The sequence below is a fragment of the Methanococcoides sp. NM1 genome (genome assembly GCF_900774285.1).
GTDB classification, from domain to species: domain Archaea; phylum Halobacteriota; class Methanosarcinia; order Methanosarcinales; family Methanosarcinaceae; genus Methanococcoides; species Methanococcoides vulcani.
This window is the reverse complement of the sequence record NZ_CAAGTW010000008.1, coordinates 1-115343: the sequence shown is the minus strand read 5'-3', so window position 1 is coordinate 115343 and position 115343 is coordinate 1. Positions and strand designations below refer to the sequence as shown.

109 protein-coding genes, 2 tRNA genes and 2 pseudogenes (1 of these 113 running past the window's edge) are annotated in these 115343 nt (G+C 44.2%); 61 read left to right on the top strand and 52 right to left on the bottom strand.

The features are described 5' to 3' along the window. A protein-coding gene (locus E7X56_RS09290; protein WP_091688027.1) for a hypothetical protein crosses the window boundary here: on the top strand, window positions 1-213 show its end. It extends 288 nt beyond the left edge of the window; only the last 213 of its 501 coding nucleotides appear in the window; the start codon falls outside the window, past its left edge; it ends in the stop codon at window positions 211-213. Window positions 214-235: 22 nt separating this feature from the next. Next, window positions 236-1624: a DHHA1 domain-containing protein gene (locus E7X56_RS09285; protein ID WP_135606484.1), complete on the top strand. Its 1389-nt coding sequence runs from the start codon at window positions 236-238 to the stop codon at window positions 1622-1624. On the opposite strand, the gene E7X56_RS09280 is transcribed toward E7X56_RS09285, so the two are convergent. Together E7X56_RS09280 and E7X56_RS09275 are read right to left on the bottom strand one after the other, a co-directional pair. After that, the gene (locus E7X56_RS09280; RefSeq protein ID WP_135606483.1) at window positions 1625-2383 is read right to left on the bottom strand and encodes a DUF128 domain-containing protein; all 759 of its coding nucleotides are present in this window, start codon (window positions 2381-2383) and stop codon (window positions 1625-1627) included. 112 nt (window positions 2384-2495) lie between these two features. Further along, window positions 2496-3227 (bottom strand): glucose-6-phosphate isomerase family protein, encoded by a 732-nt coding sequence (locus E7X56_RS09275; protein WP_135606482.1) that lies wholly within the window; start codon window positions 3225-3227, stop codon window positions 2496-2498. 201 nt (window positions 3228-3428) lie between these two features. On the opposite strand from E7X56_RS09275, the gene E7X56_RS09270 reads away from it, so the two are divergent. From E7X56_RS09270 to thiC, 9 genes are all read left to right on the top strand, one after another. Beyond that, window positions 3429-4880 carry an exonuclease SbcCD subunit D gene (locus E7X56_RS09270; protein ID WP_135606481.1) on the top strand — a complete coding sequence of 484 codons (1452 nt, stop codon included), beginning with the start codon at window positions 3429-3431 and terminating at the stop codon, window positions 4878-4880. Continuing rightward, a complete protein-coding gene (locus tag E7X56_RS09265) occupies window positions 4877-7543 on the top strand; it encodes an AAA family ATPase (protein WP_167879503.1) in 2667 nt (888 codons plus the stop codon). The genes E7X56_RS09270 and E7X56_RS09265 overlap by 4 nt, the downstream gene beginning before the upstream one ends. A 111-nt stretch (window positions 7544-7654) precedes the next feature. After that, complete coding sequence (locus E7X56_RS09260; protein WP_135606479.1) at window positions 7655-8431, top strand: hypothetical protein; 777 nt, start codon at window positions 7655-7657, stop codon at window positions 8429-8431. 20 nt (window positions 8432-8451) lie between these two features. Then, window positions 8452-11976, top strand: a complete 3525-nt coding sequence (gene smc / locus E7X56_RS09255; protein WP_135606478.1) for a chromosome segregation protein SMC — start codon at window positions 8452-8454, stop codon at window positions 11974-11976. Next, window positions 11973-12794 (top strand): segregation/condensation protein A, encoded by an 822-nt coding sequence (locus tag E7X56_RS09250; RefSeq protein WP_371413365.1) that lies wholly within the window; start codon window positions 11973-11975, stop codon window positions 12792-12794. The genes smc and E7X56_RS09250 overlap by 4 nt, the downstream gene beginning before the upstream one ends. Window positions 12795-12813: 19 nt before the next feature. Beyond that, window positions 12814-13917 carry an SMC-Scp complex subunit ScpB gene (gene scpB / locus E7X56_RS09245; RefSeq protein WP_135606528.1) on the top strand — a complete coding sequence of 368 codons (1104 nt, stop codon included), beginning with the start codon at window positions 12814-12816 and terminating at the stop codon, window positions 13915-13917. A gap of 103 nt (window positions 13918-14020) precedes the next feature. After that, window positions 14021-14572, top strand: a complete 552-nt coding sequence (locus tag E7X56_RS09240) for a TATA-box-binding protein (RefSeq protein ID WP_135606477.1) — start codon at window positions 14021-14023, stop codon at window positions 14570-14572. Continuing rightward, window positions 14573-15502, top strand: coding sequence for an S-layer glycoprotein N-glycosyltransferase AglJ (gene aglJ / locus E7X56_RS09235; RefSeq protein ID WP_135606476.1), 930 nt, complete (start codon window positions 14573-14575; stop codon window positions 15500-15502). Between the two features lie 360 nt (window positions 15503-15862). Next, entirely contained in the window at window positions 15863-17146 is a 1284-nt protein-coding gene (gene thiC / locus E7X56_RS09230) for a phosphomethylpyrimidine synthase ThiC (protein WP_135606475.1), read from the top strand. Between the two features lie 230 nt (window positions 17147-17376). Here the strand turns inward: thiC and E7X56_RS09225 are convergent, their stop codons facing one another. After that, window positions 17377-17637, bottom strand: a complete 261-nt coding sequence (locus E7X56_RS09225) for a hypothetical protein (RefSeq protein WP_135606474.1) — start codon at window positions 17635-17637, stop codon at window positions 17377-17379. Between the two features lie 337 nt (window positions 17638-17974). On the opposite strand from E7X56_RS09225, the gene E7X56_RS09220 reads away from it, so the two are divergent. From E7X56_RS09220 to E7X56_RS09210, 3 genes are all read left to right on the top strand, one after another. Then, window positions 17975-18400 carry a peptidylprolyl isomerase gene (locus tag E7X56_RS09220; protein WP_135606473.1) on the top strand — a complete coding sequence of 142 codons (426 nt, stop codon included), beginning with the start codon at window positions 17975-17977 and terminating at the stop codon, window positions 18398-18400. Between the two features lie 160 nt (window positions 18401-18560). Then, window positions 18561-19304, top strand: coding sequence for a hypothetical protein (locus tag E7X56_RS09215; protein ID WP_135606472.1), 744 nt, complete (start codon window positions 18561-18563; stop codon window positions 19302-19304). Between the two features lie 54 nt (window positions 19305-19358). Further along, on the top strand, window positions 19359-19571 hold the full coding sequence (locus tag E7X56_RS09210; protein ID WP_135606471.1) for a DUF1059 domain-containing protein: 213 nt from the start codon (window positions 19359-19361) through the stop codon (window positions 19569-19571). A gap of 31 nt (window positions 19572-19602) precedes the next feature. Here E7X56_RS09210 and E7X56_RS09205 read toward each other — a convergent pair whose 3' ends face one another. Then, window positions 19603-19959, bottom strand: coding sequence for a helix-turn-helix domain-containing protein (locus E7X56_RS09205; protein ID WP_135606470.1), 357 nt, complete (start codon window positions 19957-19959; stop codon window positions 19603-19605). Window positions 19960-20049: 90 nt separating this feature from the next. Between E7X56_RS09205 and E7X56_RS09200 the strand changes: the two genes are divergently transcribed. The 6 genes from E7X56_RS09200 to E7X56_RS09175 all read left to right on the top strand — a co-directional run bounded on the left by E7X56_RS09200 (window position 20050) and on the right by E7X56_RS09175 (window position 23909). Next, window positions 20050-20709 (top strand): NAD(P)/FAD-dependent oxidoreductase, encoded by a 660-nt coding sequence (locus E7X56_RS09200; protein WP_135606469.1) that lies wholly within the window; start codon window positions 20050-20052, stop codon window positions 20707-20709. Between the two features lie 133 nt (window positions 20710-20842). Beyond that, window positions 20843-21625 (top strand): DUF166 domain-containing protein, encoded by a 783-nt coding sequence (locus E7X56_RS09195; RefSeq protein ID WP_135606468.1) that lies wholly within the window; start codon window positions 20843-20845, stop codon window positions 21623-21625. Window positions 21626-21652: 27 nt separating this feature from the next. After that, window positions 21653-21973, top strand: a complete 321-nt coding sequence (locus tag E7X56_RS09190; protein WP_371413364.1) for a CGGC domain-containing protein — start codon at window positions 21653-21655, stop codon at window positions 21971-21973. Window positions 21974-22003: 30 nt separating this feature from the next. After that, window positions 22004-22372 carry an ATP-binding protein gene (locus E7X56_RS09185; RefSeq protein ID WP_135606466.1) on the top strand — a complete coding sequence of 123 codons (369 nt, stop codon included), beginning with the start codon at window positions 22004-22006 and terminating at the stop codon, window positions 22370-22372. Between the two features lie 6 nt (window positions 22373-22378). After that, window positions 22379-23353, top strand: a complete 975-nt coding sequence (locus E7X56_RS09180) for a formylmethanofuran dehydrogenase (protein WP_244603479.1) — start codon at window positions 22379-22381, stop codon at window positions 23351-23353. A gap of 103 nt (window positions 23354-23456) precedes the next feature. Beyond that, a complete protein-coding gene (locus tag E7X56_RS09175; RefSeq protein WP_091687985.1) occupies window positions 23457-23909 on the top strand; it encodes a metal-dependent transcriptional regulator in 453 nt (150 codons plus the stop codon). Window positions 23910-23976: 67 nt separating this feature from the next. Here the strand turns inward: E7X56_RS09175 and E7X56_RS09170 are convergent, their stop codons facing one another. After that, a complete protein-coding gene (locus tag E7X56_RS09170) occupies window positions 23977-24240 on the bottom strand; it encodes a FeoC-like transcriptional regulator (protein ID WP_091687983.1) in 264 nt (87 codons plus the stop codon). 483 nt (window positions 24241-24723) lie between these two features. On the opposite strand from E7X56_RS09170, the gene E7X56_RS09165 reads away from it, so the two are divergent. Beyond that, window positions 24724-25164: a flavodoxin gene (locus E7X56_RS09165; RefSeq protein ID WP_135606465.1), complete on the top strand. Its 441-nt coding sequence runs from the start codon at window positions 24724-24726 to the stop codon at window positions 25162-25164. A gap of 52 nt (window positions 25165-25216) precedes the next feature. Beyond that, window positions 25217-25609: a DUF2023 family protein gene (locus tag E7X56_RS09160; protein ID WP_210409266.1), complete on the top strand. Its 393-nt coding sequence runs from the start codon at window positions 25217-25219 to the stop codon at window positions 25607-25609. Between the two features lie 468 nt (window positions 25610-26077). Here E7X56_RS09160 and E7X56_RS09155 read toward each other — a convergent pair whose 3' ends face one another. Genes E7X56_RS09155 through E7X56_RS09125 form a run of 7 tightly spaced genes read right to left on the bottom strand, consistent with a single transcriptional unit; the run spans window position 26078 to window position 30173 of the window. Then, window positions 26078-26506, bottom strand: coding sequence for a metal-dependent transcriptional regulator (locus tag E7X56_RS09155; RefSeq protein ID WP_135606464.1), 429 nt, complete (start codon window positions 26504-26506; stop codon window positions 26078-26080). Beyond that, the gene (locus E7X56_RS09150) at window positions 26487-26831 is read right to left on the bottom strand and encodes a hypothetical protein (protein WP_135606463.1); all 345 of its coding nucleotides are present in this window, start codon (window positions 26829-26831) and stop codon (window positions 26487-26489) included. Before E7X56_RS09150 ends, E7X56_RS09155 begins: the two co-directional genes overlap by 20 nt. 40 nt (window positions 26832-26871) lie before the next feature. Beyond that, on the bottom strand, window positions 26872-27162 hold the full coding sequence (locus tag E7X56_RS09145; RefSeq protein WP_091687977.1) for a FeoC-like transcriptional regulator: 291 nt from the start codon (window positions 27160-27162) through the stop codon (window positions 26872-26874). Between the two features lie 9 nt (window positions 27163-27171). Then, window positions 27172-27612: a hypothetical protein gene (locus tag E7X56_RS09140; RefSeq protein WP_135606462.1), complete on the bottom strand. Its 441-nt coding sequence runs from the start codon at window positions 27610-27612 to the stop codon at window positions 27172-27174. 21 nt (window positions 27613-27633) lie between these two features. Beyond that, complete coding sequence (gene feoB, locus E7X56_RS09135; RefSeq protein ID WP_135606461.1) at window positions 27634-29661, bottom strand: ferrous iron transport protein B; 2028 nt, start codon at window positions 29659-29661, stop codon at window positions 27634-27636. Between the two features lie 35 nt (window positions 29662-29696). Continuing rightward, the gene (locus E7X56_RS09130; RefSeq protein WP_135606460.1) at window positions 29697-29927 is read right to left on the bottom strand and encodes a FeoA family protein; all 231 of its coding nucleotides are present in this window, start codon (window positions 29925-29927) and stop codon (window positions 29697-29699) included. Between the two features lie 6 nt (window positions 29928-29933). Then, on the bottom strand, window positions 29934-30173 hold the full coding sequence (locus E7X56_RS09125) for a ferrous iron transport protein A (protein ID WP_135606459.1): 240 nt from the start codon (window positions 30171-30173) through the stop codon (window positions 29934-29936). Window positions 30174-30397: 224 nt separating this feature from the next. Here E7X56_RS09125 and E7X56_RS09120 point away from each other — a divergent pair, with 224 nt between their 5' ends. Next, window positions 30398-30889 carry a metal-dependent transcriptional regulator gene (locus E7X56_RS09120; RefSeq protein ID WP_135606458.1) on the top strand — a complete coding sequence of 164 codons (492 nt, stop codon included), beginning with the start codon at window positions 30398-30400 and terminating at the stop codon, window positions 30887-30889. Between the two features lie 49 nt (window positions 30890-30938). On the opposite strand, the gene E7X56_RS09115 is transcribed toward E7X56_RS09120, so the two are convergent. After that, complete coding sequence (locus E7X56_RS09115) at window positions 30939-31145, bottom strand: hypothetical protein (protein ID WP_135606457.1); 207 nt, start codon at window positions 31143-31145, stop codon at window positions 30939-30941. 60 nt (window positions 31146-31205) lie between these two features. Here E7X56_RS09115 and E7X56_RS11810 point away from each other — a divergent pair, with 60 nt between their 5' ends. From E7X56_RS11810 to E7X56_RS09065, 12 genes are all read left to right on the top strand, one after another. Further along, window positions 31206-31373, top strand: a complete 168-nt coding sequence (locus E7X56_RS11810) for a hypothetical protein (RefSeq protein ID WP_167879502.1) — start codon at window positions 31206-31208, stop codon at window positions 31371-31373. 16 nt (window positions 31374-31389) lie between these two features. After that, window positions 31390-31704: a hypothetical protein gene (locus tag E7X56_RS09110; protein ID WP_167879501.1), complete on the top strand. Its 315-nt coding sequence runs from the start codon at window positions 31390-31392 to the stop codon at window positions 31702-31704. 138 nt (window positions 31705-31842) lie between these two features. Next, entirely contained in the window at window positions 31843-33027 is a 1185-nt protein-coding gene (locus tag E7X56_RS09105) for a hypothetical protein (protein ID WP_135606455.1), read from the top strand. Between the two features lie 147 nt (window positions 33028-33174). Then, complete coding sequence (locus E7X56_RS09100; RefSeq protein ID WP_244603478.1) at window positions 33175-37287, top strand: hypothetical protein; 4113 nt, start codon at window positions 33175-33177, stop codon at window positions 37285-37287. Next, complete coding sequence (locus E7X56_RS09095; RefSeq protein WP_135606454.1) at window positions 37284-37874, top strand: sarcinarray family MAST domain-containing protein; 591 nt, start codon at window positions 37284-37286, stop codon at window positions 37872-37874. Before E7X56_RS09100 ends, E7X56_RS09095 begins: the two co-directional genes overlap by 4 nt. A 98-nt stretch (window positions 37875-37972) precedes the next feature. Next, window positions 37973-38383 (top strand): HIT family protein, encoded by a 411-nt coding sequence (locus E7X56_RS09090; protein ID WP_135606453.1) that lies wholly within the window; start codon window positions 37973-37975, stop codon window positions 38381-38383. Between the two features lie 231 nt (window positions 38384-38614). Continuing rightward, window positions 38615-38749, top strand: a complete 135-nt coding sequence (locus E7X56_RS12220; RefSeq protein ID WP_256360058.1) for a hypothetical protein — start codon at window positions 38615-38617, stop codon at window positions 38747-38749. Window positions 38750-39081: 332 nt separating this feature from the next. Continuing rightward, window positions 39082-40191, top strand: coding sequence for a DNA cytosine methyltransferase (locus tag E7X56_RS09085; RefSeq protein ID WP_210409265.1), 1110 nt, complete (start codon window positions 39082-39084; stop codon window positions 40189-40191). After that, window positions 40157-43078, top strand: coding sequence for an ATP-binding protein (locus E7X56_RS09080; protein ID WP_167879506.1), 2922 nt, complete (start codon window positions 40157-40159; stop codon window positions 43076-43078). The genes E7X56_RS09085 and E7X56_RS09080 overlap by 35 nt, the downstream gene beginning before the upstream one ends. After that, window positions 43068-44771, top strand: a complete 1704-nt coding sequence (locus E7X56_RS09075) for a response regulator receiver domain (RefSeq protein WP_135606451.1) — start codon at window positions 43068-43070, stop codon at window positions 44769-44771. The genes E7X56_RS09080 and E7X56_RS09075 overlap by 11 nt, the downstream gene beginning before the upstream one ends. A 19-nt stretch (window positions 44772-44790) precedes the next feature. Next, window positions 44791-45255, top strand: coding sequence for a very short patch repair endonuclease (locus E7X56_RS09070; protein ID WP_210409264.1), 465 nt, complete (start codon window positions 44791-44793; stop codon window positions 45253-45255). Window positions 45256-45729: 474 nt separating this feature from the next. Continuing rightward, a complete protein-coding gene (locus tag E7X56_RS09065; protein WP_135606450.1) occupies window positions 45730-45936 on the top strand; it encodes a hypothetical protein in 207 nt (68 codons plus the stop codon). 349 nt (window positions 45937-46285) lie between these two features. On the opposite strand, the gene E7X56_RS09060 is transcribed toward E7X56_RS09065, so the two are convergent. The 4 genes and pseudogenes from E7X56_RS09060 to E7X56_RS09045 form a co-directional block, all read right to left on the bottom strand. Further along, window positions 46286-46810, bottom strand: coding sequence for a minichromosome maintenance protein MCM (locus E7X56_RS09060; RefSeq protein WP_167879500.1), 525 nt, complete (start codon window positions 46808-46810; stop codon window positions 46286-46288). Window positions 46811-47385: 575 nt separating this feature from the next. Then, the gene (locus E7X56_RS09055) at window positions 47386-51816 is read right to left on the bottom strand and encodes a cobaltochelatase subunit CobN (RefSeq protein ID WP_244603477.1); all 4431 of its coding nucleotides are present in this window, start codon (window positions 51814-51816) and stop codon (window positions 47386-47388) included. A 179-nt stretch (window positions 51817-51995) separates the two neighbouring features. Further along, window positions 51996-52229 (bottom strand): annotated as a pseudogene (locus E7X56_RS09050) (DUF2149 domain-containing protein); the annotation flags it as partial. A gap of 694 nt (window positions 52230-52923) precedes the next feature. Next, a complete protein-coding gene (locus E7X56_RS09045; RefSeq protein WP_167879499.1) occupies window positions 52924-57513 on the bottom strand; it encodes a cobaltochelatase subunit CobN in 4590 nt (1529 codons plus the stop codon). Window positions 57514-57846: 333 nt separating this feature from the next. On the opposite strand from E7X56_RS09045, the gene E7X56_RS09040 reads away from it, so the two are divergent. Beyond that, on the top strand, window positions 57847-58065 hold the full coding sequence (locus tag E7X56_RS09040) for a hypothetical protein (protein ID WP_135606446.1): 219 nt from the start codon (window positions 57847-57849) through the stop codon (window positions 58063-58065). A gap of 435 nt (window positions 58066-58500) precedes the next feature. Here the strand turns inward: E7X56_RS09040 and E7X56_RS09035 are convergent. From E7X56_RS09035 to E7X56_RS09015, 5 genes are all read right to left on the bottom strand, one after another. Continuing rightward, window positions 58501-58573: transfer RNA gene (locus E7X56_RS09035), tRNA-Gln, on the bottom strand. A 52-nt stretch (window positions 58574-58625) separates the two neighbouring features. Next, window positions 58626-59717, bottom strand: a complete 1092-nt coding sequence (locus E7X56_RS09030; protein WP_091690160.1) for a GTP-binding protein — start codon at window positions 59715-59717, stop codon at window positions 58626-58628. A 55-nt stretch (window positions 59718-59772) separates the two neighbouring features. After that, window positions 59773-60990 carry a gephyrin-like molybdotransferase Glp gene (glp, locus tag E7X56_RS09025; protein ID WP_135606445.1) on the bottom strand — a complete coding sequence of 406 codons (1218 nt, stop codon included), beginning with the start codon at window positions 60988-60990 and terminating at the stop codon, window positions 59773-59775. A 44-nt stretch (window positions 60991-61034) separates the two neighbouring features. After that, window positions 61035-61913 carry a branched-chain-amino-acid transaminase gene (ilvE, locus tag E7X56_RS09020; RefSeq protein WP_135606444.1) on the bottom strand — a complete coding sequence of 293 codons (879 nt, stop codon included), beginning with the start codon at window positions 61911-61913 and terminating at the stop codon, window positions 61035-61037. Window positions 61914-62080: 167 nt separating this feature from the next. Beyond that, a complete protein-coding gene (locus E7X56_RS09015) occupies window positions 62081-62638 on the bottom strand; it encodes a hypothetical protein (protein ID WP_135606443.1) in 558 nt (185 codons plus the stop codon). A gap of 216 nt (window positions 62639-62854) precedes the next feature. Here E7X56_RS09015 and E7X56_RS09010 point away from each other — a divergent pair. Together E7X56_RS09010 and E7X56_RS09005 are read left to right on the top strand one after the other, a co-directional pair. Then, window positions 62855-62929, top strand: a tRNA-Arg gene (locus tag E7X56_RS09010). A gap of 385 nt (window positions 62930-63314) precedes the next feature. After that, complete coding sequence (locus E7X56_RS09005) at window positions 63315-64949, top strand: glycosyltransferase family 4 protein (RefSeq protein WP_135606442.1); 1635 nt, start codon at window positions 63315-63317, stop codon at window positions 64947-64949. A gap of 145 nt (window positions 64950-65094) precedes the next feature. On the opposite strand, the gene E7X56_RS09000 is transcribed toward E7X56_RS09005, so the two are convergent. From E7X56_RS09000 to E7X56_RS08990, 4 genes are all read right to left on the bottom strand, one after another. Beyond that, window positions 65095-65214, bottom strand: a complete 120-nt coding sequence (locus tag E7X56_RS09000) for a UvrD-helicase domain-containing protein (RefSeq protein ID WP_244603476.1) — start codon at window positions 65212-65214, stop codon at window positions 65095-65097. A gap of 93 nt (window positions 65215-65307) precedes the next feature. Beyond that, the gene (locus tag E7X56_RS11805; protein WP_167879498.1) at window positions 65308-65481 is read right to left on the bottom strand and encodes a hypothetical protein; all 174 of its coding nucleotides are present in this window, start codon (window positions 65479-65481) and stop codon (window positions 65308-65310) included. Window positions 65482-65584: 103 nt separating this feature from the next. Further along, window positions 65585-66106 carry a hypothetical protein gene (locus E7X56_RS08995; RefSeq protein WP_135606441.1) on the bottom strand — a complete coding sequence of 174 codons (522 nt, stop codon included), beginning with the start codon at window positions 66104-66106 and terminating at the stop codon, window positions 65585-65587. 198 nt (window positions 66107-66304) lie between these two features. Continuing rightward, complete coding sequence (locus E7X56_RS08990) at window positions 66305-67327, bottom strand: outer membrane lipoprotein-sorting protein (RefSeq protein WP_167879497.1); 1023 nt, start codon at window positions 67325-67327, stop codon at window positions 66305-66307. 225 nt (window positions 67328-67552) lie between these two features. Between E7X56_RS08990 and E7X56_RS08985 the strand changes: the two genes are divergently transcribed. Then, window positions 67553-67921 (top strand): hypothetical protein, encoded by a 369-nt coding sequence (locus tag E7X56_RS08985; RefSeq protein ID WP_135606439.1) that lies wholly within the window; start codon window positions 67553-67555, stop codon window positions 67919-67921. Between the two features lie 17 nt (window positions 67922-67938). Here the strand turns inward: E7X56_RS08985 and E7X56_RS08980 are convergent, their stop codons facing one another. Then, a complete protein-coding gene (locus E7X56_RS08980) occupies window positions 67939-68361 on the bottom strand; it encodes a hypothetical protein (protein WP_244603475.1) in 423 nt (140 codons plus the stop codon). A 373-nt stretch (window positions 68362-68734) separates the two neighbouring features. Here E7X56_RS08980 and E7X56_RS08975 point away from each other — a divergent pair, with 373 nt between their 5' ends. After that, complete coding sequence (locus tag E7X56_RS08975) at window positions 68735-69148, top strand: PaaI family thioesterase (protein ID WP_135606438.1); 414 nt, start codon at window positions 68735-68737, stop codon at window positions 69146-69148. Here E7X56_RS08975 and E7X56_RS08970 read toward each other — a convergent pair. From E7X56_RS08970 to E7X56_RS08960, 3 genes are all read right to left on the bottom strand, one after another. After that, window positions 69128-69814 (bottom strand): HAD family phosphatase, encoded by a 687-nt coding sequence (locus E7X56_RS08970; RefSeq protein ID WP_135606437.1) that lies wholly within the window; start codon window positions 69812-69814, stop codon window positions 69128-69130. The two genes, E7X56_RS08975 and E7X56_RS08970, sit on opposite strands and share 21 nt — an antisense overlap. 191 nt (window positions 69815-70005) lie before the next feature. Further along, window positions 70006-70398, bottom strand: a complete 393-nt coding sequence (locus E7X56_RS08965) for a response regulator (RefSeq protein WP_135606436.1) — start codon at window positions 70396-70398, stop codon at window positions 70006-70008. Window positions 70399-70408: 10 nt separating this feature from the next. Beyond that, window positions 70409-72706, bottom strand: coding sequence for a PAS domain S-box protein (locus tag E7X56_RS08960; protein WP_135606435.1), 2298 nt, complete (start codon window positions 72704-72706; stop codon window positions 70409-70411). Between the two features lie 125 nt (window positions 72707-72831). On the opposite strand from E7X56_RS08960, the gene E7X56_RS08955 reads away from it, so the two are divergent. Further along, on the top strand, window positions 72832-73455 hold the full coding sequence (locus E7X56_RS08955; RefSeq protein WP_135606434.1) for a carbonic anhydrase: 624 nt from the start codon (window positions 72832-72834) through the stop codon (window positions 73453-73455). A gap of 17 nt (window positions 73456-73472) precedes the next feature. Here the strand turns inward: E7X56_RS08955 and E7X56_RS08950 are convergent, their stop codons facing one another. From E7X56_RS08950 to E7X56_RS08910, 9 genes are all read right to left on the bottom strand, one after another. Further along, window positions 73473-73904 carry a rhodanese-like domain-containing protein gene (locus E7X56_RS08950; protein ID WP_244603474.1) on the bottom strand — a complete coding sequence of 144 codons (432 nt, stop codon included), beginning with the start codon at window positions 73902-73904 and terminating at the stop codon, window positions 73473-73475. Window positions 73905-73906: 2 nt separating this feature from the next. Next, window positions 73907-74149, bottom strand: coding sequence for a DUF2769 domain-containing protein (locus E7X56_RS08945; protein WP_135606433.1), 243 nt, complete (start codon window positions 74147-74149; stop codon window positions 73907-73909). 42 nt (window positions 74150-74191) lie between these two features. Further along, window positions 74192-74878, bottom strand: coding sequence for a fibrillarin-like rRNA/tRNA 2'-O-methyltransferase (locus E7X56_RS08940; RefSeq protein WP_135606432.1), 687 nt, complete (start codon window positions 74876-74878; stop codon window positions 74192-74194). Next, window positions 74879-75901 carry an NOP5/NOP56 family protein gene (locus E7X56_RS08935; RefSeq protein WP_135606431.1) on the bottom strand — a complete coding sequence of 341 codons (1023 nt, stop codon included), beginning with the start codon at window positions 75899-75901 and terminating at the stop codon, window positions 74879-74881. Between the two features lies 1 nt (window position 75902). Further along, the gene (locus E7X56_RS08930) at window positions 75903-76862 is read right to left on the bottom strand and encodes a beta-ribofuranosylaminobenzene 5'-phosphate synthase (RefSeq protein WP_135606430.1); all 960 of its coding nucleotides are present in this window, start codon (window positions 76860-76862) and stop codon (window positions 75903-75905) included. Between the two features lie 24 nt (window positions 76863-76886). Continuing rightward, window positions 76887-77561, bottom strand: a complete 675-nt coding sequence (locus E7X56_RS08925; protein WP_135606429.1) for a DUF2953 domain-containing protein — start codon at window positions 77559-77561, stop codon at window positions 76887-76889. 42 nt (window positions 77562-77603) lie between these two features. Continuing rightward, window positions 77604-78017 (bottom strand): GerW family sporulation protein, encoded by a 414-nt coding sequence (locus tag E7X56_RS08920; RefSeq protein ID WP_135606428.1) that lies wholly within the window; start codon window positions 78015-78017, stop codon window positions 77604-77606. A 130-nt stretch (window positions 78018-78147) separates the two neighbouring features. After that, window positions 78148-80328, bottom strand: coding sequence for an ATP-dependent DNA helicase (locus E7X56_RS08915; RefSeq protein ID WP_135606427.1), 2181 nt, complete (start codon window positions 80326-80328; stop codon window positions 78148-78150). A 46-nt stretch (window positions 80329-80374) separates the two neighbouring features. After that, complete coding sequence (locus E7X56_RS08910) at window positions 80375-81019, bottom strand: type IV pilin N-terminal domain-containing protein (RefSeq protein ID WP_135606426.1); 645 nt, start codon at window positions 81017-81019, stop codon at window positions 80375-80377. Window positions 81020-81307: 288 nt separating this feature from the next. Here E7X56_RS08910 and E7X56_RS08905 point away from each other — a divergent pair, with 288 nt between their 5' ends. The 8 genes from E7X56_RS08905 (at window position 81308) to flaJ (ending at window position 89339) form a co-directional block, all read left to right on the top strand. Next, on the top strand, window positions 81308-81484 hold the full coding sequence (locus E7X56_RS08905; RefSeq protein ID WP_135606425.1) for a 4Fe-4S binding protein: 177 nt from the start codon (window positions 81308-81310) through the stop codon (window positions 81482-81484). Window positions 81485-81742: 258 nt separating this feature from the next. Further along, window positions 81743-82447 (top strand): UMP kinase, encoded by a 705-nt coding sequence (gene pyrH, locus E7X56_RS08900; protein WP_135606424.1) that lies wholly within the window; start codon window positions 81743-81745, stop codon window positions 82445-82447. A gap of 197 nt (window positions 82448-82644) precedes the next feature. After that, a complete protein-coding gene (locus E7X56_RS08895; protein ID WP_135606423.1) occupies window positions 82645-83958 on the top strand; it encodes a FlaD/FlaE family flagellar protein in 1314 nt (437 codons plus the stop codon). Further along, complete coding sequence (locus E7X56_RS08890; RefSeq protein WP_135606422.1) at window positions 83948-84718, top strand: hypothetical protein; 771 nt, start codon at window positions 83948-83950, stop codon at window positions 84716-84718. The genes E7X56_RS08895 and E7X56_RS08890 overlap by 11 nt, the downstream gene beginning before the upstream one ends. Before the next feature lie 69 nt (window positions 84719-84787). Next, the gene (locus tag E7X56_RS08885) at window positions 84788-85300 is read left to right on the top strand and encodes a flagellin (RefSeq protein WP_135606421.1); all 513 of its coding nucleotides are present in this window, start codon (window positions 84788-84790) and stop codon (window positions 85298-85300) included. A gap of 1 nt (window position 85301) precedes the next feature. Beyond that, window positions 85302-85997 (top strand): ATPase domain-containing protein, encoded by a 696-nt coding sequence (locus tag E7X56_RS08880; RefSeq protein WP_135606420.1) that lies wholly within the window; start codon window positions 85302-85304, stop codon window positions 85995-85997. A gap of 23 nt (window positions 85998-86020) precedes the next feature. Continuing rightward, entirely contained in the window at window positions 86021-87673 is a 1653-nt protein-coding gene (locus E7X56_RS08875; protein WP_135606419.1) for a type II/IV secretion system ATPase subunit, read from the top strand. 10 nt (window positions 87674-87683) lie between these two features. Beyond that, window positions 87684-89339 carry an archaellar assembly protein FlaJ gene (gene flaJ, locus E7X56_RS08870; protein WP_135606418.1) on the top strand — a complete coding sequence of 552 codons (1656 nt, stop codon included), beginning with the start codon at window positions 87684-87686 and terminating at the stop codon, window positions 89337-89339. 133 nt (window positions 89340-89472) lie between these two features. On the opposite strand, the gene E7X56_RS08865 is transcribed toward flaJ, so the two are convergent. From E7X56_RS08865 to E7X56_RS08845, 5 genes are all read right to left on the bottom strand, one after another. Next, the gene (locus E7X56_RS08865; protein WP_135606520.1) at window positions 89473-90474 is read right to left on the bottom strand and encodes an isocitrate/isopropylmalate family dehydrogenase; all 1002 of its coding nucleotides are present in this window, start codon (window positions 90472-90474) and stop codon (window positions 89473-89475) included. Between the two features lie 15 nt (window positions 90475-90489). Then, window positions 90490-91350, bottom strand: a complete 861-nt coding sequence (locus tag E7X56_RS08860; protein ID WP_135606519.1) for a hypothetical protein — start codon at window positions 91348-91350, stop codon at window positions 90490-90492. A gap of 7 nt (window positions 91351-91357) precedes the next feature. Next, window positions 91358-91849, bottom strand: coding sequence for a 3-isopropylmalate dehydratase (locus E7X56_RS08855; RefSeq protein ID WP_135606417.1), 492 nt, complete (start codon window positions 91847-91849; stop codon window positions 91358-91360). Between the two features lie 88 nt (window positions 91850-91937). Then, window positions 91938-92804, bottom strand: coding sequence for a UTP--glucose-1-phosphate uridylyltransferase GalU (gene galU / locus E7X56_RS08850; RefSeq protein WP_135606416.1), 867 nt, complete (start codon window positions 92802-92804; stop codon window positions 91938-91940). 5 nt (window positions 92805-92809) lie between these two features. Then, the gene (locus tag E7X56_RS08845) at window positions 92810-95266 is read right to left on the bottom strand and encodes an oligosaccharyl transferase, archaeosortase A system-associated (RefSeq protein WP_135606415.1); all 2457 of its coding nucleotides are present in this window, start codon (window positions 95264-95266) and stop codon (window positions 92810-92812) included. Window positions 95267-95534: 268 nt separating this feature from the next. On the opposite strand from E7X56_RS08845, the gene E7X56_RS08840 reads away from it, so the two are divergent. The 5 genes from E7X56_RS08840 (at window position 95535) to E7X56_RS08820 (ending at window position 101560) form a co-directional block, all read left to right on the top strand. Continuing rightward, window positions 95535-96647: a glycosyltransferase family 4 protein gene (locus E7X56_RS08840; RefSeq protein ID WP_135606414.1), complete on the top strand. Its 1113-nt coding sequence runs from the start codon at window positions 95535-95537 to the stop codon at window positions 96645-96647. Then, window positions 96644-97708 carry a non-hydrolyzing UDP-N-acetylglucosamine 2-epimerase gene (wecB, locus tag E7X56_RS08835; RefSeq protein ID WP_135606413.1) on the top strand — a complete coding sequence of 355 codons (1065 nt, stop codon included), beginning with the start codon at window positions 96644-96646 and terminating at the stop codon, window positions 97706-97708. The genes E7X56_RS08840 and wecB overlap by 4 nt, the downstream gene beginning before the upstream one ends. Before the next feature lie 5 nt (window positions 97709-97713). After that, a complete protein-coding gene (locus tag E7X56_RS08830) occupies window positions 97714-98670 on the top strand; it encodes a glycosyltransferase (protein WP_135606412.1) in 957 nt (318 codons plus the stop codon). A 232-nt stretch (window positions 98671-98902) separates the two neighbouring features. Further along, window positions 98903-100042, top strand: coding sequence for a glycosyltransferase (locus E7X56_RS08825; protein WP_135606411.1), 1140 nt, complete (start codon window positions 98903-98905; stop codon window positions 100040-100042). A gap of 39 nt (window positions 100043-100081) precedes the next feature. Then, window positions 100082-101560, top strand: a complete 1479-nt coding sequence (locus tag E7X56_RS08820) for a flippase (protein ID WP_135606410.1) — start codon at window positions 100082-100084, stop codon at window positions 101558-101560. 239 nt (window positions 101561-101799) lie between these two features. Here E7X56_RS08820 and E7X56_RS08815 read toward each other — a convergent pair whose 3' ends face one another. The 3 genes and pseudogenes from E7X56_RS08815 to E7X56_RS08805 form a co-directional block, all read right to left on the bottom strand. Next, window positions 101800-103233 (bottom strand): nucleotide sugar dehydrogenase, encoded by a 1434-nt coding sequence (locus E7X56_RS08815; RefSeq protein ID WP_135606409.1) that lies wholly within the window; start codon window positions 103231-103233, stop codon window positions 101800-101802. Window positions 103234-103315: 82 nt separating this feature from the next. Continuing rightward, window positions 103316-104248 carry a UDP-N-acetylglucosamine 3-dehydrogenase gene (locus E7X56_RS08810; RefSeq protein WP_210409263.1) on the bottom strand — a complete coding sequence of 311 codons (933 nt, stop codon included), beginning with the start codon at window positions 104246-104248 and terminating at the stop codon, window positions 103316-103318. Window positions 104249-104253: 5 nt separating this feature from the next. Next, window positions 104254-105327: pseudogene (locus E7X56_RS08805) on the bottom strand (DegT/DnrJ/EryC1/StrS family aminotransferase). Window positions 105328-105630: 303 nt separating this feature from the next. On the opposite strand from E7X56_RS08805, the gene E7X56_RS08800 reads away from it, so the two are divergent. Then, window positions 105631-106752: a glycosyltransferase gene (locus tag E7X56_RS08800; RefSeq protein WP_135606407.1), complete on the top strand. Its 1122-nt coding sequence runs from the start codon at window positions 105631-105633 to the stop codon at window positions 106750-106752. Window positions 106753-107051: 299 nt separating this feature from the next. Here E7X56_RS08800 and E7X56_RS08795 read toward each other — a convergent pair whose 3' ends face one another. Then, complete coding sequence (locus E7X56_RS08795) at window positions 107052-107447, bottom strand: hypothetical protein (RefSeq protein ID WP_135606406.1); 396 nt, start codon at window positions 107445-107447, stop codon at window positions 107052-107054. Window positions 107448-107609: 162 nt separating this feature from the next. Between E7X56_RS08795 and E7X56_RS08790 the strand changes: the two genes are divergently transcribed. From E7X56_RS08790 to E7X56_RS08770, 5 genes are read left to right on the top strand one after another with little or no spacing between them, the layout of a single operon-like run. Next, a complete protein-coding gene (locus E7X56_RS08790) occupies window positions 107610-108785 on the top strand; it encodes a Xaa-Pro peptidase family protein (RefSeq protein WP_135606405.1) in 1176 nt (391 codons plus the stop codon). A 42-nt stretch (window positions 108786-108827) separates the two neighbouring features. Then, window positions 108828-109721, top strand: a complete 894-nt coding sequence (gene map / locus E7X56_RS08785; protein WP_135606404.1) for a type II methionyl aminopeptidase — start codon at window positions 108828-108830, stop codon at window positions 109719-109721. Beyond that, a complete protein-coding gene (locus tag E7X56_RS08780) occupies window positions 109718-110380 on the top strand; it encodes a hypothetical protein (RefSeq protein WP_135606403.1) in 663 nt (220 codons plus the stop codon). The genes map and E7X56_RS08780 overlap by 4 nt, the downstream gene beginning before the upstream one ends. Window positions 110381-110426: 46 nt before the next feature. Further along, a complete protein-coding gene (locus E7X56_RS08775; protein WP_135606402.1) occupies window positions 110427-110714 on the top strand; it encodes a YunC family protein in 288 nt (95 codons plus the stop codon). An 18-nt stretch (window positions 110715-110732) separates the two neighbouring features. Beyond that, a complete protein-coding gene (locus E7X56_RS08770) occupies window positions 110733-111773 on the top strand; it encodes a TRM11 family methyltransferase (protein ID WP_135606401.1) in 1041 nt (346 codons plus the stop codon). 64 nt (window positions 111774-111837) lie between these two features. Here the strand turns inward: E7X56_RS08770 and E7X56_RS08765 are convergent, their stop codons facing one another. Next, window positions 111838-112353: a M48 family metallopeptidase gene (locus tag E7X56_RS08765; RefSeq protein WP_135606400.1), complete on the bottom strand. Its 516-nt coding sequence runs from the start codon at window positions 112351-112353 to the stop codon at window positions 111838-111840. Then, complete coding sequence (gene truA / locus E7X56_RS08760; protein ID WP_135606399.1) at window positions 112350-113177, bottom strand: tRNA pseudouridine(38-40) synthase TruA; 828 nt, start codon at window positions 113175-113177, stop codon at window positions 112350-112352. The genes E7X56_RS08765 and truA overlap by 4 nt, the downstream gene beginning before the upstream one ends. A 190-nt stretch (window positions 113178-113367) precedes the next feature. Between truA and E7X56_RS08755 the strand changes: the two genes are divergently transcribed. After that, the gene (locus E7X56_RS08755; RefSeq protein WP_135606398.1) at window positions 113368-114435 is read left to right on the top strand and encodes a formate--phosphoribosylaminoimidazolecarboxamide ligase; all 1068 of its coding nucleotides are present in this window, start codon (window positions 113368-113370) and stop codon (window positions 114433-114435) included. A gap of 151 nt (window positions 114436-114586) precedes the next feature. Here the strand turns inward: E7X56_RS08755 and E7X56_RS08750 are convergent, their stop codons facing one another. Both E7X56_RS08750 and E7X56_RS08745 read right to left on the bottom strand, forming a co-directional pair. Beyond that, the gene (locus E7X56_RS08750; RefSeq protein ID WP_135606397.1) at window positions 114587-115075 is read right to left on the bottom strand and encodes a hypothetical protein; all 489 of its coding nucleotides are present in this window, start codon (window positions 115073-115075) and stop codon (window positions 114587-114589) included. Between the two features lie 117 nt (window positions 115076-115192). Beyond that, window positions 115193-115343, bottom strand: a 151-nt coding sequence (locus E7X56_RS08745) for a zinc ribbon domain-containing protein (RefSeq protein WP_167879496.1), incomplete at its 5' end; no start/stop codon positions are given.

Here is a 115343-nt window from a genome sequence, read left to right as displayed (position 1 = left end):
GGATTTCTGGCGGTTGAACTGAGAATGGGTGCCGGGTGTGCAAGGAAAGCACATATTATCCCATGGGATGACCTTTACAGCAGGTTCCATGACGAATCGTCGCTCAAATACACGGTCAAAGAGATACAAACATACCCACCCATCGAACGCAAGAGCGGGCATTACCTTATAGAACCTGTAAAATGGAGAGCTGGAAAAAGGATCATTGAATGATAGATCTTACTGGAGTATATAAATGATTGAAAGAATCCAACAGATCAGATCAAAAGCTTTGAACTGTTCATCTGAAATACACAAGTATGATTCTGTATATGTTGTATCACACATAGATGCTGACGGTCTTACATCAGCCGGGATCATTGGCAAAGCTCTTGAAAGGGCAGGTATCGACCATTCCATCCATTTTGTCAAGCAACTGGATGAAGTTGAAATTGAGGCTATAGCCAACCAGAATCCGGAACTTGCGATCTTCACGGACCTTGGGAGCGGCATGATAGAGTCCCTCAACTCACACGGCATAAATTCGATAATATCAGACCATCACCAACCAAGGGGAGAACTGGAACATCACTTAAACCCCCATCTTTTCGGCTTCAATGGATCATACGAGCTCAGTGGCTCCGGAATGACCTACATGCTTGCGAATGCCCTTGGAGATAACAGGGACCTTGCCGACCTTGCCATAGTCGGAGCCATAGGGGACCTCCAGCATTTGAAAAAAGGACACCTCACAGGAATTAATCGCTACATTCTCGAAGAGGGCGTAAAGGAAGGCAGCCTGCATTACGAGAAGGACATAATGCTCTTTGGAAAACAAACGCGTCCTGTCTTTAAATTACTCCAGTTCGCATCCGACCCATACCTTCCCGGACTTACCGGAAATGAAGATGCATGCATTGGGTTCCTGCATGATCTCGGAATACGCTTCAGCGGAGATGAACGCTGGAGAAGATGGATCGATCTTGAGCAAAATGATAAGCAGAAAGTGGTCTCAGCACTTGTGCAATACTGCCTTCGTTCAGGTTTGCCACCATACAAGATAGAGAGGCTTATCGGAGAGGTCTACCTGCTCATGAAAGAGAAGGAAGGCACAGAAATGAGAGATGCTTCGGAATATTCCACTTTGCTCAATGCCACAGCACGCTACGGACATGCGGACATTGGCCTGGCAGTCTGCATGGGCGATCGTGGCAAAGCTTATGAATCCGCCCGCCAGCTGTTGAGCGAGCACCGGCAGAACCTTGTGAACGGACTCATGTTCGTCAAGGAGAACGGCATCACAGAACTCAACAACCTCCAGTATTTCGATGCAGGTTCCAATATCATGGAGACCATTGTTGGCATCATTGCAGGAATGAGCACATCCATCGTCGGAAACCGTTCCCTTCCGATAATAGCCTTTGCAGATTCGAAGGAAGGTGTCAAGGTCTCAGCCCGCGGAACACAGGACCTGATCAGGAAAGGACTCAACCTGTCTGAAGCTATGGCAGTGACAACAGCAGAGATCGGAGGCGCAGGAGGAGGTCACGATATCGCAGCAGGCGCCACCATACCATTCAATGTAAAAGAAGAGTTCCTGCAAAAGCTCGATTCTGTTATTGGTGAACAATTGCGCAAAAAGTGATCAGACAAAATCATCGACGTGTTTCATCTCATCTATGTCTATCAAAGTTGACATCGCGTTCGTGCGAACCTCAAAGCCCTGCTCCTTTGCCATTGCCATGGGGTTGGTCCCGCCAATGACAACAACACCGAGATGATCCCGCTCCACCGGCACATCAAGCACGCGGGAGTTTGGCTCCCCAACTTCCATAATTCCACTGATACCTGCATCCAGCATATCGGAGAGAATATGATCCAGATCATCCCTTGCGACCAATGGTGCTTCACGAAGGTTGGCAAGGATCTTTCCCGAGCCTGTTCTTAGCATCTGGGTTACAGAGGTGATATCCTGCGACATCAGGACCTCAAGAGGGTCGATGGTTGTGCTCACATAGGTCACAACATCAGTAAACCTCACCGGGTGCCCGTTCTTTATCTGTACGACCCCGCCAAGTTTAGGGTTGATCATCACACCACCTTTTAAGAGCACACCATCGATAGTGATACTGCAAACGGTAGCAATGCCCACATCGCCCCTGGAGATCCTGAAATTGCCAATACTCTCTCCCCCTTTGATGATCTTGAGGAAAGGACTGACCGACAATCCGCTCCGGATAGCCAGTGCGTATACATCGAGAATCGATTCAAGATCTTCTTCCTTAATGAGAGACAGATTGACTATAACATCACCTGCCATTGCAACCGGGTCGAATGTGGTCCTGAACATAAGGTCTTCAATACGCGACGAAGTGAACTGGACACGATGTGGTTTATTGATCATAGAGACACCTTGTCATTTCCATAAAGTAAGGAAATTACCCTATTATAGTTTTGTGTATCCCAAACACTTCTACGAGATTTGAAACTATTGTTCTCAAATAGTAACAATGCTCTCAAATAGTAACAATGCTCTCAAATACGCCAACAAAGTCCTGTGGCTGTTTCAGGAACCGCAGTTTTTCGGTGTCGTTTACGAGTTCATACATATCCCTGCCACATTCAAGACCAAATTCCGGAATGTCTACTGGAGTGATATATCTTAGCTCAGGAAGATCCTCATACCGAGGATTCCTGACAAAACCTTTATCCAGCAGATAATATGCACCACCTTCCATGTCCCTGAATGGTACATAACTGGAATCAAAGTCACAACATACCCAATTAGCCATCTTTAGAGGTTCATCGGATGCATTTATGGTCACATGACCATAATCCGGAGGAATGAGTGCAATATCCCCTGCTTTTGCCTTTATTACAACAACATCGAGAATATCATCGACTTTATGTTTCTGCAAAAGGTAGGTTGCCTCCCCTTCAAGCACCTGATATACCTCAGGATAGGATATTTCCTCACCCGGAACGTTCGGATGATAGTGACCTGCGGTCTTGACAAATTCGCGCCCCATCATTCCCGGAGGAATTACCGTAATGTCATAACGCAGGTGCTGCTTGTTGATAGTTTTAAGTTCGGCCTCGGACATGGAAAGATGCCTGAACATATAATAGAGTTCGAAGTCATCTACTGAATCGAACCATTCCCTGTCACAGACGACCTCTTTCATATCATGAAGCATCCTGATACCAGGTTCCCTTTCAACCCCACCAAATTCAATAGTATAAACCATATTTAGTACCCTCCTCTAAAACAGACCGGACCCCACCGGTCAACTGATAATGATAATAACCAAAATACGTGTTTAAGATGCCCCTAATACATATTAAATTTAACTCATCACAATAATAAAAATTGGACATTATTAGCATTGATCCTTTGAGATAGGCAAAACAACAAGCTTAAAAGTACATGAAGGACTATACAATGGGACATGGAGAGGGATATCAGAATACTGCATACTGCTGACACACATATTGGATACCGACAGTACCATAGTGAAGTGCGCAGGCAGGATTTCATTGATGCTTTTTCCAGGGTCATCGACGATGCCGTTGAGATGAAGATGGATGCTGTTATCCATGCTGGCGACCTCTTTGATTCAAGGAACCCGACACTTGAGGACATCCTTGACACGATCAATATACTCTCAAAGCTAAAGCCATACAATATCCCGTTCCTTTCAATAGTGGGAAACCACGAGAGCAAGCAGCATACCCAATGGCTAGACCTGTTCGAGAGCATGGAGATCGCCATACGACTTGGGACCGATCCATACAGGATAGGAGATGTTGCCATCTACGGAATAGACAATGTCCCAAGATCGAAGATACCACTTTTTGATTATTCGAAATTCACAGATGAGAACTGTGGAGAATGCAATATTGTAGTAATGCACCAGCTGATGTCCCCATTCCCCTTTGGCGAGTGGGATTGCGAGGAGGTCATCAAAGGACTTCCTTTTGACGTACATGCCATCCTGCTTGGAGATTACCACAAAAATGAAAAGACCAGGGTCGACCAGACCTGGGTGACCTATTGCGGCAGCACAGAACGTAACAGTGCAGCCGAAAGCGATGCCCGCACGTATAACATTATTACGATAAATGATAATGGCATCGACATCGGCAGACGTAACATCCTCACCCGCGAGTTCCTGTTCATTCCGGTTGAGCTCCGGGACAGGGATACTGCCTATGAGCTGATCATCAATACCATCAAAGAACATGATGTTTCTGAAAAGGTTGTCTTTGTGGACATTTCAGGAAACCCGGAAGTTGCCATATCCTACAATGAGATAGAGGAGTTCCTTGCGAGCCAGAATGCCCTTGTCACCCGGATCAGGGACATGAGACGCGGGGAAGATATCCTGGAAGAGAAAACTGTGGAGGTTTCCTTTTCGGACCCTGATGAGGCAGTTAAAAGAGAGATCCGGAAAATGACACTTACCAGCGGCGGCATCATGATCGATGAGATCGTAAGGGATCCGGACGTTCCAAAGACAAAGGTTGACCTTGAAGCTGAAACGCGAATCGGGAACCTGCTTTCAAGCATTGATTTCATGCAGCCGGGAACCTACGTGATCCCAAAGAATACAGAAACCGACGCTGATACGGAAACTGGAACCCCAGTCGATGAAATTTATGCCCTCGAATCTGTTAATGATCAGAAGGTCGCAGAAAATACTGACGAATATAATGCAAGCACTGGAACTGAAAAGAGTACTGCCCCAGAAGACATTATTAGCCAGGATGAAGCCGAGCCATCAAGAACATGTGAAGAAACAGAAGAAGAACTATCCGAACCACCGGGGAACAGTGCTCCAACGAAAAAGGAAGTTGAAGCCCCGAAGCCAAAGCAATACAATCTGGGGGACTACCTGTGAAACTGAAAAGGGTACGTATCGAGAACATCAGGAGCTACAAGGACCTTGACATAAGCTTCGAGGATGGTGTCACCGTGGTATCCGGTGTGAACGGGAGCGGAAAATCCAGCCTGCTGGAAGCATGTTTTACAGGACTTTTTGGTAGCCGTACCCTTTCAAAGGAATTCGTGCTCTCCGACCTTATCCGCAAGGGTGCCACAAAGGCATCCATAATAGTTGATTTTGATAACAAAGGGCATGAATACAACATTGAGCAGGGGTACAAGGTAAATCCCAAAACCGGAAGTGCATCTAACAACAAGTCGGTCTTCAAGATCGACGGGGATATCATGGTCGATCAGGCCAGCCAGACCTATGAAGCTGTAAAAGCACTCCTGAAGATGGACGAGGAATCTTACAAGAACTGCGTGTACATCCGGCAGGGAGAGATCGATGTACTGATCAACGCAAAGACAAAGGACCGACAGCGTATGATCGATGACCTGCTTCAGATAGGGAAACTGGAAGAGTACAGGGAGCGTGCAAGTAGTGCAAGGAAAGGAGTGGGAAGGCACCAGAGAGAAACAGATGCGCGCATCAAGGACAATGTTGCAGATATCGAACAAATTGAAACCTTGGACCCATATCAGGTGCTTAACACTGTCAAAACTGAGATGAATGAGACCGGAGCGAAAATTTCTGATCTTGATGCAAAGAAAGAGCGTGCCAGAGGAATTGTGGAATCCATTGAAGAGAGGATAAGCAAATACACAGAAACCCAGGAGCAAAAGAAAGCGATCGATGTTGAGATAAGGGGCTTCAAGTCAAAGGTAACGGTAACATACAGCGAAATGGAAAAGGGCAGGAACCTTGTGAGTTCCGGCAGGCAGGAAGTCCAGCAGCTTCAAAGTGCAAATGCCGACCTTTCTACGCGGATAAATATCCCTGCTGACGCTGATATTGAGAATTATGCCGTATCCATCGAAAAAGAAGAAGTCAGTGCCCGGGATGTGGTCAGCAGTATTGTCAAAAAGAGAGAGCTGGCACAAAGCAATGAGCGATCACAGAATGAATTCCTGCTTAACCTGAATGAACAGGTGAAGAAGACTTCCGTTGCCATACAGAATAAGGAAGCTAAGATCAAAAGCATTCAGGAAGATATTGAAAGACTTTCTGCAGACAGCAGGAAACTGGATGATGAGAACGAGAACAGATCAAAAGAAGCCTCAGAACTTGGATTCCCTGCTGATAAGCTCGAAAATATAGATGATATTGCTGAACTTCTGAGCATGAAGCAAAAACAGCTTCATGGAAAAGAAAGGGAAAGGTTTGCCACCCTTACAGAACTTGAAAAGAGGGTGAAGAAAGCTAAGGAGCTACTGGAGAAGGGATTATGCCCCACTTGCGGGCAGGACCTTAAAGGCTCAAAGATATGCGAAGAAACAGCAGAGGATGAAGAACAAAAAGCCGGTCTGTTGAACGAGCTCCAGAGCATACGTTCCGAACAGGCAGATGTGGAAACAAAAGTGGAACGTGTCAGGAATGCAAAAGAAATTGCAAAAAGGATCGCAGAGAACGATCACCTGACCCAGATAAAGAAGAAAGACATCGCTGCCAATGAGAAACTGATCGAAGAGAACCACATATCCATCAGGGAAGAGAAGGAGAAGGAAAGTGGTCTTAAAGAGCAGATCAGTGAGATCACGATATCGATCAGGAAGATCAAAGAGGATATTGTCACTCTGGGAAAAGATGAAACTGCTGCGATGAATTCTCACAAAGTTGTAAAAGATAAGCTCGATATTGCAAGAAAGATACGAGCTAACCAGCTTGAGATCAGGAAAGTCCAGAACGATATGCAGCGATCGCAGGATAGGATAAATAACGGGCTGGAAAAGGTCGGACTGTTCGAAGAGCAGATAAAGGACCGGAAGCAACGTCTTGACCAGCTCGAAAAGGTACTTGGTGATGTCGATATAGACAAGCTCCGAACCGAAAAGATGCAGTACGATAGTGCATACAAAGGTATCGTTTCCGAACTGGAGAAGTTTAACCTGAGGATAAAGGAACTTCATAAGGAAGTGGGGCGCGTCGAAGGTGAGATCAAGAGGCTTAATGAGCTTAAGCAAAAGCACAGGATGCTTACCAATAAAAAGGAGTTCCTCGCAGCCGTCTACAATGATGCGGAAGAGCTTGAGACCATGTACATTCGCCTGCGTGCTGAACTGCGTGCAAAGAACATTGATGCGCTTGACAGGTTACTCAATGAGATATTCTCTTTCATGTACACCAACAATGCATACTCGCACATCAAGCTTGATCAGGAGTACAATCTTACCATCTATGAAAAGGATGGCACTGCCCTTGAACCTAAATTGTTAAGTGGAGGAGAAAGAGCGATATTCAACCTTGTGCTAAGGTGTGCCATCTATCGTTTATTATCACATTCGCCCGGAACTACAGGCAGTTCTGAGCTCCCTCCCCTGATACTGGACGAGCCCACTGTTTTCCTTGATCGCGGACACGTCCATCAGCTGATAAAACTTATTGACATGATGCGGGACGTCGGGGTTGGTCAGATCCTGATAGTATCACATGATGAGTCACTGATCGATTCTGCAGACCATGTGTTCGTAGTTGAGAAAGATCCCATCACGAACAGTTCTTCCATTTCTGCAAAATGAACATCTACAGAGAAAATTGCGACCATAAGATATATTATAGCTTTTATCATTATTACTGGACAGGATAAGGGTTTGATATTAAGAGGGATCGAAAGGTTTGTGAGGTATTGAATGAGCTCCGAGAACAGGGACTTTGTCATAGAAAGGCTTGAACGAAAGCTGACTGAAAAGGAAGAAGAGATAGAGACGATCAGCACTAAACTTCGTGATTCGATCATGCGGGAACTTCGCGAGAACCTGAAGAATGACCTTGACATCAACAACCGTCTTATCAAGATCGAGCAGAAGGTCCAGGAGCTTTCAAGCAATTTAAGTGGTGTTATGGACGAGTTACTTGACCAGAAATCACAGCTCAGGTCCATGAGCACAGCCATTCCAAAAGAAAACCCGGAACCATTTAAAGTAACGGCAACACAAGATCCTTTCAACCCCCCTGCACCAAAGCCTGCAGAGGTTTCCGGGAATAAAGGTCAGCTTGCAGATACCCTGTTCGGTCAGAAAAAAGCTGCACCAACCACAATTCCGGAAAGGACCATACCTGAGCCACCAGTACCAAAGATGACACCCCCTGGGTCAAAACCATCTTCAGGATCACAGTGGAGCAAACTGGTAAACCCGAACGAGGTCAATATGGAGATCAGGGAGATAAGGACCGAAGAACCTGCACAGGAGAAAATAAGGGACATACCATCCGAATACATTGTAGCAGATGGGATCGATGCACCCCGGGACAGCAATTATTCAAGGCGTCCGGAAAATGAATGTGAATATATCGTTGCGGAGGAAGGCAAACCTTCACGTACTCGCTCAGAAACAGAGTATGAGACCGTAGAAGACCGTAATGATGAAGATACTGTGGTCACAACGACCCGCAAGAAACCTTTTTAACTCGATGACAGAGGAATCACGTGTACATCAAGGAAATTGAATTTACAAACTTCAAGTCTTTTGGGAAAAAAGTTAAAATACCATTCTTTGATGATTTTACCACCATATCGGGACCTAATGGAACCGGAAAATCCAATATCATCGACGGGATACTTTTTGTGCTCGGACTTTCCAGCTCACGTACCCTGAGGGCTGAAAAGCTGACAGACCTTATTTACAATGGAGATAAGGCAAAAAAACCTGATTTTGCACAGGTCACAATAAAGTTCGATAATGCTGACCGTGAGATGCCTGTGGACGAGGAAGAGATCACTATCAGCAGGAAGATCAGGGAAACCGAGAACGGATATTATAGTTATTTCTATTTCAACGGTAAGGCGGTCAGCCTTACAGACATCCATACCCATCTGGCAAAGGCACGTGTGACCCCTGAAGGGTATAATGTGGTCATGCAGGGTGATGTCACCCGTATCATCACTATGACAGCAGGCGAGCGCCGCAAGATCATCGATGAGATCGCCGGTGTTGCTGAATTCGACAACAAGAGAGATCGAGCTATGAACGAGCTGGAGATCGTCAGGGAGCGTGTCGAAAGGGCTGACATATTAATAGAAGAAGTTGAGAAGCAGCTGGAGAAGCTCAAGGTCGAGCGCGACCAGGCTGTGAAATACCAAGGCCTCAAACAGGAGAAAATGAAGTTTGAAGGCTTCGTACTGCTTGCAAAGCTCAAGGATGCAAAAGTGGAGCTTGAGAATATCAGCGGGGACATCGGTGCAAAAAAGGAAGTCCGGGAGAAATTGCAGCAGTCTCTTAAGCAGAAGCAGGAAAAGCTGGAAGAACTTGAGAATGAGCTTAAGGAACTCACATCCGAGATCCAGAGGATGGGAGAGGACGAGCAGATCCAGGTCAAGAAGGACATAGAGGAGATCAAGGGAGATGTCTCAAGATGTGTCAACAGCATAGAACTTGCAGATAATGAGATCGAAGACATTGATTCCAGACGTAAGAAGGCATTCCTTGATATCGAGCAAACGAAGAACAGGGTCAATGAGATCGATTCAAAGCTGTCTGAGGAAACACTCCGCAAGGACAGTATCTTTTCAGAGATATCCGAAAGAAAGACCGAGAGGATGATCCTGCAAAGCAGGATAGCGGACGTGGATGAGAAGTTTGCCCAGACCAGGGATGAACTTACATCGTTCAAGAATGAACTGGAAAATTTCAGGAACGACAAGAGCGAGCTGATGCGACAGGAAGATCGCCTGCTTGACTCCCTGAGAAGAAGGTCAGCAGAAGTAAGGGATATCGAGAACGAAATCGAGGATGCAAAGGTAAAAGCAGAATCATCAGACAGCGATACAAAGTCTGCGCAATATGAGATAGAGAAAAATACCGAGCAGATAAATTCCCTGACGAAGGACCTTGATGACCTTGAAAGCAATCGTTTCCAGATAAAGACCGTAGTAACAGACCTTGAAGCCACACTCCGAAAACAACAGCAGGATTACGCAATGCTGGAAGCGCGTGTCCGGGCGGCAGAGGATACAAGTAATTATTCCAGAGCTGTGGATATGATAATTGCCGAGAAGAAACACCACGGACTTCCCGGCATCTACGGTACTATAGCCGAACTTGGAAGCGTGGACCAGAAATATTCCACGGCCCTTGGCGTTGCAGCCGGCGGACGTATGCAGGCGATCGTGGTCGAAACAGACCAGGACGCATCGCGCGGGATACAGTTCCTGAAACAGCAGCGAGGAGGACGTGCAACCTTCCTGCCACTTAACAAGATGGAAGCAAGGCGGCCTTACAAGGACCTTTCTGACCGCAAGGGTGTCATCGGCTATGCCATTGACCTGATCGACTTTGATCCAAGGTTCGAGGCTGCATACTGGTACGTCTTCCGGGACACACTTATTGTTGATACGCTTGAAAATGCACGCCGGCTCATCGGCGGCCTTCGCATGGTAACACTTGAGGGAGAGGTCATTGAAAAGAGCGGTGCTATGACCGGCGGATCGATGCAAAGGAAGTCAGGACTCTCATTTGCAGCTTCCGAAAAGGACAAGCTCATTAAGATCGCTGAGAAGCTTACCGAATTTGAGTCAAGGCGCAATACTGCCATCAAGAAACTGGACAGCGTAGAGGGACATATTGCGGATATAAACCGTGAGATCCATGAGCTGGAGAAGGAGATCTCAAAGAAAGAAATGATCTTTGAGGAGATAGGCAGCAGGGCAGAGCGCCTCAGCCAGCTTATTGAGGCAAAGAACGTCGAGCTGACACAGATAGAAGAACAGCGTTTGAAACTCCGCGAAGAAATGGAACTTGTCGTTGCCCAAAAGAATGAGAAGGACGAGAAATCCGGGGAACTGGAAGAGAAGATCGCTGTTATTGAGGAGAAGCTTTCCGAATCAGAGATACCAGAACTTAACAGACAGGCTGAACGCATCGATGAAGAGATGCGAAGGCTGGACGGGCGTATCCGTGACATTGAAGCTGATATCAATGCCCTGAACCTTGACCGCGAGTATGCTTCATCCAGGATCGAAGACAGTCGCCAGCTTGTCAAGGAGATGGATGAAAAGAGATCGAGCCACCGTGAACGTGTGGACGGCTTTAAAGCGAAGATAACCGAGCTGGAAGCCACTCTTAAGAACAAGCAGCAGCGTGAACAGGAACTTACGGACGAACTTAAGGAGATGCAGCAAAAGCGTGCCATTAAGCAGACCGAGTATAACGCTGCGGAAAAGGATCATTTGGCCACCAGATCAAGACTGGACGATGCTGACAAGTCTATGATGGCACTGGAAGCCACACTTAGTGCCCTTGTTGACCAGACAAAGGACCTGAAGGAAGAACTGGAAAGGCGCGGTATCGAAGAGGTCGAAGATGTGCCCAACTACGAAACCGTCAGCACAAGGATAGCATCCATAGAAAAAGCCATGGAACGCCTGGAACCTGTGAACATGAGGGCCATTGATGAGTACGACGAGGTTGATGCAAGGGTTGTAGACCTTAAGACCAGAAGAGCCATTCTCTTCAATGAAAGGGAGCAGATCCTCGACCGTATCGACCAGTATGAGACCCTGAAGAAAGATGCTTTCATGGAAACATTCAACGGCATCAATGAGCCTTTCAAAGAGATATTCAACGAGCTTTCCGATGGTAGCGGAGAACTTGTACTTGATGATCATGAAGATCCTTTCAATGGAGGATTGACGCTTCGGGCACAGCCAAAAGAGAAAACGCTCCAGCGTCTGGAAGCGATGTCCGGTGGAGAGAAAAGTCTTACCGCCCTGGCTTTCGTGTTCGCCATCCAGCAATACCGCCCGGCTCCTTTCTATGCATTTGACGAGATCGATATGTTCCTTGACGGTGCAAATGCGGACAGGGTCGCCCAGCGTGTGAAGAAGGCCGGAACAAAAGCACAGTTCATTGTAGTATCCCTGCGTAAACCGATGATCGAAGCGGCTGAACGTACCATTGGCGTCACCATGCAGGAGAACAATATCACGAGCATTACGGGTGTGAAATTACGTTGAACGAACTTTCTGAAGGTATGGAGGAAAGCGAGAGCAACACCCAGGAAATCACTAACATCCCAGGCAGCTCTGTTGACCCGGAATTCCTGGAAACACTACGCACTCTCGGTGTTGATGAGTCGCTGATAGAGTTCTCAGATGATGTGCTCTGCGAACCTGTGGAGATCTTCGTCAAGCTTGCCAAGGACGGGGACATCAACCCATGGGATATAGATATCGTGCAGGCTACAGACAAGTTCCTTGCATATATTGAAGATATGAAGCTGATGGACCTGAGAATATCAGGCAGGACGCTTTTGTATGCAGCCATACTCCTCAGGATGAAATCAACCGGTATCGTTCAGGAAGAAGAGGAAGAAGATGAGGATTTCCTGGACGATGAGATGGATTTCTATGAAATTGAAGAATACCCGGTCCCAAAACTGCCCATTCGCCGTACTGCGACCCGACCCGTAACTCTCCAGGAGCTTATTACAGAACTTAAAAAGGCAGAAAGGGTCGAGACCAGAAGAAAGGACAGAAGAATACGCCATCGTATCGAGGTAATGGACAGGGCGACCACCGAAGATGTACTTGGTATCGCGCATGAGGAAGATATCCGGGGCAGGGTAGATACCCTTTATGAGTACCTTGAAGAGCTGTTCAGGGATCGCGAAGAAGTTATGTTCTCGGACCTGATCGAGAACTCCAACAGCCGCTCTGAAAAGATGATGACATACATTTCATTGCTGTTCCTTGCATCTGAAAAGAGAGTATGGCTATCACAGGAAGAGCTTTTTGGTGAGCTATATGTCCATCAGGGTTGCGAGATCGAATGACATTTTGAAGAGGAAAGATATGAACGACAAGGAGATCATAGAAGCCGTACTTTTTGCGGCAGGGGGAGCTGTTGACACCCAGACGCTCGCAAAGGTCGTTAACAGATCAGCAAAGACCATCACACCCGTTATCCAGACCCTTATGGAAGAGTATTCAACAAGGGATTCCGGGATGGAGATCATTGACCTTGGCGGACGCTATGTGATGCAGGTCAAACCAAAATATACTGACCTTGTAAGCCCGGTAGCTCCAAAAGAATTGAGAGCCCCGATCCTTCGTACGCTTTCCATGATAGCTTACCATCAGCCTGTGGTACAATCAGAGCTTGTGGACATGAGAGGCAATTCAACATACGACCATATACGTGAGCTTAAAGAGAGAGGATTTATCGAAGCAGTGCCTCACGGAAGAACAAAACTTCTCCAGACAACGCCACTTTTCGCAGATTACTTCGGACTTAGCTCCAACGATCCGGAATCCATAAAGAAAAGGATAGTTGAACTTTCCCGCCAGCAGAGCGGAAATGAGGGACTTGACAGGTGGCTTGGAAGGAAGTTCGTGGGCATCACACCCATGTACCGGTCACTTGCTGATCTTTGCGGGATCAAGGATTACAGGGTCATTAATGCCTATAACCCTACAGAGGAAGAACTTGAAAGCCTTGCTGACGTATTTAAGCTGGTAGTCTCCAGAGGCTATGAGGAAAAGGTCAGCAAATTTTACGATGGCGAGATCATCGAGGTCAGGTCCACCACCTTTGGCGACATAATCGATGCCATAAACGCACTTGAGAGCGTTGCTGATCCTGAAAAATCAAAGGAGAACATCGAGCTGATAACGGATCTGCGGGACAGGTATGTGTCAAAGGCGCTGGTCATCAGCAAGAAGGTGAAACCTGCAACAGATATGATCGCACGTATCGTCAGCGACCTGAGGCTTGGGGTTTCTGCTGAAGGTTGTGTCATAGCTCCCGATTATGGCACCTCCGGTGAGGGAGTGAACATCTCCGAGGGAGCCGACATCCTTGTCCCGACACACTCTAAAGTGGACGGGGACATTGTGGACAGGGTCTGCAGGAAATATGATGCTATCATAGATGGCCTGAAAAATCTTGAAAAATAACACTTTTTAAATGGCATTTAAATAGATATATAAGGAGAAGGGTATAAGTTTATATACGGTATTGGCAAATATACCCATCCTTAAATACTGAGGATCAAAGAATATGACGGAATATAATATCAAGATAGAGAACGTGGTTGCGTCAACCAAACTTGCTGAAGAATTCGACCTTGTAAAGATAGAAGCGGAATTCGAAGGCGCAGAATACAATAAGAAGAAGTTCCCGGGACTTGTATATCGCGTTACCGATCCAAAAGCCGCATTCCTTGTATTCACATCCGGAAAAGTGGTATGCACCGGTGCAAAGAACGTCGCGGATGTACACACAGTCATCGGAAACCTGGCAAAAAAGCTCAATGGAATCGGAATCGAGACCATTACTGACCCGGAGATAACCGTACAGAACATTGTTGCTTCAGCTGACCTTAAAGCAGTGCTTAACCTTAATGCAATTGCTATCGGACTCGGTCTTGAGAACATCGAATACGAGCCAGAACAATTCCCCGGACTTGTTTACAGGATCGCTGAGCCAAAGGTTGTCGTACTTATCTTCAGTTCCGGAAAACTTGTGGTCACAGGTGGAAAGTCACCTGAGAACTGCGAGGAAGGAGTAGAAGTCGTAAGACAGCAGCTTGACAATATGGGACTTTTGTAAATGGATATTCAGATCCCCCTGGACAAGAACGATGTTTGTATCCTCATTCCCGCACTGAATGAGGAAGCAACAATAAAGCAGCTCATCGAGGATTTCCAGGCAGAAGGATTTGAGAACATCCTTGTCATCGATGGACACAGCCATGATCGCACCCGCGAACTTGCTGAAGAGAGCGGTGCAAGGGTCGTAGTCCAGGAAGGAAAAGGCAAGGGCCAGGCAGTTCAGGAAGCTTTCCAGCTTATCGAGGACCCCTACACCGTCATGATCGACGGTGATGGAACCTACCTTGCAAGCGATATTTATACGGTTCTGGGACCGCTTCTTGAAGGACGTGCTGACCAGACGATCGGCAACAGATTTGCAAACTATGAGCCGGAAGCATTTACAAAATTGAACCTGACAGGCAATAAAGTGCTTAACAAGCTTTTTGGCCTGGCATATGGCATCTGGCTGGAAGATATCCTTACAGGATACCGCGGTTTCACACGTAAAGTGATCAAGGGCCTTAATCTCAACGAGATGGGATTTGAGATCGAGACAGAGATCACTGTTGAGAGTGTTAAGAACGAGATGAAGGTCGAGGTCGTACCCATCACATACGTCTCGAGGCATTCAGCAGCAGCCACCAAGCTCAACCCATTCAGAGATGGGATCAAGATCGGAAAAACGATCATCAGGATGGCAAGATTGCACAACCCGATGTTCTATTTTGGGATATTCGGCACGATACTGACGCTATCAGGTATCGGCGTGGGACTTTATGTGATTAATGAGTGGTTAAGCGGAGTTACCCGCATACCAATGACAATACTGACCGCCTTATTAATACTTACAGGCATACAGATGTTCATTTTCGGGATGTTGAGCGATCTTATAGTCTCACTCCACAGGGAAACTATGCGAATGTTGCGCAAGAACAACGAGCGTTAACCCTTCTACCAGACTAACTTTTTATAGTTATTTTTTGATAGCATACCAATGTTCTTTTGCTGAGAGCAACTTTTGAAGAGCTGCACTCAAGCAAACTTTATTTGCTTTGATTGCAAGCAAATCTTAATACTTTGAGATTGCCAAAACGTAGCCGGTATGCAAAAGCCCCAATTAAAAAAAGTAATGGCTAATAGATAGCGATTATGAGCTACTATTCCGCCCGATTGGTGGATGGTTATAATATGTGTTATTTGCAAGGAAATGCTTCAATTTTACTTTACATAAACTAAAGTTGATTTTTTGACAATGCTTATATAAAATACCTCCTTTTTTTAGTCAACTAATAACGAGGTTATAATAATGACAATAGTAGAAGATGCCAAAGCTGGTCAAATTACAGAACCAATGAAAGTTGTCGCAGAGGTCGAAGGTCTTGAGCCGGAATTCATCAGACGTGGAATCGCTGCAGGAAGGATTGTAATACCAACCTCCCCATACAGGGATGTTAAGTACTGTGGTATTGGTGAAGGATTGACCACAAAGGTCAATGCATCAATCGGTGCTTCCTCAGATATTGTCGACATCGACATGGAGATCAAAAAAGCAAAGGCTGCAGAAGCTGCTGGTGCAGACACACTTATGGAGCTTGGAACCGGTGGAGATTTCCTCGGAATCAGGAAAGCTGTCTGTGATGCGACATCACTTTCAGTTGGATCAGTTCCTTTATACCAGGCATTTATCACAGCTGCAAAGAGAGACGGTTCGATCATCCACATGACAGAAGATGACCTCTGGAACGCAACTGAAGAACAGGCAAAGCTTGGTACAAACTTCATGGCAATCCACACAGGTATCAACAACATCGTTCTCGACAGGCTCAAAGCACACGGTCGATATGGTGGTATCTGTTCACGTGGCGGTGCTTTCATGACAACATGGATGCTCCACAACGAGAAGGAAAACCCACTTTATTCTGACTTCGACTACCTCTGTGAGATCCTCAAGGAACACGAAGTTGTTCTCTCCACAGGTAATGGAATGCGCGCAGGTGCTATCCACGATGCTACTGACAGGGCACAGATACAGGAGCTCATCATCAACTCCGAGTGCGCACAGAAAGCACATGACAAGTACGGCCTTCAGGTCATTGTAGAAGGTCCAGGTCACGTACCACTCGATGAAGTAGAGATGAACGTCAAACTTATGAAGTCCATGAGCGGACACAAGCCATTCTACATGCTCGGTCCACTTGTAACAGATATCTCCCCGGGAAGAGATCACATCGTAACTGCTATCGGTGCAGCAACATCTGCATCACACGGCTGTGACTTCCTCTGCTACGTAACCCCTGCAGAGCACCTTGCACTTCCAAACATCGAGGATGTTATTGAGGGTGTCAAGACATCCAAGATCGCAGCACACGTCGGTGACATGGTCAGACTCGGAAAGCGCGACCAGGATCTTGCAATGGGCAGGGCACGCAGAGACCTTGACTGGGAGAAGATGTACAGTCTTGCACTCGACCCAGAACTTGCAAGAGAGATAAGAACTGGCAGATCCTCAGCAGATGAAGATGCATGCACAATGTGCGGTGACTTCTGTGCTGTGAAGATCGTCAACCAGAGCTTCGACCTTGCAAAGTAATGCCATTGGCATTACTTTAATCTTCTTTTTAAACGGTCACGATGTGACCTTTATACTTTCTTTACAACTCCAACTATTTTTACATCATTTTTTAGTTTAAATGCAGAAAGCTATAGCTATGCTTTGATGACTTTAATTAAAATATCAAAATAAAATAAGCGAATCACCATTCCATGTCAGAATGGTGCTAAACATCGAACTAGCAGAACGTACCCCCTGAAAAAATAAGATCAATAGGGGGTCTTAGTTACGTATGACAGGTCGATCTTTGAAACGTTGGCTTTCTGAACAAGGAGAATAGACTTCCCATAGTCAGGATTCTCATAATTGAAGATCAACCATGTGATCTCGTCTTCTTCTACTTCACGGCAATCCGTGATGTTATCATACCATATGATAGATGATGATGCACCGTCAAGTAAATAGAGATAACCTGACAGCTCGTGCCCCTCAGGCACATTTTTAATCATTTCAAGAATGGAATTAATCATCTTAGTAACACCCATTTTAACAAACCCTGAACGTATAAAATGATTTTGGTGAAAACAACCATGAATACGACATCGGCTTTAACTTTTTTAGAAGATTTGCCTGCCTGACGATCTCATATAAATAATGACTCATCGGACAAAAAAAATGGGAACTCCATTCCCGAGGCCCATGATATAACTTCATAGACAAAATTGTGAACCAGAACAAATGATCAGCAGATAGCAAACAAACTCATAAAATAGGACATTGGACCATTCTGTCCATCTTTTCCGATTTCTTACCTAACAGAAACCCTTAAATCCAGATTCACCATAAATCCCGATGGGAGACACATTAATGAAAAAAGCAATTATTGATACAAACAAAGGTCAGATCGTTCTGGAACTATTCGAAAAGGATGCACCAAAGACAGTTGCAAACTTTGAGAAGCTCATCAAACAGGGATTTTACAATGGCCTTACCTTCCACAGAGTAATACCAAACTTTGTCATCCAGGGAGGATGTCCAAAAGGAAACGGTTCAGGTGGACCCGGATACACCATTAAGTGCGAGATAAACCCTAAGAAGCATACAAAGGGTGCACTTTCCATGGCACATGCCGGAAAGAATACCGGAGGAAGCCAGTTCTTCATTACACATTCCCCACAGCCACACCTTGACGGAGCACACACTGTTTTCGGAAAGGTCATCGAGGGTATGGATGTGGTCAACAAGATCAAAGAAGACGATGTAATGACCAAATTAAGAGTGGAAGAGGAGTAAACTCCGACTCCATTCCCATCTTTTAACAACAGAAGGAAAATGGAAGCAATAAGAGGGCTGTTCACAGCATGCGGGTATGCATACCCGGTCATGAAGAAGCTAGCCCTGTTGTTGATCCTTGCCCTCGTACTACTATTAATAATAAAGTCTGTGATGTAACATGGATCAAAAGACATTCAACAAAGTCAGGGTCGCAGGACTTGTCGTCAACGAGATCGAGGACCTGGCACCAAAAATGTACCCATATGTAGAATTCGTAAAGAACGAAGATGAAAGCGAAGGCAAATACAGTGTAACCCCGCTCTCAGGAGAGGGACTGGAAATGCACGAAATGCTCCAGAACAAATACCAGAAATGGTATGCTTGCGTTCTGGAATTGCTAGAGCAGTATTATCCTGAAAAAGCCGAGGAATTCACACAAGCATATGAGAACGCTATCCCTTACGTCACTCTTGAATGCAAACCAAGAGTTCCAAACAGCTGCAAAATGCAGTTCGAATTCGTCAAGTACCTGACTGCCCAGAAAACAATACTTTCACATCTTTTCTCAAGGATCTCCACCATGGAGATCACAGAAAGCGAACCAGATACAATCGAGAGTGAAGATGTTGGAATTACAGGCGGGGAGATCCCACTGGAAATGAAGGCTTTGCTTTTCAAACAGGCCATCAAACCGGTCCTTGATGAAGAGATTCAAAAATTCAGGGACAAACTGGTTCAGGAGAAGTGCGAACTCCGCGAGGTCACAGATCTTTCCGAAGACATAATCGCCTCTGATGCTGCAGACATAGAGCAGATAAAAACCAAATGTACCAGTCTTCAGCAGACCTGCCGTAAAGATACCTTGTGCACAGAAAACATAAAGCAACTGGCAACACTATTCAATATAATAAGCAGACTATGAGTTCTGCTTTTTATAATATTTTAGTATAGCATCTCAAAGGATGGAGGAAAGCAGATGAAAATTATAAAGTGCAGGGACCTTGGATTCAATTGTGATTTCATGGCAACAGGTGCTGCATCTGAATCTGATGATGTGAAACAAAAAATGATGGATCACATAACTGAAAATCATCTCTTAGAGAAAGAGATGTCAAAAGAAGACCTTGAAGAGATAGCCTCACGTATCGACATTCTGCTGAGCAGAGGTTGCGGCTGCGGAGCCCTTTAAGTTAAGCCCCGCATAATATTGCAACACAATGTTATAATTTGCAGTTCTTGCAATTGGAAAGGCCGCAGATCTTATTCTCGAACTTCCATTCGAGACCCCACTTCTTAATGGATTGAATGATCTGTATGAACTCTTCCCCGCTTCTGGTCAGAGAATAAGTGTGTATAACAGGGTCCTTTGAATCATCAAGCGTCTTCTTCACAAGACCTTCCTGCTCCAGTTCCTTGAGCCTTATTGAAAGGGTCTTCGGAGTAATGGTCTGTAACTTCTTCTTAAGTTCGTTGAACCTTTTTTCCTCGTTGTTGCCCTTGTAAAGCTCCAGCAATATGCACAAAGTCCATCTCTTGCCAATTATATCGATCGTTTTGTAGATGGTACAATCTTTCATAGTATCAGGAAAGAAACTGGCATTATATATAGAAGTATCCCAAATATACTGGATAACGAAAAGATAACAATTTTTGGAGGAGAGTACTAAATGACAAAGGACATACCTGAAAAGGGAGCAATTATTCAGAGGGACAAGGAAACATTCGCGATCGCACCACATATCGCCGGAGGTATTGCATCACCGGACCTACTCAGGAAGATAGCTGATGTGTCTGAGAAATATGGCGCAGCTGCAATTAAGATCACGTCTGCCCAGAGAATGGCCATCGTGGGTCTCAAAGAAGAAGACCTTGACAATGTATGGGAAGAACTTGAAATGAAGCCAGCCGCTGCGATCGGCCTCTGTGTCAGGAGCGTTAAGATATGTCCGGGAACCACATTCTGTAAACGTGGACAGCAGGACTCTGTCGGACTTGGCCTCAAGCTTGATGAGATATACCATGGAATGGAACTGCCATCAAAGCTCAAGATCGGTGTATCGGGCTGTATGAACTCCTGTGCTGAGAACGCCATCAAGGACATCGGTATCATGGGCACACCTAAAGGATTCACCGTTATGGTCGGTGGCAGTGCCGGACTCAGACCACGTCTTGCAGAGGTCATTGCAGAGGAGCTCGATGAGGAAGAGGTTCTTGCTCTTGTTGACAAGATCATCACATACTACAAGACCCACACAAAGAAACACAGGCTTGGAAGGATCATTGACGACATCGGACTTGACACCTTCAAGAAAGAAGTCGGTCTTTGAGCAAACGATTATTACGACCGCCAGGGTTCTTTTCAAGAACCCTGACATCCCCGTGCATCGCTTACGAACACGATCTACAGGGTGATCCGGACAAAGGACCCTGCTTATTTTCCTGATGAATATAGAGGAGACCATGCAGATCAGCTTTTATTATACCGGAGAGTTCGGAAGGAAGGTTATCGGCAATGTGGTGAATTCCAGCACATTCTGCACATCCTGCGGAGAACTTTGTGACCATTGCAGAGAGAAAAAGAGATCGTATGCTGACCGGATCGTTGACATATACGAGTTCCCGGCCGACCTGCCACAATTCATCGAAGAGCCTGAAGAATACCTGCCTGAGAATATGGGCAAATGTGATCTGCTGATCGCCATAGACCTTCATCCGGACATTCTTTCCGTCCTACCGAAGATGGCGGAGATGTCAGGTGCAAAGGCTGTTATCGCACCCATAGAAGTTCCGAAACTTGCACCTGCCGGACTTGTCCAGCAAATAAAGGAAAGCCTTGAAGCAGAGGGAACAGACTGTGAGTTCCCAAAACCATTCTGCTCACTTGTAAAGACAGGAAAGACACTGATCGATGAATTTGTAGATATGGGATTTGGCAGGCCTCTGCTTGCCATAGAGGTAGACAAAGAAAGGAACATATTCACACATGCAAAGGTCCTGAGGGACGCTCCATGCGGATCCACATGGTATGTCGCTAAAAAACTTGGCTGGACGGATACCGAAGTCTACAAGGAGACCGTATCCGGAGCACACCACGCATACCCATGTACTGCAAGTATGGACAAGGACCCGCAACTGAAAGATACAATCCTGCATGAAGCCGGATACATAATCAGGAAAAGCGTTGAAGAAGCAGCCCATATTAAAAATAAAAAAGAAGAAGTTCCGTCTGAAGATGAAAAATGAGGTGAGAACATTACTGAAGATAACCCTTTGAAGATAGCTGTTCTCAGATGCGATATCGTATCCGAGGCCTGCCCGGGAACAGGATGCTTTAAAGCTTTCAACGAACGGAGAGTAAAGTTCGCCGACTATGATGATAATACACAAATGGTTGCTTTCTTCACATGCGGAGGCTGCTCAGGCAGACGCGTATTCCGGTTGGTGCGCTCACTCCGGAAAAACGGAGTGGATGTGATACACCTGAGCTCATGCCTGCAGATGAAGAACTACCCGGAGTGCCCGCATATCGATACCATCAAGAGAACCATCGAAAATGCAGGTATCAAAATTGTTGAGGGAACACATCACTGATAACTAATAATTGAGAATGGAGAGGATACAATGGTTAAACGCATGATAGTTAAGATCGATGAAGATAAGTGTACAGGTTGTGGTCAATGTGTTTCTCCCTGTGCCGAAGGAGCCATACAGATAATCGACGGCAAGGCAAAGGTCGTTTCCGAAGAACTCTGCGATGGCATGGGATTCTGCATTGGTGTTTGTCCTGAGGGAGCTATCACCATCGAAGAGAGACAGACCGTGGAGTTCAATGCTGAAAAAGCAGAGGCACAGCCAAAGAGCACTGATGTCTCCATCAGGTGTTTCAGCTGCGGTACCGGGGAAGATGAAAGGTACCTCATGCCTATGAGGCATAAGATGGAGAGTCTCTGGGTCTGTACACGCTGTCTGCCCCAGCTTATCCATGGGTGAAGCAAATTGATAGAGCTTGAACTCACATCAAGACCGGATCACCTCTGCGACTACACGTTCAATTTCTACTGGCATGAAAAAGAACTTGAACCCGGTGCAGTTATCCCGCACCAGAAAAGTACTGAATATACATACAGGCAGCTTGTGGACGAACTCAAAAAAGGAGAGGACGTTCACATAAAGGGAAGTGTCGGTTCAAGGTTCGCATATAGCCTGGGGGTTGACCTTGCACATTTTGGCGGGACGGGTAAGACCGAGCCTGCCGGACGTATCTTCGTAGAAGGCGATATAGGGCCGGAAGCAGGGATGGCAATGTCAGCAGGCACGCTTTACCTGAAGGGAGATATTGAGGAGCCACTGGGAAACATCATCGAGGTCAGTTCCGATGAGGAAGGATACAGGAAGTTCATTTCCATCACAGAGCTGCTCTGTGGCAACAGCTCCGAAGTCCCCATTGGGAACAGTTTCGATGCAGGGAACAAAGAACTGGTACTGACAGACAACATCCTCCGCGGAACCCTTGCTTCAAGATGTGACTGCAATGCAGAGATCATTGTCGAAGGACATGTTTACAACGGCACCGGACTCCTTATGGAGAACGGTACCATCACGGTCAGGGGCGATGCAGGGCTCAACACCGGTGCACACCTGAACGGCGGCAATGTTGTGATCGAAGGCACTGTAGGTGAATTTGCAGGTGCTTACATGAAAGCCGGCGTCCTGCTGTTCAATGATGCGAAAGGATATGCCGGTGCAGGCATGCTTGGTGGCACCATCTATTCCAGAAAGAAGATACCACCCGCACCCCCGGCTGAGAAAATGAGGATGGGAGGCAAGGACAGCTCGACCGTACGGAAACTCACCGGCTCGGGGCGCGTGGAGTCCATGCTTTACAACAAGTACGAGGTCGGCGAGGAGAAAGCTCAGTATATCAAGGTGAAGATGAGGGACGGTTCCATCGTTATGCGGAAAGTGGACTGAGAAGACGAATCTGGTATGCCTTGAAACCCTTCCTACATAAAATATATATAAACCAAAATTGTATCCTGATAGTATTAGATATACCGAAAAAGGTTGGATATGCTTGACTACTGAGAGAACTGAAGATTACCTGAAGGCTATTGACACCATAATTGAGAAAAAAGGATACTCGCAGGTTAAGGATATTGCGCGGTTCCTGAATGTCAGCCCTTCCAGTGTTACCGGAATGTTCAAGAAGCTAACCAAAGAGGGATACATCAATTACGAGAAATACGGAGGAGTTACCCTCACTCCGGAAGGAAGGAAAGTTGCCAGGAGCACTAAGGAAAAGTACAGTGTCCTGCATGAGTTCCTGATCCTGCTTGGAGTTGATGAGCTCACCGCTGATGACGATGCATGCAAGATGGAGCATGCTGTTACACCCCAGACACTTGAAAAACTCACGAAATTCAGTGAATTCGTCCACCGCAATGATGATATGCCAAACTTTTTGAGCAACTTTAAAATTTACTGTGAAACTGGCAAGATCCCAAAATGTGACAAGTCTAAAAATTAAAAAATACGAAGAAGAACAGTATGAACAGATCATCACGATATGTTACACACTTTTTCCCCTTTTCGAGTTAAACTGTAGGTCCGAGTTGTATCTGAGGGACGCTGGAATAACCAGTCCCGCAGCTTCTGCCACAACAGCCTGAACAGGATCCAGAGATCGATGAACATGATCTGCTGTCGGTTATTTCAATATATCCCATTTTTTCCATCATATCGATCATACCATTTAGCTGGTTCTTACTAATATCCAACTTCTTTGCAAGCTCGTTAAAAGTTAGATGTCCACCAACATCACGAATCTGTTTTAGAACGTATCTGAACCCAACTACCATTCCATAACCTCCTGATCAAATGCCCGACAATACCGGGAAGTCTTTTTTCCATGCAAGATAACCGATCAATGAAATGATACCCAGAAATATGCCAGGCTTCATGTCATCCATCGGGACCCAGTTCTTAAGATCTACAGAGAATTGCGATTAACTGCTGATTTTTTCAAAGCAAATTTTTTGGCTAATTTTTTGAGCATTTCTCAATATTTAAAACACCAGAATGGGTGTTGAACTATCTAGCCGTAAGGAAAGGATATTGGGAGGATAACACCTCCTAAAAAGTTTAACACCAACGTTTTTGACCGCCACGCAGAATCAACACACATTATTACCACCTGCTTAACAGGAAAACACTCGTTTGTTTGTATACCAAACTAAATTAGTAACTACAAAAAGCATATATAATATTCGCACTCTGTTTGCATGACAATAAAATTGTGGGTTAACCAAAAGTAAACCAATCGGAAAAATCGAGGACAAAATATGACGAAAAACATTATTGTGTATGGAAGTACTACAGGGAACACCCAAACCTTGGCTGAGGAGATCGAAGATACGCTGAAAAGATCCAATGGGGACGTCGAGCTGGTGGAAGTAACGGACCTGCAGCCGTCTGACCTGACTGCCTATGACCTGATCCTTCTGGGATGTTCAACTTGGGGAGAAGGTGAATTGCAGGATGACTTCATCTCTTTTGAAGATGGCATGAAGGATATCGACCTAAGTGGGAAGAAAGCTGCCTGTTTCGGACCAGGGGATAGTGATTACTCACTGTTCTGTGAGGCTGTGAACATGCTCGAAGAGAGGTTAAAGGACTGCGGTGCACAGGTCATTGTCGAAGGTCTGAAGATCGATGGTGATGTGGATGCCCAGCTTGACAAGGCAGAAGAGTGGGCGGAAAAGGTTGTCCAGGCAGCAAGTTGATCGAGGTCACAAGTGATTCTATATCATAAACCGATAACAGGGTGAAATTCAATTGAAGAACGTAACTGAAGAACTATTGAGGACGTATTTTGACGGTAATATGCAGGTGTTCCGGCATCATATGTATGAATACCAGAAAGGACTCAGAGACCTGATCCTGCACACGACCACCAGTGACTTCCAGGATGAGATGGTCAGGATACTCGAAAAGAACAATATAGCCTATCTTATTCATTCGCCTGCAGATACAAAAGTAAATGTATTCTTCGGGGACGAGAGATGTATCAATGTCCTTAAAAGCATAGGCAAAAAGAATCGATCGGAGTGCACAGATGAGGAAGATTTTATTCTCGGCATCATGCTTGGTTACGATCGATTGAAGCAGTGTGAACGTTTCCTAGAAAGGAACGATAAGAATGGAATGGTCGAAGTACTTATAGGGTAACTCAAATCAGGGGGATACTTCGATCTGTATTATTTTTTGCCTCTTCAATGTTTTTATATGATATGTGTAAATCTGTGCAGATCTGTATCTGATAAAGATATGGTCCCAATCCGTGTCGCACGAGGAAAGTTTCGAACTTAGGGGATCTTTAATTTTTCCAGAAACGGATTGACACGGATTTTTTGTTATGAGTGTAGCTAAAAACCATTCCTCTTCGAGTTTTTTGTGGATAAATGATTCTACTGCCAGTAACCTCATGATCTGTCACTCACAACCCCTCCAGGTCAATCCTCATATTTATCTGGCAGTGAAGTAAAAGACAAACTTGCAGTGTCCGGGGGCGGAACGTTTCAGCTTAAACACGTAGCGAACCGATGAATAACAAATGCTATAGGTTCATGAAGCTTGTGAAAAACAGAAGGGCGATAAAATGATAGGAACACAAAGATACCCACACAGATCGGGGATTTATTTGTTTCCTGTTGAGCAGAACCTCTCAAAACGGTCAAGCCACTGAGAAGAGTCAGGGGCGGTCTCCACAAATTTAACAAAGTTCTTGATCTGTTTTGTCGTAATATCATTTAGTTCATGTTCCATTGTGCATGCATCCTTATCGGCGATCTCTCTGGGTACACTTATGATCTCCAGAAAAGCTTTCAAAGCATCGTAGCGGTCCTTTATAATCAGTGCGACCTCCCTGCCCCTTTCAGTCAGTGTCACACCTTCATATCTCCTGTAAATTACATAACCCAACCTGTCAAGTTTCTGTACCATTTCAGTAACACTTGGAGACCTGATATCCAATGAATCGGCTACATCCTTTACTCTTGCGTATCCTTTATCATCTGTGATATTAAGAATAGCTTCCAGATAATCTTCAGCTTTCCGTGACAGCATGGCCGATACCCTGGATCCCTCTTTGCACGTGGTATTTCGTTATGTTATGACAAGCCCCAAATCCCTTCTCTGCAAGGATGTATGTAACCCCGCGCGAATAGATCGAATAACTGTCCAATGGTGAGCAAATCATTGGGCAGCAAGAGCTGTTTTGGGAATCACAACCCGATTTGTTGATATAACCTCTGTGTTCCATTAACTCCAGTATAAATTCCAGTTCATTACGTGTTATTCCCAGTTTGCCGATTATCTCGTCAAAGGTCGTGTTCCCCTGTGATACAAGGTCCAGTATCCTCCTTGAGATGGTTTTGTATCCGATTATCATGAACTACTCCCCCCTTTTGTTCATTATTTTCTAAATGGCATTATTCACAACATACCTTTCTTCCTTTCTCGGTAAGACGATATGTTTTTCCGATGCCAAGATTCGATCCGGAACAGGCGTGCCCCATGCCACAACCTGCGCAACTTGTTGTGGCAGGAGGCGAGCTCATGCATGTGCTCTCGATGTCGCCTTCATGTTCCATGGACTCAAGAAGGTCCTTCAACTCTTTTGTGCCCAGGTTAAGCCTTCGGGAAAGTTCCCCGAAGGTTATGTTGTCCTGAGACAGAGTCGTTGCGACCTCCTTTAGCATGTATCGATAGCCGATTCTCATTTCATCATCTCAAGCCTTTGTCATCTCTGTGGTGAACCTGTCCTTCCAGAAGAAGTACCCGATAAGGGACAGAAGCCCGAGGTAGATGCCAGGCCTCATGCTGTCAATAATGCGCCATCCTTCGTAGTCCTCGCTCTTTACCACGTAGAACATAAGGATATCTGACCCCATGACCAGGAGATAGACTGCCATGAACACCAGTGACATCAGGATGCCGACATAGACGTAGGATACGCCCATGTGCACCCCTGCACTCAGCTCTTTGCCCGCGTACAGGAACACAGCCCCGATCACGACAAAGCAGAAGCCTCCGAAGAAATCCCCTGGGATCAGCAACGATCCGGCCAGACCTGTCTCGATCCCGAATCCTTCCAGCATCTTCAGAATACCGAATACTACATAGAGTATTCCTGCCACCATTGCAAAGATCATTTTATTTGTATTTGCCATTAATATCACCTCTATTCAAGTTTATACTCCCCATCCTATGGCTGTACCTATGCGGTAGATGAGGAATGCAGCTATCCATGCCAGTGTTGTTCCATAGGCCATCATAAAGAGCGTCCATTTCCAGCTACCGGTTTCCTTCTTTACCACACCAACACATGCAATGCATGGCACGTACAGGAGTGTGAATACCATCAGCCCAAGGGCTGTCAGCGGGCTCATAGCTCCTGCTGTTAAGATTTCAGCAAGGGCGTCTTCGTCCTCCCCTGTTCCGTACAGCACTCCCATGGAACCTATCACGATCTCCTTGGCAATGAATCCAAAGACCAGGGCTACTGCTACTTTCCAGTCAAACCCGAGAGGTGAGACAAGGGGCTCCATTACGTGCCCTAGCACACCTATCATGGAATCTTCTGTACCGAGGATCTCCTCGGACGCGAACGCTGCATCCACTCCCGGAGCCGGGATGGCTGACAGCAACCACACAAAGACAACACCAACCAGGATGATAGTACCTGCCTTTTTCAGGTATATGGAACCTTTTTCCCACATGTGTATCGCACTTGCCTTGGCTGTGGGAAGCCGGTATGGGGGCAGTTCCATGATAAAGGGAGACGGTTTGCCTTTTACCACTGTGCCACGTATCAATTTTGCAGAGAGTATGGCAACGATGATACCTAATATGTATATACCAAAGATCACTGAGCCTGCCTGTCTTCCAAAGAACGCTCCTGCCAGCATGAGATATACCGGCAATCGTGCACCGCAGGAAATGAATGGGTTCACAAGAATTGTCACCAGTCTGTCCTTTTCATCCTCGATGGTCCGGGTGGCCATGATCGCAGGCACATTACAGCCGAACCCCATCAACAGTGGAATGAACGATCGTCCATTCAGACCGATCTTGTACATGAGCTTATCCATGACGAACGCGGCTCGTGCCATATATCCAGAATCTTCCAGCAACGAGATCATGAGGAACAGTAACAGGATATTGGGGAGGAATATCATAACAGCGCCCACACCGCCGACGATACCATCGCCCAGCAGGGACCCAAGCACGGGATTTGTGATGCTATCTGCAACCACCCCGGCCAGCCAGCCAAAGAACATATCAACGAATTCCATGAGCGGGGTTGCGACCGTGAACGTCACCTCGAACGCCGCCCACATCATGGCTAAGAATATAGGGATTCCAAGATACTTGTTGGTGACCGCCCTGTCGATCATATCCGAGAATGTCACCTCTTTGACACATCTGGCGCAGACCTGAGGAAGCACCGTATTGATGGCCTCGTATCGTTTCTCTGCCATGGCTGCTTCATAATCTTCCTTTTTGATCGCGCTGAGCACACTGTTGACCTGGGTAGCCACTGAACTTCCCTCGATCTTTTCCAGGATGTTCTCATCGCCGTCCAGCAGCTTCACGCTCAACCATCGCACCGGATACTTGCCTGACAGTGCGCTGTCTTTACCAACAATTCCATCCAGCTCGATGATCTTTTTCTCGATATCATCACCGTAGCTTACCTCGTGTTCGTGGTGTTCACCCTTGTCGGCTTCCCTGACGACCTCTTCCAAGAGAGCGTCGATCCCTTCTGACCTGTTACCAACTGTCTTTACAACAGGGATCTCCAGGAAATCTTCCATCTTTCTTGTGTCTATTTTATCTCCCCTGGACTCTGCAAGGTCCCACATATTGAGGGCTATGACCACCCTGGAACCAAGTTCCATCAACTGTGTGGTGAGATACAGGTTCCTCTCAAGATTCGTGGCATCCACGATCTGTACCACCACATCCGGTTTCTCTTCCACCACATAGTCCCGTGCCACTACCTCGTCAATGGAGTATGCCGTGAGACTGTACGTCCCCGGAAGGTCCACGACCTCTATCTCCGTATCCTTGTACGTTCTCTTTCCGGTCTTTTTCTCCACCGTCACCCCCGGCCAGTTCCCCACATGCTGTCTTGCACCTGTGATCGCATTGAACAAGGTGGTCTTTCCAACATTGGGATTACCTGCCAGGGCGATGGTTATTTTTTTCTTTTCCATACGGATCCTATCCTTTATTTCTATAATTTGTAAGTTTACGTTTCTGACACCATTATCTTTGTAGCCATACCTTTGCCCAGGGCGTATTTGATACCGTTCACAACGACAACCAGGGCACCCCGCTCAGACCTGTGGACCATGACAAGACTGCCCTCGCAAAACCCCATCTCGACCAGACGTCGTTTCAGGCCCTGACCCGCGTTGATAGAAACAACTTTTCCCTCTTTTCCTTCAGGCATCATGGTCAGAGGTAGAACATGGGGCATGGCAGTTCACGCTCCCAGGGGCTGGACCACGATAAGTTCAGCTTCTGCTTTTCTCAGGGACAGGTTGTAGCCTTTGACAAGGAACTCCAGAGGGTCTCCCATAGGGGCTTTCCTTATCATCTCGATCTCGGCTCCCGGCACCATTCCCATGTCAAGGATCCTTCTTCTGGCAGAGCCCCTGCCAGTTATCTGTATTACTTTTGCTTTGCTGCCCGGTTCGAGCAGGTTAAGCGTAGTTTCGGACATTTAGATCAAACTCCATTTTTTGTTAATACAATATAATGTTTGTATACCAAAAAGGAATGGATATATATAAAAGTTTTGTCGAACCTAAACATCTGGCAGAGATATGTGCAGATCTGTCACAGATCTGTATTTTTGTATTCCAGCAGCAGACTAACGCCATATTTATATACGACCGCCACCAAGTCCCAAATATATTTTGGCAAACCAAAACAGGTTGATCAAGTATGGCAACAGAAAGAACTGAAGATTATTTGAAAATGCTGGATTCAATTATAAAGAAGAAAGGGTACGCGAGGGTGAAGGACATTTCTGAGATCATGGGACTGAACCCCTCCAGTGTCACAGGGATGTTCAAGAAACTGAACAGGGAAGGTTACATCAATTACGAAAAATACGGTGCCGTCACCCTGACCCCAAAAGGAGAGGAGATCGCCAGGGCAACCGAGGAAAAATACGAGGTCCTGCAGGAATTCCTCCAGATACTGGGAGTTGATGCTAAAACAGCCGATGAGGATGCATGCAGGATAGAGCACGGTCTCACCCACGAGACCCTGGACGTGTTCACGAAGTTCGTTGAGTTCATCAATAAGAAAGAGGAATTGCCGCTGTGGTTAGAGCATTTCAGGTATTTCTATAATACCGGGGAATACGTTGAATGCACCCCTGCAACACAGGATAGCTGTCCCGTGCATGGGATAAAGAAGAACAGCGAATGAACGGGATGGCGTTGCCATCTCGCCCATCAATGTTCAAACGTTTTTTAGTTCATACCTTGTTTGCGTTCTGTAATATCAAATGATGCTCTGGTAATGGGTGATCACGCCATCCTCGGCTGGATAAAGGTATTTTTTTCAACCCGCCGTACATCCCTGATCCTGTCAGTATCCTGTACTCTTTGACAAATTCCCTGCCCCCTTCCATACCGGTCTCTTCGAGCTCGGTCTCAACATCCGGCAGGTCATCGGGATGCACAAGGTCCCGTACAGGACGCGCCCAGAGGTAAAGTCCTCGACTGTATAGCCAAGCTGTGTGATGTTCTCTGACACGAACTCAGTGGGCCATTTTTCTTCCGCCTTCCAGCAGAACGCGGTGGCAGGACTGTTGTTGATAATGGTCTCCAGTGCGGTCTGCCTCGCAAGTAGTGCTTTCTGTGTTTCCAGTGCCTTGCTCCGTGCGATCTACTGTCCTTTTGTTCGGTAATGTCAAGGAGAATGCCATGGAAATGTTCAGCTATCCCATCCTTTATCCCAAAGGACTCAGGAGAAACACCCGCGAGACTCATGATGGTACGGGCAACTCGTATATCCCATTCAGAACCATGCACAGCGTCGGAATCTATCAGGTATTTATGTTGCTGGCAGATGGCGCAGGCTTGCTGGCGGGTGGCCCCGATTACATCCCAAGTTTGACACTCAAAATTGGGTTCAATGTTTTTTCAGCCATATTGAAGTTCCTCACAAATTTTGCCCATCCTAATAGTATGTGTGATGTACAACATGGTGAGAACAAATTAATGTTTTTGAGATCCTAATAATGTACGAGACTTCAAAGAAATATAAGCATTCGAAATATGATTATAGAACCTAAAAGAGAATGAGAAAAAGGAAATTAGACGTCATTGGAAACAAGAAACATTATATTTATATAAAAATATATGAAATGGCAATTTATGACAAGTGAGATCATATTGAAAATAAACCAACATCCATGCAAGATCGTTCTTGCAATAACAGGCGGAGGCAGCGAAGCTATCGGAGAACTTTTAAGGCACGGAAGCGGGTCGTCAACACTTCTTGAAGCAATAGTCCCATACAGTTCAGTCTCACTTGACCGGTTCATAGGAAAGACCCCGGAAAAGTACGCCTCGCAGGGAACTGCAAGGTCAATGGCAATGGCAGCCTATCGACGTGCCCTGGAGCTATTGCAGGAAAACGACAGTATCGACAGGACCGATGTGATGGGAGTTTCCATGACCTGCAAACTTGCAAAGGGAGTGGACGAAAGGGAAGGGCGCGAACATGAGATCTATGTTGCCATACAATCGTACTACAAAACATCAGTGAGCAGCCTCCGGCTTCTGCAGGGACGCTCCCGGGAGGAAGAGGAACGTATCGCCTCATGCATGCTCATTGAGACACTTGCGAGGGAGTGCGGTCTGGAAGAGGGTCATTCACTCATTGATGACGTTTTAGGTCAAAGAGAGACTGTCGAATCTGAAGAAGCGACCGTAGGGGAAGATGTTGCCAGGATACTTGCCCAGCCTGACAGGATAATGAAAGACCTGGAACATACCTCCGATCTTGTGGAAATTGATATAGGGAACAGGAAGATCAAAGACAGGCCGGAGATCATTTTTTCAGGTTCGTTCAACCCATGCCACAGGAACCATATCGCAATGGCAGAGCAGGCTTTCAGGAGATACGGGAAACCTGTCCATTTTGAGATCTCACTGACAAACGTGGATAAACCGCCCATCGATTTTATCTCTCTAAGGCAGCGGCTTGAGTCCCTTAAGATGTATAGCGACCGTGAGTTCATGGGTAATGTGTATCTCACCGCTGCACCGCTGTTCCTGCAGAAGGCAAACCTTTTCGAAAGCGCTACGTTCATTGTGGGAGCAGATACCGCCAACCGTCTTTTCGAGGTCAGATACTACCGCAGCGAGGAAGATATGAAGGCCCTTTTTGAGCATTTCAGGGAAAAGAACATCCGTTTCCTGGTGTTCAGGAGAAAGGGTGTGGAGCCAGAGATCGAAACGGAGGTCTGTAACCTTTGTGAGGTCGTACCCCTGGAAGATTATCGGGACAACGGCATTTCATCCACTGCGATCAGGAAAGAGAAGAACATTGAATGAACTCCGATCCTGCTTCTGTTTGTAATTTTTAACTTCTAAAATAATAGGGTTGCTGCTATTAAATATTTATATAAACCATTAACCGGAAGACTTGCCAGATTGACCTGTCCCCTTAAGATAAAATGAGGACAGATGGCAGGTGGAGCCATGAAAAACGAAGCTGTGCATCACTCACGAACTGCACAGGACAGAAAAACGAAGCGAACCGCATACAAGTGTTGGAAACCACTGAAAAAAGTGAACTTACTTGCCCGTAATGCCGATGCGTACATTCCTTTCTCGGTCATCGGTATCTTTGTCATACTCGGAGCTGTGCTCACGTCAGCATACTTCCTGCAGACGGATTACGACATCGCACAGACCATCTATACCACCGAGAAGACGGATCCTGAAAAGGTAGCCATCGGGTTTGCTTCTGCGGACCTTTCAAGATGTCTCAATTATGCAGGGATGGAAGCCCTGAAATGGAAAGGTGAGCACCCGATCATCCAGCCTGTGAGCTCGTCCGGAGGTACGACCTCGGAGGATGATTTTATGGTCAATGCCCGCACCCATGACCTTGAGGCCGGGGATACATTATATGTCAGGGTTGACCTGCCATCGGATGTGTGGTACAGCATATCCTCGCTCTGGAAAGACCAGAACATCATACTGAGGATAAAGGACAGAGTAGCTTCCGTGGACTACGGTGAAGCTGTCAGCATCTGGAAGACCGTGTCCTTTGAGGAGAATTTCCTGTTGCCACTGGAGATCGATCCCGGATACGGGACCATTGAGCTTGACTGCGGAGGTAATGTGAAGGCCACCGACTGGTTCACTGTTGCCATGAACCCTGTGAAGGACATCTCTGCAAAGCATTTCAACGAACTGATCACAGGGAACTACCAGTACGATCAATATGTCTATGACAAGTATGCCATCAACGTGGAGCCGGACATCCAGCCGCACCAGATAGTGATCGAGGAGATCAACGGGACACTTGAGAGGCAGATAAACGATGATAACAGGACCTATTCCATCTATCACACATTATCCATCAGGGACCTGAACTATACACTTGTTGACCTTGAGACCGGCGACTCCTTCGACCGCAGCATGGACATCTCCACGCTTGTGACCTCAAGGGAACCACTGCTTGAAGAGCTTACTACGGAATATGAGCGCTCACTGAACAGTGCCGAGACATCGAACATCGTCCTTGGTGCCATGAACATACGCTCGTTCACCTACGGACCGTGGCAGCACTATGCCAACGGGCCACTGAACATCATCACCAATCCCGCACTGGCATCTGCTGTCAATGCCGGGACAGCCTATTCCCAGAAGCGCATATTTGATTCGGTAGACCCCTGGGCACTGATGTACACTACATATTACAATGGCAAGGTGTTCTACGAGGATGTGCATGGGACAGCCGACCAGTACGACATTAACGGCTCTGCCAACCTGACATCCACCTACGACAAGCTGGCAAAGAACGGTTCGTTCAGCGTGGACATCGAGGAAGGTATCAGTGAGTCGATGACAGAGACCGGCACAAGCTTCGAGCAGGTGGAGGAACAGTCGACGATCCGGGTGGCAGCATCGGATTACATCCCGAGCCTGGTGGACGGCTGGGTGTTCAATGACCACGTCTGGACCGAGGAAAATGATCTTGTGCACGATGTTGCCCGGGAGGTATATTCTGCCGGTGTGCAGGCACAGGTCAGGAGGGACGGTTTCAATGACACATTCCCGATGTTCACTGAGACCAACGGGAAGGTGGATTCATCCTCCTATGACTCGCACACGGTGTCCTGGAAAGCCTCGTATGATATCGAGGGAGAGCATACCGGAGCTATTGAGCCATCATATCCCTGGAATGGAACATGGACCCGATCATATGACCGGACACTATCTCCGAAGATCGATCCGCCCCGGGGAAGGCTCACAAGCTGGAAACTGACAGGTGCCACCGTGTCTCTTGATTCTGTGGAAACTGAGGTTACAATAACACCGGTTTTCCGCCACAAAGAGAACGATAATGTCACCGGCATGGTGCGCACTGACGGATACCTGGAACGTGAAGACCATGTTTTCGACTGGAATGTGACATACAATATCGACTACCGCGTCAGTTCGAGATGGAAGATATACTACACCTACTCCTACAATTACAAGTGGAAAGTGATCACAGGCTACCATACCAATGCATTCGGTGCCAAGATACCGGAATACAGCCATTATTCATCAACCGGCACAGGGTCAAAGACAGAATTCATCACAACCACGGACACACGCTCGACCTCGCACCTTGAGACAGAAACTGAGAAACTGAGCATCATATACCACAAACGCCCGCCCACAGGAACCTACGAAGGTATTGACACCTACACCGACCCGGTAACCCGGGAGTACCGCATGACCACCATAGAGGTTGACGGGATCGAACGCCAGGACCCTGCCTGCAGTGATGCTGCTGATAAGTATGCTGAGCAGTACATCGATATCCATGGGATAGAGACACGATACCGGCTGTTCCCCAACGACTACTACATCCCGGAACAGAAGGTGGAGTGCGATATCCCCGACTGGCTCCACAAAATGATGGCAGATGAACTGCTGGAAATGGTCGGCTCCATCGAAGCAGCGGACCCGGCCGTGAACGTGTCCCTGATGGGCGATCCCGGTGCAGATCCGACACTTCTCAGGTACGAGGCTGCAAAGGAGCTGACAGCCGACCTCAGGGATGATACTGAGAACTATGTGAACAGGCAACAGTACCTGACAGGTGGCGAGATGTACACCAGCAGCGATGCAGCGCGCTATATTGCAAAAAATGAGGCTTACCTGAAGCTGATGGATGAGATAATCTCACAGAACCGGAAGCTGAACAGCGATCTTAATGATTACCTGCTGGAGAAGCTCACTGAAGCGAATGTTGACATCCCCGGCCTTGACACCGGAGCACTGGACAGCGTGACATCCGGCTCACTCTCACTTTTCAACAATCCCGCCGTGAGCATGGCCGGCACCGCACTCGGGACCGAGATGGGGATCATCGATACCATGACCATCACAGGCATGCCGGAGAGCAAGTACAACTGGACCGAAGGAATGACGCTGGTGGTGGACCAGTACCCGGATTACCTGTACCATGATCCTGAGTTCGACCTGAACGGAGAATACGAGCTCAAGGACCCGAAGGGAATGACCATCTACCCCCTGGGCGTGAAGAACACCTGCGTATTCTCCACCGGCATTGCAGATGACATTGCCGGCCTCCTGGACGAGACCAGCAGCCCTGTAAAGGAAGCAACTGCACAGATGGTCAGCAGCAGCATCGAGGACCTCAGTACAGAGGTAAAGTTACTCGAGCAGAACCTGAGCGAGCAGTCCATACCCCTTGACACCACAGCGCTGGACCAACGGGTCAACGGCCTGACAAGCACCTACAGCAGCCGGATGAGAGATGACATCCCGGAAATGATTGCAGAGGAAGTGAAAGCTGACCCTGTGGTATCTCTCTGGATCACAGAGACCGAAGTGACCACCATCACCCGGAACCATCTCAACAGCCTGTCAAACAGGGAGATCATCAACCAGTCTGCCGACGGAAGCCTTCCCAACGGGATCTCTGAAAAACTGAGAGCAACGGTCATAAAGGACAATCCCACCCTCACCGGTGATGAGATGGATGCGGTCCTGAACCGCCTGGACACCGATGTCCGCGTGGGGATCGCTGAAGGCATCAGCGTTGTGATAATAGATAACAGCGCAATGATCGACGCATCCTTTGAAGCCGTCAGCAACGAGCTCCAGAAACTTACAGACGATGCCACTGCACAGTTGAGCGAGGACGTCGCGGACAAGGTCAACAAACGTCTGGAAAAGACCATGAAGCACGTCCCCATGGGATTGCCTGTACTTCCCCCGCACTGGATGTTCACTGTCAATGTCTGGACCTACGATGTGATCGGCAAGTATGAGTATTTCAGGGTGACCGATAACGACAATGAGGTTATTTTGAACACTTATATCGGGCATGAGGGGCAAGTGTATGTGAGAAAGGAAGAAAGTGTGTATCACCCTTTCAAAAGAAACTCATATGACCAATTTATTCAATTGGGTCGAAATACTCCTATTATATTCAACTTTAAAGGATATGCTGCTACCATCGTTGGCCCTAGCCCAAAAGGGGTTGGTGACAAAATTAATGGCAGAACTGAGACTTCAACGGGATACTCTGAATTAATAAATGAATGGGAGAGTGAATTATGATAAAAACCATCTTATTAGCCGCACTAATAATGTTTTCTTTTTCAACCAGTGCATTGGCATACAATCCTTATGGAGAACTTTACACTTATGAAGTGTATTACAATGGAGAAGAATTAGAGTTAGATGCTGCAAAACCAGTTTTAAAAATTGGGGAAACTTTCACACTCAGATTTGAACTCACAGTTTATCAAAAAAGTTTTGTTAACGTTGTGTTGACTGAACTTGGTGAAGACAACTTTGTAATAATTGAAGGATCCACAAAAAGAATGGGAGAGTATACAGGTCTAACAACACTTGAAGCAAATTCAACTCAAATTTATGAGTGGAAAATTGCACCTACTGAAAAGTGGGCAGATGGGACAATTCCTATAGACCTACATTATGAAATATTAGATCCAAGTAGCCCAGAACCTCTAGTTAGCTCTGGCTTCACAGCAGTCCTCCCCTACATCTCCACTGAATACTACGACGCCCCAGAAACCACACCAGCAGAACCCCCGGAAACCGACACCAACCAGACCCCCGCATTCACTCTCCCGGCTGCCCTGCTGGCAATAGCACTTGTTGCCCTGCGCAAAAAGTGCTAACCATTCTTTTTTGGGACGGGACCAGACATTCCAATAATTTTGATGCCGTAGAATGCTATATATAATTGTAGAGTGAAATAAGGATGCGGAGTCGAACTATGGATTGTCTGTTCTGTAACATAATAAAGGGAGAGATCCCTTCCTACAAGGTCTACGAAGATGAAGTAGCCTATGCTTTCCTTGACATAAACCCCTGTGCCAGAGGACACACAGTGGTTGTCCCGAAAACACACTACGAAAACTTCACCGACATGCCTTCCGAGGAAGCCGGCGCACTTTTCGCCACCGTCAGGATGCTGGCAAAAATGGTAGAAGATGCCGTATCCGCAGACGGCTTGAACATCGGCCTGAACAACAAGCCCGCCGCCGGCCAGGTTGTTTCGCATGTCCATGTCCATATCATCCCCAGATTCGAAGGAGATGGCGGCGGATCCATGCATTCCATCGTGTCTGTAAACGGCGCAGCGGATGATCTGGAGGAGATGGCGGAGCTTTTGGTGATGGAGTGAGGAGTTATCCTCATTTTTGACTTTTCTTTGGGATCATTCGATCAAATCTTTTTTTGTTATCTTAATTAATAATATGTGCCATCTAAATCGATAGTATTAAATGCTTCCACTTTTTAACTTATGTTCAGGGTACCCTGCAGATCTTACTCCAGCATCCTTCCATACACGTAAGAAGATTCCAGGAAAACTGCTTGGGACCATATTAACAGACAACTGAACGGAGATGAAGAAATGAGAGATGAGTCTGAACAACCGATGGAAACATGTAAGCAAAACAGTGACAGGAATCTGTGCTTGTTCATACGTACCACAAAGAACTATCATAAGATCGCAAAGGAGCAGGACTACTACACAGGACCGAAATAAGCGAACTGAACCAGTAGTAGTGGGAATCAAGGGCATCATTGAGTTTTCAACGGGCAGCTTGTCCCACATGTCCACATCATCCAGTATCTTAAGAGAATAGCAGCGGAGCATTCGGTAATACAGTAAAGAGTTATCTTCTTTTTTGCTTTCTTAATTTTATGTAAAGGATGGGTGATTGATGAAGTTAATGCATTCGTCCATCCTCCGTAAAATTTTCAGGAATTAATGGGTTTGGTAACCTGCCTCAAAAAATAGAAAGGGAAGATAGCATCACATATCTACAATTAATAGAAATATCCTTATAAATTGTAAAAGATATGTAATAGAAAACGATGAAGCTGAAACCTATGATTCCCCATAAAAAAAAGACATTAAAAGCAATCGACTTCTTCTGTGGTGCTGGAGGAATGACTCAGGGGATGATTCAATCAGGAATAGATGTGCTGGCCGGAATTGATATAGCTTCGGATTGCAAACAAACTTATGAAATTAACAATTCTAGCACATACATAGAAACTGACATTACCTCTTATACTGCAGATGATCTTAAAGAAGCCACAGGCATTCTAAAAAACGATGATTCTTTGGTATTTATTGGATGTAGTCCTTGCCAGTATTGGACTAAGATTCGAACAAATAAATCAAAAAGTAAAATGACCAAAGATCTTTTAGACAGATTTAAGTATTTTGTTCATGAGTTTCTACCCGGTTATATTGTAATTGAAAACGTCCCAGGTTTGTGCAATAGTAGTGAAAATAGAGTTCTAAGAGACTTTAAACAATATTTATCAGATTCATCTTATGTCTTCGACGACGGCATAATTAACGGAAATGATTATGGCGTTCCTCAAAACAGGCGAAGATATCTGTTTGTTGCAACTCGTTTATCGGAAGATATTCGTCTCCCGGAAGCTGAAAAAAGCGATGATCTTACGGTTAGAAACTTCATCGGCAGGAATAATGGATTTAAGAAAATTCCCGCAGGCCACAAGGATGAAACTGATTACATTCATTCTTCTGCTAACCTTTCCAAGCAAAATATTCAGAGGATGAAACTTACTAAAAGGGATGGGGGCACACGCCACTGCTGGAAAGATAATCCAGCGTTACAAATTAACGCATATAAGGGCAGAGATGACATATTTGGGGATGTATATGCTCGGATGTGGTGGGACAAACCAGCACCAACGATCACAACCAGATTCAATAGTTTTTCCAATGGAAGATTTGGTCATCCAGAAGAAAATAGAGCTATTTCTTTAAGAGAAGGAGCAACATTACAAACATTCCCAAAAGATTATATTTTTAAAGGAAGTAATAATGCAACAATTGCAAGACAAATTGGAAATGCTGTTCCTCCTGAACTTGCTAGAAGAATTGGGATTGATTTGATAAGGAGTTGGAAAAATACCATCGTTCAGAGCAAAAGCAAGAGCAGTTGATCTTTTAGGAAAAGGTCAAATTGCAGATTTACCTACTGCAATATCCGAACTTTGGAAAAATGGATATGATGCATATGCAGACAATCTTTCATGTGATCTATACCTTAAAGGTTATAGAGACTTAAAAGCCCCTTTATTTACACTTTCTGACGATGGGACAGGAATGTCTGCAGAAGATATTGAAAAAAAGTGGATTGTTTTGGGAACTGATTCCAAAACGCGTGGAATGGCACTTTTGACTGAAGATGATCGATTGGGGAAACCTCCTCGTATTCCAATGGGTGAAAAAGGAATTGGAAGGTTATCTGTATCTTATCTTGGTTTAAAAATGCTGATGCTTACTAAAAAGAAAGGAATGAAATGTTCAGCTCTTTTTATGGATTGGGAAATATTAGACAATTTTAATCTTTATTTGGATGATATTAATATTCCTATAAAAGAAATCTCATCATCGAGCTTATTAAAAGAGAAGTTTTCGGAATTGGTTGAAGAATTCAAAAATAATTTATCTAATGGCGATTGGCATGAGCATCGCCATTTAAAAGACAAAATACTAGATAATTTAGATAAGCTTATAATCCCTAATTTTTTACTTGAAGATTTAGAGTCTCATTTTTTTAATAATGAAGACCATGGCACTATTTTTATTATTTTTGACCCCCATGAACAATTAATAGATTTATCTCGTGGCGATACAATTGAAATAAAAGACGATGCCACCACAAACTATCTGCGTTTTTCACTAAGTGGCATATATAATGCATTTAAAGATAAGCAAATTTTTGAAACTTCTTTTTGGATCCATGACATAGCAGGCAAATACAACTTAATCGATAAACAAGATTTTTTTGAAAGAGACGATATATTTGCTGCTGACCATTGGGTAACAGGTTCATTTAATGAAGAAGGCTTTTTTACCGGTGATGTTCAAATTTATAACGAACATTTTAAACATACCTTTAGACCTCGTAGACAGCCCGGAAAGACACCTTATGGCCAATTTAATATCGAATTTGGTTTTATTGAAGGCGATTCAAAAAATTCAAATGTTTCTAGGGAAAAATGGGATGTCTTAAAAAGGAAGGCTGGGAAATTTGGCGGTATTTATGTATATAGGGATGAATTTCGAGTACTCCCATATGGAAGATCAGACCATGATTTCTTGAAATTCGAAGAAAGAAGATCACTTAGTGCCACATACTATCAATTTAGTCGACGTCGAGTATTTGGATATATAGAAATTAAACGAGATAGCAATCCAAAACTAACAGATAAAGCCGGGAGAGAAGGCTTTATTGTTAACAAAGCATTTCGTGAATTTCAGGCTGATTTAATTGACTTCTTTATCGATTTTTCAGTAAGATTCTTGAGAACCATAAATGTAGATGAAAGACATAAAGGAACGAATCCGACGTTACGGCAAGAGCAAGTGGAACTGATAAGGAAACGGAATGAAAGACTTCTCAAAGCCGAAAAGAAGAGGAGTAAAATTACGACGACAAGTTTCAAAAGAGATCTCAACGAAAATACACAAACAATAGATGATCTTGCTTCTGAAATGGATATATTATATGATAAATTGAATGAAGAAAACAGTAAAGATGTATTAACTTACAACAATGTTTCTTCTCTTATCGTAGATCTCAAAAATAAAAAATCCGAACTTAACAAATTAAAAATATCTAAACCCCAAAGAATTGAATTGACCGATTCCCAAACTAATAAATATGCAGATTATCGTGAAAAATATGATCAAGTATTGAGTATTTCTCTAAAATGCAATGATCTTATTTCAGAAACACAGAAAAAATTATCACACGAAAATTTGAAAATAGAGTTTGAAAATCAATATCAATTTTTTAAAGATGATGTTGAATCTATGGTAAAGGGATACAATTCTCGATTTGCTAATAAAGTAGAAGAATTAGGAAGTCTGCTTAAGAATGAGATCAAACAATCCGGGGAATTATATGCTGAAAAAACAGGACACTTGATAATATCAGGAACTGAAAATAAAGCTGAAGTAAAAAATCGAATTGAGATGCTTGAAACAATTCATGATTCCCTCATGGATGAAATTGAGGATAAATACAGTTCCTTTATTAAACATGTTGAAGGGCTCAATTTTGATATCGATGATGATTTGCTTGTCGGTTGGTATAAAGAACAATATGAAAAAATAAATGAGAAAGTTGAAGCTCTTCATGAATTGGCTCAAGTTGGTATTGCAATAGAAATTATTGACCATCAATTCAATGTTCTTTATTCCGAAATGTCAGCAGCAATCGATTTCTTTAAAAGATTTAGTGATGAGAAACCTGAAATTAAGTATAATTACAACCAACTTCGTCGTTCTTTTGAACATTTGGAATCTAATCATAAGCTTCTTATGCCACTGTATAGAACGAGAAGGCGGTCAAAAACGGAAATTAAAGGTTCTGACATTGAAAAATACATAAATAACTTTTTCATGAACAATTTTGAAAGAGATAATATTACCTTTACAGTTGATCCTTCTTTTAAGGAATATTCATTCTACAGTTATGAATCAATAATTATGCCTGTTTTTATTAACGTTATAAATAATGCAATGTATTGGTTAATTCCTTCAAAGGATAGAAAAATACACATAACTAATAAATTTGATAAAATATTAATCCAAAATTCAGGAGATAAAATAGCTCCTGCATATCTTGAAAAAATATTTTCTCTTTTTTTCACAAAAAAACCTGGTGGAAGGGGAATAGGGTTGTATTTAGCGAAAACAAACCTGCGTTCAATTGGATATGATATTTATGCAACCAATGATAAAAATTTAAATACTTTGAATGGTGCATGCTTTGTAATCCAAAAATTTGAAAAAGAGTTGGTTGATAATGGATTTTGAGACTATAGCCAATGAAATAGTTGAACAATCGATCCGTTCAGCGATATGTATTGATGATAAATTTGTAGAACCATACGCTACTAAATCTGGGGATGGGGATGACGATGATACTCCGAAAAAATTATTGATTTCATTTAGAGATAAAGGATGTAGTTTGGATGTATATAGGTATACAACTCCCGAACATTGGAATTCAAACAAAAATTTTATTTTAAATAATCGCGATTTATTGATACTTGATTGGGAGTTGGACAATTCCAGTAATTATAAAGAACCTTTAGAAATCCTATGGAATGCTGTTGAATTAGAAAGCCTTCCTTTCGTTATAATTTATACTCAGATGCCAGATTTCACTGAAATTGAAATAAATATTAACTCTTTTTTTGCAAATTTTACATTTAATACGCATGAAATGGAGGTAGCATATGAGACATTTTGTAGTAAGTTAGAGGATGACACAGATATCAGCGACCCAAACAAAACTTTTGAGTCCATGTCCAGTATTTTGAAAGATTATGCCACATCGTCTGATGATGATAAAATAATCATAATGAAAGAGATCCAAAAGCAGCTAAAGGAAGAGGTTGATTCTAGAGAAATCGGGAACTTCATGAAAACTTTTGTGAGGGCAGGAGGGGATATTCTATCCCTATCTAAATTCGAAGATATTATTATGCTTATTGCATATCAAGTAAATAATGCTGAAGTCAGTAATAAAGACAACAATTATAAGGTTATCACAGTAGAAGGTGTTGAGAATTCATTTATAATTAACAATACTACAATTGTTATTTACCATAAACCGAAGAGTATTGATGATAAAACCAGTGCAACTTTGCCTGAAGATGTATACAGCCAATTTGCACAAAGTATCCACAAATATCCTCGCAATTTCCTTGCATTGCTCTCATTGGAAATGAAAAATATATTTAGAAATAATTCTGGAATTATTGGCAATGAACTTTATGGTATTAACGAAGTAGCATTCTTTTTCCACCGACAAAGTCTAGGTTCCGAAGATGAATTTCATGACTTTTTGAGAAATTGTTGGGGAGATGAGCTATCGACATTTAGCTCAACCCAAACACCAAAATTATTTACTGTATTTGATAAATATATAGATCTAAATGATATTGGACCTAAAATTGAAGCATACCGTTCTGACGATAGAACTAAGTTTTTGAATGAATTAGCTAAGCTTAACTACCATTATTCATTTTCAAAAGTAGAAATAAAGGAAGATGACAAAATACATTTTGGGGATATTTTTACATTATCAGAAGGACAGAACGGTGAAAAATTTAAAAGGTTCATGTTATGCATAACGCCACACTGCGATTGTCACCGTCCTGATAAAATAAATAATCATTTGTACTTTGTATCAGGTCATCAATGTAACATCGAAATAGGATTGCACGATGCTGAAAGCGAATATTTTTCGTTTATGATTAATGATGACGATGAACCTATTTGTATACAGTGGACTGGAAAGCCATTCACATTTCATATTGATAATGCGGATAATAACTCTTCTAACGCCATTAAAGTTACTTATGGTAAAGATGAAAACTATCTATCATACAAAGCAACCCAAAAAGAAAATTATACTCAAAGAATTGCAAACCATTCCTTTAGTTATGCTTCAAGAGTGGGTATAAACTTAGTGAATACTAGAGAAAAACAACCTAAATAAGAAATCAAAGATCAATAATTTGAATGTATGGGGTATTTTTATTACTGATATCTATTCAGAACAAAAACGTCATGAAATAATGTCGAAAATACGTGGAAAAGATTCAAAACCAGAACTCATAATTCGAAAGTTTCTTTTTTCAAAAGGATTCCGATTTCGAATTAATGATGTAAGATACCTTGGCAAACCAGATATTGTGTTGCCGAAGTACCGCACCATAATTTTTGTAAATGGATGTTTTTGGCATAATCATGAGAATTGTCGAAGAGCTCAGCTTCCAAAAACGAACACTGAATTTTGGTTAGAAAAAATAAAGGAGAATGTCGAAAGAGATTCTAAGAATATTTCCCTTTTGAAACGTGAAGGTTGGAATGTTATTGTGATTTGGGAATGTGAGATACTTACCAAACAAAAAAGAAAAAATAGACTCGATTTATTGGTTCATGAAATAACTTCTAATCTTGATGTTCATGATTTGACCTAATATTAATCCCTGAAGATTAAAAAAATAGTCGCCCCATCCGGATTCAAACCTAAGTCCCAGGCTACAAAGACCTGAAGTATCAAATGCTACCCTACGAGACTTCACATCCTAGCATATTGCACAATAAAACCTATTTATTGTGTAGAAATTGACTAATTTCCGGATAATCAGAGCCATCCAATCACCATCTTCCATCTTGTGCTCAAGAACGGCTCGCTAGCCGGGCTGTTTGGCTGACGAAGAGCCAGCTCATCGAAGTGTCTGACAGTGTTTTAGCAATTCCCTGAAGTCGGTCACGATGACCATATGGATGCATTGATGCCACAATTTCTGTATTGATGTAGAATAAGTCTCGCCTTATGTTGTTTTACAATGACTTCGTGCATAAACATGGAGGATAAAGCTTAAATAATATATAGTATTTTTATACAAAAAAACTATAAAAATTTATATCTAATGTTGTGAAGTGGTAGTATGAAAAACGAAAACAAAGTGAAAACAATTATCATTTCGTTAGTTGCAATTTCTTTGTTGCTAATATTCAATTTAAGCTCTCTTTTAGGAAGGAGTACAAGTTCATCGAAGACTATTCCATTGCTTTTGATCACAGTCGGATTTGCAATGATCGGGGTAATTTACCTGCTGGAAGCCAGGAGGACTAAACCGGAAAACCGAGAATGAAAGCGGCCATGTTGCAGGGAGTAGGTCTTCATGCAACGTTGCAGATGCGGAAGAAGAAGTTTTCGTCTTATGCTGCGTTGCAGTGACAAATGTATGGCAAACATCATGAACAGGCGGTAGAAGAGAGGAAATACCTGATATTTTTATGAAAAATGAAAAAGGTGTGGTCAACGTTTGAACCAGATCACCAAAGAGCTCTTAAATGTTTCTCATCCGGTAAATATGCACAACCCTGGCGTCTAAGTTTTGCAATATACTTTTCAGCACGTTCTCGTCCAATATGTAAATTTGAAGCTTCCCGGTAAATATCTTCAAGTAAAACTTTATCGGAAGGGGAAGATAATCTGAGCTAGTCGATTATTTCACGTATGATCTGTATTTCTCCACTTGACTCTGTTCCCTCTTTATTATCGGCAACCAGTTTCTTTTCTTTGATTTTTTCAACTGAGTTAGCTTCTAAAACAAAATCACCAGTAGTAGATGTTGATTGGAAGTGTGCTTTTAGTACTCCGGTTACAATGATCTTATCTTTAACATTTGCAGTGTCCACCAGGTCCCCTTCCAAATGAACGATTAATGACCTTGGATCACAGATATTATCCAATTCCTTGATCTCTATTTGCTGAGAATCAGTCTTTGAAGATTTATCATCCAAAAGAGTAAAACCAGATATTTTACCGCAACTTTCATTTTCACAATGTACCGGTTTCCCAATTTTAGATCCTTCTACTGGTAAACACACAATTCCTTCACAAATGTTACACATATAAGCAGCAGTTTTCAATTTAGGACGAATTTCATTTATGGTTGAAACTTCACCTTCAACAGATATTGTATTTGAAATGTCCTTGCTTCTAATATCCCTTATTTTCAAAATTCCACTGCCCCCATATTAATCGCATGCTCAATTATTTTTTATGTTATATCAATATCTCGAGTCACGCAGAATCACAATTTTTATTTATATGAGCAACACTGTTAACATTGTAAGCATTGGAGCTCTATACAATGCAATTCCCACCCGGAGGAGTAAGGATAGGAAGATGTTGTATTATTGAGAAGGTATTTTCCTCCCAGCAGCTAACCAATCTTCAGTTGCTACCACCAAAAAACCAAACTCCCATCATTTAAGCAGTTGCTGTGAGACAGTGAGGAAGGAACATTTGGGGAGTTTCATGGGGTACATACAAGTGGTTCTTTCCGGGGAAGTAAAAAGACATAACTCTGATAATACGTTCACCAGAATAACTGAAGCAGCCGCCACATGCATATTATAGATTGTTAATTCAAACATCGGCTATAAGTAAGAGCGCCAAAAGCCCAAGATTCCCTTTATACCTTTTATGGAATGCATATAGCCAGGTATTGAGAATCAATCACTTCGATAACCAAATTAAAAAAAATAAAAAGACACTTCGACAGCATTATCGAAGTGCTACTTAGTTGATTTTAGATCCTTCGTCTCCTGAAACCGATAGTTATGACAGCAACGGCCAACACGACCAACACACTGCCTAAAATATCAGCACCTGAGAAGGATGGAGACGATGATGCCGAATTACTCGTTGTGGGTTCTTTTGTCATTTCATACCCTTCAACGTAGTCTTCTGGTGTGCTTTGTTGAGAAGCCTCTGGTGCCTGCTCGGCAGAGGTTCCATAACCTGCATCATTTACCGTAGTCTGATTGCTTGAGGAGTCGACGATCGAAGCAGATGCAGTGGTTCCACTACTACTACGACTACGGGATTCAGATGGTATTTCTCTCTGCGTGGCTTCCTGCATCAGCTTGCTGTATTCATCTGCAGTTTCCTTGCTGACAACACCCGGAACGGACATCATTCCCTGAATATACCCATCCAGAGTTGGGTTACCACAGGTGTGATGGCAGCATGTTACACCATTTTCTACAACAGATTCCACATATTCTCTTACAAGGTTTTGTACAACCTCTTCCGAAACATCCCAATCAGACCGGAGTACGGAATTTAGCATGTTCGCAGTCATTGACTGATATGCATAGGGGTTACTTTCCTTCAGATAATCAGATACACCTATGTCATGCTTGTCAAGGACATACGTTTCATAGACCTCATCCCACATAGAATCCGTTACTAGATCAGGCATCGTGGTATCCCAGATTCCCATATTGCCGATAAAAGCATCCATGTAGCGGGTACCATCGAATCCATGCTCCATCATTCCATCGATCCATTTGGGATTCAGGTAACGTGAACGCAGATCCATGCTCAGGAAATGGTTCAAAGTTTCAACCTTTGCACCATCAATGTCACGCTGGTTGTTGATGTACATGTCAGGCCCATCTCCACCTGTCACGCTTTCCACGGCAAGGCTCAAACCACCGAAGTATGCTGCAACCATAGGATGTTCCAGGGTACCGTAAAGGTTGGAGGTGCGACTAAAAACACCAAGTTCAACACCTTCAAGGTTCTGCCTGAATACATCAGTATACTGCTCACCCCACATATCCTGACCATAGATGTAACCCATGCGATCTATGTAGAGATCTGCTATCTTTTGTCTTTCCTCCCAAGTATCACTGCTTATGGCATGCTCGATTCCCGGGGTGTATGAACCCGGCGGTGGACAGAATACACGGGAAACTGAGAGACTATATGCAGTTTCATTGTCGTACCCTTCATCGATCAAAGACTGGTAGATCGAATCCGAATTCTGCTTAACATAGTTAGGGTATATGTCACCATCAGCTTCTGCTGCAAGTCTTATCGCTTCATCGATCAGTTCAAGCCTGCTTCCATACATATCCCTGTAAGAACCAGAGGTTGTGATCAACACATCGATCCTTGGTCTTCCCAGTTCACTTGAATTGATGAGCTCTACACTCTTTACCCTGCCTTTACTATCCCATACAGGCCTTACCCCGAGCATGTAGAATATCTCGGATTCCATGGTACCCTGATGCCTGGTGGTCTCAATGGACCATAGAAGGAAAGCCGTTTTCTTCGGATATGTACCATTTTCTTCAAGGCGCAGGGCTATTAGCTCATTTGCAAGGTCTGTACCTACATCCCAAGCGGCATGTGTAGGAATGAGCCTATCATCAAACGTGCACAGGTTCCTGCCCGTGGGTAGTGCATCCGGGTTTCGTATGGGGTCACCGGCCGGACCAGGGGGTATGTATTTGCCCTCAAGAGCATCGAGGATGCGTGGAATCTCGATAGTGCAGGCTTGAATCCTTGAATTATATTCTATTGAAAGGTTAAGGTCAGCTGTTATATCATCAGACACTGTTCCAAGTATCATATTCTGCGCATCTACAGATGATGTCCCGTTGAGCACAGTCTCATTAAGAAGGGCAGCGGATATACCGGGTGTTAGATTCACAGCTTGTACATGCTGCCTGAACTCATCACCCAGCATGGATTCGACCATTGCAACCAGACTATCTCCGGTTGGTGGTTCACTGAGTGTATGAGAACCATAGGGCATGAATGTGGTTTTTAATTCCTGGAGATAATCTTCCAGATCATCAATTAAGAGATCAGTAGCTGTAACATTACCTTCAATTGCATCCATATCCACTTCCAGATCCTTATCCAGATTCATTTCCCTTGTTTGATTAATGATATCAGCCCTGTACTGAACCTTTACATTCTCATCAACCACCTGCCTGTACATCTGGATGTCCTGCTGTAGTAGTGAAAGGTTACCATAAAGACCAGATGGTACAATAGTTGGGGTCATGAAGTCCACAATGAGCATGTTTGCTCTCCTGCGATCAAAGATACCCTCAGCATCCATAGGCAGGACGTGCACCATGGGCATATCCTGAAGCAGGATTGCTCCCCAATCTTGAGCAGAAAGGCCCGCTTCCTTACCTGGCATCATCTCAATGCTGGTGAATATGGTGAACAAGGCATCTGCATCGTATGTCTTTCCAAAATATAGATAGAAGGCAAGACACTGGTGTGTTGGGGGAATGGAACCGTCATGGTACATTACAGTCTCGTTTTGATCCCATCCCCACATTGGATCCGGGGCAAGTAATACATTTCCAAACTCTATCTTTGGTATAACGAGGTACCTTCCGGTTTCGTTCTGGTAGACCATGATCTCACCTGGAGGTTCTCCCCATATCCCTATCATCTCTTCCTGCTTGCTCTGAGGTAGTTCATAGAACCATTCCAGGTACTGCGATTCAGGGATCAGGATGACACTTCCCTCTTCCACGCGCGTCTCCAGCTCCCCGGGTGCCCATGTGCCCATATTGTACCCCTTTGTTACCATAATCTGGGTGAGCTCATCTCTGTTGGGCAACGGGTCAGTCCCGAGATCATAACCTCGTAACTTCATAGCCTCTAGCAGATTTGCAAGGCTGGCCTGTGCATCCAGATAATAATCAATATCCGCACCAATTGCCGCCTTTCCGGCCTCTGCAGCATAGTAGGGTATGACAACTTTCTTCTGGGAATTGGACATCCTGTGCAGCTGCATCCAGGATATTGACCTCTGTGTGAGCCATTCTACCTGATAGTCTATTGGCTTGTAATAATCACTTCCAGTTACAGGGTCAATTTCCTTACAACCGATGACTATAGGTTCGATTATTCCATCCATCTCGGCAGCTGCCAGCTGGAATGTCTGCATGGGATCTATACCATGGGGAGAGCTTTCCCACTGAGTCTGGTTGACACTATAGAAAAGTCGAATACCGTTGAGCACGGTTACGTTCAGGGTCTGAAGATCACTCACGCCTTTATCAGAATCTTTATAATTGAGGCGAGATCCACGGGAGATCACGATGAGCGTGTCAGCAACTGATTGATTATTCATCATGAGATAGCTCAAAGAGTCACTGTCTTTGTAGGAATATGTGGTGACAATAGCATTGCAATTCTGGGCTTCGAAGGATTCCACCAGCGCATCCATAAGCGGTGAATCACGACTCATCCTCTTGAAACTACTGGTGACAATACCTATCATTGGTTTTGAAGGGTCATATTTTCCTGTGGAATTATACCAATCCAGATATTGTTCTGTATCGTTGTATATCTCAGGAGCCTCGGGGTGATATATCCCATAGACAGGTCTTACAACAGGAGGCAGGATTGTCACACCTACATCACAGAACTTCACTCCGATAAACATTGAAAGCCGTTTGAAATTTTCCATTGAGTCGTATTCAAGATAGACTCTTATATCTGAGTACTGGGAATCAGAAAGGTTGACATTATGCAGATTGTATGACTCGACAAGATCACCTACACAGATGACATCAGCACCATTGTTCCTAGCTTCATTGATCGTGGGGATGAGAGCTTCGACAACCGGAGCATCCAGGTTTCTCAACAACACAACATCCTGACCACTCAGATCAAAACTGAGGTCTTCATTTGAACGACCAAAATTGACACTGATATTGAGTTCTGTGTTTACAGAGGGATCATTTGTCACATCCGTCATCATAATGACCGAATTCTGCCTTGAGAACACATAGGCGATCTTTGGCCTATAAGCAGACTCATTTGACCCATAGGTACTGTTCATGTATTCAATGAGATTCTTTATCTGTTCATCTCCGCCAGCCTCCCAATAATTTGTGAGATTGGAATTATCTATATTCCCTATATCAATTTCACTGGAAAGGTTATATGTAAAAACATCAGCATTCGTATTTAGCGTGCTGTTTATGCTTGTTACTGTTTGATTATCCAGCGATGCCAGAAACAGCAAGGATTCATTGCTAAAATCTATCGATTTTGCTTGAGAGGAATTGTATACACTAATATTCACTGTTACCTCATCAGATACGTTGATCAGAGATTGCCTATTTTCCTCCGTCCCGAGCACAAAAGTAATTCCATTTTCATCCGCCGATACTACAGGTGCAATTACCAACATCAGCAATGCACTTACAATCAATAAACTACTCTTTAATCTATGCATATTATCAACCCGATAATGTGTACCCTATCCTGGCACTTTGCTTGGAGGCGGTTCCAGGATGGGGGAAGCTTTCATTATCCACACATTTTCATCTATTTTCTTATTGTTCGTTTCTACACACACTCTTGAAAGAATCAGGACCCGGCCTCGTTTCCGGTATCAGGAACGTAAACAACACGACCATCAGAGTTGGTAAGCCGTACCCAGTGCTTCACCGGTACCACCACCTATCTGATCGGTCATATTCAATACTTCTATATCTGCCCTTCTTTGACTATGATCTTCATATTCTCCTGACCAGGATTCTTTACTATGGTTATATCTTCAGTAGGACTGAGCAGTTCAGGTAACTGGTAAGAAGTCACAAGCATCTCTTACAAAATTAAATATTTGTTTAAAATGTATGTTACTAACACCATATAGGTCACCCAAATTGATAATGTATACACCATATTAAATCAAATATGATTCTTTACTAAATTAGACAAGTTTAGTTGAGTGCAACACATAAAACAGATATAGTATATAAACATGAGTTTTTAATCGTATATGTATTACTTTTTGACATTAAGGTGACGCATATAGATATAAATGCAATTGCTTTGGGATATAAAAAGAAAGATAATGCTAAGACTTTACACATCAGAACAAATCAAAAAATGAAGTTACAGCAAAGATAATGATTTTCCATCAAATAATAAAAGATGTATTTGAAAATAAAATGTGAGGTATAGCTTTGATACAAGCAACATACCAACTTTATTGAATGACGATTGTGTGAATAATATAGGATTGGTAAAAAAATTAGAATATTCCCGCCCGATTATGGCAGGTAACTCCGATAATACGTTCATCAGAATAACTGAAGCAGCTGCTCCATGCATAGTATCGAGTATTAATTCAAACATCGGCTATAAGTCAGAGCGTCAAAAGCCCAAGATCCCTCTTTATACCTTTTATGGCATGCACATAACCAGGCATTGAGAATCATCACTTCGATAACCAAATTAAAAAAAATAAAAAGACACTTCGACAGCATTATCGAAGTGCTGCTAATTGATGTTAGATCCTTCGTCTCCTGAAACCGATAGTTATGACAGCAACGGCCAACACGACCAACACACTGCCTAAAATATCAGCACCTGAGAAGGATGGAGATGACGAACGTGACTCACTTGTTGTGGATTCTTTTGTCATTTCATACCCTTCAACGTAGTTGGTTTCTGAATCAGAACTGGAAGACAACTGTGGTGACTGTTCGACATCCGTTCCATACCCTCCATCCACGACCTGAGTCTGATTGCCGGACCCGGATTCAATGATTTCAGCAGTTCCGGTCCCTCCACCTGAACTGTGCTTCTTTGCAGTAGAAGAAGAGCTGGTTTGTATTTCCCTCTGTGTCGCTTCACTCATTAGATCGTTATAATCCTGAGCAACTTCCTCACTGACTACACCAGGTATCGACATCAGGCCCCTGACATATTCATCAAGAAGCGGGTTTCCACAGGTGTGATGACAGCATGTAACACCATTCTCAGCCACGGATTCTGCATATTCCTTGGTAAGGGTCTGGATGGTCTCATCGGATGCGTCCCAGTAGCCCTTGCGAATGGCTTCCAGCATACGGGCTGCAGTTGACTGATATGCATATGGGTTCTGGTCATTGAAAGCTTCTTTGATGCCAAGCCCGTGCTTATCGAGCACAAGTGTCTCGTAAATGTCATTCCACATGTAGTCCTCCACAAGACCAGGGGTTGTGACCTGCCAGCCATACAAATTGTCCACGATCTCGGCAATCTCCTTCATTCCGGAGTATCCGGAATCCATCATTCCAGTAAGGTAGAGGGGATTCAGCGCTCTTGTACGGAGCTCCCTTGCAAGGAACATATCAAGCCCTTCCACTTTAGGATCTCCACGCAGGTTCACGACCTTTATCTCGGGAGCTGTTCCGGAGATATGCTCGATGGCAACAGACAGTCCACCAACATACTGGAAGAAGTCATCATTATCGAGCACTCCATACAAACTGGTAGAGCGGCTATTGAAGACGATCTCAGTGCCATCCAGATTTTCCCTGAAGACAGACTCGTAGTTTCCAAGGTGATGTACAACCCCTTCACTATCAGTGGTGTACATATTAGCCATCCTGAAGATGTACAGATCTGCAATATCCTGTGTTGAGTTGCTTGAATTCCAATCAGTGCCTCCAGCTTCGATCTCCTTCTCTATTCCAACACCATATCCTCCAGGAGGTGGAGCAAAGATCCTGAGCTCGGAGAAATAGGCTGCAAGATCGGTGAAGTTGCCATCAAAGCCGGGGTCAGCTTGCATATATGTATCCAGGATCCTCTGCTGCTCAGTTTCATTCATTGCAAGAAGAGCCTCCTCGATCTCAAGGCTGTGCTTTCGCACATAATTGTCCGAGATGCTCTCATTCTGCTCTGAGATCGTATGAGCTGCAACATCCAGTAGTCTCATCTGGTACTGGAGGGTATCCCTATAGAGGCCGGAAGTTGTGATTACCACATCCACACGAGGACGCTGTAAAACGGTCCCGTTTGCGTCCACGATGGTAAGCTCATAAAGAGGTGACACAACAACTCTGTCATTGTACACTTTGCTAAATGCCCCTGACTTAGAGATATAAAAACTGGGCTCTGCACCCATCAGTCGCAGGACCATTGATTCCATGACACCGTTGTGGCGAAGAGTTTCCACAGACCATAGGCTTACCCCTATCTTCTCAGGGAATTGCCCATGCTCATTGTAGTAGGCTATGAGCATCTCGTCAGCCAGTTCTTTGCCGATTTCCCATGTCGTTGGATCAGGGACCTTTTTAGAATTGAATCCATAATAATTCCTGCCCGTAGGGAGCACTTCAGGATTGTTTACCGGATCTCCCTGTTCACTGGGTGAAACATATCCCCCATCCAGCGCGTGCACAAATGATGTGATCTCACCGGAACAGTTGAGCAGGAGATATGTCCGGGTCGCTGCATCGAACGTCTGGTTCAGTGTGCTGACCTCACCATCATCAAGCGAACGGTTCAGGTGCAATGCGACAGAATCCACAAACTCGATTTCTGAACTGCAATTGATGACGCTGCCTGCAAGCCATGTGCTGAGGTTGTCCGCCTCCCATCGCTCCTGCATTACATCGATACCTCCGGCTGAAACCCTGGTTGTGTTGTATCCAAAAAGTTCACAGGAAGTGTTCAGGAGAAGGTCTGCATGCATAGATTCAATGAACATAGCAGCCTTCTGCCCCTCAGGACCGTTACCGAAAATGTGGGTACCATAGGGTATTGTCTCGGATGTCAGATCCTCTATGTACTCGACCATCTCTTCAAGCGTAATCTCAAAGTTGTTGTCGTTTATTTCAAGACCAAGATCCTCATCAACGGTGCTGTTGTTGAGGATATCTAAAACATTTTCTCTTGTATGGGTCATTCCAATTGTGTAATTGGTCTGCTTATACTGCTGATAGCGCATCAGGTTGAACTTAAGGTTGGTGAGTTCCCCATAGAGTCCGCTGTGGGCTATTGGTGGAGTAAGGTGACTTATCAGGGTAGCGTATCCCCTGCGCTTTGCCTGTATACCCTCACCGGCACCGTCCACAATGTATGGATAGATATTTGGCATATCCGCAAGCAGGAGATCGGAATAGCTGGTGCTGTTAAGACACACCATCTTTCCAGGAAGCCATTCATGAGTTCCGTGTCGTCCGACATGAACCAGTGCATCGGCACCAAATCCGCCCTCTTCCTCCTGATGCTGAAGCCAGAGATAGAATGCCATATATTGATGAGGTACTGGAATGTTCAGGTCATGATAAAGACTGCTAACGTCCTCCTCCCAGCCCCTGGCAGGCTGCGGGGTAAGGATCACATTCCCGTTCTTGATCATCGGGAGGACGATGTAATCCTTACCTTCACGATTCACCACCATCATCTCACCAGGCGGAGCACCCCATGTTTCAGTGACCTCATGCCTGATGTCCTCGGGAAGCTCACCAAACCAGCCCTCGTAGAGATCAGAATCCAGAAGCACAATTGAGTCATCCCTTAGTCCTTCTTCCACCAGGGCATCAAGCTCTCCCGGAGCCCATGAACCTACGTTACGGCCTTCCAGAAGGATCCTTCTCTGGAGTTCCTCTGAGCTCATATTCTGAACGGTGTAGTCAGCCATCTCCAGGGAATCAAGCATGAGTTCCAGAGACTCGAAGAGGTTGAGATAGCTTGCCCCGACATCATGTTTTCCCGGAGGGTGGTTGAAGTAGATGATAGCTATTTTCTTATCCTCATTTGCTGTGTGGCGAAGATCGGCATAGGACTTAGCCTGCCCCAGTATACGCTCCACCCTGTCCATAATTGGATAGCGCACATCGTCTTCTTCAGTAAACTGTGCTTCGACAGGTATGGGGCATATAACGCCGTCCATCTCTGGCTGGTCTAGCTTCCAGGTGATTGCCATGCCATTGAGGCCATAGGGATCTTGCTCCCATTGAGGATAGGTCTGATAGGACAGACTTACAGCCTTGAGCACCGGAACATCACTAATCTCAAGCACTGTAGACGGACCGGTGGCACCGAAGAACATGAAACTTATAATTGCATCCACTCTGTAGGTCTCGTCGGAGTTATCGTAAAAATGATTTATAGGACTGCTCCATGGAACATAACTTGCTATGACGTTGTAACCATCTTCCTCGAGCTTTCGTATCATGGCATCTTCTGTATGCATCTTCCCTTCCTGATAGTCCCTGTAATACATAGCTATGCCAATCCATTCATCGGAAGCGTTGTAGTGCCCGCTTGAGATATACCAGTTATTGTAATCCTCGCGGGTCAGGAAAAGGTGTTCGAACTGATCACCGTTATACGTACAAGAAGGTGCATCCGGATGATATATAGCAGCAGGTGGCACCGTCATTGTGGGTTTTACGAAACTTGCGAGGTCCGGGCGGTTGTCTGCTTCATTTGTAACATAGATAAACATCCTGACAAGGTTTTCGGGAAGGACGGTTCTCCAGTAACCCGGACTCTTGGAACTCTTGCTAAACAGTTTGCTCAGCACAGCATCCCCATTCTCCACATTCTGGGAATGCCAGGCCTCAGTGGAAAATCCTCCAACACCAAGAACCTTCACACCGCGATCACCTGCTACCGATATATGATCTTTGTAAAGATCATACTGGGAATCTGCTACGAACTCGAATATTATGTCCCCTTCCCACGCATCTATTTCTGCATTCACAAAATCGGCCTGGGACTGGTCCCTCGCAACCATCGATATTGCCGTAAGATTTGCGAACTGGCAGTCTATTCCGTATTCAGAAAGCTCGTCCATCACACCCATTATTGTTGCATGATTTGGAAGTACCACCAAAAGAACAGATGTCCGTATGGGTTGCTGTACATATGTAACCAGATCATCCCTGCCATCAAGCTCAGTCGCTGCATAGACTAAAAAGTTTTGAAGATTTTTATCGCTCCAGGTCCAGTAGAGCGATGCGTTATCCTGAACACTCTGAGACACATCCGACAGGTTGTGAGCTTCCTGAGTTAAAGCAATGCGCCTACCAGTGATGCTTCCATTATTGATCGCATTTGAAAGCTCTATAATATTGTCACTGTCGCTTATATCGATCAATATTATATCTGCGTTTGTTGATGTATCATTCAAAGGAAAATAATGTGTGCTAACATTCAATGAATATGTTGAGTTGTTTACAAAATTATGTGGGGTTTTTGCATCAGTAAAGTATGCAAATTGAGTGTTGTTTTCTTCTGCCGATACAACCGGTACAAACAGCAGAAAAAGCAATAAACTTATTATCAATATACTTCGTTCTATTTTAGGCATGTTGTCTCCTCGATAATATGCAGAACATCCCGGATTCTTGCTTGGCGGCGGTTCCGGGATGTCACACATCATTCTATGTCCATATTATTCATACTAAATTAAATAATTGTAACACTAATTATGATATATAAATATATTCATAATAACACAACGACGGAATTTACAAATCCTGAAGCCTTCGAAGAACCAAGTAAGAAGTTCCCAAGAGAAAAAGAAGAAAACACAGGCCAAAAAAATCTAAAGAGCAGGGACGCATCAACAAAAAGAGAGCTATTCTTCATAGACAGATCAGGTTTTACAACCAAAACGGGAAGAATTATTTTGACCCTTTACTGTTGATATTCTTCCATGAATGGGAATACAAGCCAGTATGGCTGAAAAATGGGAAGATTCTCACAAAGGGAAGTTTTGACATCTTCTCGAAGAAGTTATTAAAGATAGATGAACTTCTGACATTTTGTGCGTGAGCTTATTGCCAAAGACAGGATCACAGGATTGTTCCTGCATCAGTGGAGTTTGTATAGAGATGAACTCAATCATGGAACATTAGCCCATGACAATTGGAAGTACTGAAAGTCTCGAAGTTCCAATAGCTTTAATTCAAACGCACAAAGTCCTGCAAGAATGATTCATAAGCTCATTGCTCTTAGCTTGATCACGCAAGTAATGTATTTGAAAATAAAATGTGAGGTATAGCTTTGATACAAGTAAGTTATACCAACTTTATTGGATGACTATTGAGTGAAAAAGAGAGGATTCATAAAAAATGTACAATAGTCCCGCCCGGATTTGAACCGGGGTCCCAGGCTCCAAAGGCCTGAAGGATTGACCGCTACCCTACGGGACTTCACATCCTGCATATTGCACAATAATACTTATTTGTTGTGGAAAATTTCAGATCATTTCTGGATAATGAGGGTCAGCACATCGCCATCTTCCAGCATGTGGTCAAGGCCGGCTCGCTGGCCGGGGTGTTTGGCTGATGGACCCCATATCTGGGAATACCTGAACTTATCACGGAAATCGCGGTGCAGGCGGTCACAGATATCGCCTACTGTCACGCCGTTGGTCACGATCATTGGCTCGTCCATGTCTGCGGGGCCGCCCTGTGGTTTCATGTATATCCTGATGAAGTCCAGGGTATCGTAGATCAGGTCCTTGACGGCTTCAAGGTTCTTCTCCTCGTTGGCGGAAATTAATGTAGCATCCGGGAACTTTGCCTTGCAGAATTCCAGGATCTCCTCGTCGGCCATGTCCACCTTGTTGATGACGATCACAGCAGGGATGTACACCCTGTTGGCCATCACACCGTCGATAAGCTGGTCCATGTTGATGTTCTCCCTGAGAAGGACATGGGCATTGTGTATCTTGTACTCGCCCAGGATCGCTTTGATCAGGTCGTCGGACATCTCAAGCTCCATGGTCGTACTGATGATCACGCCACCCCTGTCCATCCTCTTGATGGTAACATCAGGAGACGACATATTGATCCTGATACCTGCATCGTAGAGTTCCTGCATCAGCACCTTATGGTGCTCGGTCTGGAACACGTCCAGCAGGAAAAGCACAAGATTAGAGTTCCTCACCACGGAGATGACCTCCCTTCCACGGCCACGGCCGCTGGCGGCGCCTCTTACCAGACCCGGCACATCCAATATCTGAATGGTCGCACCCTTATAATCCAGCACACCCGGAATCACATCAAGGGTTGTGAACTCATACGCACCCACCTCTGAATTAGCACCGGTCAGCTTGTTCAGGAGCGTGGACTTACCCACGGAAGGGAATCCCACAAGTGCAACAGTAGCATCGCCTGACTTCCTTACAGAATAACCCTCGCCGCCGGACTTAGCAGAAGCTCTCTTCTGCACATCTTCCCTCAGGCGTGCAAGTTTCGCCTTCAACTTACCGATGTGATGGGATGTTGCCTTGTTATAGGGAGTCTTACGGATCTCGTCCTCGACTGCCTGGATATCTTCGTGTAAACTCATCTGCACCCTACCATAACTTCAATATAAAAAAGATTTTCCTTAGGAGACCCGGAAATTACCTGCATACCCCGTCAAAAAGTATGACCTCTACCTCAGTTCCTTCCCTTACCATCAGCTCACCCGCAGGGATCTCAATGAACCCATCCGCAGCTGCAAGAGTGGTGATCGAAGCCGAAGTCTTATTGACAGAGAAGACCCTGTCCCCCTCCAGCCGTACAGCATGAAGCTCATGCCTGGTCTCGGAAATGACATCCTCCCCGAGGACTGCCCGGACCCTCTGCTTCACCGGTTCCGAAGCGCCCAGGCATCTCCTGACAAGCGGCAACAGGAACTCATAGAACACCGTGAGCGAAGCCGTCGGGTGACCTGGCAAGGCCACGATCGGAATCTCATCTATGATCCCAATGATCACAGGCTTTCCCGGCTTGAAGTTAAGGCCGTGTGCCAGTAGCTCGCCCTTTTCCTCAATGATACTGTACATGAAATCATCAAGTCCGGCTGACGTACTGCCGGATGTCAGCACCAGGTCACACTCGGCAATTGCTCTGTCCACTGCCTCCCTGACCGCTTCCCTGTCATCCCTCACAATGCCATAGGGAACAGCATCTGCACCGGAGTCCGTAACACTTGCATAGAGCGAATAGGAATTGCAGTCGTAGATCATACCGGGACAAAGAGATCCTCCCGGAACTGTCAGCTCATTCCCGGTGGAGACTATCCCCACCTTCATGGACCTGACATCCACATTCCTCTTCCCGATGGATGCAAACACACCGACCTCACGCGCTCCGATCCGGGTGCCTTTGCGAAGCACACGCTCGCCCTTTGCAACGTCCACGCCTGCATGTATCAAGTTCTGGCCTGCACTCGCGGTCACTTTTACGAGAACATTGTCGCCCTTAAGCTCAGTGTCCTCCACCATTACAACGGCATCGGCACCTTCAGGAATAGGACCGCCTGTTGCGACCTCCGCGGCCTCCAACTCATTCACACGGTACTGCGGAAGCTGTCCCACCGGGGAGAATCCCACCAGCTTTAGGGATACTGGTCCTTCCTTTGCTGAAAGCAAGTCCCCTGAACGCACAGCATACCCGTCCTTCAGGGATTTATCAAAATCCGGGACAGCTATGGCTGAAATAATGTCCTCTGCAAGCACACGACCTGTTGCAGTCTCAATGGGCATTGACCTTACATGGGATAGGACATCGAGTCCTCCAAAAAGGCGCCTGGCATCCTCGATAGAGAGCAGGTCCCGCAATATTTTCCGTGGCATTGTTAGTTCAACTTAAGAAAGAAAAAAGAATGATCGTAAAATGATCATTCGTAGATCGGAGTGCCTGTGCTGCCGGTAACCTCTTCAAAAGCAGCGACCGCTGCCTTGGTGATAGGACCAACAGAACCATCGCCGATAGGACGTCCGTCAAGCTTTGTGATAGGTGCAGCCTCTGCTGCGGTACCTGTGACGAAGATCTCATCTGCGGTGTACATGTCGAACAGGCCGAGGTTCCCGACAATGACCTCATAACCGCGCTCCTCGAGAAGCTCAATGGCAGTAGCCCTTGTGATACCCTTGAGGTTGTTGATGGTTGGCGGAGTGTAGATCTTACCGTTCTTGATGACGAAGATATTGTCTCCGGAACCTTCAGAGACGAAACCGTTCTGGTCAAGGAAGATAGCCTCATCGCCGCCCTTCTCGTTTGCCTCGATCTTGGCAAGGATGTTGTTCAGGTAGTTCAGTGATTTGATGTTAGGGGACAGTGCATCCGGTGCATTACGCCTGATACCGACCGTAATTGCTTTGAGACCGACCTCATAGAGATCGCCGTACATTGCAGCCCATTCCTGTGAAACGATGTAGATGCTTGGCTTTGGACACTTGCGTGGGTCAAGACCGAGGTCACCAACACCACGTGAAACGATAGGACGGATGTATGCATCTCTGAGATCGTTCTTCCTCAGTGTCTCAAGGATAGCCTCACTCATATCTTCCTTTGAGATAGGGACCTCAAGAGCAATTGCCTTTGCAGAATCATACAGCCTGTCAACATGCTCCTGCAACTTGAAGACACGACCGTTGTATGCCCTGATCCCCTCAAAGACACCATCACCATACAGGAAACCGTGGTCATAGATAGAAATCGTTGCATTTTCCTTTGTGACAAACTCACCGTTGTAATAAATCAGTAATTCGCTCATATGAATCCTCTTTAGTAATACCGGTTAAAGGTACGTTTTGTAAATATTGTATCCTTGATGTTATCTATGTTATATATGGATATTTGTATCAACTGAGATCCGGCAACAATGAAAGATGACACTAAAGCAACAGATAACGGAAAATGAGAATTATCGTAAAAGCTGATTCATGCGTTTTCCTGCTCAGTTGAACTTTCCATATCCTGCTGTTCAGAATATTTCCTGAATATCACTTCATACTCACGCCATCCCACTACAAATATGACAATTATGAAAGGCACCAGAAAAGTCATATTCAGGGATAAATCAGAGAACAACGCCATCACTCCAAAAAAGAAGACCATAAAACCGGTCTGGAATAAGGAATAGCCGATAGCCGCCTTTCTTGGGCCCTCTTTCAGTGCATAGGCCCCCCAGAACCTTAAGCTAAAGATATCCTTTAAAGCAGGAGAGGAAATGTCCTCTATGCCCTCCATTCCTTTCAGGAATTGCCCCATCCTTATGTCAGAGATCGTTTTAGAGTAAAACAGAGACAGAAGGAAAACAATAACCAGTGCAAACCCACCGATCAGGGCCTGGTCAAACATGATAAGCAGAGTTGAGATGAACATGAGGAAACCAAAGATTGCCGGTAGGTAAGTGGTCTTCTCTTTGAGTGCTTTTGCCAGATTGTAAAGTGTCATTACTGCAAAGAAAAGAAGACCTAGAATAAGGATTGTTGACATGATTGGTGGCACCTTTGGTATATTAAGTACTGACCATGTGGACAGATACATTAAACAAAACTAACTCTATTGTATAAATTTATTTTTACAACTGCGAATGTACTAAAAATAACACCTCTAATTTTTAAGCACACAATTTGCCTGAAAAACTCTCCTGTACAAAAGACTTTTATGCATAAACACCCATGTCGTATCTCATCCGCCCAAATTCATTTTGGGCCCGTGGCTTAGCCAGGATATAGCACCGGGCTTCTAACCCGGGGGTCGTGGGTTCAACTCCCACCGGGTCCGTTAGAACACTTTGGAAAGTCCTGATCTGACAGGACTTTTTTAACTTTTATGAGATAGAACTTTTGCTATGAATAGATCCCATCATTCAATATTTGGATTTTGACCATTGTATGCAGGTGCACGACCGTATTTAGTCTCAAAATGCACTATTATATTACTTTTCCATCTTCAAAACTTGAACTTGGAGATTACTTTTGCTTAATGCTCCAGCCGGTACAACTAAGACAGCGGGTTTTGCGAAAATACCGAATTGTTCATTAATACAATGTTCCCTGACCCGGCTGTAAAATATCCTCGGGGTAATTATTCAGATAGCTCTGAATGATAAATTTAAATACGTGTAGAAATACTTATTTAAGCACATAAAAAATTGGGTTTGAAAGAAATGGGGAAAAATTTAAAGATCGGGATGTTCTCCTGGGAGAGTTTACACTCGATAAAAGTAGGGGGCATAGCTCCGCATGTTTCCGAACTTGCAGAAGCTCTTGCTGAGAAGGGACATTCAGTCCACATATTTACAAGAAATCATGAACTTGAACCATATGAAAAGGTCAATGGAGTTCACTACCATCGAGTGGACCATTCTCTTGACGGAGGCATTGTCCAGCAAATGGATAGCATGTGTGATTCAATGTACTCGAGATTCCTTGATGTTACGAAAGAATATGGCAAGTTCGACATATTGCATGTCCATGACTGGCATCCTTTCAATGTGGTCTCAAGGATCAAATATGAATTTGGGATACCCTTTATGGTCACATATCACAGTACCGAATGGGGAAGGAACGGTAACGTACATGGGGACTGGTGGGAAGCCAGGGAAATATCCCACAGGGAATGGAAAGCTGGCTATGAATCTATAAAGGTCATATCCACTTCACAACAACTTACAGATGAGATCAAGTTCCTGTACCAAATACCCGATGAGAAGATATCCATCGTTCCAAACGGTATCTTTCATGGGAAAATTAAAAAGGACGTTGATCCCGGAGAAGTGAAAAAAAGATTAGGGATACATCCTCTTGCACCGGTTGTTCTGTTCATAGGACGTATGAGCTACCAGAAGGGACCTGATCTGCTTGTTGAAGCGATCCCTAAAGTGTTGGATCATCGCTGGGATACTCAGTTTGTCTTCATCGGTGAAGGTGAAATGCGCCCTCACTGTGAATATCTTGCAAATGCACAAAATGTTTCAGATCGTTGTCATTTCCTGGGGTATGCAGATGATGAAACAGCCAGGGACTGGTTAAATGCATGCGATATTCTCTGTATTCCAAGCAGGAACGAACCTTTTGGCATAGTTGTCCTTGAAGGTTGGGATGCTGAAAGGACCATCGTTGCAACAGATGCGGTCCAGATCATCAATAATTTTGTTGATGGTATCCTTGTCTACAAAGATCCGGAGTCTATTTCATGGGGCTTAAATTACGTGCTTGATGACCTCTCCAATGGCAGCCTGAGAAAAGCCGGTAAAGAACTTATCGAGACCAAATTCAACTGGCACAAGATCGCAGAAAAGACAATTGAAGCGTACAATTTGGATAAACAAAATGATTGGATACATGGGACGACACTTGGAAAAGCAAAAACATTTTGGTGGAAAATTGATAGTGATCTCAACCTTTCCATAAGTAGAGAATTTAATTCGTTAAATGGAAATCTCAAGGTTGATAAACTCATAATGAAAGATGAATTGAGTAAATTGGATAATTATATGGCAGATGACCAGTGGAAAGGTCTGTCAAATAACGTAGCAAAATTAAGAAATGGGACCGAAAAAGAAGGAATTGGGAAATTCCTTTATAATAATCTTAGTTGGACAAATACGGAAGCCCAGTTATCAAGTCACATCGGATCAATATTCCATCAGGCCGGTGTGTGGGAATACAATGGAAAAAAGAGAGGAATTCAATTTAGAAAAGTAACAGACGATTGGCACATGTTGATGAAAAGCTACTATGGAGAATGCATTAAACAACTTGATGATCCAGAGCAATATAATAGCGTTGATCTTAAGTGATCAACGCTTAAAGCTTCTACCTCATGATTTTACTTATTAATTAAACGCATTACCCTTTTCATCCCTTCAACCATTGCTTTTTCATCAATTTACTTCCCTATCCATTCCTGCATCCCTCTTGCTGCTTTTTCCGAGAAGGTCAATGTCAATGTTTATCAGGAAACAGACCTTTTTCGATGAGGTCGCCCACTTTCCCTGTGATGGTGAATGTCTTTCCTGAGCCAGGGCCTGTCAGGATTAGAAGAGGAAAATTGGTTATGTCCAAGTTAGTGTTGAGCTTTGCTTTTGCTTTTGCTTTGTGTTAGCGTCATCTTTTGATGAAAATAAAAAAAACATCAGGTTGACCTGATGCTTGTAATCACTTTCTCAAGGGTATCGACCTCAGGCGAATAATGCTTATTGCCCCCAGCCTGACCCTTCTTGAGATCTTAAGTTCCATCTGCCTCATGAAATCATCTACAGTGTTGCCCATGAGAATAACAGACAGACCTGCCTGACATGGGTTTTCTACTACTTCAAGATCATACAGCATTTGCAATGGATGTAAATGCAAGGAACAATAAGAGAATGAACATTATGTGTATGGCTTTCATTCGACCTTCCCGGGACCCAATTGCTAAGCAATTTCTGAAAACTCATTCAGACATCTTCTCTTTTGTTAATTGGTCTTTCAGCACGAATACAAGTCCTGAACTTTCATCCAATACCCTGCTGGCCCTGACAAAGTTCCCTTTAATGCCAACATTTTCTCCCTCATACCAGGTTCCAAATACCCGGACTTTGTCATCCTTTGAGACCGGACAGATACCGGGATAAACTACGACCACGGTCCTGTTTTCACCCCTGACGGTGAAAATACTCTCATATCTGCTGAATATCTTCCCGAATACAAGACCTAGCGGAATGCCGATAAAGAATTTTGCTTTCTCAGATACCCTTGAATCACCTAGGACCTCACCCTCAAATTCCTCCTGAACATGAGCCTTTTTTGATGCTTTGGGACCTCCAAATTCCCTGACCGGGACCAAAAGGATAACGCAAACCAATAAAGCGATCAAAACTCCTGAGAGCAACTGCCCTATGTAGTAGCAATAAGCCAGTATTACCAGTACCGCTACCACCCCAACGACCAGTTTATTCTCAGAAATACGATCCATTTTACCACCTGACCTCGTTATTTGTACACACCTTCGCCGGTCACTACCCGCCCTTTCACAGTTACCCAGCCATCCTGCGCCCCGGTAAGTTCTGCAAAAACACGATTATTGTAACCATTGAAGCTCCAGCCACACATTAACAATCCATGCGATGCTTGGGCAGCCGACCCAAAAAGACCGGATGCCCGAATATTAATATCAGTTCATCGATCCTGCGATCTCCACCAACTCATCCTTATCCAAGGAAGCACTTATCATTAGCTCAATATCATCCACATCCCATCGAAGCATGTTAGTTCCATAAACTTCGACAAAATCTCCGGGAGAACCATTGACATCAACGTTCTCTGAAACAGAGAACTCCGTTGGTCCGGGGAAACCGGATTCATAGAATACCTCAGTTATGTGCAACCTTGAATCACTATTCGTGTACAGTAGGGTAACTCTTTGCATAACCTGTTTCCCGGATGCGAACTCACTATTATCGAACAGTAATGCATGATCGAACTCATAGCCCTCCGGGATATAGGATGGGAGCAGGATCTCAAAATCTGCTTTTTCCTGTGCTTCCTCTAATGTCATCTCCTCAGGAAGTGCGAACTCATTCATGTTAATGGTACTTACTTCTGCACCCTCAGGGATCTCGAACTCGAACACTTCATCTGAAATACCGGCATTCACCTGCAAATTGCGGACCTCTACTGAAACAATTACGTTTCCATCGGTATCATACATATCATACTTCAGTGGCATCCAGGTCTCTTCGTCGACCCAGACCTTGATATTGCCGGTAAATGGACCTGCAGATGGAACTTCCTCTTTTGGCTCCAGGATCATTATGAAAGTATCCCTGCCGTCGATCTTTTCCATTCCAGAAAAAGAGACATCGCTTTCATTAAGGAAATTCGCAATAAGATCAACATAATTTATTTCCTGATCCAGATCAATATCCGGCATTTCCATGACTAGGACCGAGTTCTGCTGTGGATCATATGTCCACATGGTCTCACCATTGGAAACAACAATTGTACCTGCCTGTTCTGCAGGCTGTTTAGTGACTGACCTCATCTTCTCTTTTTTCTGGATCATCTCCTGCTCCATTACGGATTCCTGACCCATGAGTGACATTGTCATATACAACGTGAATGAGGAATCCTCAATAAGGTCATTTTTCTGTTGCATTTGTTCTGCGATCTCTTCTGCTGAGATCTGATCATCCACACATCCTGCAGATAAAAATGCAGAAAATATCAAAAGGAAAACAAACAAACTTTTGGTTTTTGCCATATTACGTATCATTTTAATTCACGACCAGTTTTCTTCCGGAAGATCTGTGTTATTATTTGAACAATGTAATCAAACATAATAAAAGTTTTGCACGTGGTACAAAATTGTTTTATAGAAGTGTCTCATTTCAGAATTCAGGAGTAACAGAGAGGTCGGATCATGCAGAGAAAAGAAGGAAGAGCATTAGGAATCGCAGGTGGTATTCTGGCGATCATCGCAGGCGCATATATGATTGCAGTTACGGTAGGCGGCCTCAGAATAGGAGGAGGAGTAATTATGTACGGGGTGCCTTCTGTATTTGGGATTTCTGACCCCGAAATAATCATGTCAGGATTCTGCCTCTTGATAATGATCTTCGGAGCGATGGGAATTGCAGGAGGCATATATGCCGAAAAGAATCAGCAGCTTGCAGGCATATTGATGATCATACCGGCCATCGCCGGATTTGCATTACTGAGCGTGATGTGGGCACCTATCGGTGCCATGCTTATTCTGGGAGGAGTCCTGACCCTAAGTTCAGGCAAATAAACCTTGCCGGATATACCTCAGTAATTCCCCATCAGTTTGGCAATAGCCCTGTGTACACCATGAATGCTCAGATCATTACCCAGGTACATCATTGGACACCTACCCGTAAAACATCGATGGTCAGCACATAACTCCCGTACAGCAGGCGTGTCGGTCCTCCAGTGGATCCAGGTATTGACAACACCTTTGTCAAAGAGCTGTTTCATGACATCAGCAGGTTCCATGGTCGTCAGGCCTATCACTGCATTCTCAACACCATCAGGGACTTCTCCTACGGACTTGATGGAATCCAGTTCCGGCCTGTTGGAAAGATCAACATAATAGACGGTTTTACCACGCTTTTTCAGCTCATTGGATGCCCACTTGATCGCAGGTTTTATTTTGTCATCTACCACAACATACTCATCTGCATCCCAGAACTCCGAATAATCGATTCCCATTTTAATAACTCCCTGCACAACGAAAAATAATATTACTATAGTAAAATGTAATTAATTACTTAAAACAATCTTATCCTTTGTCCTTTATAATACATTCTATTTGCCGTTTTGTCAGCTTCATACCCATGAACTTGCCTAATATTACACAGATATATCCGAAAAGTGCAAAATATCTTATTCCAAATTACAATCTCCAGTGGAAATTGGGGGGTTTATGCGGACGTACCTTCGTGTTCTCATTAATGGATAGTACTTTCCTAAATGTGTATTCGTTTTTACTAAGATATGAAACTCTTATAAGTAAACATAGAAACCAAAATATAGCACATACAAGCAACTTACATACCTGTTAAAGAAAAAAGAGGAGAGAAAATTGAACCGGATAAAAGAGTTCTTCAAAAGGGACAGATTTGCAGAATATATCAACGTTGAACTTCTGGAAGTCTCAGAAGGTTACGCGAAAGCAAAGATGGACATCCATGAGCACCACCTCAACGGCGTAGGCATCGTACAGGGAGGAGCAACATTTACCCTTGCAGACTTCACTTTTGCAGCTGCTGCCAACTCCCATGGTACAGTTGCAGTTGCCATAAATGCAACGATCTCCTTTGTGACCGCAGCAACATCAGGAACCCTGATAGCCGAAGCACGGGAAACCTCAAGGAATCCAAAAATCGCAACCTATACCATCGAAGTTACCGACGACAACAGCAATACCATTGCCATCTTCCAGGGAATGGTATACAGAAAAAAACAGACCTTAGAATCATTTATAGATCAAGCGTAAGGATTCGACCTCTTCCTTTTCCGGGTGCTCAAGTCCAAGCAGGAAATCCTTTAGCATCCGGTGATCGTCCACCAGTTTGTCGGCTTTCATAATACTCTCTTTACTGACATAAGTAGGCACACCCACACAGAACATACCGGCCCTGTTCGCAGCCTCCACGCCCATTGGTGCATTCTCCACCACAAGGCACTCACTTATGCCAACGTCGAGCATCTCAGCAACCTTCAGGAAAGGATCGGGTGCAGGTTTCCCTTTTTCTACATCCTCGCCACTAAGAACAATATCGAAAATATCGTCGAACAATCTGCCAATAACATCATGCACGATATTCCTGTCAGCACCCGAGACCACTGAAAGCATGAAACGCTCCCTCAATATCGGAAGGCATTCATCAATTTCCCTGAACGATTTAAGTACAAGTATCCTTGCAAACTCTGCCCTGTATCTTCTTATCAGCCCATCGACATCAAAATCAAGGGGGTCGATCCCTTCCTTCTCAAGCAGGAAACTGACGATCTCTACGGTCTTCGAACCTTCCTTGTCGTAGATGTCCTGTTTATCCATATTGATGCCCAGTTCATCAAAGATATGCTGCATAGCCTCGGTATGGTAGGACATCGAATCCACCAGCACACCGTCCATGTCGAATATCAAAACTTTTAGCACAAATTACACCCTTTAAAATGAATAGATCCCAAAGCTCAACATACAGGATCTGAACCCGGATCTGAACGGAGCATATACAACAGGTTATTGATATAGCTTCTTAAAAGAAGCCATTCCCATAACATACCAACAAAAAATGTACATTCGGAATGGAAAAATCTGCAACACATGCAGATATATGATCCATACGATTATTTTAACCTGATCTCGTTCTCATGCTTGTGGAGAGCCATCTCTATATTGGATTTGAGGTCCTGTTCTTTGAATGGCTTTGAGATATAACCATATGGCTCGGCGATCTTTGCCCTCTCAAGGGTATTATCATCGGTATATGCTGTAAGGAAGATCACCGGGACATCGAACTTTTCCCTGATCTTTTCAGCCGCCTCAATACCATCCATCTCGCCTCTGAGCATGACATCCATGAGCACAAGATCAGGATAGAACAGATCCGCTTTTACAACAGCGTCCTCTCCTGAAGAAGCCGTACCGACTACTGAATATCCCATCATTTCAAGCTTGTTCTTTATGCTTAAAGCAACGATATTCTCATCCTCTACGACTAAAATATTTGCCCCTTTCATCTTGTGACCTTCATATCCTGCTATTTTCATTGAATATTATTGTAAAAGCTGTTCCGGAAGTACGGTCCATAACAATGGTACCACCGATCTGGTCGACCAGAGTTTTCAACAGCTGTAAGCCCAATGAAGTGCTATTCTTATAGTCAATTTCTTCCGGGAAACCTATACCATTATCAGTCACGATTAGTATAAATCTATTTTCATCCCCATGCTTTAGATCAATAGATATCTTACCTGGCATTCCCTGAAAAGCATGTTTCAAAGAATTGGTGACCAGCTCGTTTATGATGATCCCAAGAGGGATCGCTGTATCCATGCTCAAAAAAATATCCTCGACGTTAAGCTCCAGTTCAATGTCCTTATCAAGAGAATATGAACTGATAAGTTCAGCTGCGAGCTTCTGGATATAATCAGCAAAATTGATGCTTTCCATATCCGTTGACTGGTAAAGTTCCTCATGGATCAATGACATCGACATAACACGGGCCCTGCTCTCCATAAAAGCCTGGACCACGGACGTATCCTCAAACTCCATGGAACAAAGGTCGAGCAAACTGCAGATTATCTGGAGGTTGTTCTTTATACGATGATGGATCTCCTTTTTGCGCATCGCTTCGATCTCCATCAACGCCTTTTCTGCGTTCTTGCGCTCAGTGAGATCCTGTATTGTGATAATTATGCATTCCTTACCTCCGATCATAGCCGATCTTGCCATGACCTCAGTCCAGAATAGTTCACCATTCTTTTTCCGGGCCTTCCATTCAGCACTCACGAAACCATTTTCAGACGCTGAATCGATCAGCCACATGATCTTTTCCAATGAGTAGAGAGCCTTGCCCCCCTTAATATCCTCAGCAGTCCTGCCCAGCACTTCTTCCCTGGAATAACCGGACATCTCACAGCCCCTGTCATTGATATCAAGCAATCTGTAATTGTCCCTTTCATGAATAGTGATCCCATCAAGCGAACCATTGAAAACAACACGATATTTTTCCTCAGAGCTTTTAAGGGCTGCCTCTGCGTTCCGAAACTCGGTCACATCCTCCCCGGAACATAGCAAACCTGTGATGACGCCTTCAACAGACCTCAGAACTACAGTATGCCATGCAATGATCCGTGCATCACCCGCATCTGTTACTATGCTACTCTCTGAATATTCCATGATGTTCATATCGCCACCCATTAGTTTCGGGAAAGCTTTGCGACCCTGGAAACTGAACTCTTCTGAAAAACCAAGATCATACCATTTTTTCCCAATAATATCGGATTCGGAGAGACCGAACATCCTGCAACCTTTCCTGTTGATGCTGATCACATTCTGATCACGATCAACTACAAAGATGATCACGCCAATGATATCCAGATAGTTCTGGAGCTTGTCCTTTTCCTTTTTGAGCATGTATTCAGCATGTTCCCTATCAGAAATATCCCTGCATATTCCAAAATAGACATCTTTTCCACCCCATTTTCCCGGGGTCACTTTCACTTCAGCAGGAATAGAAAGCCCATCTTTTGTGATAAAGGAAAGAGAAAATGAAGCATGCTTCTTCTCACCTACCTCCCTGATGGCTTTCATGACCACATCACGATCATTTTCAGAATGCAAACCTAACAAACCTATAGCGCGCAACTCATCCAGAGTGTATCCAAGACGTTCACTTGTCTTTTTGGTGGCATCGATAATATGACCAGTTAGATCTATCACAAAAAAAAGATCTTCAATACTATCGAACAGGTTCTGCAGGTCTTTTTGCCTTTTTTCCAGATTCAGTTCGGATCTGATCCTTGCAATGAATCCACCTATCTGTACAGCAATAGCTTCCAGAGAATCCTGAATTTCAGAGGGAAGGATATCATGGCTATGCGAAGCAACGTTCAAACTGCCTACAACTTTACCACCATATGTTATCGGAATAATGCCACATCCAAGCAAACCATTTGTAAAAGGATCAACAGGAATGTTATCCGTAAAATCAAAACACGCCCCATAAAATGGCAAGCCTTTTTCGAGGATCTCATGTTGAAGAGAATCTGAACTATAATGGGAATTTCTGCGAATGAACTCATCTGAAAGGTTCTTCTGCATTACAAGATAGATCTCATCGGTATTCTCATCTACAAGATATATGCCACTGCAATCAATAACCCCAATGTTAAGGGTCGTTTCCAGCAACCGTTCAAGGCTTGTGAGCAGATTGCTACTGGAACACAAGGCAATGCCTATGTCTCGCTGGATACGCAGCAACCTATCAGATACAGGAGCATTGATACCACCAACTCCCTTCGGCTCATATTCAGATCTGCCCATACTATTTCTCAAAGAAAAGAACACAGATATTGGATATTAAGTTACCTAAATGCATAAATAAACTTGGTTTTAACCGGAGGGAAATGAATTATTAATAGAAAACCATTATAATTCTCTGTGATACTATGCCAGAAAACGTTGAAGCAAATCCTATAACTTCATGGAATCCGGAAAGCAAGCATCCGAATATTTCTAAGACCGCATACATACACCCTCAGGCAACGGTCATCGGTGCAGTTTCCATCGGCGAAAGAGTTATGGTCGCACCCTATGCCTCCGTAAGGGGAGATGAGGGACAGGATATCAGGATCGATGACCACAGCAATGTACAGGACGCAGTTGTCCTTCACGGTCGCCAGACCATTGATCAGAATGGCAATCCGATAAAAGAGAACCAGGTCGAAGTTGACGGGAAGAACTATTCGATCTACATAGGGAAGCGTGTATCTCTTGCCCACCAGGCACAGGTACACGGCCCGGCTGTTGTTTTTGACGACGTGTTCATAGGGATGCAGACATTTGTGTACAAGGCAACGATCGGAAAGAACTCAGTACTTGAGCCAAAAGCCTGCGTGATCGGTGCGAATGTCCCCGAGAACAGATACGTCCCTGCAGGAGTGGTCATCACATCCCAGGAAGATGCAGACAAACTGCCTGAGATATACGAAGGATACACATTTAAGCACACCAACGCAGAGGTTGTTGAAGTAAACGTAGAGCTGGCAGATGGATACAACCAGAGGAAATAAAATTAATCGGGGTAAGGTCAGGGTCTGCTCACGTACGGGTAACCCTCTGCTTTCCATTGGTTGATGCCACCCAGCATGTTATACACATCATTGTAACCAGCATCAACAAGAATATTGCTTGCTGTGACACTTCTTGCACCTAAACGGCAGTAAACTAATATCATTTCATCCCGGGGCACCTCATCCAGCCTTGAGCTAAGTTCGTTCACATTGATGTTCACAGCACCTTCGATGTGCTCAGTTTCGAACTCATTGACCGTACGAACATCCAGCAGGAAAACTTCCCCGGAATCGATCATCTCTTTTGCTTCCTGTACAGACACATCCGTATATCCTGTGGAAGCATCATCCTCATCTACAGGATCCGATATACCAGGATTAGCACAGCCTAAAATGAGACAGGACATTACCAACATTGCAAAAACCAGTACAATTTTCTCAGAGACCATATTCATTTCCCCTCCCCTCTGCAAAAATAATCACCTTCAAGAGCGAACTGGCTATAAACATAGCATTCCTTACAGAAACAGCCCGCTTTTTCAGGGACAGGTAACTTGTTCCCCCTTGCACAGAACATATACCCTTCTCCCGGGGATGATGGACAATGTTTGCAATTACAGGCTTTGGAATGATGGAAGGAAGGGCATATCCCGAAATATTTCCCGCCGATCTTTTCCTCTCCACTATCAGACATAATTGATCCCCCATAAAATATAGGGAATACTTCCCATTAGCTTTATCTGAGGACCTTTTGCGCGATCAAACCGAGGTGATCATCATGGAAAGGTGCAAGGTCCTGTTTCTTAAGAACCTGAAACTTTGTATTGAACTCTTTTTCCAGTTTCTTTACCTCTTCCTTGAACACCTTTCCCGGATTTGCCACAGTATCAATACTCCTTGCCTTGATAGACAAAAGGAGGTGACCATCACTTTTAAGGAATTGTCCACAGTTCACTGCTGCGATCTGTGCCTGGTTAGGCTGTGCCACGTCCTGGAAGACTACATCGACCTGTTCAACGATGTGTGCATAGGAAGCAGGATGGTTAGCATCTGCAAGAATAGGAATTATGTTCGGTCTTGTGTCACATAACTGTATCAGTTCCCTCATGGTTCGCGGGGAAAACTCCACAGCATATACCAGGCCATCTGTGACAATATCGGAAACGTGGCTTACAGTGGTTCCGGATGCTGCACCCAGATACAGGACATGGGAATCCCTCTTGATCGGGATATTCATCTTCTTCAGAACCATGGCAGCAAGCTTGCTTCTGCGGGCATCCCAGATGCGATACTCGTCCCCTTCCGCTTCTACGAGCCTTTCCCCATAGACAGCTGAACCGGGTACTGCGTTCTTTGTGCCGATGAACCTCTTACCACTTTTCTGTACTTCGAAAATGCCATCTGAAAGTTCTTTTACAGCCATTTAACGCCTGCCCCCTGAATTCTTATTCCCCTTGCCCCGACCTTTCCCGGAAGGTTTCTCCCTTGCAGGAGGCTTTGGGTTGGAACTTTTTATTGAATTTACCTTCTTCTCAAGACCGGTCTTTATAGCAGGACTCAGTTCTCCTGAATAGACATCTGTGCGGCAGGCAAGACTGATCTTTGCAGCCAGTGCACGTGCGATCTTACCCCTCTGCCACCAGGGAGAGTTCTTGATGAGTGGATGATTGAAAATCAAACCGTGCTTCGGGGAGGGAGCACGGGACCTTAGATGCTTGAAGAGTGCCCGACTGGCACCCATTACCTGGACAGTGCTGGAAGGCAGTTGTGCAAGCCTCTCAAGACCGCCTGTCATACTGATCAGGCGTGCACCAATGAGGGGACCTGCAATATTGGAGAGGTTGGGAGCGATCGCTCCCATGTTCCGGACGATGCTTTCCTCGATACTGTGCCGGTTATCATACAGGTCGCATATGTTCGAAGCAAACTGCTTCACAAGTTCCTCATCAGCAGGAGGAAGTTCGGCACCCATGGATGATGAAGCCTTTTCGAAAATCGGATCATCAACAGGTATGTTGGAACGTGCACCATGCTCTTTCACGAATCTTGCAAGCTGCTCTGAATTGAATCCCAGTTCCGGGAAATGCAGGCCATACCACTCTGACAGGCGCTCGGACAGTGCATTTGCTGCATCATCGATATCATCCAGTGCTTCAACAGCCTGAATGATACGCATGTCCGGTGTGTTGGTGCGGGAAATACGCAACTTTCCTGCACGTATGCTCACATCGCGAAGCAGGGAATCGTATTCCCGGTCATTTTCCACAAAACCGAAGGAAATCGCCGGAGCGCGGATATCAAACCCTGCTTCAGGTGCCCGTGCACCTGCTGCATTCTGGTGGAGTAAGCTTTCTGCAAGCTCATCGACATCCTTATTGAAAAGTTCACAATCAGCAACACCATTTTCCTCAAGGGTCAGGATCCCATACCATGTAATGATCTTCAAATCAATCCTTCCATATTTTTGCACCGGAGTTGTTCGCACGTGTCAGGACAACGTTACCGCCAACGGTCTCGTCCAGGAAAAGCTGTGCTTCCTTTTTTATCTGCTCACCTATACGCCTGTGATCCACAACACCAAACACCACAGGTCCAAAAGAGCTCATACCTGCACCTGCTGCTCCAAGGTCCTGCATGAACTCGATAAGGTCTCGCACAGCGGGTGACTGCAAAGCAACCTCTCGCCTCTTGAAACCAACAGTCTGCAAATGGTTCAGGGCCATCCCGAAGTTCTCAATATCGCCCTCTATAATTGCAGGCATCATTTGCATCAGCACAACATGACAGACTTCCTGCACTTCCTGAAGAGGAATAGGACACTCTTTTTTGAATATATCCACTTCCTGGGCATCGTGTGCTCCTTTGGAATCCGGAAGTGCCAGTATAATATCCCAGTCAGGAAGATTGTGCCTGAAAATTACCGGTGCAGGATCTGCCCTGCTGGCAGATGACGGGGAAAAGGACCCTTTCTCACTGAACTTATGCCCGCAATCAACAAGGAAGCCACCCTTCTCAAAGGAAGCAACACCTATACCGGAAGTACCACCCCTGCCGACCCTGATCGCAAGCTCGTTAACGCTCATTCCAAGCCCGTAAAGTTCATTCACTGCCGCTGCAGCGCTCAGGGCTATTTGGGTACCAGATCCCAGACCGACATGAGGAGGCATGTCTTCTTCTACATGGACCTTTATTCCTTCACCTTCGGGAAGTAAAGCTTCTACAGCTGCATACACCCGGTCTGAAAGACTTGATCCACCCGTTATTTCGATCCCATCATGCTTTTCAGCACTCAGTGTGATGTTAGGCGAATCAAGGGTGATCCCTACACCGCCATCCACCCGTCCGATCTCTGCATTCATGTCTATCAAAGACAGATGCAATCTGGATGGAGATCTTATTTTTATCATGATCGTTTATCAGCGTTCATAATATTAAACACTAACACCCGAACGGGAAGAGCGTTTGTTTTTCACAAACCACCAGCCTGTTCTCAGCACTTTCCTGCTGAATATGAATCTCAGCAGAGGGGGAATAAAAGAAGCTATCCTGAACCGGATATCACCTGCCATTCTCACATCCAGCTGCTCGTCAAAGAATTGCGGAGTAACAGAATAATGGAACTTCCTGCAGCCACTGTGAACGATAGAGGCCAGAGTATGAAGATATCCGCAAAGCATCCCTGTATATGCAGGATCAGGCAACCCATAAGCCAGATCACAGGACAACTCACGGATATGGATACTGGAAAAAATGCTTTTCAGCAGACGAAAGATGTGATAGCTGATACCGTAGACCATTCGGCCCTTTGAGCGAATATCATCGAAAGACTCGAGTAGGCTGGGTCCAGCCTCGTTCCCGTCCTCATCACCTTCCCTGCTACCATCTTCACTCACCTCATCCGATGGCTTATCTTTTGGGACAGGTCCTTTTTCCAGACCTTTCTTTCGTGGGAAACGCATCGACAAAAAGCTCCACTTCACATCTACGATACTATGAACACCATTCAGGTTTCCCTTTACATTGAAAACAACGTCTATCGGGGCGAACAGGATAAGCCCCAGTAAAAAAATAATGCAAAGGCTAAGCGAGTAGATGAGAAGTGACATATTCAACTGCTTACGGCATTTGTCAAAAGAGAGATGACAGGATCACTCTTTATCAACATCTTCCGGAACATCGACTTTGCTGCCATGTTCCTTGCCTTCGCTCTTTTTCATCTTGCCTTTTGCGGATCTGATCTTTTCGAACACTTCCGGAACCGCTTCGATCAGCTTCCCGATGTCGCTCTTTCCGGAAAGGGTCAGCAGACGCACACCCTCTTCTTCGATCACTATGAAGGCAACTGGCTCGATCTTAGCACCGCCACCGCCCCCACCACCGAATCCGGTTTCAGCTCCTTCTTTAGTACCTTCTCCGCCACCACTCCCAAAACCAAAGGAAACCTTGGTAACAGGGATAATGGTCTTGTCCCCGGCAACTACTGCATCTCCGACTACTGTCTTTGTACTGACCAGACGCTCAAGCTCACTGCTCACTTCTTTTATGACATCTTCCACACCCATATCGATAACCTCCCCATTATCCTGAAGCCGAACCACAGCATCCGGATATTTTGATATATAATAGAAATTATGGGGGACAACAGTATAAATGTATTCCCATAGGAACTCCTGTCAAAAGTTAAAAGTAGCTTTACTGCCCCTCGTTGTCCATAAAGAAGTTCATCAGCGAATACTTCACCTTCTCAGGGTCCACGTCTACGAACTCGTTCCTTTCTGCAGGCGGGAACACATCGAAGACCGCGAACTTGCCAAATCTCTCCTTTGAATCGGTCAGGAACCTGCCATCAAGAAGTATGCGTGCACCATAATCCTCAGGGGAGCGGACAACCCTGCCCATAGCCTGTCGGATCTTGCGTATTGTCGGCACCTGTATGGCATATTCCCATCCTGCACCGTAACCAAATACATGATCATATGCTGACTCTACTGCATTCATCCGGTCATTGAGAGCCGGATAGCCCACGCCTACTATCACAACAGTGCGACCCCTGCCATCACGGTAATCGATACCCTCGCTTAAGGTTCCCCAAAGATAAGACATCAGCACGGCTTTACCGCCGGACTCACCTATAGAAAAGAAATCCAGTCTCACTTCCTGGGAAGACACACCGACCTCATCGAGGAAGATGGGCACATCGATTCTGGGTTCCAGTTTTGAATAGAACCTCTTTGCCTCAAAGGAGCTCTGGAAAAAGATGATAACATTGCCCTTTGAGTGCTCAATTGAATCAAGAAGGACCTGTTCCAGCAACTCGACCGTATGCGGATCATCCCGGTTCTTGGCAAAGAGAGGAGGAATGGATACTGCAATTGAAAGGCGTTTTTCTTCCGGGAAGGATGTACCGTAGGATATCTCGCAGGTGTCCCGTGTGATTCCCAGCGTTTTCTTCACCATGTCGAACGGATGAAGTGTCGCTGACATCAGTACACCTGAGAACAGGGAATTAAAGAGCGGTTCTGTAACGTTCTTAGGAATACATGTGAACAGTTCCACACGCCCGTATATCTCATCGTTCATATCCCTGCGGACATTCAGTATAGGATAATAGTTAGGATTATGGGACAGCTCCAGATAGGCTGACAGGAAATCTGCAACATAGCGAATATGGGAGCGCTTCATCACGCCAGTTAACCCTTTCTTATACTGATCACGATAGGTCTCATCGAGTTTCGCCCCGATCTCGCTTGCCTCTGAAAGAAGTATCTGTATCTCATCCTTGTCACCGAAATCTTCCTTTGCGTTGCGAAGGAACCTTGCGCGTACGATGTCGTTGCGGTCATAGGGATCACTGATACGCATGTCATACCAGTTCTTCCTGACACGCTCACGCTCACCGAACTTGAACCTGGAATTATAGGTCTCAGTAATAACATCCTGGAAGACCTTGAACAGGTTATGGATATTGTCATCTGCCAGAAGATCGATGTTGGCTTCAAGTTCTGCTCTTGCTTTTTCGATAGAATGCTCGGTCAGGGAAATAGAGGAATGTGAACGGGCTGCAGATTCGATATTATGCGCTTCATCAAAGATAGCGATGACATCCTGCGGCTCCTTTTCAAGCCAGCCTAATACCGTTGAGAAGATATCCGCATTCAGCACATGGTGATAATTACAGATCAAAAGGTCAGCATGCTTAAGCTCACGTTTTAGCAGCTCATATCCGCACATGCCGTTCTGGAGAGCGTGGTCATTGACCTCTTCGGGAGTTCGCACTTCCTTAAAGAGCCAGTCACGGAACTTTTCACTATCGGACCTTAGCACCTCATAGAGGTTATTACAGGATCGATCACGCAGGCCTTTGGCCTTCTCTTCCAGAGCATCAAGCTCCTTTGACAGTTCATCACGAAGCGCTACAAAGGCCTGATCACGGGATTTCTTGTAGCTTTCCCTGGCAGACCTGAGCTCCTGCCTTTTAAGATGCATCTCACGCTCGGCCTCCATTAGCTCAAAGGTGTTCTCCCTTTTGACAGAACACTCCTCATAATCCGCTTCAAGGGGACACATTGTTGTCTTCCCTTTCACGATTGCAACCTTGACATCGTGTGTCTTCTTAATGTCACGAGCTTCATTGATGAACTGGACCATCTGCTGATGTACATTCGTAGCTATAATGACAGTCTTGTCAAGCTGTTTTCCCACATGGAGTGATGGTGACAGAGCGCTCAGCGTCTTGCCGGTCCCGCATGCCCCCTCGAATAGCACGAACTGCTTCTGCAGAAGGGCAGAGTGTATTCTATCCATTGCCTCCTGCTGGTTATTATAACAGGAACTTTTTGGGAAATATTTCATATACGCGGGATTGTCACTCATCGCACACCCTATGCATTCACCCTACTTTAATGGTAGTGATGGATCATCAGTCCAGAGGTCTTACCGACACAATACCCTCTGCAATAACGCGATCTGTAGTACTATCAAACACCTTAACAGTGATCAGACTGCCTTCCCGGAACCCGTAATTATTAGAAGTATCCGAGTAACCTCCGACACTGACACGGACCGTAGAAGCATCCGTACCATTGATACTGTCATCACCATTAAGCACCAGGAACTCCCCGGCAGACCACAAGCCATCGTCGACACCCGGATTATTGCTCTTGTAGGTCGCACATGTTCCGGAAGGTGCCAGATCGTAATATTTGGCAGTTACCTGCCCGTACACCTTGAACCCTCCATGTCCCACTTTACCGACATAGCTGCTCCCATCACCACTGAGGACCACAAAAGTGGAGTCAAGGTCCAGCGGGTCTCCGCCTTTATGTTCGAGTATCACAAAATTCTCTTTATACTGCACTGCATTCGGCACGCCACCAACAGCATCTTTGACCTCTATCATAGCCATAGGGGTAGAAGAGGAAATACTACCAAAGACACCATTATCCATTACTGCTGCTGCCACCACCCCTCCAAGAAGAACGGTCAGCATGACCAGCAGAAGCGCTCCGATTATTGGTGCTACCGCACCATCGTTTTTTAGGATCGCCACCATAATTTCAACCAAGTGGTAGACAACAGAGGGGTATTAAATTATTTTGTCAGACAATTGCTATATATAAAACAAGAACTTGAATATAACTCTTTTTTAATCTATGAGAAATGAATTATTGCAAAAATATATCATAAAATGGATATGTGTAGCCATCAGTCCACAAGATAAGCAAAACGATTTTCCTAAAAGTGAAAACCATGTTTTGATAATCGATACCTTTTTATCTAACTTATTTAATGGGTATATTGCAAAATTTGCAACTAATACAAGTTAAACCAACTTGAATAGGAGAAAATAATAATGGTAGCAGTAATTAACAGAGACGAATGTGTAGGATGCGGAACATGTGTAGATGACTGCCCATCCGATGCAATTTCAATGGACGGCGACAACATCGCTGTAGTAAATGCTGACGAATGTCTTGACTGTGGTGCATGTGTGGACTCCTGTCCAACAGATGCTATCACAATGGAATAAGCCTGCTTATTCCATTTATCTTTCTATTTTTCATATCGCTTCTTTTGTATTGTTTTTTCATACTGCTTATTTCATACTGTTTATTTCACATTGCATTACCAGACGAGTTACGTTTCACGCCTGATCACACATTTAATAGCTGAAATGGTTGAGTGAACACTAACTTATTTAGACCTGAACCTCAAAAGAAAGCCAGAGTATGTTGGTTATTGTGGCGATAGATATATAGCATTGACAACATTATGAGTAAAGATCATCATGTTAGTTGTATTATCAGTAGGTGGATCCATACTCGCAAAGGACCTGGATCCGGAGCATTTTGTTGCTTATGCTTCCGCACTCCGGGAACTGGGACGTGAACACAAATTAGTCATCGTTACCGGTGGCGGTGTTGCTGCAAGGAATTACATAGACGTTGCAAGGACCGTAGGAGCAAACGAGGTTGTATGCGATTTTATCGGAATCGACATAACAAGACTGAACGCCCAGCTCCTGATTGCAGCACTTGGAAAAAATGCGTATCCTGAACCCCCTACCAGCTACAAGGAAGCTGAATTTGCCCTTGCATCAGGGAAGATAGTGGTCATGGGAGGAGTAATTCCGGGGCAGACCACAGATGCGGTTTCCGCAGTTCTTGCCGAATATCTCAATGCAGACATGATGGTTATCGCAACATCCGTTGACGGTGTATATTCAAGTGATCCAAGAGAAGACCCTGATGCTAAGAAATATGATGTCATGACAGCAAAAGAACTTGTCAGCGTTGTAATTTCAACAGAAATGAAAGCCGGATCCAAATCACCTGTCGACCCTCTTGCTTCCAAGATCATCGAGCGCTGCAACATCGATACTATCGTAATGGATGGAACTGATCCGGAGGATGTACTTCAGGTCGTACTTCAGGAATGCTCAAAAGTAGGCGAGATAACCGGAGTGCGCCTTGGCACACGTATAATCGGTTGATCTAAAAGGAAATGTTGATCTGATGATCGATACCTTTTATTGATTTCAAAATGAACTTGTGATGGAGAAAGGATAAAATCCATCACAGGGAAGCATCTTTTTTTGGAATATTTTTATATAATAGCATGATACATCTATATTAATACATATATGTTTGAGGTTAAATCTACAGTCTAATTACAGCAGTCCGTGAAAATATGGCTGGATTCAGTAATAAATTGAAGAATCTTACAAAGGGAATTCTTCGAAAAAAAGGGAGCAGCGGACAGGAAGGTTCACCTTTCGATCCACAAGCGTCTCCATTTGATTCGCCGCAATCCCCTTTTGCAGCAGGCCCCCCTGATTTTGGTGATGCCACTAATTTTCCCGGAGGGACACCTTCGGGACCACCGGTAGGTTCGCCTTTTGGAGCTGCATCCTCATTTCCTTCACCACCAGGACCGGGAGGAGATCACACTCTGCAACCCGAACCTGTTGACAATAAGCAGATCAACGAAAATGCTGAAAAGATCAAAGCACTTGAAAACAAACTCTCAAAAGTCGACACAGCCATTTCTACAGTGCAGAGGGAAAGCCAGAGTGTGAAAACAACAGTCGATAAGATCGACCAGAGCGTACTGGAACTGCTTTCGCTTTACGAATTGGTTTCGAACCAGGTAAATCCTTTTGTTGGAGATGAGCTTGGAGGTCGTGCCACTATTGAGCGTTTTGACAAGGCTGAAAAAAGGATAGCTGAAGTTGCCGATTTTGTAATGATGCTCCAGAACGAGGTAGAAGGACTTAACCAGAGCATGCAGATGCCAGGGCTTCCTGCTGAAGCAGAATCAAAAATAGAGAATATAACTACAAAAATGGACGTTTTTGCAGATTCACTCGTTACACTTCAGGAAAGCGTTACGGAGATCTCCTACCAGGTCAAGGATGCATACGAAAGGCAAAAGCAACTTGACATGGACATAGTGGATATTGCACAAACAACAAGCACCTTTGCCGGCAGGATAGGTGAACTTGAGAAGATCGACCTTTCCGAGCTACAGGAAAAAGTGGAACAGTCAATCCTTAAAAGATCACAGGCAACCAATGGTGAGCTTTCAAACCAGACCGATGAATACGGAGAACCTATAAGTGAAGGAAAGCAAGCAGGTGAGAGATCACCGATAGTGCGCCTGGAGTCCATTAAGAAGAACCCTATGAGTGTCGTGGTCCTACTGAACTGGATAGAGTTCCTGATGGAACGCGTCGGCAGAAACAACCTCATGGATGCTCTTGATTATTATGTTGATATCGGCTGGATAAGTGAAGAGGTCAGATCAGAGATCATGGCCTATGCAAGGGGAATAGACTACTATGTGGAAAAACCCACATGGAGGCTTTTGCCGGAAGATCACACAAAGTCACTCCTTTTCATCGAAAGACTTTGCGGACGCAAGATCGACAGGAACATGCTCAGCATGATCGACAGGGAAATGGCGAAAGTGAAGCATGGCCTGGAGGAGCTTTATGGGATTTGAGACTACTGTTGTCATTTCCATATTCTTTGTCTCGGTCCTTGTCCTCGGCACAAACTCCTACGCTGTGATGAGCAGTTCAAATGATGTCATCAGCGATGCTGAAGACATAAGGTATGAAATGCAATATAACAAGCTCAACAGTGCAGTATCCCCTGGGTCGATGACGTTGGACAATGAAAGTTCCATATTGATGATCGAGGTGACCAACAGCGGAAGTGTTGTCCTTGATTCTGATGAGATCAGTATGCTGGTGGATGGATATCTCCTTAATTATGACTACTATCCGGAAACTGCAAAATGGTATCCCGGGGAAACAAAAATATTTGCAGTTGAAGATCTTTCCGGATCAGCCAGTAAAAGAGTGAAGATCGTTACAGACAGTGGTGTAGCCGGGTATATAGGCGGCATTCCGGGCAGTGGAGATGGCACTATTCCGGACATTGACTGGGAAATTAATCCTCCTGAAGGCAACACGGATGAGATCATTACCATCGATTCAATGAAGAGCGACAAACCAAACTCAATATTGATAATAGAGGCCACAAATCACGGAGATGAAGCACTCTATGCAGATGAACTAAGCATACTGGTAGACGGAAAAGTCAAGCTCTATAGTTACTCACCAGACACGAGAACCTGGTATTCGGGAGAAACGAAGACCTTTGCAATAGAGGGTGTTTCAGGATCTGCATATATGAAAGTTGAGATCATTACCGATAGCGGCATATCCGCATCTTTCAGCGGAATCCCGGAAAAATAACCAAGGGTAAATAAATAATAAATAATTGAACCGAGATTCTAAATTACCGGATCATAAAAAGGTGTACAGATGGCATTCCTAAAAAGATCAGACAACTCCAGCTTTATCAAAGACAGGAAAGCGGAGACTGCAATTACACACATGATATTTTTCATAGCTGCCATCCTTATAGCTATGACAGTCATCGCAGTCATGACTTCAAATGTCCAGTCACTTACAGGTGCTACTGCATCAAGCAGCAAGGTGCTGTCTGAACAGATAAAGACAGACATAACCATCATCGGTGATCCGGAGACAATACCATATTACCCTTCCTCAAAAGAATATGAGTTCTATGCCAAGAACACCGGCAGAACCGACCTGGATACCGAATACCTTGATGTGTTCATAGATGGCTTACATGTCGATCCACAAAACCTTGAAATTGAATTTTTTGAGCCGGATGTACTCTGGCGACCCGGAAACACAATTGAGATCTATGTAAAAGTAACAACTGAAATGACCGAAGGCGACCACAGGATACTGATAGCTACAGAAAACGGGAAGTCCGACTCAATGGATTTCAGGATAACAAAGGAGTAATATGTCATCGATCTGTTCTTTCGAAATTCCCAGGGATGAGTTCAATGGAAAACTTGGAGGAGGATTCCCAAAGGGCTCCCTCATCGTGATAGAAGGAGGTAGCGGCGGAGGAAAAAGCACCATCTGCCAGCGCCTTACCTACGGTATGATCGAAGGAGATACAAGTGTTACATTCATCTCCACACAACTCACAACAAAGGGTTATATCAACCAGATGTACTCGCTGGACTATCCGATCGCACCACATCTGCTGAAAGGAAGACTTCTCTATATTCCGGTAATACCACTCATGCAATCTGCAAAGTCAAGGATCGATTTCATTGAAAGGTTGATGGGCGCAGAAGAGTTGTTCGAGAAGGATGTCATAGTAATAGACACCATATCTGCCCTCATAAAGTACAGTGCAAACGCTGAAAAGAGCCTGGACCTGATCTCATTCTTCAAGAAGCTTAACGGAATGGGAAAAGTTATAATCCTGACCATCGAACCCAGTGAACTGGGAGAGGAGCTCGCATCGATGTTCCGCTCATCCTGTGACATTTATATGACACTTCGTTCAAAAGCAATGGGTGCTGAAGTGAAACGTACAGTTGTCGTGAACAAATTCACCGGAGCAAAAGGTCCTGTGGGACAGATGATAGGCTTCAGGATCGAACCAAAAGTAGGACTTGTCGTAGAAATTGCATCCGTTGCGTAAAAAGATAAGCTGAGGTATATTAAGTGGAAGCTGAGTATCAAAAGGCATTACAAAGAAACCCCCATCTGGGAGTATATATCCAGGACTTTGTAAAAAGGACAGGCAATAACCCTGAATTCGTAACCAGCCTCTCAAAAGATATACAGGACGATGAGTACATCAACCTGATACTCGCTGTGGGAGATCCCGTTTTCATTCACCTGTACGGGACACACGAAATGGGGGAGATCGGATACTATACAATAGAACCTCTGCTTAATGATCTCGAAAAGGCGAAGTACGATGCCATAATGGACCTGATCCTTGAAAGGTCTGCAAACGAACCTGTGCCGAAGAACGAAGATAAATTAAAGGAACTTATTGCAAAGCTTTTGAACGAAGCAGTGGATATTGGTGCTGGCGGGCAGATCGCCACCGATGAAAAGGTAAGTATAATCGAGAAACTGATCCCGAAACAGAAGAAAGTTCCGGTTACCCAGCAGGAATTCAACAATCTGCAGTATCACATTGAGAGAAATATCATTGGTTCCGGACCTATAGAACCAATAATCAGGGACCCACACCTTGAGGACATACACAGTATCGGCGTAGCCGGGGTCTTTATCGTTCACAAGATACTGGGCATGATGAGGACAGATATTTCATTTGGTAATGAGGAAGGTCTTGACCACTGGCTCAGAAGCATGAGTGAAAGGATCGGAAGACCTGTAAGTGATGCCAGACCTATCGCCGATGGTGCACTTCCTGACGGGTCACGTATCAATATCATTTACAGTCTTGATGTCAGTAAGCGTGGAAGCAGTTTTACCATGCGTAAGTTCAGCGAGGTTCCGGTAAGTATTATCGAACTGATCATGTGGGGAGCTATCAGTTGTGAGATGGCCGCATACATGTGGATGTGCCTTGAAAATGGCATGAGCATATTCTTCAGTGGAGAAACTGCCAGTGGAAAGACCACCATGCTTAACGCATGCCTGGCTTTTGTTAACCCGAAGTCCAAGATATTCACCTCAGAAGATACCGCAGAGGTGCAGCCGCCCCAGCCGGTCTGGCAGCAGTTGATCACCCGTGAGGACGGACCACCTGACTCAAGGGTAGACACTTTCGCACTCCTGAAAGCAGCTCTAAGGTCCAGGCCGAACTACATCATCGTGGGTGAAATACGTGGTGCAGAAGGAGCTGTAGCTTTTCAGGGTATGCAGACCGGTCACCCGGTAATGGCAACTTTCCACGCATCTGCTGTCACAAAGATGATCCAGCGTCTTACGGGTGACCCGATCAACGTTCCGGTCACTTTCATTGATAACCTCAATGTTGCAATGATATTGCAGGCAGTATATCGAAAAGGAAAGTTCCTCAGGCGTTGCATTGCTATTGAAGAGATAGAAGGATACTACGAAGATGCAGGCGGTGTCGTTACAAGAGCCGTCTTCCAGTGGGACCCGGATACCGACACCCATAATTTCAGGGGTCTTAACAATAGTTTCATTCTTGAGAACAAGATCGCAACAAAGCTCGGATATGAGGACAAAAGACAGATATACAAAGACCTGATGTTGCGGGCAAGAATACTGGAAGAGATGAAAGAAAGAGGTATCAAGGACTACTACGATGTTCTTGAGATCATTATCAACTTCTACAAGTATGGTGTTGAAGGGCTGCCTTTCGCAATATGAGGAGAGATAAATGGACTTTCAAAAGGCATTCAACGCACTGGAAATGGAACCAAAAGCCTATGCGAAAAAGATAGCTTTGCCAATTGTGTCTTTTGGATTTATCTTCTCGATCCTTGTCTATGTGTTGTTGCCGGACCTCTTCACCGGAAATACACAGATCATACCTGCACTCATACCAGTGATATGTATCTTTTTTGCATTCTACTACCCATTCACGGCACTTGGAAGCAAAGCTGCACAGATCGACAACAACATGCACTACTACATCACACAGATGGGTGCAATATCTACAGCAGAGACCCCAAGGCTGGATATCATAAAGATCGTTTCCCGGAATGAGAGCTACAAGTTCCTTGCAAAGGAAAGTGAAAAGATATACAACCTTGTCACAGTATGGAACATGAGCCTTTCCGATGCATGCCGATTCGCATCAAAGAGGACACCCTCCGTCCTTTATGAGGATTTCTTGGACAGGTTTGCACACGGTCTCCAGTCCGGAGAGGACATCAAGTCATTCCTTGCAGCAGAACAGAATGTCGTGATGAACGAGTACGAATCAATGTACAACAGTTCACTCTATGCGGTGGAGGTCATCAAGGAACTGTTCGTCTCCCTTATTATGGCATTGATCTTCCTTGCTTCTTTTGCAGTGATCATGCCTATCCTAACCGGAATGGATGCGATCCTGCTGATGGCAATAGTAGTTGTTGTTTTCGTGGCAACTGATGCGGTGATGATCACTTTTACAAGATCAAAGGTCCCGAAGGACCCTATCTGGCAGCAGACAAAAATAACGACAAAGGCCAAGATAAAATTATACCAGTCCATCCCGATCTCATTTGCAGGTTGTATTATTGTCGCTATAGCTGTCATGTTATACGGTAAACTGGAACTGCCTATTGCTGTTGCAGCGGTAATGACACCACTTGCCTATACCGGCCATGTTGCAAAGAAAATTGAAAAGGATATCAAACGTAAGGATGAGAACTATCCCTCATTTATCCGATCCCTTGGAAGTTCTGCAGGTGCAAGAGGCGGACTTATCGATGAAGCACTTAAATCATTGCGCATACATGACTTTGGCCCGCTCACTAAAGATGTAAATGCCCTTTTCAAGAGAATAAACACCCGTGTGGACAAAACCAGATCATGGGACTTCTTTTCAGCCAACACAGGAAGCAATCTCATACAGCGCTTTAGCGCCATGTTCGTTGAAGCCACCAATCTCGGTGGACAACCGGAAGTGATCGGAGACATGATCGCTACGAACTTCCACCGCATCGTTAACCTGAGAAAGAAGAGATACCAGTCCGCTTCCAGCCTTGTAGGAGTGCTATACGGTCTTACAGCAGGCATAGGTTTTACCCTTTACATCTCACTTGGGGTTGTTGACCTCATGCAGGACATGTTCACGACCGTTTCGATGCCTGAAGGAATGGGAATGGGAATGATCCTTAGCACTGAAATAGGGGACATAGGACTCCTGTCAGCAATGATATTGTTCATAATGATAGCACATTCGCTCATGTCGGCCCTACTCATACGATTCGTTGATGGTGGACATATCCTCTGTTCAGCGACAGATTTTGTGGTAATGTCATGGATATCAGCCTTAAGTGCAGTGTTCACAACAGCAGGTGTGGCATCCCTGCTTGGAGCTACATGACAAAAATAAAAGGTTATACCATTTAAATATCCAAATTGGCGTAGCCAACCCAAAAATCGATGGATCTCAGGCTTTCAAAATAAGGGAATAAAAGCTGAATGAACAAGTAAATAATAAAGCGAACCGGACGGTATCATCCATCCAGCATGTTGCGAACATAATCCGCTATTGCCCTACCAACCTCAAGGGTACTGGCAGTCCCGCCAAGATCCGGTGTCGTTATCTTTTCAAGTATGCTCTTACCTACAGCCTCTTCAACGAGCTCTGCTTCCCTCTGGTAGCCCATCCATTCCAGCATCATCTTCATACTCAGGATAGCTGCGATCGGGTTTGCAATCCCTTTACCTGCAATGTCAGGACCACTTCCATGTACCGGCTCAAAGAAAGCATACCTGTCACCAATATTTGCACTGGGAGCAAGCCCTAGGCTGCCTATAAGTGCTGCGGACATGTCGCTCAGTATGTCACCAAAAAGATTGGTTGTGACCACAACATCATACCTCTCAGGATATGTCATCAGGCTATACGCCATGGCATCCACCAACATGTCACTGTACTCCACACCTTCAGACCTTGCGGTCTCACGGCAGACATTCAGGAATAAAGTATCTGACTTTAGTACATTGGATTTATGAACGATCGTAAGATCATTTCGACGCTCTTTAGCCAGCCTGCAGGCAGCTTTTGCGATCCGCTCTGAACCTTTCCGGGAGACCACCCTTTTCGTATACGCCACATCATCATGCAGCTCCTCGATGGATGAATACATACCTTCGGTATTTTCCCTCACGATCACAAAATCGAAATCACTTTTCCCGGTCACGCCTGTAACACCGGGAAGAGGTTTGATCGGACGTATATTCGCATACATGTCAAGCTCTTTGCGTATTGTGAGTAGCACACTCTTGTAATTGGGATCAGCTGGTGTGGTGATCGCGCCAAAAAGAACACAATCACAGCTTTTCAACACATCAAGGTCATTATCATCGATGGCTACCCCGCATTTCTCCCACTTGCCGTATCCCAGCTCAAGCGGAACCTTTTCAATTGGAAGACCAAATGTATCAAGGACCTCTACAGCTGCAGGAATGACCTCCCTGCCGATGCCATCTCCTTCAACCACTGCAACTCTCATTTTTTCAGACATAATTCACTTCCTTTTCCCTGCAAGGTCCAATGCCAGGTCCCTGACAGCTTCTGCCACAAAGAACTCAGATGCACCCCAGTGAACTACAACGCCTTCTATACCGTTAATGGTAACTCGCCCTGATTTCTCGGAGCGACAGCATCTGGTGATGAAAGGCTTTGTCGGTTTGAAGATATCGGACTTGAACGGACAGATGTTCACCAGTGAATACTCAACATCCGGGAATCTGGTCTCAAAAAGCTTTTTCGAGATCTCACATCCCACAAGCAGAGTGCCATCCTCTGTTATGATATCAGAATCAAGGAACTTGCCCTTAAGCCCGGAACAGGAGCACGGGAACACCGTCTTGGGTCCCTCGAACTGGGAAAGATCGATAACATTCTCAGTGAAACGCACGCTGAAGTCCCCGAATATACCACTTACCTCAAGCCGTCTTATCACCTGGGAAAGCCATGAAGGTTCCGGAGGCACTACATCAACGATCTCGATCCCTATGATCCCGGACAATGATGGTTCATGCACGAACGTTACGTGATTGTCCACGCCTGTGAATATGACAGTATTGACACCATCTTTGCAGAGTCCCACTGCTGTTTCAATGAGAAGGGTGCGGTCCTTTATGTTCAGTTTTTGGTCATACTTTATGACCTGCTCCTTTGATGCAACGAGGTCAAGCTTTTCCACCTCACGCAAAAGGTCATCACCCTGCTTTGTTACATGATAAAGAGAATATTCAACATCCTCCTCTCCAACACGGTCTTCAACGACCATGTATTCGGAAAGGAAATAGATGATGTTCTCCTCTGCATCGTCCGGATGTATCCCGGTTACCCCGACATACTTGTATTCATCTGGAAATATCATGGTCACTTTATTTGTCCTGTTCTTGTAAAGCCTTACGATGCTCCACAAGGCCACCGTCTGTGAGGATCTCAAGCAGGAAATCCGGAAGTTTGTTGCCCTTGAAATCTTTCCCGTTCACCCGGACAGTTCCTTCAAGCAGGTCAACCTCCACGATGTCACCTTCCTTGCATTCAATATCAGCTTCCATTAAAGGAAGTCCGACATTGATAGCATTGCGGAAAAAGATGCGCCCGAAAAACTTTGCGACTACACAGGAAACCCCTGCATACTTAAGGGCAAGAGCTGCCTGCTCCCTTGAGGAACCACAGCCGAAATTGTTCCCGCCTACCACAATGTCTCCGCGCTCAACCTTTCTGGAAAAATCAGGGTCGATGCCTTCCATTGCATGATCAGCAAATACCTGCATATCAGTGGTCCTGAGATATTTTCCCGGAATGATAACATCCGTGTCGATATCATCGCCAAAAATCCATGCCTTTCCTTTGATCTTACTTTCCAATGTTGTCACCTATGATGTAGGTTTTACATGATAATATTTGTAAGTAGCGGAAAAATAAAAGAATTGTGTGACCGAAATAACGGAACGATCACAAGTCCGGAATGGTCTTCAGATAGTCCCGTACCTGAGGACCGAAGTCTTCACTGCAAAGTGCAAAATCAATGACCGCCTGCACATACCCGAACTTGTCCCCGGTATCATATCGCTTGCCTGCGAACTTGTAAGCATAGACCTTCTGCATATCGTTGAGCATACGTATACCATCAGTAAGCTGGATCTCCCCGCCGACACCCTTTCCGGCATCGTTGATGCAATCGAAGATCTCAGGAGTGAACACATACCTGCCTATGGCACCGATGTTCGATGGCGCATCTTCAATGGAAGGCTTTTCCACAATGTCCTCGAGAGCATACAATGACTCATCCAGTGGTTTGCCCTTTATAATACCATAACTGCTGACCTTCTCCCGTGGAACTTCTTCAACTGCAATGGTAGAGCACCTGTATTTTTTGAAGACATCGATGAGCTGGCGAATACAGGGTGTGTGGTTGACAATGATATCATCCCCAAGGAGAACTGCGAAAGGATCTCCGCTTATGTGCTTCCGGGCAGTCATAATAGCATCCCCAAGCCCTCTTGGCTCTTTCTGCCTGATGTAGTGGATGTCCACCATGGAAGAAATATCCTCCACCATCTTCAGAAGCTCATCCTTATGTTGCTCCTTAAGGTGCATCTCCAGTTCAGGAGAATCGTCAAAATAATCCTCAATGGAACGTTTGCTCCTTCCCGTGACAAATATAATGTCATCTATACCCGATGCTATAGCCTCTTCCACAACATAATGGATCACCGGCTTGTCAATTATCGGAAGCATTTCTTTTGGCATGGACTTTGTCACCGGCAGGAACCGGGTCCCAAGACCTGCAGCAGGAATTACAGCTTTTTTAATATCCATTTACATCAGACCTCTATTACATTTCCATCCAGTACGTCCCTTTCACTGACATCTACATCTTCTACAACATTACCATAGATGATCTTGTAAGGTCCCACCGGCATAGTATCGAACTGGGTCTCCCCTTCAATTGGCCCTTGCGTGGAATATGGTACCGTAAAGGAGTAAATTCCGTCCGAAACGGCTGACTGGGAGTATACGAAGGTCCTGCCAATGTTGGTATGTATGGTTACTGAAATTACCACATCCTCACCTTCAGGCGCTTCACCAACGATCTGTGCACCCTCAACATACTCGAAGATCTTGACATATCCGGTATCTTCCAAAGCGATATTTCCTTCAAAGAGCGCATTGTAAATGTTCTTGTAACCTGTTTCGGCAGAGTTGCCAACCGGGGATTCGTGCACCATACGATATTGTTCAAGCCCCCTCGCATCAAAGATGTGTAGCCGTGATTCCATGGAATTGAAATACCTTGGTCCCGGCACTGTCTGCATTCCCATGTCTGTCTGTACAGGAATATAGTAGTCAGCCGTATCAAGGGTCCATGCGCTCATGGCATAGAACTTACCGGTTGCCATCTCCACATCAGAAACGATGTATCGTGCACCTGCCTTCTCAGGATCAGGATGCACTGCCTCAAGAACTGCGGTAGCCTCTTCTTCTGACTGTGCTGTGAAGAATGTTGATGCACCTGGCTTGTTCTCTTCCTCGATGCTATTCCTGCGTCCTCCGACTCCCTGCTGGAACGGATTTGCATTTGGAATACGGTGGCCGATCACCTCTATCCAGTGACCGTAGTCCCACCAGGACATCACACCATATGCGGTATCCGGGTACTGGTAGCTCTCACCTTCTGCCGGCACCTCGTAGCTCTCATAGTAATCCAGTCCCGGGTCAGGTGTGTTGGAGTTCAGCCACATGGTAGCTTCGATCCAGTAGCCGTTGGGACCACCTGTGTACTTTGACTGTTGCATTGACATGTTGTAACTTGGATATACGAGGACCAGTAGAATGACCAGAACTGAAATTACATGCCATATCTTGACATTCTTAATGTCGAACTTGTCCTTTAATTTGATGTCAGCGAGCAGGTCTTTCCAGCCTGCAAGCTCCAGAACTTTGATCCCGACATAAGCAGAGAGGATCGCAGCGTTTACGGAATAATAGTATGCAAAGCGGTTCTGCTGGAGCATGGCCCAGATGATCATGAAGGTCCAGACCAGCAGGAATGTTCTTTCTGGAGTGTTGTTTTTCTTGAATGCTTCGTAACCTAGGAAGATTATTGCTATGAGTGAGATATATCCAAGGGTTGTGAAGTTGCCCCAGAAGGGACCGAGGGAGAACTGGCCGCCTACGGAGAGGAGGGGAGATGCTTCTGCAACAGTGAGTCCGCCACCAGTGCGCATGAAGTAGCTGAAAACACTTGTAACCAGTGCATATGCAGAAGGCGAGATTATCTTTGCTGCCAGGATCCCACCAATGAATAGCAGTGCAGCTGAACCGGGATAATAATATTTGTTGAGTTTTTTCCGGCTCATAGCTATCGACATTCCGGTAAGGATAGGGAATGCAACGATACCTGCAAGCAGGCCTTTAATGTGTAATGCTTTTGTGCCTCCCAGATGTGGAGTCAATAGAACAATAATAAGCGCGACAGCAAATATGACCATTCCACTGATAGCCAGATAATCGGTCGGCCTCCCTTTCAAGTGATCCATGACATGCTGTATCGCGATGTAAACACCTATTATGAAACTGAAGAAAAGTGCCCCTTTCCATGCCAGCGAGTATGCACCCAATGCAATACCTGATAGTACAAGATATGGAAGAGCTGGTTTCAAGTTCTCAAACTTTGAGTTTTTTAGATCATCAAAAGAGATCCCCGAATCGTTTGCCTTCTTTATTGCCATTATAAGAAACATTGCTGTGAACGTGCTCAACAGGGTCTCAGCGATGTGGTGATCATTGAATCCCAGAATCGACCTGGAGAGAAATTGACCGGATGATATTGCAATAAGCAGTGATGCTAAAAGTCCAGTCTCACGGTTGAACAACCATTTGGCAGCAAAGTATGTTGGAACTACCACCAATGCCCCTAAGAATGCAGGGTAGTATGCGGAAACTGTATAAATTAAGTCCTGGCTTGGGTTTCCACCCCCAAGTATCCATATAATGGCTGCAAGGACAAGGTCGAATAATGGAGCAAATACCTGATTTGTGCCATTTGGATATTGTGTATATGCATCGAACCAGAGCATATTCGGAAAATTATGCACGATCGATTCCACGTTCCTGAGGTGGTACCACGGATCATTGCCCCCAAAGCGAACAAATCCGTTAGAGAGGAACACGCTTGCTTTCGGGATGGTTCTTATGTAAAGGGCTAGTAGGAAAGCGAGGATTATGCCTGCAAAATAAGGCAGACTATTTGTAAATTTCTGTTTGTTTTCATCGGTCATGGGTTCCACTCATTAGAAGGATCATTATGTTAAATTTATAATATATAACATAAAATCATAGCATATGATATATGTATTATGAGATATGTGAGGATATAATAATACAAATAGATAACTAGTTTGTTGTTTGTAGCAACAATTATTGGATTTTTGAAAAATATAAATTGTAAAACTTTTCGAATGGACTTATTTCAAGCAAGAATGTTTATTATATAGATCTGTTCTAGAGAGATTCAATTTGATGCGAGTGATATGATTGAAAATTTGCATGTTAACCACCGTTCATCCACCATTTGATACCAGAATATTCCATAAGGAATCAAAGTCCCTCTCAAAGGCTGGTCATTCGGTAACAATAATTGCTCCTTCATATCCTTCAGGTGAAGAAAGTGTGGATGGAGTTAACATCATCAATGTGAAAAAGCCTTCTTCAAAGATCCTTCATCCCATCACAATGCTGCGAGTTTTCGTTGCGGGATTGCAGCAGGACTGTGATGTATATCATTGCCACGAACCAGGTTCTTTATTTGTTTGTGTTTTGCTAAAACTGGTGAAACGAAATAAATTGATCTACGATGCTCATGAGCATTATCCTTCATTGATCTCGGAGGATGTAATTTTTCCAAACATTTCCAGAAAAGTGATTCATAAGTTTGTTGATGCATCTGAAAAATTATTATGTAGATTTACAGATAGTATAATTACTGTAAACTATTCTCTCGAAACAAGATTTAATGACATTAAAAAGACAACTATACTTTTCAATGTTCCAATGCTAAATATTTTCACATTATCAAATACTGTAAAAGAAAACAGAAGGATAGTATATGCAGGTAATGTGAATAAAAAAAGAGGCCTTGACAGATTATTAGCTTCAATGCCACAAATAAAAAAAGGATTTCCTGAGGTACAGTTACTGATCGTTGGCAAGATCCTGGATACAAAGGAGTTCGAAACTTGGGTGTATTCTTACATAGAAGATCACGCACTCGCTCATAATTTCAAGATCACCGGATGGGTGCCACATGAGCAGGTGGTTGAATATATACAAAGATCGGATATAGGCGTGATCTTATTCCAGCCTACATATTACAATAACATAATCGGTCTTCCAAACAAGTTGTTTGAGTACATGGCATGTGGCACTCCAGTGATTGGAAGCAATTTTCCGGAGATACGTAAAGTAGTCGAAGAATCAAACTGCGGACTCCTTGTGGATCCCACAAACATCCAGGAGATCACGGATGCGATCATTTGGCTTCTGGAACACACTGATGAAGCAGAGCAAATGGGGAAAAATGGTCGTCGTGCCGTCGAAGAAATATATAATTGGGAGAATATGGAAAAACGTTTATTCAAAATGTATGAGGACCTATCATGAAAATATTATCGATCATCGGAGCCCGACCACAATTCATCAAGTGTGCTCCACTTTCCCGTGCTATTCGCAAAGAACATGAAGAGATCCTTGTACATACAGGCCAACACTATGATGCTGAGATGTCAGATGTCTTCTTCAACGACCTCAGTATCCCGGAACCTGAGTACAATCTAAGCATAGGTTCCGGCTTACATGGTGAGCAGACAGGAAAGATGCTTATCGAGATTGAGAAGGTTATACTCAAAGAAAAACCAGACATGGTGTTGGTATATGGTGATACCAATTCAACTCTTGCAGGCGCCTTGGCAGCATCCAAACTCCATATCAAGGTAGCTCATGTGGAAGCTGGCCTGCGCTCATTCGACAGGAGAATGCCAGAAGAGATCAACAGGGTAATGACGGATCACATCTCAAATCTCCTTTTTTGTCCCACTGAAACTGCGGTGATAAACCTGAAGAATGAAGGCGTCACAGACGGTGTTTGCAATGTTGGCGATGTGATGAAGGATGCACTTGAATATAACCGACCAATTGCCGAAAAAAAATCAACAATCCTTGAAAACCTTGGTCTGAGTCCAAAGGAGTTCATGGTGGCGACAGTCCACCGCCCATCCAACACCGACAGCGTTGAGAACCTATCATCAATTGTAAAAGCTTTTATTGATGTTGATGAAACAATTGTTTTCCCGGTACATCCTCGAACTGAAAAATACCTGAAGGAATATGGCCTTTGGGATGAGCTGTGCCAGCATGTCAAGGTCATATCACCGGTTGGTTATCTTGACATGCTAAAGCTGATGAACAATTCCAAGAAGATACTCACGGATTCCGGGGGAGTGCAGAAAGAGGCCTATATGCTGGGCGTGCCCTGTGTGACAATGCGGGAGAATACCGAATGGGTGGAGACTGTGGAAGATGGGTGGAATATTCTTGTGGGTGCAGATTATGGAAAGATTGTGGATGCTATTGAAGGGTTTGAGGGGATTGGTAAGGTGAGAAATGTTTTTGGAAAAGGCGCTTCAAGTGATAAAATTTTACATGAAATCCATTCAGTGTGTTGAATTATATGAAAATCCTGCACATAAGAAATATTGCTAATGTTGCATATAACCTCTCATTGCAACAAAAAGACCTTGGTCATGAAGTACGTGTTTTCGAAATTACCAGAAACTATACTAGTGATAATAAAAATATTTCTTTGAATCTCCCTCAAAATTATCGAAGAAAACATATTTTCAATCGTTTTTTTGTAATTTATAAAAATTTAATTAAATTGCTTCGTGAAGAAAATTTTGATATAATTCATCTGCATGGTGGTGGCATATTCCCTATGGATTTGGATATACCATTATTGTTCAAGCGATTTGGTAAAGTAGTTGTTCATTGGCATGGAAGTAAATTGAGAAATAATGGTAAAAGTTTTGGATCCAGGTTTGCAGATGCAGAGATAGTTTCTACTCCTGATCTTTTAGAATATGCCCCAGGTGCGGTATGGATACCTAACCCTATAGAATGGCATGGATTGAAAAAGAGATATCGAAATGATGATAAAATTGTGATTGGCCATGCACCCACTAATAGATTTTATAAAGGAACAAAGTACTTTATTGAAGCAATTAAGGATTTAAAAAAAGAGTATCCAAATGTTGAATGTTTATTGATTGAAAACACCTCACATAGAGAAACATTGGAATCTATTCGAAATTGCGATATCGTTGTAGATTCAGTTGGGTTTTACGATAAAAGACAAGTTGGTTGGTATGGGGTTCTTACAAATGAAGTTCAGCAGATGGGAATCCCTTCTTGTACATGGATTAAGCAGAGTATGAAACCATATTTAGAAGAACCAAGTGGGATATTTAATGTCACAAAGAATGATATTAGAGAAAAATTGGAACAATTGATAATAGATGATGACTTGAGAAGGCATTTAGGTGAACAAGGAAGAAATTATGTGGAAAAATTACATAATGATAAAAAGTTATGTTCTAATTTCATGGGAATTTATTTTGGAATTCTCTAATATCTACAAAAATCTAAATATAAATAAATTTGGAAATATCGAAATTAGCTGTACAAATAACATACCTAATCGATATTGGTTTTGTTGAAATCTAATAGAAAAGTTGTAGGAAATTAAAGACGGATTTTAATATTTAAAATAAATAACTTCAGCACTAATTAGTGTTGCTTTAGACTTTAAGGTTATCACAAAGATTAATTATCTTTATATTAAATAAAAACAAAGTGATCAAATGAAAAATGTTTTTGTAATCACTAATGGTAATGTATTAAATAATTTAGATGACAATAAATCTGCAACTTTCACTCGAATACATTATCTACTAAATGAATTAAATGAATTTCAGGATATCAACGTTAGCTCAATACAGTTTAAACAACTTCCACGAACTAGTTCCACAAATATAATCTTTAATAATATTGTTAAATCAATCGTTGCTTTAAAGTCAACAGTATTCCTTATAATAAACAGACCTATAGTTTTTTTTGCATATCCTCATTCATTGAATACGATTCAAAATCGAATTCTTTTTAATGCTTCTAAATTATTAAATTTAAAAATTATTATGGATGTTCATGACACTATCGAACAAGTGAATGTGTTAGGAAATGGCAAATCTAAATTGAACAGTAAAATAGAAAAGGATTGCATAGTTAAATCTTCTTTATTATTAATATTAAATAAATCAATGTGGAATTCCATAAGAAACTTATATAATATAAATGAAGAAAAAAAGGTCATTTTTATTCCTAATGCTTTTGAAAAATCATTCCTTGAATTATATCCAAATTCATACAAATGTGTTGAAAATAGGCTTAATATCTGTTATATGGGTGGTTTGACAAAAAACAGAGGGATTGATATATTAGTTCAGGCTTGTATAGAACTCCACGAAAAGTATTCATGTTTAAAGTTATTTTTATTTGGTTCTTATGGAGTAGGTATTTCAGAAGAGTTAAAATATATTATTGAAAGTAGTGATTTCATTATAAGAAAAGAGATTCCAAGAAAGGATATTGCAAAATCACTACAAACCATGGATCTCTTTGTTATGCCATATAACCCAGATATAAAATATATGAATGAATCTTCGCCTACGAAATTCTATGAATATATAGGGTGCGCTAAACCTATTATATGTACAAAATGTGAGTCTTTAACTAATGTTGGAAAAAATAACTCTATATTATATGTTGATTATAATGTTGAAGATTTTAAAAGGATGATGGAATTTTTAATTCAAAACCCTAGAATTAGAGAAGAAATGTCAAAAAAAATGACTGAAATTAGGTTAGATCACACCTGGAAAGGACGAGCTAATGATCTTCATAATGCAATCATAGCGTTGACCAATAACTCAAATGAATCGTAAAAGTATTGTAAGTTCACCTTGAAGTTATTAGAGGGATTTATGCCTAAGCTACCTTATATTTTTAGTAGGTTAATGAGTATTGAGCCTATTAGACGCCAGAGCATAATAACACTTATCTGGCAGATTTCTATAACATTCATTGGATTTTTAAGTACTATGTATTTTGCTCATACTGTAGGTGCCAGTGTTCTTGGCGCATATTTTCTGTTCTTGGCCTATTTTGGCACTTTAAATCTTCTTTGTGATGGTGGCTTTGGTGGTGCTGCGGTAAAGCGTATAAGTGAAGGAAATCAGCAAAATGAGTTTTATTCAGCATTTGTTGTACTGCGAGTAATTTTGATAGTATTTTCTATTGTTGTTTTAATCCTAGCACGTCCATTACTTGTTGATCTCGATGGTTCGGGTATGTTTTTCTGGTTGCTAGTTGCATTAGTAATTGGATTTGTTTTTAGCAGCATTTCATATGGTATTTATGGAGTAGGCAAAGTAGGCATTTACCAGACCACCGGTTTTTTAAACAGTACATTACGCGTACTTTTTCAAGTAGTTGCAGTTTTTTTGGGCTTTGGTGCAGCGGGACTTGCAGGGGGTTTTGTCTTTGGTATGATTGCAGCAAGTATCATTGGATTACGTTTTCTTGATACGAGATTTGTACGTTTCAACTCATATCATCTTCGGAGTCTTTTTTCATATTCATTTTGGATATTTTTATCATCAAGTGGTAGCGTTGTGTTTACTTATGCAGATACTCTTTTGATAGGACATTTCTTAGAAAATGCTGATGTAGGTGTATACCGTGTAGCATTTCAGTTTACATCCATTGCAACTTTTACAACAATTGCAATGCGCACGGTTCTCTTTCCAAATGTTAGTAAGTGGGGTACATCAGGTAACTTAGATAGGATTGAAGCTGCTCTTTCAAAGGCGTTTACTTATTCATTGATGCTTGCTGTACCAGTTTTGATTGGGGGTTTGCTTCTTGGCGATAGGATGTTATATTTCTTTTATGGTGCTGATTTTGAGAGTGGTACTTATGTTATGTATTTACTTCTTTTAGTACAGGTAATAAATGTCTTCATGTTCCTTCAGACAATGTATCTTAACGCTTTGGATCGCCCCAAGGATTCATTAAAAGTAACTGCTGTATCAGCAACAGCTAATATTCTGTTAGATTTTATCTTAATTCCAATTTTTGGTATAGAAGGAGCAGCATTTGCAACTTTGTTGACTATGGCGTTAAACGCTTTACTTGCGTATTTTGTTCTCTCTAAATTCATTAACATAAGGTTGGAATACTTGCCTGTTAGGAATATAATAATATCATCTCTCTTAATGGCAACTGTCGTTGGATTCTATCGATTATTGATACCAATTTTTAACATTTGGTTTACACTATTACCCATAGTACTAGGAGGGGTTATATATGGAGTATTTTTATTAAAGATTGACAAAAATCTCCGTATTGAAATTCAAAAGATATTTACTCAAATGGGGATATCCCTACCTCATTGGTTTTGATATTTTGATAATAATGGATTTGCTTTTAGACACTTATGATAACATTATAGTAGCTTCTTTCATAATTTCTCGAAGCTACTTTTTCCTTGGAATACTCAACATGCTAAAGGATGTGGTTATTATGGGAGAAAAATATAACCAAAAAAGAAATTCATGGCGGTGAATATTTCTATATTTTAAAAAAGTATTTGCGGAAAACTAATGTCTATTATTAAGTTTTCCACAAAACTACTATCATTTCACTTAATTTGATGGCTGTTCTTATCCCCTCTTCCAATTCCCTTGTACACGAATCCTGCACCAATAAATCCATCAGGTCCCACAACATTCCTCCCATCCACGAGAACCGGATGCTCCTGACCGGTCAGCTGTTTCAGCTCTGCAGGATCGAGTTCAAAGTAATTCTTGTGGCCCGTGAAGATGACCACAGCATCCGCATCCTGAACAACCGCTGAAAGCTCCTGGGAGATCTCAACATCCGGGTATTTCAGTACATGTGGATCGTGCACCCTGGCCTCTGCCCCTGCCTCGAGCAACATTTCCCTGTAAGGCTCAGATGGTGCATTCCTTGCATCGTCTGAGTCGTTGATGAAGGCCCAGCCAAGGATGGCAACCTTTGAATCCTCTATCTTCTTGCCGACACGTTCCAGAGCTGCAGTTGTCAGGTTATACATGTGCTTTGGCATGAAGTCGTTGACGTGGCGGGCTGTGACGTAGATGGAATCAACAGCATCCGGGAAATCGAGAGGGGTTTTGCCTGCGATCTGGATGCCGCGTTCCAGATGGTAGGTGTCCTTTGTGAGACAGTGACCACCCACACCGGCTCCTGGCCAGAGGATTGCACGGGTAATCCCTTCCCCTTTCAGGCTGTCGATGCCTGCCCTGACGTCATAGACATTGATACCCATGGCCTCGCAGTAAAGAGCAAGCTGATTGGCTGCTGCGATCTGGAGGTCACGGAAGGTATTCTCTGCTGTCTTTGTAACCTCTGCGGCTGTGGCTGACATCGGGATGACCTGTCCCTTGGTCAGGACTGGCTCATAGAGTTCCACTGCGCGTTTTGTGCTGGCCTCGTCCATTCCTCCAACTATCCGGTCATGTTCCTGGATGTTCTGGAGCAGACGGCCGACCATGACACGCTCGGGTGCGTGAGCAAGGGCGAAGTCCACACCTGCCTTGAGGCCGGATTCCTCTTCAAGGATATCCTTTGCCATACCCTCAGTGGTTCCAGGGGTTACTGTTGATTCAAGGACAACCAGCATCCCTGGTTTTAGGTACTTGCCCACGTTCCTGATGCCTTCCTTCAGGGCGCTGAAGTCGGGTATGAGATCCTTTGGGTCAGCGAAGGGTGTCTGTATCGCAAGGGTCACAGCATCCAGTTCCGATATTCTGGAGAAGTCAGGGGTGCACTCGAACTTGCCTGCCTTTACGACCTTTGCAAGCAGTTCATCAAGTCCTGGCTCATCTCCTTTCAAGGGGCATTCGCCACCGTTTATCATATCGATCTTGTAGCCGGATGATGGGGAATCCCTCTGGAATCCTAGGACCAGATCGAATTTGTCTACATCTGCGAACAGGACGGCTGCAGGGATGCCCACATATCCCATGCCAAGCACACCTATCTTTTTTATTGAACCCCTCTCATCAAGGAGTTTCTGTAATTTGTCACTCATGAGTATCACTTAAAGGAATATTTTGGATGTCCAATTGATTATTTGATCTTTTTGATGATGCTTAATGATTCGATGTGATATATTAGAGTTCGATCATCTTTTCATTCTTATATGAGCTTATGGCAGTCAATGCGACCTCAAGGGCATGCTTCCCATCTTCTCCCGAAGTTATAGGGCATGTTCCTTTTGAGACACAGTCAATGAAATGGCTCAGCTCGTTCTTAAGGGGCTCACTCTTCTCGACCTTGGCCTGGCGTATCCATTCGCTGTCATGCAACTCAACGGTCTGGTCTATATAATCCAGATATGCCACACCTTCCAAGCCCACAGCTGTCAGTTTCCTGACCTTGTGAGGCGTGAGCCAGTTGGTCTCTACAAGACCCGAGAACGCATGGTTGAAACGAAGGTGTATGGCAGCATGATCCTCGAAAGGATGAATGTCAGCTCCTGCAACGGCATATACCTGATTTACCTTCATACCGTACAGGTAGGAAATTATATCGATATCATGTACCCCGATATCCAGTATAACTCCCACATCCCTGATCCTGGGATTATATGGCCCTACCCTTCGTGTGGATATGGACACGATCTTACCCAGCAACCCGGAATCGATGATGTTCTTGAGTTTCATGACTGCGGGATTGAAACGCTCGATATGCCCGACCATCAGCTGGACTCCTGCATCCTTTGCAGCTTTGATCATAGCCTCTGCATTCTTTGTGGTATCTGCTATGGGTTTTTCTACAAGGACATTAGCACCTGCATCAATTGCTTCCAGAACAACCTGTTTGTGAAGCTTTGTTGGCACGACTATACTCACAGCATCAAGGTTCTCTGAAAGCAGTTTTTTGTAATCCGTGAATGGCGTTGTATTGTAATCAGAAGCCAGTTCCTTTACTCTTTCTTCATCTATGTCTGAGATACCAACAAGGTCAACATTCTCCATTTCGCTATATATCCTGACATGGTGCTGCCCCATGGCACCCACACCTATGACTCCTACTCGTATCATTTTTCTCAGCTCCAGTTTCCTATGATATCGATCATTCTATTCAGGTCGTTTTCTTCAACTGCCGGATGGACTGGAAGTGAAAGTACCTCCTCTGAAGCCTTTTCACATTCAGACAGGTGGTCTTCATATCCGAGTTCCCTGTACAATGGCTGTTTGTGGATCGGAATTGGATAATAGATGCCTGTGCCCACATCATTGTCTCTCATATAGGCTGCAAGCTCATCCCTCTTTTCTGTTCTTATCGTGTACTGGTGGAACACAGGTTCACATCCAGCTCTAACTGATGGTGTTGTGATCCCATCAATTCCCTAGAGTCCTTCTGTAAGAACAGCTGCATTTGCCTTTCTCTTTGCATTGAAACCATCCAATTTGCTCAGCTGGACAAGCCCGATAGCTGCCGCGATGTCGGTCATACGCAGGTTATATCCAAGAGTTTCATGCATATACCTTTGTCTTGAACCGTGGGCTCTGATCATCCGTGCCTTTTCTGCCACTTTTTTGTCATTTGTGGTCATTATACCACCTTCACTGGTGGTCATGTTCTTTGTGGGATAGAAACTGAAAGCTCCGGTTCCAAACGAGCCAACTTTCTTGCCATTATATATAGCACCGTGTGCCTGACAGGCATCCTCGATCACTGCGAGATCATTGTCCTCTGCAATCTCCATTACTGCCTTCATTTCGGATGGATGGCCATAGAGGTGTACTGGCATGATAGCCTTTGTCTTCGAAGTTATGCTTTCCTGAATATCATCGGTATTGATGTTGAAAGTATCCGGATCGATATCAGCGAAAACTGGACTTGCACCTGTAAAAAGTATGGAATTTGCTGTTGCAATAAAACTGAAAGAACTTGTGATAACCTCATCGCCTTTCCCAATTCCATGTGCAAGAAGTGCAGCATGTAGGGCAGCTGTACCCGAGTTAACAGCCACGGCATGTTCGACACCGACAAACTCAGCAAAGGCATTTTCAAATTCTGCTACTTTTGGCCCTTCTGCTATCATTCCGGAGCGCAGGACAGAGGATACAGCATCTATCTCTTCCTGACCAAGCTGGGGTTTTGCTATGTGAATCATGGAGAATCTCTTTTTAAATGTGCTTATAGATTTAAGTTGAAAGGAATATGAATTGAATAATATAAAGTGTTTTCAGTACCAAAACAATTCCTGGAATCCTATTGGAAATCCTCTAGTAAGTTACCATTAGAAACATCTGTCGTTACAAAAGCAATAACAATGAATGAAAATATTTATTTTATCAAGTCTTCCTAGCAAATGATCATGAAATTTGTGTCCATATATAATCTTTAATATTATATGGATATATTAGATTGGTATTCACTAGAATCTTTAATGTATTAGCTTAAACATGGATTAAACATGAACTCAATGGCTACTCTCACTTTCATGATAAGCTCAATTCCAGTCATTGTCTATTTTATTTATATAGCTGCAGCCATAACCTCAAAGTCACCCCCTCCGATATCAGTTGAATCACTTCCCCAGATAAGCATAGTGATCCCTGCCTACAACGAAGAAGCAGTTATTGAAGACCGTCTCAAGAACTTATCTGAAGTCTATCCAAAAAACAAAATGGAAATTATAGTTTCAAACGATGGATCCAACGATAAAACAGAGATGATTGCAAATAGAGCCTTTGAGAGATATTCCCTCTGTGGAAAGGTTATCACCCATGAGCGTAGCGGTGTCAACAAGGCAATAAATCGAGGAATAAGCAAATCCACAAATGATATCGTTGTAATAACCGGTTCAGATGGTCTTTTTGATGAAAATACCATCCCAGATCTTATGGGCACACTTTTAAGCAGTGACGATATCGGTGCTGTTTCAGGGGATATTGTGACCTATGCAGATGGTGACACATTGTTCTCAAGATCAGAAGGTGCATACCGTTCTATCTATGGGAAGATATGTACATGGGAAAGCAACTTGCATTCAACATATTGTTTCAATGGTGCAGTAGTAGCTTTCAAGAAAAAAGCCTCATCATTTCTTAATACACGCAGAGGTGCAGATGATGCCAGCATGGCAATGTCAGTGATCCGCAATGGATACCGATGTAAGTATGTGTCTACTGCTAAATTCTATGAGCTTGTACCTCACGAATTCAGTGAACAACGCAGGCAGAAGATACGCAGAGCTACAAGACTTCTTGAAGCCACACTATTCAACCGCGATGTATTCTCACCAAAGTACGGAAAGTTTGGTGTAATTGTCTATCCACTCAGGTTTTTGATGTTCTTTGTTGTACCAACAGCATTTTTCCTCTCATTAATACTGTGGACCATTCTTTTTGCCTCCATAAACCTACTTTATGGAATTGTTTTTATTGCATTCATAGCACTGTTGCTCTTTTCAGGGAAGATACATGCAAATATTGTATCCTCTTTCATAATTTATCAGGGCTATCTTTTCCTTGGAATGTTCAACATACTCAGGGATGTGCATATATGGGAACCTAATGAAAGAACAAAGATATGAAGATGTCCTAATTTGTCCTTAAAGAATTTCGTTTTTAATAGTATTCCAAAGACCCTTAGAACCTCGGTGACAAAATCTTTGAAATCGAATTCCCATTAAACAAATTAGTAACAGAATTCCTTTGTTAAATTCTTTGATTTTGCTACAAAGATTCTTTTTAATTCTACTGTACATGCATTTCAAGAGATGAAATCCTAAATAGAAGAAGAAGTAAAAACCAAAATTTGTAATAGCAACAAAACTGGCAAAAGTGAATGTCAAAATTGAAATTGCAGCATTCAGCGATAATCCCTATCAAATCACAACGACCCAATCCCCAACAACTGCAGAATACCAAAATTACCCCAGATGACCATCAGATTGTTAACAACAAGGAACACGCCCACAAAAGTGATGACACCCTTGACCATTGGCCACATTTCAGACATCTGTGAATCGGAAGAGGACATGAGGTCCTTGTAGAACCAGTATACTACAAAGACAAAAGCAAGCTTCAGGACAAAGAATGCCCACACTCCGAACTCTGCGATGATCAAAGCTAGGAACCCATTTTCTTCAATACCAATGCTCAATGCCTGGGCTGTTGTGATGAAATCACCGAGTACGTAGAATAGCAGAATGTACCTGATATCATAAAGGAAGTTATTGAACTCCCTGAGAGAATACCAGTTCTGTGTGGAAAACTCCTGCTGCATAAACAGTAGTATCTGTGTACATTGTTATGTATGAAATGTCCACATAAATCCATCCCATGTACACACGGTGACTCACATCGTCTGCTGGTAGCGATGTCAAAACCATCACTCAAAAAAGAATTACCATGTAAGCTTATGTAGTAGAATAACAAATCCAATTACATGGAACAAAAAAAGAATACACTTGACATTACCTCATCACTTTCTGACAACAACTGTGATGCATTCCTGATGATAGGGAACTCGAATAATGCAGATATATATTATTCAACACATTTTCTTGCAGGAGATCCTTTCTCATATATCCAGACAAAGCAAGGACAGGAGATCCTTATTGTTTCCACCATGGAGCTGAACCGCGCCAGGATGGAATCCCGGGTAGCCGATGTACATACCATGCAGGAATACGGCTATCTTGAAAAACTGAAAGAAAGGAAGGACGGGGAGCTTGCTTACTGCGACTGCCTTGCTGCACTCTTCCAGCAGAAGGGAGTAAGGCACATAATGGTGCCACATGATTTCCCGCTTTTCACTGCCCAGACGTTGAAAGAATTGGGATTCTCAGTGATTCCTGCAAAAAGCCCATTCAAGGAAATGAGGAAAAAGAAGGCTTCAGAAGATATCGAAAAGATCAGGGCATCCCAGTATGCCTGTGAGAAGGCAATGGAAACTGCTATCGGGCTGATCGCTGACGCCAGAGTAGAGAACGGGGTCCTATACTCCGGAGAGGAAGCGCTTACATCGGAAGCTATCCGTGCTGCAATAGAGCACACCCTTCTTGACCATGGATGCGAAGCTGAAAGCACTATTGTGGCCTGTGGATTGAAGTCATCGAATCCTCACTGGGAAGGAGAGGGAGAAATTACAGTCAACCAGCCAATAGTCATCGACATATTCCCGCGTAGTAAGAGGAGCAGGTACTTTGCAGACATGACGAGAACTGTCCTTAAAGGGGAAGCTTCGAAGGAACTGAAGGACATGTATGAGGCAGTCCATGCTGCACAGGAGGCAGCTTTTGCTGTACTGAAACCCGGAGCGCTCTATAGTGAGGTACATAATGCAGTCTGTGATGAGTTCGAAAAGCGAGGGTATGACACTATCAGGAACAACTCTGAAGTGGGATTTATCCATTCCACCGGGCATGGCGTGGGGCTGGACATCCATGAGCAGCCTTCTGTGGCCATGCAGGATGGAGAAGTTGAGGTAGGGCATGTGGTCACCATTGAGCCGGGACTTTACTATCCGGAACTTGGAGGGATACGCCTTGAGGACATGGTCGTGATCACTGAGGACGGATTCGAGAATTTAACAAAAATGGAAAAGGAATTTGTAGTTTAAGTCTACTAAGACCAATTATATACCAAAAGCTGGTGCAGACATATGGAAAATAAACTTCAGGAAATCGAGGAGATAATCGGTAAGTACAGGAAGGCCGGAGAGATCCTCTCAACAGTGAGAAGCGAGGCAAAGGATAAGATCAAGGTCGGAGCAAGCCTTCTGGAAGTTGCAGATCATGTGGAGCAAAGGACCATCGAACTTGGAGGTTTCCCTGCTTTCCCGTGCAACATATCAAGGAATGACGAAGCAGCGCATGCAACACCCCTTGCAGGAGATAAAACGGTCTTCGGCGAAGATGTTGTAAAACTTGACCTTGGAGTTCATATTGACGGATATATTGCAGATTCTGCCCTTACAGTAGACCTTACAAATGAGAATGCGGATCTTGTAAAGGCATCAGAGGCTGCATTATATGCAGCCATCGACACAGTCAGAAGTGGTGCGAACACAGCAGAACTTGGGGCGGTCATTGAAGACACGATCCATGAACATGGGTTCAAACCGATCGTCAATCTCACCGGCCATGGGGTCGGACAATACCTCGCACATGCACCCCCCAGTATCCCGAACAGGCATATCGACCACGGTGCAACACTTGAAACCGGGGACATCATTGCCATTGAGCCTTTTGCCACAGACGGGGCAGGCATAATCTCTGACGGAGCACTGACGGAGATCTTCTCGCTGGTCGGTAACAAGCCAATACGCTTGCCTGCAGCGAGGAAAGTGCTGAAAGAGATCGAACCTTACAGGACACTCCCTTTCGCAAGAAGGTGGCTCACCTCAGACAAACTTGACTATTCACTTATGCAGCTTGAGAAAGCAGGTATCATCACATCATACCCTGTGCTCAAGGAAGTTGAGGGAGGTTTAGTCTCCCAGGCAGAACACACCGTTATTGTTACCGATGATGGCTGTGAGATAACCACTAAATGAAAGCTGTTACAATGAGATCCGCACTGATACTGGCATTGGCCGTTGTATGCATAATGTCCATTGCACCCACCTCATCCGCATTTACATGGACCAATAATATTGTCCTGGAAGAGGATGGGATGTCATGGGACTATACCGAAGGCTACAACGGAGAGGTGGCCACATCATACAGAGGTTTTATCGATTCCGAGGTTGGAAATGACGATGACCATGTCAGTGCCTGGGAGCTCATGAAAGTGGATTACTTTACAAGGAACCGGCTCAAAACAGCACTTATGGAAGAACTGGACGTCGCATTTGATAGCAGCTCAGAGGACATACATGTTACAGATGTGGATGCGGAGATCTCACTGGACGTCCTGGGAAGCACTTCCAAGACAGCCAACATCACCAACATGTATTTTGTGACCTACAGTTTTGACAGGAACTTCTTTGACATGGGTAACAGCATGACCTTTGAAGGCCAAGCGGAAACAGAGGTCACCATCACCCTGCCGGAAGGAGCAAAACTGCTGTCATACGATGGAATCAAGATCAAGACAATTGATACAAAGGACAACAGGACAGCCATCAATGGTTTCTTTGAAGAGGAAGGGAAGATCACCATCGATTTTACCAGGGACGAAACTGAAGTTGAAGCCGATGAAGCAGCAGAGTGAGAAAGTCCTGAAAACATTAATATAAAGTGAAAGATTCCTTTTGTTCATGATAATAGAACAGATACCACTTGAAAATGGCACTGCTATTGGACTGAAGCTCGAGATGCAGAACGCCCCTCTTCTTGTCATAAGGGCTGACAAGGGGTTTGCCATGTGCGGTTACCTCGACACTGAGATGGCAAATAAGCTAGGCGATGTTGCAGCAAAGGTCAGAGGCGTGAACAGTTTCGAGGACGTGCTGCACGCCGAAGTGCTGGATGTTACAAACCACGCAAAGGCCCTTGGCATCAAGGCCGGCATGAAGGGACATGAAGCACTTGAAATGATGTTCTGAGAACATCTCGTTTCTACCATGTTATACGCATTTGAACTGTCAGGCGAGCATGAAGACCTGCCCCGAGCAGAGGTTCTTGCCTGCCTTGACCTTGTTGAACTTGAATATGAAGAGAGTGATTACTTTGACCAGTGCCTTGTTGTGGACATTGAAGGCGACCCACAGGAAGTGGAACGTAAGCTCAATTACGTCGCAGAACGAGTTGCAATGGTGCATCACATCCTGAATGTCATTGAGGTTTGTCCTGCTGATGTGGACACTATTCTTGAGATCGCCGAAAAAGCCGATGTATCCAATCACATCAACAAGGACCAGAAATATGTTGTGCGTGCAAAACGCATCAAGCATAATTCCACCATCGTCTGTGCAGACATGGAAAGGCGTGTTGGCGGTGCCATCTACAGGAAAGGATTTAATGCGAACCTGAAAGAACCCGATGTTGAGTTCAGGCTGATCCTTTCCGAAAAATGCGTTTTCGGTTCCGTCATTGCATCTGTGGACCGCAGTGCCTATGAAGCACGGGCTCCCCACAAAAAGCCATTCTTCTATCCCGGCGTGCTCCGACCCCATGTGGCACGTGCACTTGTGAACATGGCCATGGTAAAAGAAAAGGACATTGTGTTCGACCCGTTCTGTGGTACCGCAGGGATACTTGTGGAAGCAGGTCTTGTCGATGCTAAAGTTATCGGACTGGAGGTTCGCCATAAGATCGCTGTAGGCGCACATATGAACCTGCAGCACTTCAATACCGACCACACAATGATGCTTGGAGATGCCTGCAGGGTCCCTCTTGTGGACGCGTCGGTTGATGCTGTCATCGCAGATCCGCCCTACGGCCGCTCGGCAAGGATCGAGGCAGAATCACTCCACCATCTATACGAGGCATCTTTTGCCGAGATGTACAGAGTGCTGAAACCAGGTGGAACGACCATAATCGTCTCAGAGATAGATATTGCTGAATTCGTAAAGAATGCAGGCTTCATCACTAAAGCGCAGTATTTACAACGGGTGCACAAGAGCCTGACACGGAAGATCACCGTACTTCAAAAATCCGAATGACCAAATAGGCTCATTTCTGCACAGAATCCTGTATCAGGTACCAGTAAGCTGAAAGCTCACGATCCTAGTGGCTTCGGTCCTCGAACCTGGAATCGATCATCTGCCAGAACCGAGGGCTGTGCCTTAATTCTATAAGATGTGCCATTTCGTGGAAGACTACATACTCGACAAGGTCTTCAGGCAGGTGCATCAAATGCCTGTTGAAGTTCAGCCGACCTGCGGAACTGCAACTTCCCCATTTAGTCCTCATTTTTCGAAAGGTCACTTTATCAGGCATCACTCCAAGCTCATCGGCCATCTTATTGGAAAAAGAAAGGACAAGTTGTCTGAATTCACCATCGGACCTGTCCACGAGTTTTTTGGAACCGGCATTCTCAATGGTAGCCAGTGAATCGGTGTAACGCCTGTACACCCACAGCCTGTGCCTCAGGATAAGTTGCTCATGGTCCGGAAAGCTTTTGGGGACAACGACGTTCAGCCTGCCAGCCCGGAATTCCAGTCGTGCTCGTTTCACCTTGCGATGGCTAAGATTGTAAGGGATATCAATACCATTGATACCGATGTGATGGTCTGCGTTCATAGCTCATCTGAAGGCGGAACTATTGGAAGAAGATGCTCCAGTACATCGGCCATGACCCTGTAACGTACAAGATGATCATGGACACGCTCATGCGCCCGGCGTATGGCATAACCGTCCTCTATCCACTCAATGGGTATTGGATAGTGTACATCCATGAAAACAAGGCCGTATGCATGTGCTGATTCCAGCCCTTCCTCGTAGGAATCGGGATCAAGCATCTGTTCCAGCCATTCCTCGTCACGAACTCCGCTTCCCACCATCATTAATGCAGTTACTATCTTGCGGACCATGTTCCACAGGAAACTGTTCGCCTCAACATCAATGCGCGTAAGGTTGCCACTGACCCTGACATCTATACGTTCAACATTCCTGACAGTGCCCCTCCCTGCATCGGTCGTGCAGAAATTAGCAAAATCATGACTTCCGATCAGAAGCTTTGAAGCAGACCGGATCTTTGAGATGTCATATTGCTCCCCGCACATGATGTAACGGTAGCTTCGACTTACAGCATGCCTGCGAGGATCGAAATTATCGGGAACAAGCGAATGTGCCCATGCCCAGATGGTTCCCGGGAGCTTTGAATTGATCACACGGGGGATCGCCAGATTGGGCACGTCAGTGTCAAAGGCAATTACCTGCCCCATGGCATGGACTCCGGCGTCTGTGCGTCCTGAACTGATAAAATTAGCTGACCCTGGATCTTTTATGATCTCCAGCTCTTTCAATGCTTTGAAAAGCTCACCCTCTATGGTTGGAACCTGGGCCTGGACCTGAGATCCATGGTAGTTTGATCCGACATATGCAATTTTGAGTGCAACTCTCATTGAATCACTGATGCCACATATAGACCTCTATCTATAATATGATTACCATAATTCCACACACATTCGAGTACATAGAATAACATTGGGAATATATTTTGTATTTCTTTATGAAAAGTGATCGATCCTTATTTCATGCCACAAACTTAAATACAAGATAATACAATCTAACTTAAATTTTTGAGGCGAAACTATGATATCAAAACAACAGATCTCTGAGATAATAAGCAAGTACGATCTAGATGATCTTGCTATTGCAACCGTCTGCTCACACTCAAGCCTCCAGATCTTTGATGGAGCCCGTAAAGAGGGATTGAAGACAATAGGGATTTGTGTAGGCCAGCCTCCGCGTTTTTATGATGCTTTCCCAAAAGCAAAACCTGACGAATATATCGTTGTTGAGAGCTATTCCGACATTCCAAAGATAGCACAGGAACTTGTCGAAAAGAATGCGATCATAATACCTCACGGTTCTTTTGTAGAATACATGGGTGCTAAGAACTTCGCAGAGCTTCCGGTCCCATCCTTTGGCAACCGCGCGGTCCTTGAATGGGAATCCGACAGGGACAAGGAAAGGGAATGGCTCGAAGGTGCTGGGATACACATGCCAAAAGTGGTCGACCCGGAAAAGATAGATGGCCCTGTCATGGTGAAATATCATGGAGCAAAGGGTGGCAGAGGATTCTTTGTTGCAAAGAACTATGAAGAATTCAAGCAGAATATCGACCCAAACGAGAAGTTCACGATCCAGGAATTCATTGTCGGCACCAGATATTACCTTCACTTCTTCTATTCCCCAATACGGGAGGAAGGCTACAAATTGAGCAATGGCATACTTGAGATGCTAAGCATGGACCGCAGGGTTGAAGCCAATGCTGATGAGATATTCAGGCTCGGCTCCCCGCGTGAACTTGAAGATGCAGGCATTCTCCCTACCTATGTAGTTACCGGAAACGTTCCACTTGTTGCAAGGGAATCACTCCTGCCCCACATATTCTCCCTTGGAGAGAAGGTCGTTGAAGAGTCCCTTGACCTCTTTGGTGGCATGATAGGACCTTTCTGTCTTGAAACCGTGTTCACAGATAAACTTGAGATCAAGGTCTTTGAGATATCTGCACGTATCGTCGCCGGTACGAACATCTACACTTCAGGATCACCATATTCCGACCTCATTGAGCCGGACCTGTCCACAGGAAAGAGGATCTCCCAGGAGATCAAGCTTGCAGCGAAATTGGGCAAACTTGAAATGATAGTGTCATGAGTGGGTTTCATGTCCCTCATTTTTAACAATCGTCACTCTTTTTGAAATTGAGGGGAAATCTATGAATCCCCCGTTTACTTTTGACAAAGCATCTGTGAGATACGTCCCGTCCACGTATTGCTACCAGTGATGTACGGATTTGGGAACCCACTCAGGATTCCTGCTCCGCCATATAGGAGACCTCATTGATCAGTTCAGATGTCTCGTTCATAAGCTCCATGGTCTTTTCAAGAGCTTCGAAATCAATTTCCTGAGAATTGGTTTCCACAAACTCACCAAATTCATACGAACGTTGGAGGAAATCTGCATATTCAGTAGCAATACCCTCGACTGAAGGTGACAACGAAAAACCCTCAAGCTCCTCAAGATATCTTTCAGAATCGTCTTTGAGCTTTATCCCGCCTTCCTCCAGCATGACACCATCCCATTCAGAAGCAGCGAGCTTGATAGCTTCATAATCATCAAGCAGGACCTCAGCAGAATCCGCGGTCCAGCGCAGGAAATCAATATTTTCCATTGTCTGTGAGATCGAGCCTTCTATCTCATTTACACCGTTCTCAATATCTTCACAGCCTGCGGCTGACAATGAGAGGAACACCATCAGCAATACAAGCAGATTTCGATAAAAGGTTAGTTTCATGATACAGTTCCTATCAATTCAGTGAACTACTCCGCCCTTACGGACGGGGCTTCCTGTTTCATTCTTTGAACTTCTGTTCACAAGTCCACAGGCTCTTCCCGTAGTTCCTACGGTGCTTCAAATTCCAATTAGATTTTGTTTATCAAGTGCAAGTTTCTTGATATTGGTTGCAGCATTGATGTCTCTATCGTGATTTGTGTTACAATCCGGACAAATCCATTCTCTATCAGCCAATGTTATTTCTTTGTTGTAATAGCCACAAACATTG

What these genes read in the sequence shown, in the direction of transcription:
- E7X56_RS09285 (WP_135606484.1), top strand. Translation starts at nt 236, where the DNA reads ATGATTGAAAGAATCCAACAGATCAGATCAAAAGCTTTGAACTGTTCA.
- E7X56_RS09280 (WP_135606483.1), bottom strand. Translation starts at nt 2,383, where the DNA reads ATGATCAATAAACCACATCGTGTCCAGTTCACTTCGTCGCGTATTGAA.
- E7X56_RS09275 (WP_135606482.1), bottom strand. Translation starts at nt 3,227, where the DNA reads ATGGTTTATACTATTGAATTTGGTGGGGTTGAAAGGGAACCTGGTATC.
- E7X56_RS09270 (WP_135606481.1), top strand. Translation starts at nt 3,429, where the DNA reads ATGGAGAGGGATATCAGAATACTGCATACTGCTGACACACATATTGGA.
- E7X56_RS09260 (WP_135606479.1), top strand. Translation starts at nt 7,655, where the DNA reads ATGAGCTCCGAGAACAGGGACTTTGTCATAGAAAGGCTTGAACGAAAG.
- scpB (WP_135606528.1), top strand. Translation starts at nt 12,814, where the DNA reads ATGAACGACAAGGAGATCATAGAAGCCGTACTTTTTGCGGCAGGGGGA.
- E7X56_RS09240 (WP_135606477.1), top strand. Translation starts at nt 14,021, where the DNA reads ATGACGGAATATAATATCAAGATAGAGAACGTGGTTGCGTCAACCAAA.
- aglJ (WP_135606476.1), top strand. Translation starts at nt 14,573, where the DNA reads ATGGATATTCAGATCCCCCTGGACAAGAACGATGTTTGTATCCTCATT.
- thiC (WP_135606475.1), top strand. Translation starts at nt 15,863, where the DNA reads ATGACAATAGTAGAAGATGCCAAAGCTGGTCAAATTACAGAACCAATG.
- E7X56_RS09225 (WP_135606474.1), bottom strand. Translation starts at nt 17,637, where the DNA reads ATGATTAATTCCATTCTTGAAATGATTAAAAATGTGCCTGAGGGGCAC.
- E7X56_RS09220 (WP_135606473.1), top strand. Translation starts at nt 17,975, where the DNA reads ATGAAAAAAGCAATTATTGATACAAACAAAGGTCAGATCGTTCTGGAA.
- E7X56_RS09215 (WP_135606472.1), top strand. Translation starts at nt 18,561, where the DNA reads ATGGATCAAAAGACATTCAACAAAGTCAGGGTCGCAGGACTTGTCGTC.
- E7X56_RS09210 (WP_135606471.1), top strand. Translation starts at nt 19,359, where the DNA reads ATGAAAATTATAAAGTGCAGGGACCTTGGATTCAATTGTGATTTCATG.
- E7X56_RS09205 (WP_135606470.1), bottom strand. Translation starts at nt 19,959, where the DNA reads ATGAAAGATTGTACCATCTACAAAACGATCGATATAATTGGCAAGAGA.
- E7X56_RS09200 (WP_135606469.1), top strand. Translation starts at nt 20,050, where the DNA reads ATGACAAAGGACATACCTGAAAAGGGAGCAATTATTCAGAGGGACAAG.
- E7X56_RS09195 (WP_135606468.1), top strand. Translation starts at nt 20,843, where the DNA reads ATGCAGATCAGCTTTTATTATACCGGAGAGTTCGGAAGGAAGGTTATC.
- E7X56_RS09185 (WP_135606466.1), top strand. Translation starts at nt 22,004, where the DNA reads ATGGTTAAACGCATGATAGTTAAGATCGATGAAGATAAGTGTACAGGT.
- E7X56_RS09170 (WP_091687983.1), bottom strand. Translation starts at nt 24,240, where the DNA reads ATGGTAGTTGGGTTCAGATACGTTCTAAAACAGATTCGTGATGTTGGT.
- E7X56_RS09165 (WP_135606465.1), top strand. Translation starts at nt 24,724, where the DNA reads ATGACGAAAAACATTATTGTGTATGGAAGTACTACAGGGAACACCCAA.
- E7X56_RS09155 (WP_135606464.1), bottom strand. Translation starts at nt 26,506, where the DNA reads ATGCTGTCACGGAAAGCTGAAGATTATCTGGAAGCTATTCTTAATATC.
- E7X56_RS09150 (WP_135606463.1), bottom strand. Translation starts at nt 26,831, where the DNA reads ATGATAATCGGATACAAAACCATCTCAAGGAGGATACTGGACCTTGTA.
- E7X56_RS09145 (WP_091687977.1), bottom strand. Translation starts at nt 27,162, where the DNA reads ATGAGAATCGGCTATCGATACATGCTAAAGGAGGTCGCAACGACTCTG.
- E7X56_RS09140 (WP_135606462.1), bottom strand. Translation starts at nt 27,612, where the DNA reads ATGGCAAATACAAATAAAATGATCTTTGCAATGGTGGCAGGAATACTC.
- feoB (WP_135606461.1), bottom strand. Translation starts at nt 29,661, where the DNA reads ATGGAAAAGAAAAAAATAACCATCGCCCTGGCAGGTAATCCCAATGTT.
- E7X56_RS09130 (WP_135606460.1), bottom strand. Translation starts at nt 29,927, where the DNA reads ATGCCCCATGTTCTACCTCTGACCATGATGCCTGAAGGAAAAGAGGGA.
- E7X56_RS09125 (WP_135606459.1), bottom strand. Translation starts at nt 30,173, where the DNA reads ATGTCCGAAACTACGCTTAACCTGCTCGAACCGGGCAGCAAAGCAAAA.
- E7X56_RS09120 (WP_135606458.1), top strand. Translation starts at nt 30,398, where the DNA reads ATGGCAACAGAAAGAACTGAAGATTATTTGAAAATGCTGGATTCAATT.
- E7X56_RS11810 (WP_167879502.1), top strand. Translation starts at nt 31,206, where the DNA reads ATGTTCTCTGACACGAACTCAGTGGGCCATTTTTCTTCCGCCTTCCAG.
- E7X56_RS09110 (WP_167879501.1), top strand. Translation starts at nt 31,390, where the DNA reads ATGGAAATGTTCAGCTATCCCATCCTTTATCCCAAAGGACTCAGGAGA.
- E7X56_RS09105 (WP_135606455.1), top strand. Translation starts at nt 31,843, where the DNA reads ATGACAAGTGAGATCATATTGAAAATAAACCAACATCCATGCAAGATC.
- E7X56_RS09100 (WP_244603478.1), top strand. Translation starts at nt 33,175, where the DNA reads ATGAAAAACGAAGCTGTGCATCACTCACGAACTGCACAGGACAGAAAA.
- E7X56_RS09095 (WP_135606454.1), top strand. Translation starts at nt 37,284, where the DNA reads ATGATAAAAACCATCTTATTAGCCGCACTAATAATGTTTTCTTTTTCA.
- E7X56_RS09090 (WP_135606453.1), top strand. Translation starts at nt 37,973, where the DNA reads ATGGATTGTCTGTTCTGTAACATAATAAAGGGAGAGATCCCTTCCTAC.
- E7X56_RS12220 (WP_256360058.1), top strand. Translation starts at nt 38,615, where the DNA reads ATGAGAGATGAGTCTGAACAACCGATGGAAACATGTAAGCAAAACAGT.
- E7X56_RS09085 (WP_210409265.1), top strand. Translation starts at nt 39,082, where the DNA reads ATGAAGCTGAAACCTATGATTCCCCATAAAAAAAAGACATTAAAAGCA.
- E7X56_RS09075 (WP_135606451.1), top strand. Translation starts at nt 43,068, where the DNA reads ATGGATTTTGAGACTATAGCCAATGAAATAGTTGAACAATCGATCCGT.
- E7X56_RS09065 (WP_135606450.1), top strand. Translation starts at nt 45,730, where the DNA reads ATGAAAAACGAAAACAAAGTGAAAACAATTATCATTTCGTTAGTTGCA.
- E7X56_RS09055 (WP_244603477.1), bottom strand. Translation starts at nt 51,816, where the DNA reads ATGTTGGTAATTGCACCTGTAGTATCGGCGGATGAAAATGGAATTACT.
- E7X56_RS09040 (WP_135606446.1), top strand. Translation starts at nt 57,847, where the DNA reads ATGATATATAAATATATTCATAATAACACAACGACGGAATTTACAAAT.
- E7X56_RS09030 (WP_091690160.1), bottom strand. Translation starts at nt 59,717, where the DNA reads ATGAGTTTACACGAAGATATCCAGGCAGTCGAGGACGAGATCCGTAAG.
- glp (WP_135606445.1), bottom strand. Translation starts at nt 60,990, where the DNA reads ATGCCACGGAAAATATTGCGGGACCTGCTCTCTATCGAGGATGCCAGG.
- ilvE (WP_135606444.1), bottom strand. Translation starts at nt 61,913, where the DNA reads ATGAGCGAATTACTGATTTATTACAACGGTGAGTTTGTCACAAAGGAA.
- E7X56_RS09015 (WP_135606443.1), bottom strand. Translation starts at nt 62,638, where the DNA reads ATGTCAACAATCCTTATTCTAGGTCTTCTTTTCTTTGCAGTAATGACA.
- E7X56_RS09005 (WP_135606442.1), top strand. Translation starts at nt 63,315, where the DNA reads ATGGGGAAAAATTTAAAGATCGGGATGTTCTCCTGGGAGAGTTTACAC.
- E7X56_RS11805 (WP_167879498.1), bottom strand. Translation starts at nt 65,481, where the DNA reads ATGCTGTATGATCTTGAAGTAGTAGAAAACCCATGTCAGGCAGGTCTG.
- E7X56_RS08995 (WP_135606441.1), bottom strand. Translation starts at nt 66,106, where the DNA reads ATGGATCGTATTTCTGAGAATAAACTGGTCGTTGGGGTGGTAGCGGTA.
- E7X56_RS08985 (WP_135606439.1), top strand. Translation starts at nt 67,553, where the DNA reads ATGCAGAGAAAAGAAGGAAGAGCATTAGGAATCGCAGGTGGTATTCTG.
- E7X56_RS08980 (WP_244603475.1), bottom strand. Translation starts at nt 68,361, where the DNA reads ATGGGAATCGATTATTCGGAGTTCTGGGATGCAGATGAGTATGTTGTG.
- E7X56_RS08965 (WP_135606436.1), bottom strand. Translation starts at nt 70,398, where the DNA reads ATGAAAGGGGCAAATATTTTAGTCGTAGAGGATGAGAATATCGTTGCT.
- E7X56_RS08960 (WP_135606435.1), bottom strand. Translation starts at nt 72,706, where the DNA reads ATGGGCAGATCTGAATATGAGCCGAAGGGAGTTGGTGGTATCAATGCT.
- E7X56_RS08955 (WP_135606434.1), top strand. Translation starts at nt 72,832, where the DNA reads ATGCCAGAAAACGTTGAAGCAAATCCTATAACTTCATGGAATCCGGAA.
- E7X56_RS08950 (WP_244603474.1), bottom strand. Translation starts at nt 73,904, where the DNA reads ATGGTCTCTGAGAAAATTGTACTGGTTTTTGCAATGTTGGTAATGTCC.
- E7X56_RS08945 (WP_135606433.1), bottom strand. Translation starts at nt 74,149, where the DNA reads ATGTCTGATAGTGGAGAGGAAAAGATCGGCGGGAAATATTTCGGGATA.
- E7X56_RS08940 (WP_135606432.1), bottom strand. Translation starts at nt 74,878, where the DNA reads ATGGCTGTAAAAGAACTTTCAGATGGCATTTTCGAAGTACAGAAAAGT.
- E7X56_RS08930 (WP_135606430.1), bottom strand. Translation starts at nt 76,862, where the DNA reads ATGATAAAAATAAGATCTCCATCCAGATTGCATCTGTCTTTGATAGAC.
- E7X56_RS08925 (WP_135606429.1), bottom strand. Translation starts at nt 77,561, where the DNA reads ATGTCACTTCTCATCTACTCGCTTAGCCTTTGCATTATTTTTTTACTG.
- E7X56_RS08920 (WP_135606428.1), bottom strand. Translation starts at nt 78,017, where the DNA reads ATGGGTGTGGAAGATGTCATAAAAGAAGTGAGCAGTGAGCTTGAGCGT.
- E7X56_RS08915 (WP_135606427.1), bottom strand. Translation starts at nt 80,328, where the DNA reads ATGAGTGACAATCCCGCGTATATGAAATATTTCCCAAAAAGTTCCTGT.
- E7X56_RS08905 (WP_135606425.1), top strand. Translation starts at nt 81,308, where the DNA reads ATGGTAGCAGTAATTAACAGAGACGAATGTGTAGGATGCGGAACATGT.
- pyrH (WP_135606424.1), top strand. Translation starts at nt 81,743, where the DNA reads ATGTTAGTTGTATTATCAGTAGGTGGATCCATACTCGCAAAGGACCTG.
- E7X56_RS08895 (WP_135606423.1), top strand. Translation starts at nt 82,645, where the DNA reads ATGGCTGGATTCAGTAATAAATTGAAGAATCTTACAAAGGGAATTCTT.
- E7X56_RS08890 (WP_135606422.1), top strand. Translation starts at nt 83,948, where the DNA reads ATGGGATTTGAGACTACTGTTGTCATTTCCATATTCTTTGTCTCGGTC.
- E7X56_RS08885 (WP_135606421.1), top strand. Translation starts at nt 84,788, where the DNA reads ATGGCATTCCTAAAAAGATCAGACAACTCCAGCTTTATCAAAGACAGG.
- E7X56_RS08880 (WP_135606420.1), top strand. Translation starts at nt 85,302, where the DNA reads ATGTCATCGATCTGTTCTTTCGAAATTCCCAGGGATGAGTTCAATGGA.
- flaJ (WP_135606418.1), top strand. Translation starts at nt 87,684, where the DNA reads ATGGACTTTCAAAAGGCATTCAACGCACTGGAAATGGAACCAAAAGCC.
- E7X56_RS08865 (WP_135606520.1), bottom strand. Translation starts at nt 90,474, where the DNA reads ATGAGAGTTGCAGTGGTTGAAGGAGATGGCATCGGCAGGGAGGTCATT.
- E7X56_RS08860 (WP_135606519.1), bottom strand. Translation starts at nt 91,350, where the DNA reads ATGATATTTCCAGATGAATACAAGTATGTCGGGGTAACCGGGATACAT.
- galU (WP_135606416.1), bottom strand. Translation starts at nt 92,804, where the DNA reads ATGGATATTAAAAAAGCTGTAATTCCTGCTGCAGGTCTTGGGACCCGG.
- E7X56_RS08845 (WP_135606415.1), bottom strand. Translation starts at nt 95,266, where the DNA reads ATGACCGATGAAAACAAACAGAAATTTACAAATAGTCTGCCTTATTTT.
- E7X56_RS08840 (WP_135606414.1), top strand. Translation starts at nt 95,535, where the DNA reads ATGTTAACCACCGTTCATCCACCATTTGATACCAGAATATTCCATAAG.
- wecB (WP_135606413.1), top strand. Translation starts at nt 96,644, where the DNA reads ATGAAAATATTATCGATCATCGGAGCCCGACCACAATTCATCAAGTGT.
- E7X56_RS08830 (WP_135606412.1), top strand. Translation starts at nt 97,714, where the DNA reads ATGAAAATCCTGCACATAAGAAATATTGCTAATGTTGCATATAACCTC.
- E7X56_RS08825 (WP_135606411.1), top strand. Translation starts at nt 98,903, where the DNA reads ATGAAAAATGTTTTTGTAATCACTAATGGTAATGTATTAAATAATTTA.
- E7X56_RS08820 (WP_135606410.1), top strand. Translation starts at nt 100,082, where the DNA reads ATGCCTAAGCTACCTTATATTTTTAGTAGGTTAATGAGTATTGAGCCT.
- E7X56_RS08815 (WP_135606409.1), bottom strand. Translation starts at nt 103,233, where the DNA reads ATGAGTGACAAATTACAGAAACTCCTTGATGAGAGGGGTTCAATAAAA.
- E7X56_RS08810 (WP_210409263.1), bottom strand. Translation starts at nt 104,248, where the DNA reads ATGATACGAGTAGGAGTCATAGGTGTGGGTGCCATGGGGCAGCACCAT.
- E7X56_RS08800 (WP_135606407.1), top strand. Translation starts at nt 105,631, where the DNA reads ATGAACTCAATGGCTACTCTCACTTTCATGATAAGCTCAATTCCAGTC.
- E7X56_RS08795 (WP_135606406.1), bottom strand. Translation starts at nt 107,447, where the DNA reads ATGCAGCAGGAGTTTTCCACACAGAACTGGTATTCTCTCAGGGAGTTC.
- E7X56_RS08790 (WP_135606405.1), top strand. Translation starts at nt 107,610, where the DNA reads ATGGAACAAAAAAAGAATACACTTGACATTACCTCATCACTTTCTGAC.
- map (WP_135606404.1), top strand. Translation starts at nt 108,828, where the DNA reads ATGGAAAATAAACTTCAGGAAATCGAGGAGATAATCGGTAAGTACAGG.
- E7X56_RS08780 (WP_135606403.1), top strand. Translation starts at nt 109,718, where the DNA reads ATGAAAGCTGTTACAATGAGATCCGCACTGATACTGGCATTGGCCGTT.
- E7X56_RS08775 (WP_135606402.1), top strand. Translation starts at nt 110,427, where the DNA reads ATGATAATAGAACAGATACCACTTGAAAATGGCACTGCTATTGGACTG.
- E7X56_RS08770 (WP_135606401.1), top strand. Translation starts at nt 110,733, where the DNA reads ATGTTATACGCATTTGAACTGTCAGGCGAGCATGAAGACCTGCCCCGA.
- E7X56_RS08765 (WP_135606400.1), bottom strand. Translation starts at nt 112,353, where the DNA reads ATGAACGCAGACCATCACATCGGTATCAATGGTATTGATATCCCTTAC.
- truA (WP_135606399.1), bottom strand. Translation starts at nt 113,177, where the DNA reads ATGAGAGTTGCACTCAAAATTGCATATGTCGGATCAAACTACCATGGA.
- E7X56_RS08755 (WP_135606398.1), top strand. Translation starts at nt 113,368, where the DNA reads ATGATATCAAAACAACAGATCTCTGAGATAATAAGCAAGTACGATCTA.
- E7X56_RS08750 (WP_135606397.1), bottom strand. Translation starts at nt 115,075, where the DNA reads ATGAAACTAACCTTTTATCGAAATCTGCTTGTATTGCTGATGGTGTTC.